This window comes from Luteibacter sp. TLI7-4A (assembly GCF_056754745.1).
The window spans coordinates 3,750,172-3,865,514 of record NZ_JBPGWO010000001.1 but is presented as its reverse complement, the minus strand read 5'-3'; the positions used below and the strand labels follow the sequence as shown (position 1 = coordinate 3,865,514).

The 115,343-nt window shown below is 65.8% G+C and carries 93 protein-coding genes, 1 tRNA gene, 2 pseudogenes and 2 riboswitches (2 of these 98 only partly in view); of the genes and pseudogenes, 42 read left to right on the top strand and 54 right to left on the bottom strand.

The features are described from left to right. From ACR9Y6_RS16890 to ACR9Y6_RS16830, 13 genes and pseudogenes are all read right to left on the bottom strand, one after another. Positions 1-37, bottom strand: partial view of an adenosylcobinamide-GDP ribazoletransferase gene (locus ACR9Y6_RS16890; protein WP_481282335.1) — the 5' end (the start) only. Its footprint begins 686 nt before the window's first position; only the first 37 of its 723 coding nucleotides appear in the window; the start codon lies at positions 35-37; its stop codon lies beyond the left edge, outside the window. Continuing rightward, positions 34-573 carry a histidine phosphatase family protein gene (locus tag ACR9Y6_RS16885; RefSeq protein WP_481282334.1) on the bottom strand — a complete coding sequence of 180 codons (540 nt, stop codon included), beginning with the start codon at positions 571-573 and terminating at the stop codon, positions 34-36. Before ACR9Y6_RS16885 ends, ACR9Y6_RS16890 begins: the two co-directional genes overlap by 4 nt. Next, positions 570-1,613, bottom strand: a complete 1,044-nt coding sequence (gene cobT / locus ACR9Y6_RS16880; protein ID WP_481282333.1) for a nicotinate-nucleotide--dimethylbenzimidazole phosphoribosyltransferase — start codon at positions 1,611-1,613, stop codon at positions 570-572. The genes ACR9Y6_RS16885 and cobT overlap by 4 nt, the downstream gene beginning before the upstream one ends. Next, positions 1,610-2,131, bottom strand: a complete 522-nt coding sequence (gene cobU / locus ACR9Y6_RS16875) for a bifunctional adenosylcobinamide kinase/adenosylcobinamide-phosphate guanylyltransferase (protein WP_481282332.1) — start codon at positions 2,129-2,131, stop codon at positions 1,610-1,612. Before cobU ends, cobT begins: the two co-directional genes overlap by 4 nt. Next, positions 2,125-3,591 (bottom strand): cobyric acid synthase, encoded by a 1,467-nt coding sequence (locus ACR9Y6_RS16870; protein ID WP_481282331.1) that lies wholly within the window; start codon positions 3,589-3,591, stop codon positions 2,125-2,127. Before ACR9Y6_RS16870 ends, cobU begins: the two co-directional genes overlap by 7 nt. After that, the gene (locus ACR9Y6_RS16865) at positions 3,588-4,112 is read right to left on the bottom strand and encodes an aminotransferase class I/II-fold pyridoxal phosphate-dependent enzyme (RefSeq protein WP_481282750.1); all 525 of its coding nucleotides are present in this window, start codon (positions 4,110-4,112) and stop codon (positions 3,588-3,590) included. Before ACR9Y6_RS16865 ends, ACR9Y6_RS16870 begins: the two co-directional genes overlap by 4 nt. A 222-nt stretch (positions 4,113-4,334) precedes the next feature. Further along, positions 4,335-4,796: pseudogene (locus ACR9Y6_RS16860) on the bottom strand (aminotransferase class I/II-fold pyridoxal phosphate-dependent enzyme); the annotation flags it as partial. Next, positions 4,789-5,697: an adenosylcobinamide-phosphate synthase CbiB gene (gene cbiB, locus ACR9Y6_RS16855; RefSeq protein WP_481282330.1), complete on the bottom strand. Its 909-nt coding sequence runs from the start codon at positions 5,695-5,697 to the stop codon at positions 4,789-4,791. The gene cbiB and the pseudogene ACR9Y6_RS16860, both read right to left, overlap by 8 nt. Next, positions 5,694-6,983: a cobyrinic acid a,c-diamide synthase CobB gene (locus ACR9Y6_RS16850; protein WP_481282329.1), complete on the bottom strand. Its 1,290-nt coding sequence runs from the start codon at positions 6,981-6,983 to the stop codon at positions 5,694-5,696. Before ACR9Y6_RS16850 ends, cbiB begins: the two co-directional genes overlap by 4 nt. After that, positions 6,980-7,582, bottom strand: a complete 603-nt coding sequence (cobO, locus tag ACR9Y6_RS16845) for a cob(I)yrinic acid a,c-diamide adenosyltransferase (protein ID WP_481282749.1) — start codon at positions 7,580-7,582, stop codon at positions 6,980-6,982. Before cobO ends, ACR9Y6_RS16850 begins: the two co-directional genes overlap by 4 nt. A 23-nt stretch (positions 7,583-7,605) precedes the next feature. Continuing rightward, positions 7,606-8,187 (bottom strand): hypothetical protein, encoded by a 582-nt coding sequence (locus ACR9Y6_RS16840; RefSeq protein ID WP_481282328.1) that lies wholly within the window; start codon positions 8,185-8,187, stop codon positions 7,606-7,608. Between the two features lie 25 nt (positions 8,188-8,212). Beyond that, the gene (btuB, locus tag ACR9Y6_RS16835; protein WP_481282327.1) at positions 8,213-10,087 is read right to left on the bottom strand and encodes a TonB-dependent vitamin B12 receptor; all 1,875 of its coding nucleotides are present in this window, start codon (positions 10,085-10,087) and stop codon (positions 8,213-8,215) included. A 120-nt stretch (positions 10,088-10,207) separates the two neighbouring features. Further along, positions 10,208-10,440, bottom strand: a riboswitch (cobalamin riboswitch). Beyond that, a pseudogene (locus ACR9Y6_RS16830) lies at positions 10,440-11,540 on the bottom strand (acyltransferase family protein); the annotation flags it as partial. (Overlaps the previous riboswitch by 1 nt.) A 188-nt stretch (positions 11,541-11,728) precedes the next feature. Here ACR9Y6_RS16830 and ACR9Y6_RS16825 point away from each other — a divergent pair. Both ACR9Y6_RS16825 and ACR9Y6_RS16820 read left to right on the top strand, forming a co-directional pair. Then, positions 11,729-12,010 (top strand): hypothetical protein, encoded by a 282-nt coding sequence (locus tag ACR9Y6_RS16825; RefSeq protein WP_481282326.1) that lies wholly within the window; start codon positions 11,729-11,731, stop codon positions 12,008-12,010. Positions 12,011-12,028: 18 nt separating this feature from the next. Further along, entirely contained in the window at positions 12,029-13,849 is a 1,821-nt protein-coding gene (locus tag ACR9Y6_RS16820) for a GGDEF domain-containing protein (RefSeq protein WP_481282325.1), read from the top strand. Here the strand turns inward: ACR9Y6_RS16820 and ACR9Y6_RS16815 are convergent. From ACR9Y6_RS16815 to ACR9Y6_RS16785, 7 genes are all read right to left on the bottom strand, one after another. Further along, a complete protein-coding gene (locus ACR9Y6_RS16815) occupies positions 13,846-14,556 on the bottom strand; it encodes a LytR/AlgR family response regulator transcription factor (protein WP_481282324.1) in 711 nt (236 codons plus the stop codon). The genes ACR9Y6_RS16820 and ACR9Y6_RS16815 overlap by 4 nt on opposite strands. Further along, positions 14,553-15,608, bottom strand: coding sequence for a sensor histidine kinase (locus tag ACR9Y6_RS16810; protein WP_481282323.1), 1,056 nt, complete (start codon positions 15,606-15,608; stop codon positions 14,553-14,555). Before ACR9Y6_RS16810 ends, ACR9Y6_RS16815 begins: the two co-directional genes overlap by 4 nt. A gap of 35 nt (positions 15,609-15,643) precedes the next feature. Next, the gene (locus ACR9Y6_RS16805) at positions 15,644-16,117 is read right to left on the bottom strand and encodes a nuclear transport factor 2 family protein (protein ID WP_481282322.1); all 474 of its coding nucleotides are present in this window, start codon (positions 16,115-16,117) and stop codon (positions 15,644-15,646) included. Between the two features lie 100 nt (positions 16,118-16,217). Continuing rightward, positions 16,218-16,700 carry a hypothetical protein gene (locus tag ACR9Y6_RS16800; protein ID WP_481282321.1) on the bottom strand — a complete coding sequence of 161 codons (483 nt, stop codon included), beginning with the start codon at positions 16,698-16,700 and terminating at the stop codon, positions 16,218-16,220. A gap of 112 nt (positions 16,701-16,812) precedes the next feature. Beyond that, a complete protein-coding gene (mgtA, locus tag ACR9Y6_RS16795; protein ID WP_481282320.1) occupies positions 16,813-19,440 on the bottom strand; it encodes a magnesium-translocating P-type ATPase in 2,628 nt (875 codons plus the stop codon). Between the two features lie 155 nt (positions 19,441-19,595). Continuing rightward, the gene (locus ACR9Y6_RS16790) at positions 19,596-19,775 is read right to left on the bottom strand and encodes a hypothetical protein (RefSeq protein ID WP_481282319.1); all 180 of its coding nucleotides are present in this window, start codon (positions 19,773-19,775) and stop codon (positions 19,596-19,598) included. Between the two features lie 284 nt (positions 19,776-20,059). Continuing rightward, the gene (locus ACR9Y6_RS16785) at positions 20,060-20,968 is read right to left on the bottom strand and encodes a LysR substrate-binding domain-containing protein (protein ID WP_481282318.1); all 909 of its coding nucleotides are present in this window, start codon (positions 20,966-20,968) and stop codon (positions 20,060-20,062) included. A 118-nt stretch (positions 20,969-21,086) separates the two neighbouring features. Between ACR9Y6_RS16785 and ACR9Y6_RS16780 the strand changes: the two genes are divergently transcribed. Both ACR9Y6_RS16780 and ACR9Y6_RS16775 read left to right on the top strand, forming a co-directional pair. Further along, positions 21,087-21,281, top strand: coding sequence for a hypothetical protein (locus tag ACR9Y6_RS16780; protein ID WP_481282317.1), 195 nt, complete (start codon positions 21,087-21,089; stop codon positions 21,279-21,281). Between the two features lie 63 nt (positions 21,282-21,344). After that, entirely contained in the window at positions 21,345-22,292 is a 948-nt protein-coding gene (locus ACR9Y6_RS16775) for an aldo/keto reductase (protein WP_481282316.1), read from the top strand. Positions 22,293-22,429: 137 nt separating this feature from the next. On the opposite strand, the gene ACR9Y6_RS16770 is transcribed toward ACR9Y6_RS16775, so the two are convergent. The 4 genes from ACR9Y6_RS16770 to ACR9Y6_RS16755 all read right to left on the bottom strand — a co-directional run bounded on the left by ACR9Y6_RS16770 (position 22,430) and on the right by ACR9Y6_RS16755 (position 32,806). Then, complete coding sequence (locus tag ACR9Y6_RS16770; RefSeq protein ID WP_481282315.1) at positions 22,430-24,667, bottom strand: NADP-dependent isocitrate dehydrogenase; 2,238 nt, start codon at positions 24,665-24,667, stop codon at positions 22,430-22,432. Positions 24,668-24,961: 294 nt separating this feature from the next. Continuing rightward, positions 24,962-28,096 (bottom strand): efflux RND transporter permease subunit, encoded by a 3,135-nt coding sequence (locus ACR9Y6_RS16765; RefSeq protein WP_481282314.1) that lies wholly within the window; start codon positions 28,094-28,096, stop codon positions 24,962-24,964. A gap of 135 nt (positions 28,097-28,231) precedes the next feature. Beyond that, positions 28,232-31,474, bottom strand: a complete 3,243-nt coding sequence (locus tag ACR9Y6_RS16760; protein ID WP_481282313.1) for an efflux RND transporter permease subunit — start codon at positions 31,472-31,474, stop codon at positions 28,232-28,234. A 75-nt stretch (positions 31,475-31,549) separates the two neighbouring features. Beyond that, positions 31,550-32,806 (bottom strand): efflux RND transporter periplasmic adaptor subunit, encoded by a 1,257-nt coding sequence (locus ACR9Y6_RS16755; RefSeq protein WP_481282312.1) that lies wholly within the window; start codon positions 32,804-32,806, stop codon positions 31,550-31,552. Between the two features lie 366 nt (positions 32,807-33,172). On the opposite strand from ACR9Y6_RS16755, the gene ACR9Y6_RS16750 reads away from it, so the two are divergent. After that, positions 33,173-33,670 carry a c-type cytochrome gene (locus ACR9Y6_RS16750; RefSeq protein ID WP_371022551.1) on the top strand — a complete coding sequence of 166 codons (498 nt, stop codon included), beginning with the start codon at positions 33,173-33,175 and terminating at the stop codon, positions 33,668-33,670. Here the strand turns inward: ACR9Y6_RS16750 and ACR9Y6_RS16745 are convergent. After that, positions 33,663-34,259 (bottom strand): acyl carrier protein phosphodiesterase, encoded by a 597-nt coding sequence (locus tag ACR9Y6_RS16745; protein WP_481282311.1) that lies wholly within the window; start codon positions 34,257-34,259, stop codon positions 33,663-33,665. The two genes, ACR9Y6_RS16750 and ACR9Y6_RS16745, sit on opposite strands and share 8 nt — an antisense overlap. 48 nt (positions 34,260-34,307) lie before the next feature. Here ACR9Y6_RS16745 and ACR9Y6_RS16740 point away from each other — a divergent pair, with 48 nt between their 5' ends. The 4 genes from ACR9Y6_RS16740 (at position 34,308) to ACR9Y6_RS16725 (ending at position 37,425) form a co-directional block, all read left to right on the top strand. Further along, positions 34,308-35,006 (top strand): alpha/beta hydrolase, encoded by a 699-nt coding sequence (locus ACR9Y6_RS16740; protein ID WP_481282310.1) that lies wholly within the window; start codon positions 34,308-34,310, stop codon positions 35,004-35,006. Continuing rightward, positions 35,003-36,115 (top strand): cell division protein ZapE, encoded by a 1,113-nt coding sequence (gene zapE / locus ACR9Y6_RS16735; protein ID WP_481282309.1) that lies wholly within the window; start codon positions 35,003-35,005, stop codon positions 36,113-36,115. Before ACR9Y6_RS16740 ends, zapE begins: the two co-directional genes overlap by 4 nt. 90 nt (positions 36,116-36,205) lie before the next feature. Continuing rightward, positions 36,206-36,646, top strand: a complete 441-nt coding sequence (locus ACR9Y6_RS16730; RefSeq protein ID WP_481282308.1) for a hypothetical protein — start codon at positions 36,206-36,208, stop codon at positions 36,644-36,646. Next, entirely contained in the window at positions 36,643-37,425 is a 783-nt protein-coding gene (locus ACR9Y6_RS16725) for an N-acetylmuramoyl-L-alanine amidase (protein ID WP_481282307.1), read from the top strand. Before ACR9Y6_RS16730 ends, ACR9Y6_RS16725 begins: the two co-directional genes overlap by 4 nt. On the opposite strand, the gene ltaE is transcribed toward ACR9Y6_RS16725, so the two are convergent. Beyond that, complete coding sequence (gene ltaE, locus ACR9Y6_RS16720; protein ID WP_481282306.1) at positions 37,419-38,432, bottom strand: low-specificity L-threonine aldolase; 1,014 nt, start codon at positions 38,430-38,432, stop codon at positions 37,419-37,421. The genes ACR9Y6_RS16725 and ltaE overlap by 7 nt on opposite strands. Before the next feature lie 73 nt (positions 38,433-38,505). Between ltaE and ACR9Y6_RS16715 the strand changes: the two genes are divergently transcribed. Both ACR9Y6_RS16715 and ACR9Y6_RS16710 read left to right on the top strand, forming a co-directional pair. Further along, complete coding sequence (locus ACR9Y6_RS16715) at positions 38,506-39,021, top strand: gluconokinase (RefSeq protein WP_481282305.1); 516 nt, start codon at positions 38,506-38,508, stop codon at positions 39,019-39,021. An 80-nt stretch (positions 39,022-39,101) separates the two neighbouring features. After that, positions 39,102-40,307, top strand: a complete 1,206-nt coding sequence (locus tag ACR9Y6_RS16710) for an MFS transporter (RefSeq protein WP_481282304.1) — start codon at positions 39,102-39,104, stop codon at positions 40,305-40,307. A 164-nt stretch (positions 40,308-40,471) separates the two neighbouring features. On the opposite strand, the gene ACR9Y6_RS16705 is transcribed toward ACR9Y6_RS16710, so the two are convergent. From ACR9Y6_RS16705 to ACR9Y6_RS16690, 4 genes are all read right to left on the bottom strand, one after another. Then, complete coding sequence (locus tag ACR9Y6_RS16705; protein WP_481282303.1) at positions 40,472-42,868, bottom strand: glucose/quinate/shikimate family membrane-bound PQQ-dependent dehydrogenase; 2,397 nt, start codon at positions 42,866-42,868, stop codon at positions 40,472-40,474. Between the two features lie 88 nt (positions 42,869-42,956). Then, positions 42,957-44,642, bottom strand: a complete 1,686-nt coding sequence (locus ACR9Y6_RS16700; RefSeq protein ID WP_481282302.1) for an AMP-binding protein — start codon at positions 44,640-44,642, stop codon at positions 42,957-42,959. A gap of 64 nt (positions 44,643-44,706) precedes the next feature. Next, on the bottom strand, positions 44,707-46,401 hold the full coding sequence (locus tag ACR9Y6_RS16695; protein ID WP_481282301.1) for a methyl-accepting chemotaxis protein: 1,695 nt from the start codon (positions 46,399-46,401) through the stop codon (positions 44,707-44,709). Between the two features lie 158 nt (positions 46,402-46,559). Continuing rightward, positions 46,560-49,028 carry a family 78 glycoside hydrolase catalytic domain gene (locus ACR9Y6_RS16690; protein WP_481282300.1) on the bottom strand — a complete coding sequence of 823 codons (2,469 nt, stop codon included), beginning with the start codon at positions 49,026-49,028 and terminating at the stop codon, positions 46,560-46,562. A gap of 111 nt (positions 49,029-49,139) precedes the next feature. Between ACR9Y6_RS16690 and ACR9Y6_RS16685 the strand changes: the two genes are divergently transcribed. Beyond that, complete coding sequence (locus tag ACR9Y6_RS16685; RefSeq protein ID WP_481282299.1) at positions 49,140-49,586, top strand: DUF2501 domain-containing protein; 447 nt, start codon at positions 49,140-49,142, stop codon at positions 49,584-49,586. Positions 49,587-49,657: 71 nt separating this feature from the next. Next, positions 49,658-50,566 (top strand): SDR family oxidoreductase, encoded by a 909-nt coding sequence (locus tag ACR9Y6_RS16680; RefSeq protein ID WP_481282298.1) that lies wholly within the window; start codon positions 49,658-49,660, stop codon positions 50,564-50,566. A 242-nt stretch (positions 50,567-50,808) separates the two neighbouring features. Here ACR9Y6_RS16680 and ACR9Y6_RS16675 read toward each other — a convergent pair whose 3' ends face one another. Further along, a complete protein-coding gene (locus ACR9Y6_RS16675; protein ID WP_481282297.1) occupies positions 50,809-52,755 on the bottom strand; it encodes a response regulator in 1,947 nt (648 codons plus the stop codon). 143 nt (positions 52,756-52,898) lie between these two features. Beyond that, positions 52,899-53,110: riboswitch (cobalamin riboswitch) on the top strand. Positions 53,111-53,266: 156 nt separating this feature from the next. On the opposite strand from ACR9Y6_RS16675, the gene ACR9Y6_RS16670 reads away from it, so the two are divergent. The 7 genes from ACR9Y6_RS16670 (at position 53,267) to ACR9Y6_RS16640 (ending at position 60,548) form a co-directional block, all read left to right on the top strand. After that, a complete protein-coding gene (locus ACR9Y6_RS16670) occupies positions 53,267-55,783 on the top strand; it encodes a ribonucleoside-diphosphate reductase subunit alpha (protein WP_481282296.1) in 2,517 nt (838 codons plus the stop codon). A 121-nt stretch (positions 55,784-55,904) separates the two neighbouring features. Further along, on the top strand, positions 55,905-56,933 hold the full coding sequence (locus ACR9Y6_RS16665; protein WP_306849002.1) for a ribonucleotide-diphosphate reductase subunit beta: 1,029 nt from the start codon (positions 55,905-55,907) through the stop codon (positions 56,931-56,933). A gap of 161 nt (positions 56,934-57,094) precedes the next feature. Continuing rightward, positions 57,095-57,496 (top strand): acyl-CoA thioesterase, encoded by a 402-nt coding sequence (locus ACR9Y6_RS16660; protein ID WP_481282295.1) that lies wholly within the window; start codon positions 57,095-57,097, stop codon positions 57,494-57,496. Between the two features lie 40 nt (positions 57,497-57,536). Further along, positions 57,537-57,977, top strand: a complete 441-nt coding sequence (locus ACR9Y6_RS16655) for a MerR family transcriptional regulator (RefSeq protein WP_481282294.1) — start codon at positions 57,537-57,539, stop codon at positions 57,975-57,977. Beyond that, positions 57,974-58,966, top strand: a complete 993-nt coding sequence (locus ACR9Y6_RS16650; RefSeq protein ID WP_481282293.1) for an aldo/keto reductase — start codon at positions 57,974-57,976, stop codon at positions 58,964-58,966. Before ACR9Y6_RS16655 ends, ACR9Y6_RS16650 begins: the two co-directional genes overlap by 4 nt. Before the next feature lie 43 nt (positions 58,967-59,009). Beyond that, the gene (gene queF, locus ACR9Y6_RS16645; protein ID WP_481282292.1) at positions 59,010-59,837 is read left to right on the top strand and encodes an NADPH-dependent 7-cyano-7-deazaguanine reductase QueF; all 828 of its coding nucleotides are present in this window, start codon (positions 59,010-59,012) and stop codon (positions 59,835-59,837) included. A 132-nt stretch (positions 59,838-59,969) separates the two neighbouring features. Next, positions 59,970-60,548, top strand: a complete 579-nt coding sequence (locus ACR9Y6_RS16640) for a hypothetical protein (RefSeq protein ID WP_481282291.1) — start codon at positions 59,970-59,972, stop codon at positions 60,546-60,548. Positions 60,549-60,837: 289 nt separating this feature from the next. Here the strand turns inward: ACR9Y6_RS16640 and ACR9Y6_RS16635 are convergent, their stop codons facing one another. Next, positions 60,838-61,614: an isocitrate lyase/PEP mutase family protein gene (locus ACR9Y6_RS16635; protein WP_481282290.1), complete on the bottom strand. Its 777-nt coding sequence runs from the start codon at positions 61,612-61,614 to the stop codon at positions 60,838-60,840. Between the two features lie 210 nt (positions 61,615-61,824). Between ACR9Y6_RS16635 and ACR9Y6_RS16630 the strand changes: the two genes are divergently transcribed. Next, on the top strand, positions 61,825-62,034 hold the full coding sequence (locus ACR9Y6_RS16630) for a CsbD family protein (protein ID WP_426285890.1): 210 nt from the start codon (positions 61,825-61,827) through the stop codon (positions 62,032-62,034). Between the two features lie 37 nt (positions 62,035-62,071). Further along, positions 62,072-62,245, top strand: a complete 174-nt coding sequence (locus ACR9Y6_RS16625; RefSeq protein WP_426285891.1) for a DUF1328 domain-containing protein — start codon at positions 62,072-62,074, stop codon at positions 62,243-62,245. Positions 62,246-62,482: 237 nt separating this feature from the next. Here the strand turns inward: ACR9Y6_RS16625 and ACR9Y6_RS16620 are convergent, their stop codons facing one another. The 4 genes from ACR9Y6_RS16620 to ACR9Y6_RS16605 form a co-directional block, all read right to left on the bottom strand. Next, the gene (locus tag ACR9Y6_RS16620) at positions 62,483-63,178 is read right to left on the bottom strand and encodes a dienelactone hydrolase family protein (protein ID WP_481282289.1); all 696 of its coding nucleotides are present in this window, start codon (positions 63,176-63,178) and stop codon (positions 62,483-62,485) included. A gap of 118 nt (positions 63,179-63,296) precedes the next feature. Next, complete coding sequence (locus ACR9Y6_RS16615; RefSeq protein ID WP_481282288.1) at positions 63,297-64,577, bottom strand: sensor histidine kinase; 1,281 nt, start codon at positions 64,575-64,577, stop codon at positions 63,297-63,299. A gap of 44 nt (positions 64,578-64,621) precedes the next feature. Then, the gene (locus ACR9Y6_RS16610) at positions 64,622-65,362 is read right to left on the bottom strand and encodes a response regulator (protein ID WP_306848974.1); all 741 of its coding nucleotides are present in this window, start codon (positions 65,360-65,362) and stop codon (positions 64,622-64,624) included. Between the two features lie 46 nt (positions 65,363-65,408). Then, positions 65,409-65,954, bottom strand: a complete 546-nt coding sequence (locus ACR9Y6_RS16605) for a thioredoxin family protein (RefSeq protein ID WP_481282287.1) — start codon at positions 65,952-65,954, stop codon at positions 65,409-65,411. Positions 65,955-66,235: 281 nt separating this feature from the next. On the opposite strand from ACR9Y6_RS16605, the gene ACR9Y6_RS16600 reads away from it, so the two are divergent. Further along, on the top strand, positions 66,236-66,652 hold the full coding sequence (locus ACR9Y6_RS16600; protein ID WP_481282286.1) for an organic hydroperoxide resistance protein: 417 nt from the start codon (positions 66,236-66,238) through the stop codon (positions 66,650-66,652). Between the two features lie 187 nt (positions 66,653-66,839). Here ACR9Y6_RS16600 and ACR9Y6_RS16595 read toward each other — a convergent pair whose 3' ends face one another. After that, the gene (locus ACR9Y6_RS16595; protein ID WP_481282285.1) at positions 66,840-67,049 is read right to left on the bottom strand and encodes a GntR family transcriptional regulator; all 210 of its coding nucleotides are present in this window, start codon (positions 67,047-67,049) and stop codon (positions 66,840-66,842) included. Positions 67,050-67,162: 113 nt separating this feature from the next. On the opposite strand from ACR9Y6_RS16595, the gene ACR9Y6_RS16590 reads away from it, so the two are divergent. The 3 genes from ACR9Y6_RS16590 (at position 67,163) to ACR9Y6_RS16580 (ending at position 68,677) form a co-directional block, all read left to right on the top strand. After that, positions 67,163-67,612, top strand: coding sequence for a VOC family protein (locus ACR9Y6_RS16590; protein ID WP_481282284.1), 450 nt, complete (start codon positions 67,163-67,165; stop codon positions 67,610-67,612). Between the two features lie 247 nt (positions 67,613-67,859). Continuing rightward, positions 67,860-68,456, top strand: a complete 597-nt coding sequence (locus ACR9Y6_RS16585; RefSeq protein WP_481282283.1) for an NUDIX domain-containing protein — start codon at positions 67,860-67,862, stop codon at positions 68,454-68,456. 23 nt (positions 68,457-68,479) lie between these two features. Beyond that, a complete protein-coding gene (locus ACR9Y6_RS16580; RefSeq protein ID WP_481282282.1) occupies positions 68,480-68,677 on the top strand; it encodes a hypothetical protein in 198 nt (65 codons plus the stop codon). On the opposite strand, the gene ACR9Y6_RS16575 is transcribed toward ACR9Y6_RS16580, so the two are convergent. The 5 genes from ACR9Y6_RS16575 to ACR9Y6_RS16555 all read right to left on the bottom strand — a co-directional run bounded on the left by ACR9Y6_RS16575 (position 68,669) and on the right by ACR9Y6_RS16555 (position 73,348). Then, on the bottom strand, positions 68,669-69,181 hold the full coding sequence (locus ACR9Y6_RS16575) for a hypothetical protein (RefSeq protein WP_481282281.1): 513 nt from the start codon (positions 69,179-69,181) through the stop codon (positions 68,669-68,671). The genes ACR9Y6_RS16580 and ACR9Y6_RS16575 overlap by 9 nt on opposite strands. A gap of 122 nt (positions 69,182-69,303) precedes the next feature. Next, a tRNA-Arg gene (locus tag ACR9Y6_RS16570) sits at positions 69,304-69,380 on the bottom strand. A gap of 54 nt (positions 69,381-69,434) precedes the next feature. Then, complete coding sequence (locus ACR9Y6_RS16565) at positions 69,435-70,340, bottom strand: LytTR family DNA-binding domain-containing protein (RefSeq protein WP_481282280.1); 906 nt, start codon at positions 70,338-70,340, stop codon at positions 69,435-69,437. Positions 70,341-70,566: 226 nt separating this feature from the next. Then, positions 70,567-72,450: a M61 family metallopeptidase gene (locus ACR9Y6_RS16560; protein WP_481282748.1), complete on the bottom strand. Its 1,884-nt coding sequence runs from the start codon at positions 72,448-72,450 to the stop codon at positions 70,567-70,569. Between the two features lie 193 nt (positions 72,451-72,643). After that, positions 72,644-73,348, bottom strand: a complete 705-nt coding sequence (locus ACR9Y6_RS16555; RefSeq protein WP_481282279.1) for a glutathione S-transferase N-terminal domain-containing protein — start codon at positions 73,346-73,348, stop codon at positions 72,644-72,646. Positions 73,349-73,561: 213 nt separating this feature from the next. Here ACR9Y6_RS16555 and ACR9Y6_RS16550 point away from each other — a divergent pair, with 213 nt between their 5' ends. Both ACR9Y6_RS16550 and ACR9Y6_RS16545 read left to right on the top strand, forming a co-directional pair. Then, complete coding sequence (locus ACR9Y6_RS16550; protein WP_481282278.1) at positions 73,562-74,668, top strand: hypothetical protein; 1,107 nt, start codon at positions 73,562-73,564, stop codon at positions 74,666-74,668. A gap of 269 nt (positions 74,669-74,937) precedes the next feature. After that, a complete protein-coding gene (locus ACR9Y6_RS16545) occupies positions 74,938-77,973 on the top strand; it encodes a TonB-dependent receptor (protein ID WP_481282277.1) in 3,036 nt (1,011 codons plus the stop codon). Between the two features lie 103 nt (positions 77,974-78,076). On the opposite strand, the gene ACR9Y6_RS16540 is transcribed toward ACR9Y6_RS16545, so the two are convergent. The 5 genes from ACR9Y6_RS16540 to ACR9Y6_RS16520 all read right to left on the bottom strand — a co-directional run bounded on the left by ACR9Y6_RS16540 (position 78,077) and on the right by ACR9Y6_RS16520 (position 84,898). Then, a complete protein-coding gene (locus tag ACR9Y6_RS16540) occupies positions 78,077-79,330 on the bottom strand; it encodes a hypothetical protein (protein ID WP_481282276.1) in 1,254 nt (417 codons plus the stop codon). An 83-nt stretch (positions 79,331-79,413) separates the two neighbouring features. Next, the gene (locus ACR9Y6_RS16535) at positions 79,414-79,734 is read right to left on the bottom strand and encodes a hypothetical protein (RefSeq protein ID WP_481282275.1); all 321 of its coding nucleotides are present in this window, start codon (positions 79,732-79,734) and stop codon (positions 79,414-79,416) included. Between the two features lie 165 nt (positions 79,735-79,899). Next, on the bottom strand, positions 79,900-81,408 hold the full coding sequence (locus ACR9Y6_RS16530; protein ID WP_481282274.1) for an amino acid permease: 1,509 nt from the start codon (positions 81,406-81,408) through the stop codon (positions 79,900-79,902). 83 nt (positions 81,409-81,491) lie between these two features. Then, positions 81,492-82,532, bottom strand: coding sequence for a glycerophosphodiester phosphodiesterase (locus ACR9Y6_RS16525; RefSeq protein ID WP_481282273.1), 1,041 nt, complete (start codon positions 82,530-82,532; stop codon positions 81,492-81,494). Between the two features lie 56 nt (positions 82,533-82,588). Beyond that, a complete protein-coding gene (locus ACR9Y6_RS16520) occupies positions 82,589-84,898 on the bottom strand; it encodes a TonB-dependent receptor (protein ID WP_481282272.1) in 2,310 nt (769 codons plus the stop codon). Between the two features lie 155 nt (positions 84,899-85,053). Between ACR9Y6_RS16520 and ACR9Y6_RS16515 the strand changes: the two genes are divergently transcribed. The 5 genes from ACR9Y6_RS16515 (at position 85,054) to thrC (ending at position 93,144) form a co-directional block, all read left to right on the top strand. Further along, positions 85,054-86,976 (top strand): alkaline phosphatase family protein, encoded by a 1,923-nt coding sequence (locus tag ACR9Y6_RS16515; RefSeq protein WP_481282271.1) that lies wholly within the window; start codon positions 85,054-85,056, stop codon positions 86,974-86,976. 192 nt (positions 86,977-87,168) lie between these two features. Continuing rightward, complete coding sequence (locus ACR9Y6_RS16510; RefSeq protein WP_481282270.1) at positions 87,169-89,160, top strand: bifunctional 2',3'-cyclic-nucleotide 2'-phosphodiesterase/3'-nucleotidase; 1,992 nt, start codon at positions 87,169-87,171, stop codon at positions 89,158-89,160. Between the two features lie 611 nt (positions 89,161-89,771). Next, on the top strand, positions 89,772-90,920 hold the full coding sequence (locus ACR9Y6_RS16505) for a homoserine dehydrogenase family protein (RefSeq protein ID WP_481282269.1): 1,149 nt from the start codon (positions 89,772-89,774) through the stop codon (positions 90,918-90,920). Beyond that, positions 90,914-91,864, top strand: a complete 951-nt coding sequence (locus ACR9Y6_RS16500) for a homoserine kinase (RefSeq protein WP_481282268.1) — start codon at positions 90,914-90,916, stop codon at positions 91,862-91,864. Before ACR9Y6_RS16505 ends, ACR9Y6_RS16500 begins: the two co-directional genes overlap by 7 nt. Positions 91,865-91,866: 2 nt before the next feature. Continuing rightward, positions 91,867-93,144 (top strand): threonine synthase, encoded by a 1,278-nt coding sequence (gene thrC / locus ACR9Y6_RS16495; RefSeq protein WP_481282747.1) that lies wholly within the window; start codon positions 91,867-91,869, stop codon positions 93,142-93,144. 54 nt (positions 93,145-93,198) lie between these two features. Here thrC and ACR9Y6_RS16490 read toward each other — a convergent pair whose 3' ends face one another. The 3 genes from ACR9Y6_RS16490 to ACR9Y6_RS16480 all read right to left on the bottom strand — a co-directional run bounded on the left by ACR9Y6_RS16490 (position 93,199) and on the right by ACR9Y6_RS16480 (position 99,256). Beyond that, the gene (locus ACR9Y6_RS16490) at positions 93,199-93,717 is read right to left on the bottom strand and encodes a hypothetical protein (RefSeq protein ID WP_481282267.1); all 519 of its coding nucleotides are present in this window, start codon (positions 93,715-93,717) and stop codon (positions 93,199-93,201) included. 593 nt (positions 93,718-94,310) lie between these two features. Continuing rightward, positions 94,311-94,754 (bottom strand): hypothetical protein, encoded by a 444-nt coding sequence (locus tag ACR9Y6_RS16485; RefSeq protein ID WP_481282266.1) that lies wholly within the window; start codon positions 94,752-94,754, stop codon positions 94,311-94,313. Next, complete coding sequence (locus ACR9Y6_RS16480) at positions 94,742-99,256, bottom strand: RHS repeat-associated core domain-containing protein (RefSeq protein WP_481282265.1); 4,515 nt, start codon at positions 99,254-99,256, stop codon at positions 94,742-94,744. The genes ACR9Y6_RS16485 and ACR9Y6_RS16480 overlap by 13 nt, the downstream gene beginning before the upstream one ends. A 575-nt stretch (positions 99,257-99,831) precedes the next feature. Between ACR9Y6_RS16480 and ACR9Y6_RS16475 the strand changes: the two genes are divergently transcribed. From ACR9Y6_RS16475 to ilvN, 9 genes are all read left to right on the top strand, one after another. After that, positions 99,832-101,061, top strand: a complete 1,230-nt coding sequence (locus ACR9Y6_RS16475; RefSeq protein WP_306848950.1) for a 2-isopropylmalate synthase — start codon at positions 99,832-99,834, stop codon at positions 101,059-101,061. Between the two features lie 10 nt (positions 101,062-101,071). Then, positions 101,072-102,019, top strand: a complete 948-nt coding sequence (locus ACR9Y6_RS16470; RefSeq protein ID WP_429198851.1) for a branched-chain amino acid transaminase — start codon at positions 101,072-101,074, stop codon at positions 102,017-102,019. Further along, a complete protein-coding gene (gene leuC / locus ACR9Y6_RS16465; RefSeq protein WP_481282264.1) occupies positions 102,016-103,431 on the top strand; it encodes a 3-isopropylmalate dehydratase large subunit in 1,416 nt (471 codons plus the stop codon). The genes ACR9Y6_RS16470 and leuC overlap by 4 nt, the downstream gene beginning before the upstream one ends. After that, positions 103,428-104,024 carry a 3-isopropylmalate dehydratase small subunit gene (leuD, locus tag ACR9Y6_RS16460; protein WP_481282263.1) on the top strand — a complete coding sequence of 199 codons (597 nt, stop codon included), beginning with the start codon at positions 103,428-103,430 and terminating at the stop codon, positions 104,022-104,024. Before leuC ends, leuD begins: the two co-directional genes overlap by 4 nt. Next, positions 104,021-105,085, top strand: coding sequence for a 3-isopropylmalate dehydrogenase (gene leuB, locus ACR9Y6_RS16455; protein WP_481282262.1), 1,065 nt, complete (start codon positions 104,021-104,023; stop codon positions 105,083-105,085). The genes leuD and leuB overlap by 4 nt, the downstream gene beginning before the upstream one ends. Further along, entirely contained in the window at positions 105,082-106,842 is a 1,761-nt protein-coding gene (ilvD, locus tag ACR9Y6_RS16450) for a dihydroxy-acid dehydratase (RefSeq protein ID WP_481282261.1), read from the top strand. The genes leuB and ilvD overlap by 4 nt, the downstream gene beginning before the upstream one ends. A gap of 46 nt (positions 106,843-106,888) precedes the next feature. Next, positions 106,889-107,908 (top strand): ketol-acid reductoisomerase, encoded by a 1,020-nt coding sequence (gene ilvC / locus ACR9Y6_RS16445; RefSeq protein ID WP_481282260.1) that lies wholly within the window; start codon positions 106,889-106,891, stop codon positions 107,906-107,908. A gap of 357 nt (positions 107,909-108,265) precedes the next feature. Beyond that, positions 108,266-110,062, top strand: coding sequence for a biosynthetic-type acetolactate synthase large subunit (gene ilvB / locus ACR9Y6_RS16440; protein WP_481282746.1), 1,797 nt, complete (start codon positions 108,266-108,268; stop codon positions 110,060-110,062). Positions 110,063-110,064: 2 nt separating this feature from the next. Further along, positions 110,065-110,547: an acetolactate synthase small subunit gene (ilvN, locus tag ACR9Y6_RS16435; RefSeq protein WP_481282259.1), complete on the top strand. Its 483-nt coding sequence runs from the start codon at positions 110,065-110,067 to the stop codon at positions 110,545-110,547. A gap of 45 nt (positions 110,548-110,592) precedes the next feature. Here ilvN and ACR9Y6_RS16430 read toward each other — a convergent pair whose 3' ends face one another. The 4 genes in view from ACR9Y6_RS16430 to ACR9Y6_RS16415 are tightly spaced (at most 31 nt apart) and all read right to left on the bottom strand, a layout consistent with a single transcriptional unit that may run on beyond the window. Then, entirely contained in the window at positions 110,593-111,261 is a 669-nt protein-coding gene (locus tag ACR9Y6_RS16430) for a hypothetical protein (RefSeq protein WP_481282258.1), read from the bottom strand. Between the two features lie 31 nt (positions 111,262-111,292). Next, positions 111,293-111,940 (bottom strand): DUF1120 domain-containing protein, encoded by a 648-nt coding sequence (locus ACR9Y6_RS16425; RefSeq protein WP_481282257.1) that lies wholly within the window; start codon positions 111,938-111,940, stop codon positions 111,293-111,295. Positions 111,941-111,964: 24 nt separating this feature from the next. Continuing rightward, entirely contained in the window at positions 111,965-113,149 is a 1,185-nt protein-coding gene (locus ACR9Y6_RS16420) for a DUF1120 domain-containing protein (protein ID WP_481282256.1), read from the bottom strand. After that, positions 113,146-115,343, bottom strand: partial view of a fimbria/pilus outer membrane usher protein gene (locus tag ACR9Y6_RS16415; RefSeq protein ID WP_481282255.1) — the 3' portion only. The gene runs 301 nt beyond the window's last position; 2,198 of the gene's 2,499 nt are visible here — the last part of the coding sequence; its start codon lies off the right edge, out of view — the gene reads right to left on this strand; the stop codon is at positions 113,146-113,148. Before ACR9Y6_RS16415 ends, ACR9Y6_RS16420 begins: the two co-directional genes overlap by 4 nt.

Below are 115,343 nucleotides of genomic sequence, written 5' to 3'. Positions count from 1 at the left end.
TAAGGAACGCGAAGGCTACCGCCAATCCGCGCATCACCGGCTCCAGTGCAGGGCGTGCAGCGACGCATGTGGCACGTCGATACCCGCCATGTCGCCGAAGCCACGACCTTCCGCGATGCAACGCAACAGGCGGATCGCGCCACCATGGGTGACGACGAGGACGCGCGCATCGCCCGCCTCCGCCGCGACATCGTCCAGCGCCGCGGACAAGCGCGCGTGGAAAGCGTCGAAGGGTTCCGCCCCCGGCGGCGGACACATGACCGGATCGGCCCAGAAACGCTCCAACGCGTGGCTATCCGTCGCCGCGATCGTCTCGATCGGCACGCCCTGCCAGTCGCCGAAATGGTATTCGGCCAGGCGTGCGTCGACGCGCAGAGGCAATCCGCGCCGTCGCGCGAACTCCGCCGCGAACGCGGCGCAACGCGTCATCGACGATGACACCACGCGATCCCACCCGCGACCTTCGACGGCCTCGCGCAACTGCCGCCAGCCGAGCTCGCTGAGCGGATCGTCCAGTTGCCCGCGATAGCTGCGCTGGCCCGTATCTCCATGGCGAAGCAGGTCGATGCTCATGCTTCGGACACGCCCGCCTCGGCGAAGGTCGCCATGGACGCATGCAGTGCGCAGGCCATGCGAAGCAGCGGCACGGCGATGGCCGCGCCGCTCGCTTCGCCCAGGCGCAACCGCAGGTCGAGCAACGGCTCGGCCTCCAGGGCCGCGAGCACGCGTGCATGACCCAGCTCCTGCGAACGGTGCGAGAAGATCAGCCACGGCTTCGCATCCGGACGCAATGCGACCGCGGCGAGTGCCGCGACGCTGGTGATGAAGCCATCGACGAGCACCGGCAAGCCGCGCTGTGCCGCGGCGACGAAGGCGCCGGCCAATGCCGCGATCTCGAAACCGCCCAGGCGGCGCAGACGTTCGCGTGCGGTGGTCGCATCGGCGTGCAGGGCCAGGGCGCGCGCGATCACATGCCGCTTTCGCACGATGCCTTCGGCGTCCAGCCCGGTCCCCGCGCCCGTAAGCACCTCCGGCTCCGCACCGAGCAAGGCGCAGGCCAACGCGCTGGCGACCGTGGTGTTGCCGATGCCCATGTCGCCACCGATGTAGACGTCCGTACCCGCGTCGATGGCATCGGCCACGCTCGCCGCACCCGCCATCAACGCGGCATCCAGCTGGGTATCCGTCATCGCCGGCCCTTCGCAGAAGTTGGCGCTCGCGGGGGCGATCACGCGACGCCGCACGCCCGGGACCTCGCCGGGATCGTTCACCGTGCCCAGGTTCACCACCTCGAGCGTGGCGCCGATTTCGCGCGCCAGCACGGCGATCGCCGCGCCGCCGCCGGCGAAATTGCGCAGCATCTCTCCCGTGACCGCCTGCGGAAACGCGGATACGCCTTCGGCCGCGACGCCATGATCGGCGGCGAACACGGCGATCCGGACGCGTGATGCGGAGGGTCGTTCACGCCCTTGCAGGCCGGCCAGTTGCACGGCGAGCGCCTCTAGCCGGCCCAGCGAGCCCGGCGGTTTGGTGAGGGTGTCCTGGCGTGCGGCCGCGGCGCGGGCGGCGGCGTGGTCCGGAACGCGGCCCGGTGCCGCGAGCCAGTCGATCATGGTGGTGTTCCTTTGAGGGTCAGGGGTAGTCCCGCAGCGACGAAGACGACGCGATCGCACCGTTGCGCCAGGGCCTGGTGGAGGCGTCCCGCTTCGTCGACGAAGCGGCGCGTGAGTTCGCCCAACGGCGTGACGCCGAGGCCGACTTCGTTACTGACGAAGACGACGTCTCCCGGCAATTCGCGGAGACCGTCGAGCAAGGCGTCGCGCTGTGACATGAAGTGCGCACCCTCGTCGATGCCGAGCAGGTTCGAAAGCCAGAGGGTGAGACAATCCACCAGCAGGAAGCGGTCCGCCCGCGCGTGCTGGCGAAGCGTGGCTGCCAAGGCCAGCGGTTCCTCGACCGACACCCATCCGGCGGGCCGCCGCGCACGATGATGCGCGATGCGATCCGCCATCTCCCTATCGAGCGCCTGCGCCGTCGCGATGTAGACGACGTCGCGGCCGCTGTCGATGGCGAGGCGTTCCGCCAGTGCACTCTTGCCCGAGCGCGCGCCGCCGAGGACGAGCGTCAGCATGCGGGCCATCCGAAGATCCGTTCCAGCATGGCGACATCCATATGCGAGTCAACCGTATTGGCCAGGCGTTCCAGTGTCGCTTCACGCCGTGCCTGGATGTCGAACGGCGTGGCGGCCTGCAATCCGGCATCGTGGAGCCATGCGGCCAACGCCTCGGGGTGATCGAAAACGCCATGCAGATAGGTACCGATCACTCGCCCGTCGTCCGAACGCGCCCCATCGCCACGGCCATCATCCAGCCACACCGCCGGCGTGGCCATGGCCGGCCCCTCGCTCACGCCGCAGTGGATTTCATAACCGCTGACTGCGGCATGGTTACCCGCGAGCCGACCACGCACGTTGCGCAACTGCTTGGTCGGCGCCAGGGTCGTTTCCAGGTCGAGCAAGCCCAGGCCTTCGCTGGAACCTTCCTGGCCCTCGATGCCATCGGGATCGTGCACGGCCCGGCCGAGCATCTGCATGCCGCCGCAGATACCGATCACCCGTCCGCCATAGCGAACGTGTCGGAGGATCGCCTTGTCCCAACCCTGTGCACGCAACCAGGCGAGATCGGCACGCGTGGATTTCGAGCCGGGCAGGACGATCAGGTCGCAGGGTGGAAGCGCGTCGCCAGGACCGGCGAAGATGCAGTCCACGTCGGGATGCAAGCGCAGCGCATCGAGATCGGTATGGTTGCTGATTCGCGGCAACGCGGGTACCACGACGCGCAAGGCGGACCGCGGACGTTCGCCGCGATCCCGCGGCAACGCATCCTCGGCTTCCAGAACCAGGCCATGCAGGTAGGGCAGCACGCCGAGCACCGGCTTTCCCGTTTCGCGCTCCAACCAGTCCAATCCAGGCTGAAGCAAGGCGATGTCGCCACGGAACCGGTTGATGACGAAACCCACGATGCGTGCGCGCTCGCTTCCGGAGAGCAAGGCCAACGTGCCGACAAGGTGCGCGAACACGCCGCCGCGGTCGATATCGGCGACCAGCACGACGGGACAATCCACGGCTTCGGCGTAACCCATGTTCGCGATGTCGCGGTCGCGCAGGTTGATCTCGGCCGGACTGCCCGCACCCTCGACCACCAATGCCTCGTACCGCTCCACCAGGCGCGCGTGCGACGCGAGCACGGCCTCCATCGCCACGCGCTTGTAGGCGTGGTAGCCGACGGCATCCATGTTGCCGATGGGATGTCCGTGCACGATCACCTGGGCGCCGGTATCGCTGTTCGGTTTCAATAGCACCGGATTGAAATCGGTATGCGGAGGCACGCCCGCCGCCTGTGCCTGCACGGCCTGTGCGCGGCCTATTTCCCCGCCATCCACGGTCACGGCGGAATTGAGCGCCATGTTCTGGGGCTTGAACGGCGCGACGGCGACACCGCGGCGATGCAGCCAACGGCACAGGGCGGCGACGACGGTGCTCTTGCCCGCGTCGGACGTGCAGCCCTGCACCATGAGTACGCGCGCGCTCATCGCATGACCTCCGCGAGGACACGATCCAGTCGCGCGAAAGCCGCGTCATCCATGGGCAGGCCAAAACGCAAGGCCCGCGGGGCGTCGAAATGGCGGACCAGGACCGCGTGTCGCGCCAGCGACCGGTGCAGCTCCACCGCGTCGGATCGTTCGCAGTACTGGAAGAATTCGCAGCCACCGGACGGACGCAGGCCATGCTTCATAAGCATCGTCCGCAATCGTGCGGACGCCTCGTGCAACCACGCCCGCGCGGAGACCTGCCATGCGCGGTCCATCAGCGCCTGTGTCACGGCATGCCGGCTCGGGCCCGTCAGCGTCCACGGTCCGAGCACTTCCGCCAATGCATCGAGCAAGCCCGGCCATGCCGCGACGAAACCCGCGCGTGCACCGGCTATCCCGAAGAATTTACCGACCGAGCGAAGGACGATGATGCCCTCGCGTACATGCGGCAGCAGGCTGTCGTCCGGCCGCGTGTCGATGAAAGCCTCGTCCACCACGAGCCAAGGATCGTTACCTGCCATGGGAGCTGCTGCGGAACCTGCTACAGGATCTGCTATAGAGCCTGCTACAGGGTCTGCTACAGGACCTGCTACAGGGCCTGCTTTTGTGGGAGCCGCTTCAGCGGCGATAGGTGCTTGACTCGAACTGGCCCGCTGCCGCGGGATCGCCGCTGAAGCGGCTCCCACAATTGCAGGCACCACAACAGCGGGTCCCACAGCAGTGGCTCCCTCAGCAGAGATCTTGGACAACCTGTTGTGCAAGGCCAGCAAGGTGTCGCGGTCCAGGCAGGCACCGGTGGGGTTGTTCGGGCGGATCACGATGACGACGTCGAATTCCGTGGCACGCGCGAGCAGCTCCGGAAGCGGCAGTGCCACGACATCGTGACCCGCTTGCCGCCACGCATGCGCGTGCTCCGCATAGCCGGGCGCGATCACGCCTACGCGCGAACGTGCGCGTAATCGCGGCAACGCCGCGATGGCGGCTTGCGATCCCGCGACCGGCAACAGGTGCCGGGTACCGTAATAAGCACGCGCGGCGTCCAGGAGCCCATCGTCGTCCTCGGGAAGACGCTGCCACGCGTCGGCCGGGACCGGAGGCACCGGCCACCCGCGGGGACTCACCCCCGTCGACAGATCGAGCCACACCTCGCGTGGGATACCGAACTCGCGAGCGGCACGCGCAAGACGTCCACCGTGTTCAAGCATGCGCCGCCACTCCCACCAAGAGCACGACAACCAGCCAGGCGACGACCGTGCGATCGACCAGTCGCAACGCGCGGACTATCGAGGACGCATCGGGCAGCTCACCGTCGCCAAGCACGGGCCGGTCTTCCCATCGGCCGTGATAAGGAGCCGGGCCACCCAGGCGCACGCGCAACGCACCCGCACCGGAGGCCATCACCGGGCCCGCGTTGGGGCTGTCCCAAGACGGGGCTTGCGCGCGCCAGCAACGGAGGGCCGTGACGGCATCGCCCATGGCGGCATAGCCGAGCGCGGTAAGCCGGGCCGGCACGTAACCGAGCGCGTCGTCGGCTCGCGCCGCGGCCCAGCCAAAGCGTTCGTAACGGGCGGTCCGGTAGCCCCACATCGCATCCAGCGTATTGGCCAGGCGGAACAGCAAGGCCCCGGGCGCACCGAACACGATGAACCAGAACAGCGCACCGAACACGGCATCGTGGCCGTTCTCCAGCACCGATTCCGTACCGGCCGCGGCGACATGCGTGGCATCCAATACATCTGTGTCGCGGCTCACCATACGGCCCACGGCGGCACGCGCCCGTGGCAGGTCGCCGTCGCGCAAGGCGGCAGCCACCGGCCGGGCGTGTTCACCGAGGCTTTGTCGCCCCAGGGCGAAGTACAGCACGAGTACATCGACGACGAAGACCACCCATGGTGGTGAAGCGGCGTGCAACCCGCAAAGCAACGCCACGGGCGGGAGCACGACGACCGTCCACGCGACGACACCCGCCAGCCGACGGTCGGCATGGAGCCGGCGCTCCACCGCGCTGGCCAGCGCGCCGAAGCCGACCAGTGGATGGAAACGGCGTGGCTCGCCGAACACCGCATCCAGCGTCAAGGCCAGCAGCATCGCCAGCAGGGTCGTCATCGAAGGAAGAGCCGGCACGCCGCGTCGGGATTCGACGGAAAATAGAAGTGCACGAAGCTCGCCGTCATGCGTCCGCGACGATAGACCTTCTCCGCCGTGGGACCGCCATGAGGGTTGCTCGCCACGGCCAGCGGCGTCGCCTCCATCGTCGCCTGCGCATAATGGAACGAGTGGCCGCGCAGGCTTCCCTCCGGCAAGTCGACGGCCTGCATGCCCAGCGCCGCCAGCCGCGGCTGGATCGCGGCGTGGCCATGCAACAAGCCCACCATCGCGCCTTCATGGCCATCGCGATCGGCGAGGCGGTCCAGCGCGTAGAGCAGTCCACCGCATTCGGCGAGCAGCGGACGGCCTGCCTCGACGTGCGCATGCAGGTCGCGGCGCAGGTCGTCGCGTGCGGCGAGCGCGTCGATATGCAGTTCGGGATAACCACCGGGCAGCCAGGCCGCGTCGCAATCGGGCAACGGATCGCCCGCCACGGGCGAGAAGAACGACAGATCCGCGCCCGCGTCGCGGAGTGCGTCGAGGTTGGCGGGATAGAGAAAGGCGAATGCCGCATCGCGTGCGATGGCGATGCGTACGCCGTCCAGGCGTACCGAAGAGACGATCGACGGCGGCGCATCGAAGGCGACGGGAGGCGGCAGATCGATCGGCCCCTGTGCAAGCAACGCATCCGCCAGCGCATCCAGCCGCGCATCGAGATCTGCCAGCTCCGCCGCCGCGACGAGGCCCAGGTGCCGCTCCGGCAAGGCCATGGCCGCGTCGCGCGGCAATGCGCCGTACCACGCCATGCCCGGGGGCAGGCTGTCGCGCAACAATCCGGCGTGGTACGCGCCGCCCACGCGATTGGCGAGCACGCCTTGCACGTGCAGGCCGGGGCGGTAGTTCGCCAGCCCATGTGCCAGCGCACCGAAGGTCTGTGCCATGGCACCGCCGTCGATCACCGCCATCACCGGCAAGCCGAAAGCCATGGCCAGGTCCGCACTCGACGGCGCACCGTCGAACAAGCCCATCACGCCTTCGACCAGGATCAGGTCGGCGTCGCCCGCGGCGGCATGAAGCCGTGCGCGAACGTCGTCGTCCCCACCCATCCAGGGATCGAGCTGATACACCGGTGCCCCGCTCGCACGCTCCAGGATCATCGGATCGAGGAAATCCGGCCCCGTCTTGAACACGCGCACGCGGCATCCCTGCCGCGCGTGGGCACGGGCGAGCGCGGCGGTGACGCTGGTCTTGCCCTGCCCCGACGCAGGCGCCGAAACCAGCAACGCGGGACAGGCACGGGTCACAGCTCGACGCCCTTCTGCGCGCGGATACCTGCCTGGTAGGCATGCTTGACCACGCGCATCTCCGTGACGGTGTCGGCGGCGGCGACGAGTTCATCGGGCGCGCCACGGCCGGTGATGACGACATGCTGGCGTTCGGGCCGCAGGCGCAGTGCCTCCAGCACGCGGTCGAGCGGGACGTAGCGCTTCACCAGGGCGATGTTGAGTTCGTCGAGCAACACGAAGTCGTAGCCGGGATCGCGAAGCATGCTCTCCGCCACCTCCCACGCCGCCGTCGCCGCGGCGACATCGCGCGCCTTGTCCTGGGTTTCCCAGGTGTAGCCCTCGCCCATCACGTGGTAGTCCAGCGGGCCGTCCTCGAACATGCGGAAAAACGCCTCCTCGCCGGTGGAGAAACTGCCCTTGATGAACTGCACGACGCCACAGCGGAAGCCGTGGCCGAGCGACCGCGCCAGCATACCGAAGCCCGACGAACTCTTGCCCTTGCCGTTGCCGGTGTTCACCACCAGCACGCCGCGGTCGATGGTCGCCTTGGCGATACGCCGGTCGATCAACTCCTTCTTGCGGCGCATCCGGTCCCGATGGCGCGCATCCTCGTCCATGTCCTGCCAGGGCACCGCGTCGTTCATGCGCTGGCCGTCTTGCCGTCGCCTGCGCGCGGCGCGAAGCGGAACACCAGGGCCTGGACCAGCTGGGCCGCGAGCACGTAGCCGGCGGCGGCACGAACGAACAACGGCGCCCATTGGGCGAAGCGCTGCACGTACTGGGCCATGTTCGGCTCGGTGTAACGGCCACCCAGCCAGTAGAACGCGCCGTTCGAGATCGCATAGGAGACCGTGGCGCCGACGACGATGCCCGCGAAGACGAGGGCGTGCGAGGCAAGCGATCCGTCGAAGCGCGGCGCCAGGAGCCGCCCCGCGTACCACAGCACCGCGTAAGCCAGCGGCAGGAACGAATAGGCCACGGTGATGCAGAAGTCGCTCACTCCCGCATAACTCACCGAATACCAGTCGATCAGCACCGAAAGCGCCACGAAGCCGAGAAAGGCCAGGTGCTTGCGCAAGTACAGACCACCCAGGAAGAACAGCGCCATCGACGCGTCGGGCAGGTGCAAGGCGTCACCGAAATGGGAGAAGCGCGTGCCGATCATGAGCAAGGCGAACAACGCGGCGACGGCGGCGAACAAGGGGCGCGAAAGCGATTTCATCGGAAGAACCTCGATGTATGCACGGTTATGAACGGGGCTGGTAGCGCAGCGTCAGCATCCAGTTGCGGCCCGGCTGGTTGAAGTAGCGGGCCGTCTCGTAGTGGCGGTCGAAGACGTTGTTGGCTGAAAGCTCGACCTTCCATGCCGCGTCGAAGGCGTATGCCATGCGCAGGTCGGTCAACGCGTAGCCGCCGAGGCGATGGGCATTGGCGGTATCGTCGTAGCGATAACCGGAGGCGAACACGCTCGCGCCGGCACTGAACGCGCCGAAGCTGCGGTCGACGTCGACATGCGCGGTACGGCGCGCGCGGCGCGGCAACAGGTTGCCGTGGGAGGCATCGTCGCTATCGTCTTCCGGCTGCAGCCATGTCGCGTTGCCGGCGATGCGCCAATCGCCAAGCGTGGTGTCCGCCGCCAGTTCGACACCGCGAATGCGCGAACGATCGATGTTGTTCGCCCCACCGAAGGGGAACAGCGGCCCGCTCAGGCCCGAGTCGAATACGATCAGGTGATCGATCTTGTTCTGGAAGGCGTTGATCGACCAGTTGCCCCAGCCAGGCGTGCCACGCACACCCAGTTCCCAGTTCCGCGAGGTCTCGGGGCCGAGGTCGGGGTTGCCGTAGTCGGGGTAATAGAGATCGTTGAACGTCGGTGCCTTGAACGCGGTGCCGTAGCTGCCCGTGACGCGCAGGGTCTTCGTCAGCGCGTAACCGTACTGCAGGCTGCCGGTGGTCTTTCCGCCGAACTGGCTGTTCTCGTCGCGGCGCAGGCTGGCCTGTACCGAACTGGCCCCGAACTCCTGCTGCCACTGCGCGAACAACGCGTGGTTGCGCCGCGCGTCCACCAGGTAGTCGGTATTGCCGACGACGCGGTCGCGTTGCCAGTCGAAGCCGAGCGTGGTGAGGCCGGTGCCACCGCCCACGCGGCCAAGGTCGGCCTGCACGGACGCGACGTCGCGATGCGTGTTGAAGGTATCGGCGTAGACGCCGTTCTCGTAATCGGTGGACAGGTCTTCGCTACGGCCCAGGCTGGCGGTGAACAACATGTCCTGCGATGGCTTGTAACGCAGGCGGCCACCGACGACCTGGGTGGCCGATTCGGCGAAGTTGCTGCTGGTGCCGTCGTAGTGGTTGCGTCCTTCCGTGCGCGTGGCGTTGGCGTCCGCATCCCATTGCTCGTCGAATCGCCAGCCGCCCTTCAACGACAGCGCATTGTTACGGTAGCCATCCTTGTCCGGCTCATAGGTGAAGCAGCCGCCACCGCCCGGGCTGGGTTTGCCCCGGCAGGCGTTGATGCCATCGGTCTGGTCGTGGCTCGCCTCCACCGCGTACCAGCCCTGGGCACCACGGCCGGCGAAGCCCGCCGAACCGCGCAGCGTGTCGTAGCTGCCCACGCCCACGGAGAAATGGGGGACGAAGCCACCCTCGGGATGGCGGGTGAATATCTGGATGACGCCGCCGAGGGCGTCGGAGCCATACAGGCTCGAATACGGGCCGCGCACGATCTCGATGCGCTCGATCTGGTCGACCGGGATGTCCTGAAACGCCGCGGTGCCGGAGGTGGCCGAGCCGATCTTCACGCCGTCCACCAGGACGAGCACGTGGTCGGCCTCGGTGCCGCGCAGGAACACCGAGGTGGCCTTGCCCGGGCCGCCGTTGTTGGCGATCGAGACGCCCGGCGTACCGCGCAGCAGGTCGGCCAGCGACCGCGGTTGCAGCCGCTCGATCTCGGCCCGGTCGATCACGGTGGAAGCGGCGAGCACCTGGTTGAGGGCCTGGTCGGTGCGGCTGGCGGTGACGACGACCTGGTCGAGGTCGGTGGACGCATCGGCGAACGCCGCGGCCGGCGTGAGGAAAGCCACCGCGATGGCGACCGCGAGGCTGGAGGAACGAAATGACACGGGGTGACTCCCTGCTCACCGCGCCTACCCGCGCGGCATGAATGGCGAGGGACAGGAAGCGGGATGGCGGGATCGCCGGCGGCGGAAGGCTGTCGGCCACCCACGACATGGCCCTCCGCCTGTCCGGTGTACCTCGAGGCCGGTCTCCGGGCTCGCGAGCGCAGGGAATCCCTGCGGGGACGGCGCCTTCCCATGCCTTGGCACAGTGGCTCGATGCCGACCTTTTGCTCGCCTACCGTTGCGGGGGCAGCTCCGGAATGGCGGCGACCCCTTGGCAGGCCGCGCACGTCACCGGATTCCCGTTTCAATCCCCGGCGCTGACGCCGTGGATCACCTTGGGCGCCGACAGTGTAGCCGAACGCGCGGCGCGCTTGTCCCGCCAACGCAGGAAGGGCCGCTCGACCGCGTAGTGCAGGACGGCGCCTCCGGCCAGGGTCGCGGCCGCATAGATGGCGAAACGCAGGAATCGATGGTCGGCCAGTTGGCCGTCCAGGGCGGACTGCACGAGGTGGAAGACACCCTTGTGGCTGAGGTAGAGACTGTAGGAGGCGCGCGCCAGCCAATCCGCACCCGGGATATCCAGCCGCGCCAGCCAGGTGTCGCCACTGGCGGCGGTCACGAAGGCGGCCATCGCCAGCGCGATCAGCGGATAGCCGGCGACGCAGGGCCAGAACCCGGTGCGCGCGCCATCGAACAGCACGAGCGCGGACGCGAGCAGGAGTGCGCCAAGGATGAGCACCGCGTTCACCCGCGTCCGCAACCACGCCATGGCCCACGGCCGATACACGCCGCACACGGCGAGAGCGACACCGGCCAGCAGGCCATCGAGGCGGGCCCATGTGGGGTAGTACAGGTAGCGCAGATAGACGGTTCCCACGTTATCGCCCGCCGCCTGGGCCGGGGCGAACCAGTGCGTCCACGACCAGCTGCGCACGAGCATGCCGCCGACGACCACGGCGGCGCACGCGACGGCGAACTTCCACGCCGCTGGCTTGCGCGTCAGGGCGAAGGCGAGGATGGGAAACACGAGGTAGAAGTGCTCTTCCACGCAAAGCGACCATACGTGGGAGAAGGCGTAGTTCTCGCCGTTGTCGAACATCAGGTTGAAGGTGAAGGTGGGGAACTGCCATAGCGGCTGCATTCCCGATGTCTCCCTCCATGCGGGCCACCACGCGTACAGCGCCAGCACCATGAAGAACGCGGGCAGGATGCGTACGGCACGGCGCCGGTAGAAGTCGGCGAAGTCGAGCCGGCCCGTGGTGGCCAGGGATTTCAGCACCTGTGAGCCGATGAGGTAGCCGCTGAGCACGAAGAACAGGTCGACGCCCATCCAGCCGGACCGTTCCAGTTTCGAGAAGCCCTCTCCGAGGCCGCCGACGAGATAGCTATGGAAAAGCATCACCCAGGCGATGGCGATGGCGCGGAGCGAATCGAGGCCTGGCGTTCGGTGCATGGATTTCCCCTCGTGGCCGGGGCATGGTGAAGCCGCCAGCGGCCGGACCGGGGGCCCCTTCATGGCATTCCCGGGGCAAATGCTTGTGGCCCCCGCCGGGGCGCCCGACGGGCCGCGCCCCACCGCGCTATGATCGCCACGCGCACGGGCACCGGGGAGGTGGTCCGGCGTCTCATCAAGGGGCGAACATGTCTGACGTTATCGATTTCCTGGAACGCATGGGTGGCAATGCTACGTTGCGCGCTGCTGGCACGGCTGAACTGGCCCGCGAGCTGGACGAGGCCGCCGTCGATGGCGCGCTGGCCGCCGCGATTCTCGCCGGTGACGAGAAAGCGCTGCGCGACCGCGTCGCGCCGGGCACCTTCAACAGCATCCAGCTCGGCGACACGCCACAGAGCGAGGAAGAGTCCGAAACGCCGGCGAAGGACACACCCGAAACACCCGACGTCCCCGATCCCTCGGACGCCTGAGCGCGAGGCCACGGTCGCATGATCGGTCGCTTCGGACGCCGGCTGGGGCTGGCGATCGCACTCACGCTGGCGTCCCATGCCGGCGCCGTCCTCGCTCAGCTCACGCCGGGCGAGGACGCGACGGCGACGCTCGCACGTGCCGACGCGACCAAGACCTCCGACCATCCCGCCTTCATGGATACGGTGGCGCGGCTCGGCCGCGACGCGCCACGGCTGACCGCGGCACAACGCGCCCACCTGCATTACCTCGAAGCCTGGCAGGTCGCCTATGCCGGCGATTACGAAGCCGCGGTGCCGTTGCTCGAGGCGGTGATCGGCGGTTCCTCCGACACCACCCTGCGCTTTCGCGCCACCGCCACGCTGATCAACATCCTGGGCATCGGGCACCGTTACCAGGAAGCCTTCTCCCGCCTGACGGAACTCACCGATAGCCTGCCCGAGGTCAGCGACCCGCAGGCACGCCTCCAGGGCCTGGGCGAGGCGGCGCAGATGCTCACGTCCGCCGGCCAGTACGACATCGCCGCCGAATACGCCGAGCGGATGATCGAAAGCACGCCCACCGGCGACAGCGCCTGCAAGGGCACCTTCATCAAGCTCCACGCGCTCTATCGGGGCAAGCGCATCGAGGGAGCCGACCCGCGCTTCACCCAAGGCATCGCGGCATGCGAGGCCGCCGGCGAGAACCTCATCGCCAATGCGCTCCGTGCGGACATGGCCGAAGGGACCATCCGCGCCGGACATGCCGCCGAAGCAGTCGCCATGCTGGAGAAACACTATCCGGCGGTCGTGCGCGACCAGTACCCGAGCCTTATTTCACAATTCGAATCGCTGCTCGCCGAGGGTCACTGGCAGACCGGCGATGTGGACGCGGCGGAAAAGTATGCGCATGCGGCGGTCGACAGTTCGATCGCGGGGGAATACTCCGAGCCACTGGCGGTGGCGCTGAGAACGCTCTACCTGGCCGCGAAGCGGCGTGGCGACTTCCGCGCCTCGACCGATTGGCTCGAACGCTACATGCAGGCGGACAAGGGATATCTCGACGACGTGACGGCACGTGCGCTCGCCTATCAGGTGGTAAAGCAACAAGTGACCTCCAGCCGCATGGAAGCCGACGCGCTCGACCGCCAGAACCAGATCCTGCACCTGCAACGCGAAGTCGACCGACGCTCGATGGAAACGAGCCGGCTCTACATCCTGCTGTTGCTCACCGTGCTGGCGGCGATCGGCCTGTGGCTGGTCCGCACCAAGCGCTCGCAGCTGCGCTTCATGCGCATGGCTCGCCGTGACAGCCTCACCGGCATCTGTAACCGCCAGCATTTCGTCGAGGAAGCCACGCAGACATTGCAGGCCGTTCGCAAGAACGGCAAGCCTTCGTGCCTGATCCTGTTCGACCTGGACCATTTCAAGCTGGTCAACGATACCTACGGGCACGCCGAGGGCGACTGGGTGCTCCTGCGCGTCGTCGCCGAATGCCGCGACCACATCATCGAGGGAGACGTGTTCGGACGGCTGGGCGGCGAGGAATTCGGCATCCTCCTGCCGAACGCCGACGAGACCGCCGGCGCGAAGCGTGCGGACATGATCCGCGTGGCGCTCGCCGCGCCACCCGCCGGCGGTCCATCCACGGCCCACGTCACGGCGAGCTTCGGCGTGGCTTGCACCTCGCGCCACGGCGAACAGCTCGACCGGCTACTGGCAAAGGCGGACGAGGCGCTCTACCGGGCCAAGGCCGGAGGACGCAATCGCGTCGAGATCGCCTTGCCTGACGAACCCTTGCCCGAATCCGTGTCCACCGAAGCCAAGCAGGCCTCGTCGTCGGCCTGGGTGGCGCGGCACTAGGGGATGCGGTGCAGCGCCGCGAGCAACGTCTCGATGTAGGTACGGCTGGCCCTGAGCGCCGTGCCGTCGCGCAGGCGCAACATCGCGTCGCGATTCGGTCGCGGGCGCAGCTCCTCCACCTGGTCGATGCGAACGATCGCCGACCGGTGCACGCGCACGAATCGCGCGGGGTCTAGCCGACGCGAAAGCGCATGCAGCGGCTCGCGCAGCAGATGCCGTCGTCCCTGCACGTGCAAGACAGCATAGTCACCGTCGGCTTCGATCCATTCGACTTCGTCCGCATCGATGAAACTCAGTTTCGTACCTGTCCGGATGGCGAAGCGCTGTATCGTCGCGGCCGCCGCCTGGCCACGTAACTGTCGCCGTACCCGGTCGATCGCTTCGCCGAAACGTTCGTCGTCGATGGGTTTCAGCAGGTAATCCACCGCCTGGAGTTCGAAGGCGCGCACGGCGAAATGCTCGTGCGCCGTGAGAAGAATGGCAAGCGGACGTTCGGCCATCGGAATCGCCGCCAGGGCATCGAGTCCATCGCGCCCCGGCATCTGGACATCCACGATCGCCACGTCCACCGAATGGCGGCGGAGCATGGCCAGTTCATGCCCGTCCGCGAACTCGCCGACCACCGTGATATCGGTCTCGCCGCGGAGGCGCGCCAGGACACCAGCGCGAGCCAGCGGTTCATCGTCCACCACCGCCACGCGGATCATGCGGCGACCCGCGCTGCGCTCGTGACCCGATACGGCAGCTCGATCGCGGCGCGCCATGTCGCTTCGACGAGCCCGGCCTCGAAGCGATGCGCGCCGGGATACAGCGCCTCCAGCCGTGCGCGAACGTTCGCCAGTCCGACGCCGGTCGCCCGGCTACCCGTGGGGAACGGTATATCGTTGTCGACGGTCACGCGAAGGCGATCGTCGTCCCGGACGATGTGGATCGCCAGCACACCTACGGTTCCTCGCGGGGCGATGCCATGGCGGATCGCATTCTCGACCAATGGCTGGAGAAGCAGGTACGGCAAGCTCGCGTCGAGGACATCCGGCCCTGCCCGTATGTCCACGCGCAGGCGATCGCCCAACCTGGCCTTTTCGATATCCAGGTAGGTGGAGGTGAAAGCGATCTCCTCGGCCACGCTGACTTCGTGCCCACGGGTTTCCTCCAGCGTGGCGCGGAGGAAATCGCCCAGGCGAGCGATCATCCGGCTGGCTTCCCGCTTTCGATCGTCGGCGACGAGGGCGGAGATCGCATTGAGGGTATTGAAGAGAAAGTGCGGCTGCAGCTGGTAACGCAAGGCGCGCAGTTCGGCATCGCGCGCCGCGAGCCCCGCGAGCCTCACGCGCTCGCCCTCGGCTTGCAGGGCCGCACGGTGCAGCACGACCGCCTGTAATCCGCAGAAGGCGATGAGCGCGAGCCAGCAACCGTCCAGTCCGCCAAAGACCCAGGTCCAGTCCATGCGCGCACGCGCGCCCTCGTCCGCGATGAAGCGCAAGGCGATCAAGGCGTTCAACACCGACATCGCATAGGTGGCCGGAAGGAGCACCGCGGCCATCGTCCACCCGCTGGCGCCGCGCCGCCAAAGCATGCGCTGCAACCACCCCACCGGCACGATCCAGAACAAATAGGCCACGGCGTAGAAGAGCCGGAAGGCCAGCACATGCGCATCGCCGACCGACGGCAATCCCATGACGAGCATGCAGCCCAGCACGGGCAGGCCCGCGATCCAGGCCATGCCTGGCGACACCGTCGCGCTGCGATCTTCACGCATGGCCTTGCCCTTGGCTTCCGTGTCCGCAGTATCGGTCAGAAGTTGGAGGAGTACAGCATGGAGGCAATCTTCCAGCCGTCATCGGTATGGATCAGTTGCCAGGTCTCCGCGCCCTTGTTGCCCACCTTTCCGTCGGCCACGAACTCGAAATCGAAGTAGACCGAGGCCACGCTGCCGTCGGTTTCGATGCGTACGTTGTGGAAGCGCTCCTCGATGCCGGCCTTGGTGCTGCCGACGTAGTCGGCGAACTCCTGCCAGGTACCCGCCTTGTAGCGGGCGGCTTCCGGATGCTTCGCCTTGACCTTGCGGTAGCTTTCATCACCCAGCACGTTCCACCACGCCTTGCTGTCGGCGAGGAAGAGGTTTGCCAGTGCGGCGCGGTCGTGGGTTTTCAGGGACGCCTGGAAACGCGTCACCACCTGTTCGATCTCGGCCTTCGGCGAATCGGCGGCGGCACAGGGAACGGCGGCCACGAGGGCCAGCAGGGCGAGAAGGTGGCGGATGCGCATGGCATGACCTCGATGATGGGTGCATCGAGCAAACCAGCGGAACCGTCCCGCCGCCAGTGGGCGTGCGGCGGGACGGTGGATCAACGCTGTGAAACGGTCGTTACAGGCAACCCACCAGCCCGTCGTAAACGGAGTAACGGGACATCGGCAGCTTCGCGTGCAGCGCGTCGTCGCCGTTCATCACCTCGTAGAACTTGTCCACCGGGGTGTCCTTGGCGAGCAGGAGCTTGCATTTGTAGAGCTTGGCCGCGGTCTGCACGGCACCGGATTTCGGGTTCACCGCCGCGGTGCTGCCGGAGAACAGCCAGAGGCACTGTTTCAGTGTCCCCTTGGTGCTGTCGACCGAACAGCGAAGCTGCATCGGGCGCAGGTTGGCATATTCCCCTTCGCAGAAGGTATCGCCGCAGATCTTCTCGAAGCCGGCGTTGAGCCGGACTTCCGCCTCGAAGAAGCGATCCATGCCCTGCTCCGATGCCGGCCAGTCGATGGCGTCGACATAGCGGGCGGGAGCGGGCGCGACCTGGGCGAAGACGGCGGCAGGCAGGATGAAGAGGGCGGCGGCGAGCGCGTTTCGAAGCATCATGGTGACTCCTTGGTTGAGGAGCCACCATGAAACGCTCATCGCGAAGGCGCGTATGTCCCTTGCCGCCCACGCACGCGTGTAGCCACCCGGTCAGCCGCCGGGTAGGAAGAGTCTATAGCCAGCGCCCGTAGCGGCGGATATAGATCGTCTTCACCACCTGCGTGAGCACGCAGTAGCACACCAGCGTCAACGCCAGCCAGGCGAAATAGATGCCCGGCAAGGGATGCATGCCGATGCGCGCGCCGAGTCCCGAGTAAGGGATCAACATCCCGACGACCATGATCGCGCCGGTCAACGCCAGCACCGGCGCGGACGCCATGCTGCGCAGGAACGGAATGCGCCGCGTGCGGATCATGTGCACGATCAGGGTCTGCGAGAGCAGGCCCTCGATGAACCAGCCCGACTGGAACAGCGACTGGTGCGCGACGTCGTTGGCGCCGAACCAGTGCCACATCAGCCAGAACGTGGTGATGTCGAACACCGAGCTGACCGGGCCGATCCAGACCATGAAGCGGCCGATGTCGCCGGCGTCCCACTTGCGTGGCTGGCGCAGGTATTCCTCGTCCATGCGGTCGAACGGAATCGACAGCTGGGACAGGTCGTAGAGCAGGTTCTGCACGAGGATCTGCAACGGCAGCATCGGCAGGAAGGGAAGGAAGGCGCTCGCCACCAGCACGCTGAACACGTTGCCGAAGTTCGAGCTGGCGGTCATCTTGATGTACTTCATGATATTGCCGAAGGTGACCCGTCCCTCGATCACGCCCTCCTCCAGCACCATGAGGTTCTTTTCCAGCAGGATGATGTCCGCCGACTCCTTCGCGATGTCCGTCGCGGTATCGACCGAGATACCCACGTCGGCGTCGCGCAGGGCGGGCGCGTCGTTGATGCCGTCGCCGAGGAAGCCGACGGTATGTCCCTTGCGCTGGAGCGAGCGGACCACGCGGGCCTTCTGCACCGGCGACATCTTCGCGAAGACGGTGGTCTTCTCCACCATCGCGTCGAGCGCCTCGTCGTCCAGCTGCTCGATGTCGCGGCCCTGGGCCGACGCTTCCACGTCGAGGCCGACCTCGGTGCAGATCTTCCGCGTCACCGCCTCGTTGTCGCCGGTGATCACCTTCACCGCCACGCCATGGTGGTTGAGCGCGCGGATGGCGGTGGCGGCCGAGTCCTTCGGCGGATCGAGGAAGGCCAGGCATCCCACGGCGGTGAGGCCTTGCTCGTCGGCCACGCCATAGGCGCGCTCGCCCGTCGGGTCGCGGCGGACTGCCACGACCAGCACGCGCAGGCCATCCTCATTGAGGCGACGGGTCATCGCGCGGATCTCGGCACGCTTCTCGGCCGTCATCGGTTCGGTCACGTCACCGATGCGGGCCTCGCTGCAGATCGCCAGCATCTCCTCGACCGCGCCCTTGCAGACCAGCAGTTGCTCGCCCTTCCCGTCCGCGACGACCACCGACATGCGGCGGCGCTGGAAGTCGAATGGGATCTCGTCCACCACGTGGAAGCGGTGCGCCACGGGTTCGAGGTCGCGGTGGGCCAGCACCGCCTTGTCCATCAGGTTGCGCAGGCCCGTCTGGAAACGGCTGTTGAGGTAGCCGTACTCCAGCGCCTCGTCCGAGTCGTCGCCATTGAGGTCGACGTGGCGCTCCAGCACGATCTTGTCGAGCGTCAGGGTGCCGGTCTTGTCCGTGCACAACACGTCCATCGCGCCGAAGTTCTGGATCGCGTTGAGGCGCTTCACCACCACCTTGCGCTTCGACATGGCGAGGGCGCCCTTGCCGAGGTTGGCGGTGACGATCAGCGGCAGCATTTCCGGCGTCAGGCCCACCGCCACCGAAAGCCCGAACATGAAGGCCTCCAGCCAGTCGTGCTTGTCGAAGCCGTTGATCAGGAAAACCACCGGGACCATCACCGCCATGAAGCGGATCAGCAACCAGCTCACCGAGGAAATGCCCCGGTCGAAGCTGGTCTGCACGCGCTCGCCCGAAAGGGTATGCGCCAGCGACCCCAGGTAGGTGCGCCCGCCCGTCGCCAGCACCACGGCGGTGGCGGTGCCGGAAACCACGTTGGTGCCCATGTAGCAGATCGTCGGCAGGTCGAGCGGACCGGACGAGGTATCGCCGGCCGTGGTGCCGTTGGGCGCGGCTTTCTCGACCGGGATCGACTCGCCGGTGAGGATCGCCTGGCTGATGAAGAGGTCCTTCGTCGCCAGCAGGCGCAGGTCGGCGGGCACCATGTCGCCGGCGCCGAGGTGGACGATGTCGCCGACGACGAGTTCCTCGACCGGCACCTCGATGCGCTCGGCGTGGCCGTCGTCCGCACGGCGGGTGACGGTGGCCGTGTTGCGCACCATCGCCTTCAGCTTCTCCGCCGCACGCGAGGAACGGAACTCCTGGGTGAAGGAAAGCAGCACGCTGATCGCCACCATCACCGCGATGATGACGGGACCGGTGACGTCGTCGGGCTCGGTGAACAGCTGCACCCCGGCGAGTACGAGCAGCACGATGATGAAGGGGTTGCGGAAAGCGCGCAGCAGCTGGATCGACCAGTGCGGCGGTTTTTCATGGCCCACTTCGTTGATGCCGTCGCGGTCGAGGCGCTCGGCGATGGCGGCCTCGTCGAGGCCGTCCGGCCGGGCGTCCAGCGCACGCAGCAGTTCGTCCGCGGGACGGTAGGCGTCCGCGGTGGCCTGGGTGTAGATCTTGGCGGCAACGGCCGCCTGCGAGGTGTGGATCTTCATGGCTCGCTACCTCTCCGGACGCGCGGTCCGGTCAGGCGCGAGCGGCCGTCGGCGTCAGCCGAAGGCGAGCGCGCCGGCGCGGAGCCGACGTTCGGTGTCGCTATGGATATCGACGGCGGACGGCGTAAGCCGCGCCGTAGTGTCTATGTCGCTGTTCATGGCCTCGGAAGTTTGCCATCCGCGGGTTTCAACGAGCTTTCAACGGTGTCGAGCGAGCGCGGCACCGTGATCGTGCGCTTGGCCGGCACCGGGCCGGTGGCGCGACGGCGGGCGAGTGCGAAAGCGAGACGGCGGCCGAACATGCGCGGCGCGGTCTTGTCGAGCTGGAGGTTCATGGCTCAATCCTCGAATAACGGAAGCTCACGGCTTCCGACGAGGAGAGCCGGACTTTCCCTAGCGGAGGAAAGCGCCGGCCGACCGGGTGCGGTCGCCGCGGGCGATGAGTTTTGCCAGCGCCGGGACCCGATGCGTGCGGGAGCCGGCGCGTCGACTAGGGTAGACGTCCATATGCCTGGATAAGCTAAGAGGGTTGCCGCCGCCCGAGACCCCGTGCGGTAGCCGGGGGATTGTCGCGCCGCAGCGAAGCGCGGTCAAGCGAAAACCGCCGGGCCGGGAGGATTCAGGCCGGCAGGGGCAAACCCTGCTTGATGCCGGCCTCGTACTCGGCCGCCTCGGCCAGCAACCACTCGCGAAAGCGCGCCACGCCGCTATGCGATTCCGAGCGCTTCGGGTAGACGAGGTAATACGCCTCGGCGACGCGCATGCGCTCCTTGCACAGCACCGTCAACGCGCCGCATTCGATCAGCGAGCGAGCCATGACGAGGCGGCCCAACGCCACGCCCATGCCTTCGAGCACCGCGCGCTGCAAATGCTCGGTATTGTCGAAGCGCGCGACATAGCGCGACGGCAGCGGCATGCCGAAGGTTTCGGCCCAGTCGTTCCAGCGGCCGGACGGATCGCCGAGCAGGGGCCATCCCGCGAGCGACGTATCAGGCAAGCCACCCATGCGGCGCACCAGGGAGGGGCTGGCTATAGGGACGATGTATTCGTCGAACAGGCGGTCCGCCTTCGTCCGCGGCCATGCGCCGAGGCCGTAGCGGAACGCCACGTCCACGGTGGGTTCGCGGTCGAAATCGACCACCGCGACGGAGGAATGAAGACTGAGTTCCAGTTCCGGATGTTTGCCCACGAGTTTGGGCAGCCGGGGGACCAGCCAGCTCGACGCGACCGACGGCAGCACGCTCAGCGTCACCGCATCCTGGTGCCTTCCCTCGAAACGGCCCAGGGCATGCTCGATACCCTCGAAATGATGGCCGATGGCTTCCAGCAGGTTGGCGCCGTCGGCGGTCAGCGTCACGCCGCGCGGCCCACGATCGAACAGGGAGCGCCCCAGCCGTTCCTCGAGGTTACGGATCTGGTGGCTCAACGCGCTGACGGTGAGGTTCAACTGTTCCGCCGCGCGTGACAGCTTGCCCGTGCGGGCGACCAGGACGAACCCCTGAAGCAGACCAAGCGGGAGGCGGGACATGTGAAAATTCCTCAAGGCCGGGTTGCAAACATATCGCTTTTTGGCCCGCGTTAGAACGGGCACCCTTTACCTCACCGAAAGCCGCAAGTCGTTGCGAACGGTGTAATGGGAGGGTGTCATGGCATCGATCTTCACCGGCCTTGCCTTCATGCACGGCCACATCGTCAATCGGGAACTCGTGCTCCGGCTCGGCCGGGAGGAAACCGTGATCGACCGCGGCGCAGGCGCCCGGCAGGCCTCGGCGGCTCCGCGCAAGGAAAGCGTCAAGCCGGCAGTAAGACTACCGGGAAACCCAGCTTGCGCCACCTGCTGAAACACACGGCCTGAACCTGGCTTGCGTCATCATGGGGGTTTCCGCCCTCATCGGAGATGACGCATGAAGTTACGCAACCTCGGGCGTTCGCCCCTGCGGGTCGCCCCGCTCGCCTTCGGCGGCAACGTCTTTGGCTGGAGTGTCGACGAGTCACGGTCGTTCGACCTCCTCGACGCCTTCGTCGACCACGGCTTCAACCTCATCGACACGGCCGATGTCTACGAGGCCTGGGTACAGGGTAACGAGGGTGGCGAATCCGAGACGATCATCGGCAAGTGGCTGAAGAAGAGCGGCAAGCGCGACAAGGTCGTCGTCGCCACCAAGGTGGGCAAATGGGCGCGCTATCCCGGACTGGCGCCCACCAATATCAAGGAGGCCGTGGAAGATTCCCTGCGCCGCCTGCAAACCGATCATATCGACCTTTACCAATCGCACGAGGACGACCCGAAGGTGCCTCTTGAGGAGACCTTGCGCGCGTTCGACGACCTGGTGAATGCAGGCAAGGTGCGTGTCATCGGCGCTTCCAACTACGACGCCACGCGACTGGACGACGCCTTGAGCACCAGTGCGTCCAAAGGCTTGGCGCGTTACGAATCGATGCAGCCGGAATACAACCTCATGGACCGCAAGGGCTTCGAGGAAGCACTGCAACCGCTATGCGTGAAAGAGGAGGTCGGCGTGATCAGCTATTACTCGCTGGCCAGCGGCTTCCTCAGCGGCAAGTACCGGAGCGAGGCCGACCTGTCCAAGAGCAGCGCCCGAAGCGGCAAGGTGAAGGCGTACCTCAACGATCGCGGGTACCGCGTCCTGGCGGCGCTGGACGAGGTGTCACAGGCCCGCGATGCGAAGCCGGCACAGGTAGCGCTGGCATGGGTGATGGCGCAGCCGTCGATCGCCGCCGCGATCGCCAGTGCCACCTCGCTGGAACAACTGCACGAGATCGCGAAGGCGGCGACACTCGAGCTGACGCCAGCCGACCTGGCGACCCTGAAGGCCGCCAGCGACTACTGACTGGCGGCTTGAGCGAGAGCCCTGGCGGGAAGCGGCTTCCCACCAAGTTCATCAGACTCACCAAACCGGCAAGCTCCCGCTCGTGGCGGGAGCCGACCCTGTCGGCGATGGGTGCCCGCGGCGAACCCGCCTACCCGTCAGCGCGAAGCGACCAACACGTCCAGTGCCGCGTTGAGCGTCGCGCTCGGGCGCATGGCGGCGCTCACCCGCTTCATGTCCGGGTGGTAATACCCGCCGATCTCCACCGGCTTGCCCTGTGCCCCGTTGAGTTCAGCGACGATCTTCGCCTCGTTCCCGGCCAGGGTCTTCGCCACCGTGGTGAACCTGGCCTTCAGGTCCGCGTCGTCGTCCTGCGCGGCGAGTGCTTCGGCCCAGTACAGCGCCAGGTAGAAATGGCTGCCACGGTTGTCGATCTCGCCGACCTTGCGGGCGGGCGACTTGTTGCTGTCGAGGAAGCGGCCGTTGGCCTGGTCCAGCGTCTTCGCCAGCACGCGGGCGTGCTTGTTGTCGTAGCGCTCGGCGAGGTGCTCCAGCGAGGCTGCCAATGCCAGGAATTCACCCAGCGAATCCCAGCGCAGGTAGCCTTCCTCGACGAACTGCTGCACGTGCTTCGGCGCCGAACCGCCCGCGCCGGTCTCGAACAGGCCACCGCCGGCCATCAGCGGCACGATGGAGAGCATCTTCGCGGAGGTGCCCAGCTCCATGATGGGGAACAGGTCGGTGAGGTAGTCGCGCAGCACGTTGCCGGTGACCGAGATGGTGTCCTCGCCCTTGCGGATGCGCTCAAGCGAGAACTTCGTCGCCTCCACTGGCGCAAGCACGCGGATGTCGAGGCCACGGGTGTCGTGGTCCTTGAGGTAGCGCTCGACCTTGGCGATGACCTGCGCGTCGTGCGCACGGTTCTTGTCCAGCCAGAACACCGCCGGCGTCGCCGACAGCCGCGCGCGCTGGACGGCGAGCTTCACCCAATCCTGGATCGGCGCATCCTTGGTCTGGCACATGCGCCAGATGTCGCCCGCCTCGACGGCGTGTTCGAACACCACGCTGCCATCGTCCGCGACGACACGCACCGCGCCATCGGCGGGGATCTGGAAGGTCTTGTCGTGCGAGCCGTATTCCTCGGCCTTCTGCGCCATCAGGCCCACGTTCGGCACGCTGCCCATCGTGGCCGGGTCGAACGCGCCGTGAGCGATGCAATCCTCGATCACCGCCTGGTAGACGCCGGCGTAGGAACGATCGGGAATGACCGCCTTGGTGTCCTGCAACTTGCCTTCCGCATTCCACATGCAGCCGGAGTCGCGGATCATCGCCGGCATCGAGGCGTCGACGATCACGTCGCTGGGCACGTGCAGGTTGGTGATGCCCTTGTCGGAGTTGACCATCGCCAGGGCCGGGCGCTGCGCATACTCCGCCTTCAGGTCGCCCTCGATCTGCGCGCGCGTGCCCGCGTCGAGCTTGTCCAGTCGCGCATAGAGGTCGCCGATGCCGTTGTTGGCGTCGAAGCCCACCTGCTTGAGCGCGTCGGCGTGCTTCGCCAGCACGTCCTTGTAGAACTCGCGTACCACGATGCCGAACATGATCGGATCGGAGACCTTCATCATCGTGGCCTTCAGGTGCAGCGAGAACAGCACGCCCCTGGCCTTCGCGTCCGCGATCTGCGCGTCGATGAAGGTGGCCAACGCCTTGCGGCTCATCACGGCGGCGTCGACGATCTCGCCGGCCTTCACCGCGAGCTTGTCCTTCAGGACCTTCGTCGCGCCGTCCTTGCCGATGAATTCGATGCGCAGGGTACCCGCCTTGTCCAGGGTGGCCGACTTCTCGCTGCCGTAGAAATCCCCGCCATCCATGTGCGCGACGTGCGACTTCGATTCCGGCGACCACTTGCCCATGCGGTGCGGATGCTTGCGCGCGTAGTTCTTGACCGAAAGCGGCGCACGGCGGTCGGAGTTGCCTTCACGCAACACGGGGTTCACGGCACTACCCATGGCCTTGCCGTAGCGCGCGTTGGTCTCCTTTTCCTCGTCGGTCGACGGGGCATCCACGTAGTCCGGCAGGTCGTAGCCCTGCGACTGCAGTTCGCGAATGGCGGCCTTCATCTGCGGCACGGAGGCGCTGATGTTCGGCAGCTTGATGATGTTGGCTTCCGGCGTGGTGGCCAGCTGTCCCAATTCGGCGAGGTGGTCGCCGATCTTCTGCGCATCGGTGAGGCGCTCCGGGAACTGCGCCAGGATGCGGCCGGCGAGCGAGATGTCGCGCGTTTCCACCGCCACGCCCGCGGTGCCGGCGAAGGCCTCGACGATCGGCAGGAACGAGGCGGTGGCGAGGAACGGCGCTTCGTCGGTGAGCGTATAGATGATCTTGGGCGAGCTGGACATGATTCGGCGAGCCTTATGCTTGAGTGGGCCAGGTCATGGGGCGCGCCGGCGCAGGCCACGAGGGCGCACCGGCGAGCGGGAAACCTGTCCATTGTGGCCCGATTCGGCGGGAGGGGGAAAGCGATCGGGGGGCATGGCTGTTGTGCCGGGTGGGAAAGGTGGGTCTCGGGCGAGCACCCATCGCCGACAGGGTCGGCTCCCACCAAGCCCACCAGGGTGAGAGCCGACGACCCCGGTGGGAGCCGAGCCTGTCGGCGATTCTTCGGCTCGGTGGGAGCCGAGCCTGTCGGCGATTCAGGTACCGGCGGCGCGCAGGGCGCGCCGTTCCCTCTTCCGCTCCTTCCGCCGCGCCTTGCGCGCCTTCCAGCGCTCCGACAGGCAGGCGAAGATCACATACAGTGCCGGCGTGGAAAGCAGGGTCAGGCTCTGCGAAATCACCAGGCCGCCGATCATGGCGATACCCAGCGGCCGGCGCAGTTCGGCGCCCTCGCCCAGGCCGATCGCCAGTGGCGTGGCGGCCAGGATCGCCACCATCGTCGTCATCATGATGGGGCGGAAGCGAACCAGGCAGGCCTCGCGGATGGCGCCCTTGTAATCGAGACCATGCTCGCGCTGCGCCACCAGGGCGAAGTCGATCATCATGATCGCGTTCTTCTTCACGATGCCGATCAACAGCACCAGGGCGATCATCGCGATCACCGACAGCTCGGTATCGGTGATGACCAGCGCGGCGAGCGCGCCCACGCCCGCGGCGGGCAGGGTCGAGAGGATGGTCACCGGGTGGATGAGGCTCTCGTAGAGCATGCCCATCAGGAGGTAGACCGTGATGATCGCGGCCAGGATCAACAACGGCATGTCGCTCTGCGATTGCTGGAAGCGGCGGAAGTCGCTGCCGGCGTCGAGGCGTATGTCACCGGGCATGCGCATGCCGTCGATCGTCTTCTGGATGATTTCCATCGCCTCGCCCATGCTGACGTTGGGCGCGAGGTTGAAGCTGACGCCCATGCTCGTGTACTGGTCCTCGTGCACGATCTGGGTAGGCGCGAGTCCCGGCACCTGTCTGGTCACCGCGGTCATCGGGATCATCGCGCCGGAACTGGAGCGCACGTAGATCTGGTTCAGCGACTCCGGCGTGGCGGCCATCTGCGGCAGCGCGTTGACGATCACGCGGTACTGGTTGATGTCCGAGTAGATCGTCGAGACCGCACGCTGGCCGAAGGCGTTGTAGAGCGCGCCGTCGATGTCGCCGATGGACACGCCCAGGCGTGCCGCCGTATCGCGGTCGATCACCATGTTCTGGCGCAGGCCCGCGGCATCGATGTCGCTGCCGACGTCCTTCAGCATAGGGTTCTTCTTCAGCGCGTCGACCAGCCTGGGCAGCCAGGTCTGCAATTCGACGATGTCGTTGCCCTTCAGCGACACCGAGTACTGGCCGCCCTGCGTGTTGCCGCCGCCACCGCCGGTGGGCAGGTCCTGGATCGGGCGCAGGCGCAGGTTGAGGTCGGGATACTTGTTGGCCTTGGCCGACAGCCGGTCGAGCACGACGAAGGTGCTCTCCTTGCGCCCTTCCGCCATGGTCTTCAGTTCGATGTTGAAGAAGCCGCTGGAGCCCGTGCGGCTGGTGCCGAGGCGCGAGCCCACGGCCTTCACGGCGGGATCGTCCAGCAGCATCTGGGTGAGACGGGCCTGGCGCACCTTCATTTCCCCGAACGACACCGTCGAGCTGGACGTGGCGCGGGCGCCGATCAGGCCGGTGTCCTGAGGCGGGAAGAAGCCCCCCTTGACCATGCCGAAGAGCACGAAGGTCACCCCGACGAGGATCAAGGGCGTGATGGCCATGAGCAGGGCGTGGCGCAGGGTCCAGTCCAGCGCCACGCGGTACATCCCGAGCAGGCGCTCGTGCATCCGCTCCAGTGCCCGGCCCAGCTTCGATTCCGGCTTGTCGTCCTTGTGCGCCGTGAGGAAGTGCGCGCACAAGGACGGGGTCAGGGTCAACGACACGATGGCCGATACCACGATCGCGGCGACCAGGGTGATCGTGAATTCCTTGAAGAACATGCCGATGATGCCCGGGGCGAGCAGCAACGGGATGAACACCGCCACCAGCGACCCGGTGATCGAGACGATGGTGAAGCCGATCTCGCGCGCGCCGAGCAAGGCCGCCTCGAAGCGCGGGATACCCTCGTCCATGTGCCGGATGACGTTCTCGATCACCACGATGGCGTCGTCGACGACGAAACCGATCGCGATCACCAGGGCCAGCAACGTGAGGTTGTTCAACGTGTAGCCGAACGCATACATGACCACGAACGCACCGGCCAGCGATAGCGGCACGGCAAGGCCCGCGATCACCGTCGGCGCCAGCCGCCGCAGGAACAGCGCCATCGTCATGATGACCATGGCGAGGCTGATCAGCAGCGTGGCCTGCACCTCGTGCAGCGAGGCGCGGATGGTCGGCGTGCCATCGAAGAACGAATGCAGCTGCACGCCCGCCGGCAGCCATGCCTGCATCGTCGGCATCTGCGCCTTGATCCGGTCCACGGTGTCGATGACATTCGCGTCGGCCTTCCTGTAGACGTACATCAGGATGCCGGGCTTGCCGTTGAACCAGGCCGCCTGGTAGGCGTCCTGCTGCCCGTCGTAGACCTTGGCGATGTCGGACAGGCGGATCGGCACGCCGTTGTTCACGCCGATGATCAGGTTGGCGAACTCTTCGGCCGTATGCAGCGAGTCGGTGGCCGTCACCGCCATCGTGGTGACGCCGTCGCTGAGGAAGCCCTGCGGCGAGGTCACGTTGGCGGCGGTGAGCGCGTTGCGCAGCTGGTCGGGCGACAGCCCCATCGCATTCAGCGCGCGCAGGTTCACGTCCACGCGGATGGCGGGCGTGGCACTGCCGGCGATATCGACGGTGGCGATGCCTTCCTGCTGGCGCAGGCGCTGGGCGAGGATCGAATCCGCCACGTTGTAGAGCGCGGTCGGCGCCACCGTGTCGGAGGTGAGCGCCAGCACGATGATGGGGTCGTCGTTCGGGTTGGCCTTGGTGTACGACGGCGCGTTCAACAGGCCCGGCGGCAAGTCGGGCTGGGCGGCGTTGATGGCGGATTGCACGTCGCGCGCGGCGGCGTCGATGTTGGTGCCGTTCTGGAAGAACAACAAGACGAAGGCGCTGCCTTCGGAGCTGTTCGAACGCATGGACTCCACGCCCGGCACCTGGCCCAGGTGGCGTTCCAGCGGTGCGGCCACGGTGGAGGCCATCGTGCTCGCGTCGGCGCCGGATTGCTGCGCCTGGACGAAGATCGCCGGGAACTGGATGTTCGGCAGCGCGGCCACACCGAGCAACGCATAACAGATGATGCCGACCGCGAAGATGCCGATCGCCAGCAGCGAGGTGCCAATGGGACGGCGTATGAAGGGGCCGGAAATGTTCATGGGGCGAAGCGGCTCATGGGGCGCGGGATGGCATGGGGCATCCCCTGCCTAACGCGCCAACCGGAAAAAGGTTTCGCCGGGCGGCGAACCGTCCGGCGAAGAGGGGGTATTTCCTTGGGAAGGGGCGATCCGCCATCAGCCCGCGGTCTGCGGTTCGATGCCGTGCGCCAGGGCGCGTCGTCGCTTGCGCTCGGCCAGCCAGTCCGAGAAACGCTCCATGTAGAGATAGATCACCGGCGTGGTGTAGAGCGTGACCAGCTGCGAAAGCAGCAGGCCACCGACGATCGACACGCCCAGCGGCTTGCGCAGTTCGGAACCGATACCGTTGCCCAGGGCCAGGGGCAGCGCGCCGAGCAGGGCGGCGGCCGTGGTCATCATGATCGGACGGAAGCGCAGCAGGCAGGCACGGCGGATGGCCTCCTGTGCATTCAGCCCGGTGCGCTTCGCCTCGATGGCGAAGTCGATCATCATGATCGCGTTCTTCTTCACGATGCCGATCAGCAGGACGATACCGACGATGCCGTCCACCGACAGGCTCATGCCGCACAGGAGCAGGGCGAGCAACGCGCCGACACCGGCCGGGGGCAACGTGGAGATGATCGTCAGCGGGTGGATGTAGCTCTCGTAGAGCACGCCCAGCACGATGTAGATGACGATGATCGAGGCCAGCAGCAGAAGCACTTCGTCACCGACCGAGGACGAGAACTCGGCGGCCTTGCCGATGAACTGGCCACGCACTTCCGGCGGGAAGTTCAGTTCCTTCTCCACCTCGTGGATCGCGTCCACGGCCGACGACAGCGAGTAACCCGGCGCGAGGTTGAACGAGATCGTCACGGCCGGCAGCTGTTGCAGGTGGCTGACCACCAGCGGAGCACTGGTGACCTGGGCACTGGCGAGCGCGGCCAGCGGGATGGTGCCGCCACCGCCGACCTGGAAGCCGACGTTGCCGGTATTGCCGATGCCCGCCGGCGTGGCCGAGTTGCTCGAGGCCACCTGGCCGAAGCTGGTGGCGTTGGAGCCGGTCAGGGCGCCGTTGCCATTGCCGCGCACGGTGAGCTTGTTCAGCAGGTCGGTGCTGGTGCGGTATTCCGGCGAGACCTCCAGCACCACGCGGTACTGGTTGAGCTGGGTGAAGATCGTGGAGATCTGCCGCTGCCCGTAGGCGTCGTACAGCGTGTCGTCGATGGTCTGCACCGGCACGCCGAGGCGGCTGGCGCTGTCGCGATCGATGGTGAGCTTCAGCGCATTGCCCTTGTCGGCGAGGTTGCTGTCGACATCGGCCAGCTCCTCGCGCTTGCGCAAGGCCGAGGTCATCTGCTGCGCGTAACCCGCCAAGGCGGTCGAATCCACGGCGGACAGCGAGTACTGGTATTCGGTGGCGGACACCTGGCTGTCCAGCGTCACGTCCTGCACCGGCTTCAGGTACAAGGCCACGCCAGCGATATGCGAAGCGGCTTCCTGAAGGCGCGGCAGCACCTCGTCGAGGCTGTCGCGGTCGCCGCGATCCTTCAGCACAAGGGATATCTGGCCCTGGTTGAGGGTCGGATTGACCGAGCCCGCGCCGATGAAGGCGGCCACGCCGGACACGGCGGGGTCCTTGCCCAACGCGTCGGCCACGGCCTTCGTGCGCTTCTCCATCTGCGGGAAGGCGACGTTCTGGTCGGCCTGTACGACGGCGGTGATGAGGCCGGTGTCCTGCTCGGGCAACAGGCCCTTGGGGATGATGATGTAGAGCACGACCGTGAGCGCCACCGAAAGCGCCGCGACGGTCATGGTCAGCGGCCGGTGGGCGAGCACCCAGTCCAGGCTGCGGCCGTAGCCCTCGACGATGCGCGACCAGGTGGTGTGCTTGCCGGCGGCCGCGGCGTGTTCATGGGCGTCGTCGGCGTCCGGCAGCTGGTCGGCCTTGAGCAGGTACGCGCACATCATCGGCGTGAGCGTCAGCGAGACCAGCATCGAGATCGCCACGGCGATGGTCAGCACCCAGGCGAACTCGTGGAACAGGCGGCCGGTGACGCCCGGCATCAGCAGCAGCGGCAGGAACACCGCGATCAGCGAGACGGTCAGCGAGAGCACCGTGAAGCCGATTTCCTTCGCGCCCACCTCGGCGGCGGTCTTGGCGTCCTGACCCTGCTCGATATAGCGGACGATGTTCTCGATCATCACGATCGCATCGTCGACGACGAAGCCGGTCGCGACCGCCAACGCCATCAGTGAAAGGTTGTCCAGCGACATGCCGGCGAAGGCCATGACGCCGAACGTGCCCATCAGCGACAGGGGCACGGCCACCGACGGGATCACCGTGGCCCACAGGCGGCGCAGGAAGACGAAGATCACCGCGACGACGAGGCAGATCGTGAGGATCAGGGTGAACTGGACATCCTCGACCGACGCACGGATGGTGATGGTGCGATCGGAGAACACCTGCAGGTGCACATCGGCCGGCAGCACCTTCTGCAGGTCGGGAATGGTCTGGCGGATCTGCTGCACCGTCTGCACGATGTTCGCGCCGGGCTGGCGGCGGATGTCGAGCAGTACGGCCGGCTTGCCGTTCGCCCATGCGGCGAGCTGGTCGTTCTCCACGCCGTCGATCACGTTCGCCACGTCGGACAGGCGCACGGGGGCGCCGTTCTTGTAGCTGATGATCGTGCCCTTGTACTCGGCGGCATCGGCCAGCTGGTCGTTGGTGCCGATGCTGTACGACTGGGTCTTGCCGTTCAGCGTGCCCTTGGGCGCGTTGACGTTGGCCTGGGTGAGCGCGCTGCGCACGTCCTCCATGGTCAGGCCGAGGTTGGCCAGCTGGGCCGGGTTCACCTGGATACGCACGGCCGGGCGCACGTTGCCGGCAATGGATACCAGGCCGACGCCCTGCACCTGCGAGAGTTTCTGCGAGAGGATCGAATCGGCGAAGTTGTTCACGTCGCGCAGCGCACGGCTGTCCGAGGTGAGCATCAGCGTCATGATCGGCGCATCGGCCGGGTTCACGCGGTTGTAGACGGGCGGATACGGCAGGTTGTTCGGCAGGGTGCCGCGCGCCTGGTTGATGGCGGCCTGCACGTCCTGCGCGGCGATGTCGATGTCGCGGTCCATGTTGAACTGCAGGATGATCGTCGACAGGCCCGCCGACGAGTCCGAACTCATCATGTTCAGCCCGGAAATCTGGCCGAAGTTACGCTCCAGTGGCGTGGTGACCAGGGCCGCCATGGTGGTGGCGCTGGCACCGGGGTACTGCGTGGTGACGACCAGGCTGGGCGCGTCGATCTCCGGCAGCGCCGACACCGGCAACTGCCGGTAGCCGAGGATACCGAGCAACAGGACCGCCACCATCAGCAACGAGGTGGCGATCGGCCGGCGGATGAAGAGTGTCGAGAAACCCACGTTCTATTCCTGGTGTCGGGACCTCGCGGTCCGTGGCGGCGCGTCCGTCGTGGACACGCCGCGCGCTAAGCGCTATCAGCCGCGGCGTCCGCCCTGGCGGCCCTGCTGATCCTTCTTCGCCTTCAACTCCTCGGCCGTGGGCGCGGCGGGAACCTGTCCCGGCGCCAGCGGCTGCACCTTCGAGCCCGGCTTGAGGCGGAACTGGCCCTCGGTCACCACCTTGTCGCCGAACTTCAGGCCCTTGCTGATGAGCATGTGGCTGTCGCCCACCTCGGTGGCGGTTTCCACGGGCTGCATCTTGACCGTGTTGTCGCCCTGCACGAGGTAGACGTAGTCGCCATCCGGGCCGCGCTGCACCGCCTGGGCGGGCACGACGAGGCCGTTCTTCACCGTGCGCACGCGGACGCGCGCATTGACGAACTGGCCCGGCCAGAGCTCCGTCTTGCTGTTGTCGAACAGCGCGCGCAGGCGGAACGTGCCGGTGGTGGTGTCGATGGTGTTGTCGATGACGTCGAGCTTGCCGGTGGCCACCACGTGCGCATCGACGCGGTCGAGCGCGGCGACCTCGAGCGGAGTGGCGCCTTCCTCGCGCATGGAGGAACGGACCAGGTCGAGGTTCTTCTCGGGCAGGTTGAACGAGACGTAGATCGGATGGACCTCGGTCAGCGTGACGATCGTGTCCGTGGTGGCGACGATGTTGCCGACGTCCACGGCGCGGATGCCGGCGAGGCCGTCGATCGGCGCGATCACCTTGGTGAAACCCAGCTGCACCTGCGAGGCGCGGATCGAGGCCTGGTCCGCGACCACCGTGGCGACGGCCTGGTCGAGGGTGTTCTTGAGGTTGTCGAGGTCCTGCTTGGACACGTACTGCTGGCCGCCCTTGCTGACCAGGTTCTGCGAACGCTCGAGATTGTTCTTGGCGGTGGCCGCGGCGGCCTGGTCCTGGCGCAGCTTGGCGACGGCCTGGTCGTACTGCGACTGGATGGTGCGCGGGTCGATCTCGGCGATGACATCGCCCTGCTTCACTTCCTGGCCTTCCTGGAAGTTGAGCTTCATCAGCTGGCCGCCGACCTGCGGGCGCACCACCACGGAATTACGCGCCTGGGCGGTGCCGGTGGCGGTGAGGTAGACGGGCACATCCTGGCTGGCGACGGGTACGACCGTGACCGGCACGGGCGGCTGGTCCTTCCCCTGGCCTTCTCCATTGGCCTTGCCTCCCTGGGTCTGGGCTGCGTTCGCACCGTCGGCATGACGCAGCCGGGGAACGACGAATATGCCCGCGATCACCAGAACCACGATGACGGCCAGCGCGATCTTCCAAAAACGCGACATGCAAAACACTCCCAGGATGAATGACCGGACGGGGATACCTGGTCCGACCGGCGCGCCGTGCGCCACGGGGGTTTATACCCCCAAAAGGTGAAAACCCGACGGCGCCAATATAGGTGTAGGTGAACGGCATTGAACAATGCCGGTTGACAGGGGTACAGCATGACTGACGGCACGTCTCCCCGCCGGCCCCCTGGCACGGCACGGGCATGCAGACCGCTGACTCCCGCGGAGGTTCCGTTATACTCGCGAAATTCGACGCCGCATTTGCGGCCGGCAGGCACGCCGGATCCCGGGGAGGGGACGGCACACCCAAATCAGTGGAGTCAATGCGTGAGCGGTTCTCCGAGCAAGTCCGACCAGAACTTCATGCGTCAGTTCTCGTGGCTGACCGCCGGCCTCAGTGTCCTGGCCCTCGTCCTGATGGTTATCGCCTATACCATCTACAGCAACATCCCCAAGGATCAGGACCCGGCCGTCGCCAAGCGTACCGAGGCCCGGATCGCCCCCGTCGGCGGCGTCTATGCCGGCGACACCGGCCGCGCGGCGATGCTGGCCGCCCAGGAAGCCGCCGCGAAGGCCGCCGCCTCCCAGGTCGCCTACGGTGGCAGCACCGATGGCAAGACCATCTACGACAACCTGTGCCACAGCTGCCACACGGCTGGCGTGGCCGGTGCGCCGAAGCTCGGTGACAAGGCCGCGTGGTCCGCGCGCATCGCCCAGGGCATCGCCACCCTCACCAAGCACGCCATCGACGGCTACACCGGCCCCGACGGCAACCACATGCCGGCCAAGGGCGGCAATCCGGCCCTGACCGACGAACAGGTCGGCAACACGGTCAAGTGGATGGCCGACCAGGTCAAGTAAGCGGCGGAAGGCGGGCCACCCACTCCTTCGCGAACACCCGCAGCTGCGGGAAGAACCGCTCGAAGCTGGCCTGCAACATGGCGTCCTCCGCCATCAACAGCGGCATGGCGTCCGCGACGGGGTTGGCCCGGGACAACCGTTGCGAGATACCGCGCAAGGCCTTGGCGATCGCCTCGGCCCGCGCGTAGCCGGCCGGAAGCCCGTTCGCGTCCATGTAACCGAGGAAGCGCTTCAACGCGTCGGGCAACAGCGGACCGGCGGCATGCAACTCCGTGCGCAGGTTCGTCGAGAAATCCTCCAGCGGCGTCGCGGACCAGTGCGCGAAATCGCGCGCCAGGCAATGGTCGAACCACATGTCGAGGAGGATGCCCGCATAGCGGCGGAACGGCGCGGGCAAGCGCTCGCGGACCGCGCGGACCTCGTCGTGGCTGTCGGTGAAGCTGTCGATCGCCCGGTGCAGGTGGATACCCTGGCGGACCCGTTCGGGAATGGCCGGATCAGGCGTGCCGTGCACGAAGTCGCCCATGATGCCGCCCAGGCGCAAGGCCGTGTCGTCACCCGCCAACAAGGCATGTGCGAGGACGTTCATCGCCGGCCTTCGCCGCGAACCGGCCAGCCAGCGGGTATCATGGAGAGCATGAGCGATCTTCTACCTACAGCGCCGGATCACTTCCCGGACGAGAGCATGAGCTTCGCGCTCGCGGGGCCGGCGGGCAAGCTCGAATGCGAAGCCAAGGCCGCCACCGCCGACGTGGCCCGTCACGGCATCGCCGTGATCTGCCACCCGCTGTCCACGGACGGCGGCAGCATGCACAACAAAGTGGTGACCATGATCGAGCGCTCGTTGCGCGAGTCCGGCATGGATACGGTCATCTTCAACTTCCGTAGCGTGGGCAGGTCGGAAGGTGCGTTCGACAGCGGCAATGGCGAAAGCGACGACCTCGCCGCCGTGGTCGCCTGGGCGCGCAAGGTCCGCCCCGGCGCCGCCCTGTGGCTGGCCGGCTTTTCCTTCGGCAGCTACGTGACCCTGCGCAACGCCATCCACCTCGGGGCCGACGCCGTGATCAGCGTCGCACCCCCCGTGGCAGGCCGCGGCTGGGATTTCTCCCAGCTGGAACTGCCCCTGCGCCACTGGCTCGTGGTCATGGGCGACGCCGACGAGATCGTCGAGCCGCAAGCCGTCTACGACTGGGTCGACAGCCTGCCGGAAGAGGTTCGGCCGCAACTGGTGAGAATGGAGGACACCAGCCATTTCTTCCATCGCCGCCTGATGGACCTGCGCGGCGTCATCAAGAACGGCGTGAAGAACTGGTTGCCGGAGTCCCGCGCCGCATGACCTGCACGGAATCGACGCCCGGCGAACGCTACCGGGACGGTATTGCCGGACATCGCTGGGAATCCGATCCGGCCCAGTCGCCCGTCATCGCCGAGTTCGACCGCCTGCATGCGGCGCTGTGCACGCCCGAGCCGGCCGCCGGTGGCCTGTTCAGCCGCCTGCGCAGCATGCTCGGCAACGAGCCGCGCGCCGCCGTGCGTGGCTTGTACCTGTGGGGCAGCGTCGGCCGGGGCAAGACCTTCCTCATGGACCTCTTCGTTTCCAGCCTCGCGCCGGGCCTCGCCCTGCGCCGGCACTTCCACCGCTTCATGCTGGAGGTGCACGGCATGCTGCGCGAGCTTGGCGAGCGGCAGAATCCGCTCGACGAAGTGGCCGAACGCCTCGCCGCGAAATGCCGCGTGTTGTGCCTGGACGAATTCCTCGTCTCCGATATCGGCGACGCCATGATCCTCGCCGGGCTGCTGGACGGCCTGTTCGCCCGCGGCGTCACCCTGGTCACCACCTCGAACACGCCGCCGAAGGGCCTCTACAAGGATGGCCTGCAACGCGCGCGGTTCCTGCCTGCCATCGCGACGATCGAAAAGCACTGCGTGGTCCATGAAATGGTGTCCCCGCACGACTGGCGCTTGCGCGCCCTGAGCCAGGCGCCGGTCTACCTCGTGCCGCCCGGCCAGGAAGCCGAGCGCTCGCTGACGAAGATCTTCATGGGCCAGGCGCAGGGAGACATCGTCGAGGCCGGCTCCATCATGCTCAGCGGTCGCGACGTGCCGGTGCGCAAGCGCGCCGACAACATCGTCTGGTTCGACTTCGCGGCGCTCTGCGAAGGTCCGCGCGCCGTCGCGGACTACATCGAGCTGGCGAAATCGTATCCGGCCGTGATCCTGTCCAACGTGCCGCAGTTCACCGTCTACTCGGAAAACGAAGCCAAGCGCTTCGTGTTGCTGGTGGACGAGTTCTACGACCGCCACGTGAAGCTGGTACTCTCCGCGGCCGCGCCGATCACGGAACTCTACGATGGCAGCAAGGTTCGCGCCGAGTTCGGCCGCACCGAATCGCGGCTCATCGAAATGCAGAGCGAGGACTACCTCGGCCGTGACCATAAACCCTGACACGGCACGGACAGGGCCGGCTGGCCGGTCGTATCGTCGGTCCGCCATGCTTCACCGGCGGGTCTCCCGCGCCATCTGACGAGGTACGCCATGGAACATTGCGAGCTGGTCCCGGGCCGCGGCATCCGCCGCGGCGACACCGACATCTTCTTCGGCATGCCGCGAAAGAAACTTCGCGACATGCTCGGCTGGAAGGCCGGCGGCGAAAACATGTGGGACGACGAGGACGAATACGCCGATGCCGCCGGGGACGAATGGCTGCGGCTGCGCTTCCTCGACGACAAGCTGTGCGACATCGAGGTGCTGGGCGGCCAGCTCACGCACGAGGGCACGGAACTACTCGCCACGACGATGCCCGCCCTGCATGCGGCGCTGAAGAAATCCGGCATGGCGCTGGAAAAAACCGAATGGCTTTCCGAAGGCCACGATTGCGTCGACCTCCAGATCGTGGTGGCATCCAGGGAAGACACCGGGGACGTTGGCGAGGAGATCGCGTGGGTCATCACCAGCAGCGACTTCCGCGTCGAATGACGCGAACGAGGGCCACCGTCGCAAGGCGCATCCGCCTCGCGGCGGTCCTGCTGGCGATCGCCTGTCTTGCCGGCTGCGCCACCGGGCCACGCGTCGCGCCGCAGCGCAGCGCCCTCGCCCACTGGACACCGTCGCCCAACTTCAACGCGCGCAAGGCACAGATCATCGTGTTGCACCACACGTCGATCGGCAACGCCGCGGAAGCCCTGCGCGTGCTGAGCACACGCAACAGCGAAGGCCAGGTGAGCGCCCACTACCTCGTCGAGGCCAATGGCCGCATCGACCAGCTCGTCGACGACAACGACCGCGCATGGCATGCGGGTGCCTCGCGCTGGGGCGACATGACGGACCTGAATTCCTCGTCCATCGGCATCGAGATCGACAACGATGGCGAGTCCCCATTCACCCAGCCGCAGATACAAGCGCTGGTGAAACTGCTGGCCGATCTCACCACGCGCCTCGGCATCCCGCGCGAAGCGGTGGTCGGCCATGGCGACATCGCGCCCGGCCGGAAGAACGACCCGAGCGTGCGGTTCCCCTGGGCGACGCTCGCCAGCTACGGTTTCGGACTGTGGCCGGAGCCGAACCCGATCCCCGCGCCGCCCGGCTTCGACAGCCTCGCGGCGATGCGCCTGGTCGGTTATGACGTATCCAATCCGCGCAATGCGATCGTCGCCTTCCATCGCCACTACCGCGCGATGGAAACCGACACGCTCGATCTCACCGATGCCGCCCTTCTCTATTCTCTGCAACGCAAGCTGATGGCGCCCCGTCAGTAATCGAACGAAGCGAACGCGGCGATCGTCCGTTCGATGGCCGTGTCGTCGATGTCCAGGTGCGTCACCAGGCGGATCGACGGAAGATAGCCGATGCTCAGTCGTACGCCGTGCGCGGACATGTGCGTGGCGAGGTCCTTCAAGCGTGCGGGCGGCACGTCGACGAAGACCATGTTCGTATGGCAGCCCTTGACCTCGAGGCCATCGATCCGGCGCAAGCCGTCCGCCAGCCGGATGGCGCGCGCGTGGTCGTCGGCCAGGCGTTCCACATGGTGGTCGAGCGCGTGCATGGCCGCCGCGGCCAGCATGCCCGCCTGCCGCCAGCCACCGCCGGCCACCTTGCGCCAGCGACGCGCGCGGTCGATCAGCGCCACGCTGCCCAGCAACACTGAGCCCACGGGCGCGCCAAGTCCCTTGGACAGGCACACGGACACGCTGTCGAAGCCCGCCACGACCTCGCGGGCCGGACGGCCATAGGCGATCGCCGCGTTGTAGAGACGCGCGCCGTCCATGTGCAGCCCGAGGCCGCGCCGTGTCGCCAGTTCGCGCGCGGAGGCGAGGTAATCGAACGGAAGGACGCGGCCATGCCAGGTGTTCTCCAGCGCCAGCAGGCGGGAGCGGGCGAAGTGCGGGTCGATCGGCTTGATCGCCGCCTCGACCTTGTCCAGGGGTAACGTTCCGTCGGCGTCCTGCGGGATCGGCTGTGGCTGGATCGAACCCAACACCGCCGCACCGCCGCCTTCGAAGCGATAGGTATGCGCATCCGCGCCTACGATGTACTCGTCGCCGCGCTCACAGTGGCTCATCAGCGCGAGCAGGTTGCCCTGGGTACCGGTGGGCACGAATAACGCCGCGGCGAAGCCCAGGTCGGCCGCGATGCGGTCCTGCAAGGCATTGACCGTGGGGTCCTCGCCGTACACATCGTCACCGACCGGTGCACGCGACATCGCCTCGCGCATGGCGTCGGTGGGCCGGGTGACGGTATCGCTGCGCAGGTCGATGGTTTCCATGGCATGGGTTCGAGAGGGACCAGCCAATGATGGTACGCGATGCCGTTCACGATTCCGTGGCCCGAAAGACGGCATGCTTCAAGCCATGATCACGATCGTCATGGGTGTTTCCGGCAGTGGCAAGAGCACGATCGGCACCGGCCTGGCGGCACGGCTGGGCCAGCCCTTCGTCGACGGGGACCACCTGCATCCGCAAGCCAACCGCGACAAGATGGCCCGGGGCATACCGCTCGACGATGCGGACCGACAGCCCTGGCTCGCCGCCATCGTGGGGGAAATGGATCGCCACCGGCGGCAGGGCGAGTCGCTGGTGGTGGCGTGCTCGGCCTTGAAGCGCCGCTATCGCGATTTCTTGCGCGACGGACACGACGACGTGAGGTTCGTCTACCTGCATGGCTCACGCGAACTGCTGGCCGAACGCCTCGGACACCGGGCGGGACACTTCTTCGATCCGGCGCTCCTCGACAGCCAGTTGGCCACGCTGGAGGAACCCGGCGACACGGAGGCCATGCGCGTGGAGATCGGCAAGCCGCCGGCCGAACTCGTCGAGTGCATCATCCGCGCGGATTGCCACGGTCCGCAGCCGTAGACCCATCGCCATCACGCCGGCAGTGGCCGCGTCGCCCCGCCCGTGTTCTCATATTCGCTCCCCTCCCCCCAGGAAAGCCCATGCAAGCCCCCGTCGACGCGGCGCTGGACGGCCGCCGCGCGGACACGACCGTCTATGGCGTGATCTTCGCGATCAGCTTCTGTCATCTGCTCAACGACATGATGCAGTCGCTGCTTCCGGCCATCTATCCGGGCCTGAAGACCGACTTCCAGCTCGACTTCGGCCAGATCGGTCTCATCACGCTGACCTACCAGATGACCGCGTCGATCCTGCAGCCACTCATCGGCCTCTACGCCGACCGCCGTCCCACGCCGCTCGCGCTTCCCGGTGGCACGCTGTTCTCGTTGTTCGGCCTGCTCGTGTTGTCGAAGGCGCACGCCTACCCGTTGCTGCTCGCCGGCGCGGCGTTGCTGGGCATGGGTTCGTCGGTCTTCCATCCTGAATCGTCCCGCGTGGCGCGGATGGCCTCGGGCGGCCGCCACGGTCTCGCGCAGTCGCTGTTCCAGGTGGGTGGCAACGCCGGCCAGGCGCTGGGCCCGCTCGCCGCGGCGCTGGTCGTGGTGCGTTGGGGACAGTCGAGCCTGGCCTTCTTCGCGCTGCTCGCCTTGCTGTCCTGCGCGATCCTGTGGAACGTCGGCCAGTGGTATCGCCACCATGGCCTGGTCCGCCTGACGAGCAACGCCGGCAAGCACGCGCAACTCGCTCCACCCACGCGGGAGGCGCGGCGTGGCATCGCCGTGCTGCTCGCGCTGATCTTCTCGAAGTACGTGTACCTCGCCAGCCTCACCAGCTACTTCACGTTCTACCTGATCCATCGCTTCGGCGTGTCGGTGGAGAACGCGCAGTTCCACCTGTTCGTCTTCCTCGGCGCGGTGGCGGTGGGAACGGTGCTCGGCGGCCCCGTCGGCGACCGCATCGGACGCAAGCGGGTGATCTGGTTTTCGATTCTCGGCGCCCTGCCCTTCACCCTCCTGTTGCCGCACGCCAGCCTGTTCTGGACGGCACCGCTCACCGTGGCGATCGGCTTGATCCTGGCCTCGGCCTTCCCCGCGATCGTCGTCTTCGCACAGGAGCTCGTGCCAGGCCGTGTCGGCATGATCTCCGGCCTGTTCTTCGGCTTCTCGTTCGGCATGGGCGGCCTGGGCGCGGCGGTGCTCGGCGAGCTGGCCGACCACATCGGCATCGAGGCGGTGTACCAGGTGTGCGCCTTCCTGCCCCTGATCGGTTTGCTTGCGGCACTGCTGCCCAGCCCCAAGCGAGGCTAGGAGTACCCAGCCAGCCAGGACAACCGAAACCCCGGTGAGAGCCTGCCTTTTGTGGGAGCCGACTTTGTCGGCGATGGGTGCTTGCCTCAACCTGGCCCGCTGCCGCGGGATCGCCGACAAAGTCGGCTCCCACAAAAAGGTCGGCTCCCAGCTGTTACATCTGCTTACTTGGGCAGCGCGTAGGCGATCACCCAGTCGCCTTGCTTGGTGCCTAGCGAGCCGTGTCCGCCTGCCGTCACCAGCAGGTACTGCCGTCCGTCCTTGTCCGCATAGGTCATCGGCGTGGCCTGGCCGCCGGCGGGAAGGCGCGCCTCCCACAGCTTCTTTCCGGTACGCACGTCGTAGCCGCGCACGTAGTAGTCCAGCGTGCCGGAGAGGAAGGTGACGCCGCCTGCCGTGGTCACCATGCCGCCGAGGCTCGGGACGCCGAGCGGCATCGGGATCGGCAACGGTGCGCTGTCGACGATGGTGCCGTTCTTGTGCCGCCACATCATCTTGCCCGTGCGCAGGTCGACGCCCGCGACGTAACCCCACGGCGGGGCCTGGCACGGAATGCCCAGCGGCGAGAGGAAGGCCGACAGTTCGATGCCGTAGGGAATGCCTTCGGCCTTCTTCACGCCTTCGGTCTCGCTCTTGGCGGGGCCGACTTCCATCTTGGCCAGCACGTCCTTCGGGATGAGGCGCGACTGGAAAGCCATGTAGCTCGGATTGATCAACATCAACTGGCGCGTGGGATCCACCGACACGCCACCCCAGTCGAAGACGCCGAAGTTACCCGGGAAAACCAGCGATCCTTGTTCGGAGGGCGGCGTGAACATGCCTTCGTAGCGCAACGAACGGAAACGCACGCGGCACCAGAGCTGGTCCAAGGGCGTCGTGCCCCACATATCCTTCTCCCGCACGTCCGGTGGCGCGAAATTGAGATCCGATAGCGGCTGCGTCGGTGCGGTATGGTCGCCCGCCACGGCACCCTGCGGACGTGGCACTTCGCGAATGGGAACGATCGGCGTGCCATCGCGCCGGTCGAGCACGTACACGCTGCCCTGCTTGGTCGAGGCCACCAGCGCGGGTTTCACGCCTTGGGCGGTCTGCAGGTCGACGAGGGTCGGCTGGCCGCCGATGTCCATGTCCCAGAGATCGTGGTGGGTGAACTGGTAGTTCCACCTCACCTTGCCGGTGGCCACGTCCAGCGCGACGATGCCCGCGCCGTACTTCTCCGACGTGGGCGTGCGACCGCCACCGAACTGGTCGGGCGTCTGGTTTCCCATCGGCAGGTAGACGATGCCGAGGTTCTCGTCGACGCTGAAGAGCGACCAGACGTTCGGCGAATTGCGGGTATAGATGCCGCCGGGGGCGATCGGAGCCGTGGCGTCGGGATTGCCCGGGTCCCAGTTCCAGACGAGGTGGCCGTCGTGCACGTCGTAGGCACGGATCACGCCCGAGGGCTCGTTGGTCGATTCGTTGTCGGTGACATGGCCGCCGATGATGACCAGGTCCTTGGTCACCGCCGGCGGCGAGGTGGAGTAGTAGCCACCCGGCGTGAACGGACCGATGTTCGTGCGCAAATTCACCGTGCCGTGATCGCCGAAGTCCGCGCAGGGCTTGCCGGAATCGGCGTCGATCGCCATCAGGCGCGCGTCCGCCGTGGGCAGGAACAGGCGGCGGGGGCAGGTCGCCGAGGCGGTGGATGCCGTCGCGGTCGCCGCGTACTTCGCATCATCGTGGTACGACACGCCACGACAGGTCATGTGTTCCCAGTGCTTGAATCCGACGGGACTCTGGATCTTCGGATCGAACTCCCAGCGCTTCTGTCCCGTTGCCGCATCCACCGCGATCACGCGGCTGTGCGGCGTGCACAGGTAGACGGTGTCGCCGATCTTCAGCGGCGTGTTCTCGGAGGTCGTTTCGGTCGGATCGTCGGGCCCCGGGGTATCGCCCGTCTGGATCTTCCAGGCGACCTGCAACCGCCCCACGTTATCCGGCGTGATCTGCGTCAGCGGGGAGTAGCGCTGGCCGAACGGCGAGCCACCGTAGTCGGTCCAGTCGCCGTCGGGCCGTGCGGCGCGGTCGCCTTGCGGCCCCGCGACGTCGGCCATGGGCAATTCGCCCGACAGGTCGTGATCGGAATGAAGGGCTCCCGCCATGCCCACCAACGCGACGATCAACAGCGAGACGAGCAGGAACCCACCACCGGTATGCCGGGAGGTTTCGTATAGGCTGTCCCGGTTGAGGCCGCGGCGCGGCCAGGGCAGCAGGAGCCACAAGCCCAGCACGAACCATACGTCGAGGCGCGGAAGCAGTTGCCACCAGTCCAGGCGCACTTCCCAGACCGACCAGGCAGCGGTGCCGATCAGCAGGAGGCCATAGAGGGGCACGGCCAGCCGCACGCGGAACAGTAGCAAGGCCGCGACCACCAGGGTGATCGCGCCCGCGACCAGGTAATAGGCGGAGCCGCCGAGGTTGACGAGCCGTATGCCACCCAGCAGGGTCGCGGCACCGAACAACGCGAAGAGGAACGCCGTAAACAGCGTAGCGGGATGGTGTCTCCTGACTCGATTCACATGCGCCTCTCTGGTGTCCTGAGCCCTCCCTCCCGGCTAGCGTGGAGAGGGGGGCGTGAATCCAAGGTAGAGAACGGGGCCGCCGGGCCTATCTTTCCTGCCCGACCTTCCCGGACAGTTCCGCTTCCATCATCTCGCGCATGAGGTACTTCTGCACCTTTCCGGTCACGGTCATCGGGAATCCGTCCACGAAGCGGACGTAGTGCGGCACCTTGAAATAGGCGAGGTGCCGCCGGCAGTAGTCCTGGATCGAGCCCTCCGTGGCCGTCGCCCCGTCGCGCAGGCGGATCCACGCGCACACCTGCTCGCCCAGCCGGTCATCCGGGACACCGAACACCTGCACGTCCTGGATATCCGGGTGTCCGTAGAGGAATTCCTCGATTTCGCGGGGATAGATGTTCTCGCCACCACGGATGATCATGTCCTTCAGGCGGCCCACGATGGTGCAATAGCCCGCGTCATCGAGGACCGCGAGGTCGCCGGTATGCATCCAGCGCGACGCGTCGAGCGCCAGCCGGGTATGGTCCTCGTCACCCCAATAGCCGCGCATCACGGAATAGCCGCGCGTCAGCAGCTCGCCCGTGGTACCGCGCGGAACGACCCGCCCCGCCTCGTCCACGATCTTCACTTCCACGTGTGGATGGATGCGTCCCACCGTCGACACGCGCAGTTCGAGCGGATCGTCCGGCACGGTCTGGAAACTGACGGGGCTGGTTTCGGTCATGCCGTAGGCGATGGTCACCTCGCTCATGTGCATCTCGCGCACGACACGGCGCATCACCTCGATCGGGCATGGCGAACCGGCCATGATGCCCGTGCGCAGGCTCGACAGGTCGAACTCGCGGAAGCGTGGATGCTCGAGTTCGGCGATGAACATCGTCGGCACGCCGTGCAGGCCCGTGCAGCGTTCCTCCGCTACCGTTTCCAGCGTGGTGAGTGCGTCGAAGCCCTCGCCGGGGATCACCATGCACGCGCCGTGCGTCACGCAGGCGAGGTTACCCAGGACCATCCCGAAGCAATGGTAGAACGGCACGGGGATGCACAGCCTGTCGTCCTCGGTGAGGCGCATGGCTTCGCCGATGAAGAAGCCGTTGTTGACAATGTTGTGATGCGTGAGCGTCGCGCCCTTTGGCGCACCCGTGGTGCCGGAGGTGAACTGGATGTTCACCGCGTCGTCGAACGACAGCTCCGCCTCCACCGCCGCGAGGCGCTCCCGCGCCGCGTCGTCCGCCGCGATATCGCGCCAACGCAATACACCGGGTGCCGCTTCCCCGTCGAGCAGGATCACGTGGCGCAGGTCCGGCAATGCCGCCGCGCGCAATCCGCCAGGCGGGGAGGTATCCAGCTCCGGGGCGAGGCCACGGAGGATGTCCAGGTAGCGCGACGACTTGAAGGCGCGCGGCAGGATGAGCGCGCGGCAACCGACTTTGTTCAGCGAGTACGCCAACTCGTGCGAACGGTAGGCGGGATTGATGTTGACCAGGATCAGCCCCGCCTTCGGCGCGGCGAATTGCGCCACCACCCATTCGGCACGGTTCGGGGCCCAGATGCCGACGCGGTCGCCGGGTTCCAGGCCCAGCGCGAGAAGGCCGGCGGCGACGCGCTCGACCTCGGCGTGGAATTCCCGATAGGTCCAGCGGACGCCCTGCTCGCGCACCACCAGCGCCGGCCGGTCCGGCCAACGTGCGGTGACGCGATCGAGCAGGGCCCCGACCGTCTCGCCGAGCAGGGGTGTGGGGCTCGCGCCGTGCACGTAACTCGCGGCGTGGTCCATGTGCTTATCCTCGTTGGGGCTTCCATCCGAGGATAAACAATGTGCGCCGGGACGTGCGCCCTTGTCAGGCGAACTCGGTCCAAGCGGCGGCGTCCGTGGCGGGCGCCGGGCGATGACCGAAGCTGAGGTCGTGCGCGGCATGCTCCACCGCGGCAGGCGAGGTGTCGCGGCCGCCTCCACCGCCTGCCTCGGTGTCGACCGTGAAGAACGCCACCTGGTCGCGCAACGACCTGGCCTGGTCCTGCATCGACTTCGCGGCGGCGGCGGCCTCTTCCACCAGCGCGGCGTTTTCCTGCGTCACCTGGTCGATCTGCGCGATGGCGAGGTTCACCTGGTCGACACCGGACGACTGCTCGGCACTGGCCGCGGCGATCTCGGCGACGATGTCGGTCACCTTCTTCACGCTGTCGAGGATGTCGCGCAGCGCACCCGACGACTGTTCCACCAACACGGCACCCGCGTCGACACGCTCGCCGCTTTCGACGATGAGCCCCTTGATCTCGCGTGACGCCGCCGCGCTGGATTGGGCAAGGCGGCGCACTTCCGTCGCCACGACAGCGAAGCCGCGACCCTGTTCGCCCGCACGCGCCGCCTCCACGGCGGCGTTCAGTGCCAGCAGGTTGGTCTGGAAGGCGATGTCGTCGATGAGGCCCACGATGTCGCCGATGCGACGGCTGGAATCGCCGATCTGGCGCATGGCCTCCATCGCCTCGTCGACGACGGCGCCACCTTTCTCCGCCGCGTTGCGCGCGTGCCGCGACAAGCGGTCGGCGGCCAGGGCGTTCTCCGCGTTCTGCTTCACCGTCGCCGTCATTTCCTCCATGGATGCCGCGGTTTCCTCCAGGCTGGAAGCCTGTTCCTGCGTGCGCTGGGAGAGGTCGTCGTTGCCGCGCGCGATTTCGCTGGAGGTGGTGGAGACGACATGCGCGCCTTCCTGCACTTCCGTGACGATCGAGGCCAGGGTGCCGCGCATGCGTTCCAGCGCGCCCAGCAAGCTCTCCGGCGCGAACGCCGCCGCGCTATCCGCGCGAAGGTCGCCACCGGCGATACGCCCCGCGATCTCCACGGCGTCGCGCGGCTCGCCACCCAGGCTGCCGCGGATGCTGCTCATCGAGAACCAGACGATCGCCAGCGCCAGCAGCGCGATGAGGCCCGACTTGATCAGGTCGCGCTCGAGCTGGGCCTGGAACGCGGCGTCGATGGCGTCGAAGTAGGCGCCCGACACGAAGTGCAGGTCCCATGGCTTGTACCAGGCCGAGAAGCTGATCTTGTCCTTCAGCTCCTTCGTCTTGGGCATGACCTGCGTGTAGCGGGTCATGCCCTGGCCGGCCTTCGTATCGGCGGCGAGCATCGCCTCGTAGTGGTGGAAGCCCTTGCCGTCGACATCGTCGCGAATGTTCTTGCCGATGTCGTCATGCCGCAGCGGATGCATGCGCATCGTCAACGACGAATCGAACGCGAACACGTAGCCGGTATGGTTCGCCCAGCGCATCGCCTCGATGTCCCGCAGCGCGCTCACCCGCGCCTCCAGGTCGCTCAGCTCACCCTTCTCCGCACGCGCGTGATAGGCGTCGGCGATCGCCATCGCCGCCGTCACGTGCTGTTCGAGCGTGTCCTGGAGCGCGTGCATCTGCACGCCACGGCTTTCGATGCCCGCCATGATCGTCTGCGCCAACAAGCCGGCCACGACCACCGTCGTCACCATCCACACCCGCGTGTTCAGCCGCGTGCGGCCGAACCATTTTTCCACTGCCGACATACTCGTCACCCTCGATTTCCCCGTGCAGGATTTATCGGCGGTGGAGTGCAAGACTTTACGAGGGGTATGTGAAGACGCTCACGGGGCAGTCAGGGTGTGCCGCCCCGATCCCAGCACCGTCTCCGGCGACCCCGGCAGGGCCACCACCGCCTCGGTGCCTACCGGCACCACGATATCCGCCTCGACCTTTCCCCCACCTTGCGCCATGCCACGGACGCTTCACCGTAGGGCGTCATGACCGACGCCGACGCGCGGCCCAGGAAGGTCGTGAGGGTCGGCCGCACCTCGAAACGGCGCCATCCCGGCGCGAGTGGCCGCAGGCCCGCCACGTCGCCGTACAGCCAGTCGTCGATCGTGCCCAGGAAGTAGTGGCCCCGCGAGCGCGAGGCCAGCTTCCAGTGTTCCCACAGGCTGGTGGCGCCGTTGGCGCGCCAGAAGCCCCAGCTGGGGAAGGTGGTCTGGGTGGCGATGGCCCAGGCCTCGTCCGCGTGGCCGGCGGCGGTCAACACCGGCAGGAGCGGCTTGGTCGCCAGCGCGCCGGTATCGAGATGGTCGCCGCGCGCCTTCGCATCGGCCGCCACGCCGGCCGCCACGCGCGCCTCGAGGTCGTCGGGCACGAGGCCGAAGGCCAGGGCCAACAGGTTGTGCGCCTGGCGGTAGCCGCTGTCTCCTTCGCCACGATAGCGGGCGGCCGCGCGATCGAGGAATCGCTCGTTGAACGCCGCGCGCACCTTCTCCGCGCGGACATCGAACGCGGCGGCGGCGGACGCGTCGCCGACAAGCCGCAGCATCGTCGCCGTCGCACGTTCCATCCCGTACAGATAGGCCGTCGCGGCGACACGCTTGTCCTCCGGCGCGTTTTCGCCGCCCGGATCGGTTTCCGGGCTGACCCAGTCGCCCAGTTCCGTGGTGGCGATGCCGTCCGGCGAACGCGCATCCTCCATCGCCACGTAACGGGCGATGCCCTGGATGTGCTCCTCGATCGGGCGCCGGTCCCCCGCATACATCCACAACCACCATGGAATGAACACGTAGGCCGAATGCCAGGTGGGCGCACGTACGTCGCCCCACCCGGGATTGGGCGCGATGAGCAACGGCGCGCCTTGCGCGTTGCGTGCATCGGCGATGTCGCGAAGCCACTTCGCCAGCAACCGATCCGCGTCGAAATTGCGCAGGAACATCTCCGCGCCCAGCATGCCGTCCCCCGTCCAGCCGTTCTTCTCGTACATCGGTGTATCGGTGGGGATGCCATGCAGGTTGTTCAGCATGGTGTCGACGGCGGCCCGGTGTATCCAGTTCAACAACGGATTGTCGCTGTCGAAGCGGCCGGTCACCGCCACATCGGTGTGCACCACCTGCGCGGCGACGGCGTCGGCGAGCGGCTTGCCACCGGGCCAGCCCTGGACCTGCACGTAGCGGAAGCCCTTGTACGAAAAATGCGGATGCCAGCGGACCCGGCCGCCGTCGAGCGTCAGGCGGTCGGTCTGGAATCCCTGCTTGAAATAATGGTGATCATCGCGCGCGTCGACGGTGCCGTCGGGCAGCAACTTCTCCCCGTAACGCGCGACGATCGTCGTGCCCGCCGAACCACTCACGTCGAACCTCGCCCATCCCGCCATCACGCGGGGAAACGCGAATACGTAAACCCCCGGCACCGGCTCGGTGACGGCCGTCGCGGCGACGGTGTCCACCACGCGGATCGGCTGCTCGGTCTGCGCGACGAGCTTTCCCGCCGGCGCCGGCAGTTCCGCCGCTGGTGACCATCTACGTGGCGTGGCGAGACGCGCATCGAACACCTCACCGCCGTACAGGTCGTCCGACCGCGTCGGCCCATCGGCCACGCGCCAGCTCGCATCGCTGACGATATCCTCGACACGGCCATCGACATGGCGGATGCGCAGCAACGCGCGCATCCGCGGACGGCCATGCCACGGCGCCCGCTCCCAATGCCATACGTTCGGATTGGTGAGTCCGTAGAAACCTCGCCCCAGTTCGGCGCCGAGCGTGTGTTCGCCGGGGGCGAGATCGACCTCGTTCGCCACCACTTCCACGCGCTTCCCGTAATCGGTGAAGCCAGGGCCGAGCACGGCGTCGCTTACCGGCTTGCCGTCGATCGACACATCGGCATAACCCCCGGCGGCGATGTACAGCGTGGCGCGCGCCACGTCGCCATCGACACGGAACGTCTTCCGCAGCATGGGTGCGGGAAGCGTGTCGTCGCCCTTGCCGATCCAGCGTGCCCCGTGCCAGCCCGCTTCGTCCAGCGCGGTATCGAAGTACGAGGCCACGCTGGCGTCGCCGTCGGAGGTGTGGACGTCCGCGCGCCACTCATAGCGTTCGCCGGGCGCCAGCGGAGGGCCGGCGTATTCGATGTCGAACGGACGTGCGCCGACGACGTCGCCACTGTCCCAGATCGTCGCGCCCCGATGCGTCACGACGAGGCGATAGCCGGTCTGCACGGTGCCATTCGTATCGCTGCGCACGATCCACGAGAAACGTGGCCGGGCCACGTCGACGTAGCCCGGGGTATCGCCACGTTCGACGCGCGGCATGGTGAGGCTGACGGCGGCATGGGTAAGCGGTGCGGCGAACAGCAGGACGCCGGCGAGACGGGAGAGAACGGGCAACGGACCTTCCTTCCGCGGAGAACGCATGGGAGCATATCGGCCAGCCGTGCTTACATCCATCTAACGCATCAAGGTTTATCCCTTCCCCACCTTGACCCCCGGAGCCATGTCATGAAGACCTTACTCGCCGGTATCGCCCTCGCCACCGCCTTCGCCGCGACACCCGCGGCGGCGGTACAACTCGACAGCCTGAAGGGCATGATGGGCGGCGGTGGCAGCTCGCTCGCTTCCGGCAGCGTGGGCAACGCCGCGGGCATCCTGCAGTACTGCATGAGCAACAACTACCTCGGTGGCGAAAGCGGCGCCGCGGGCGTGAAGGACCAGTTGCTGGGCAAGCTGGGTGGCCAGTCCGCCCAGGCCGCGCCCGCTCCCACTCAGGACAAGGGCTACCTCGACGGCGCGAAGGGCCTGCTGAAGTCCAGCGACGGCAAGACCCTCGACCTCTCCGGCGGCGGCTCCAGCCCGGCCGGCACCGGCGACCTCAAGGCCCAGCTCACCCGCAAGGCCTGCGACGCGGTGCTGAAGCAAGGCAAGAAGATGGTCGGCATGGGGAAGTGACATGACGTGGACGGGGTATGGACACCCCGGCCCGTAAACCTGAAGGCCTCTCCACCCAAGAGGACCTTCCCATGGCAAACGCAGCCAAGCACGATCCCTACGCCATGCGCGATCCGCGCACCCAGTATCCCCAGCCGGAGTTCTCCAAGCAGCCGCAGCCGGCACCGGGCCTGGCGAGGGAAATGGTTCCCAAGCCGGACCATGGCGAGACCAGCTACCGCGGCAACGCTCGATTGAAAGGCCGCAAGGCCCTGGTGACCGGCGGCGATTCGGGCATCGGGCGTGCCGCTGCCATCGCCTTCGCCCGCGAAGGCGCCGATGTGGCGATCAACTACCTGCCATCGGAGCAGAAGGATGCCGACGAGGTCATCGCCTTGCTCACCGGCGAAGGACATACCGTTATCGGCATGCCCGGCGACCTGAAGGACGAGGCATTCTGCAAGGACCTGGTCGCCAGGGTGGTAAAGGAGCTGGGCGGCCTCGACATCCTCGCCAACATCGCCGGGCGGCAGCAGTACGCGAAATCCATCGACGAACTGGATAGCCAGGCCTTCGAGGCCACGTTCCGTACCAATGTCTTCGCGATGTTCTGGCTGACCAAGGCGGCTCTGCCACATATGCCGCCGGGTGCCGCGATCCTGAACACGGCCTCGATCCAGGCCTACGAGCCCTCTGACATCCTGCTCGACTACGCGCCGACCAAGGCGGCGATCGTGGCATTCACCAAGGCGCTGGCCAAGCAGGCGGCGGATAAGGGTATCCGGGTGAACGCCGTGGCACCGGGACCGGTGTGGACGCCGTTGCAACCGAGCGGCGGGCAGCCACAGGAAAAAATCGTCGAATTCGGCAAGAACGTACCGCTGAAGCGGCCGGGCCAGCCGGTGGAGTGCGCGCCGGTATATGTGTTGCTGGCCAGCCAGGAGGCGAGCTTCATCACCGGCGAGACTTATGGGGTGACCGGCGGGCATATGTTGCCTTGAGGGTGCCGGGGGATAGGGTGGCTTGAGGCGCGCCGTATCGCCGACAGGGTCGGCTCCCACCAGAGCATGGATGCCTCCAGCCCTTGGTGGGAGCCGCCTCCGGCCCCTGGTGGGAGCCGACCCTGTCGGCGATGCTCCCGATCTTGTGGGAGCCGACTTGTCGGCGACGCTCTCGACCTTGTGGGAGCCGACTTGTCGGCGACGCTCTCGACCTTGTGGGAGCCGACTTGTCGGCGATGCTCCTAGCGGCCCGCGATCCGCCCGATCGCATCGATCAGGTCGGCCACCCCATACGGCTTCACGATGATCCGCGTGTGCATGTCGCACTCCACGCCATTGGCCGTATGGTCACCCGTGGCGTAGATCACCGGCAGGCCGGGCTGCGTTTCTCGCAACCGCTCGGCTAGGTCCACCCCGTTCATCCCGGGTAGCCCGACATCGGCGAGAAGGACGTCGATCCTCTCGGCGGCGTGCACACGCAAGGCCTCGTTGCCGTCGCCGGCCTCGAAAGCGATATGGCCCCGGCTTTCGAGCATCTCGCAAATGGACATCCGTATCAGGGCGTCGTCCTCGACGACCAGCACGCGCAGCGAGGCCGACGGCGTGGGTGCCGCCCCCGGCACCGGCACCGCCATCGGCGCCGGCGCGATCTCGGCCGCCGGGCGCGGTATCCGCGCGGCCAGCACATGGCGTACGCGCCGGGCCAGCTGTTCCTTCGTGTACGGCTTGCTCAGCAACTCCACGCCTTCATCGAGGCGGCCGCCATGCACGATGGCGTTCTCGGTATAGCCCGAGGTGAAGAGCACGGCGATTCCTGGTTGCCGTTCCATCGCCTTTCTTGCCAGTTCCGGACTGCGTAGCGGACCGGGCATCACCACGTCGGTGAAGAGCAGGTCGATCGCGATGCCACTTTCCACGATCGACAGCGCGCTCCCCGCATCGCGCGCCTTCAACACGCGATAGCCGAGGTCGCCGAGCATGCCGACCACCGTCTCGCGCACCGCGTCGTCGTCCTCCACCACCAGGATTGTCTCGTCGCCACCGCGCACGGCTTCCTCGTCCAGATCGACCAGGCGGTCTTCGCTCTGCGTGCTACGTGGCAGGTAGATCTTCACCGTGGTGCCCTCGCCGGGCTCGCTGTAGATCTTCACGTGCCCGCCGGATTGCTTGACGAAGCCGTAGACCATCGAGAGCCCGAGACCGGTGCCCCGGCCTTCGGGCTTGGTGGTGAAGAAGGGTTCGAACACCTGCTCGATGATTTCCGGGGGAATGCCTCCGCCGGTGTCGGTCACGGCGATCATCACGTACTGGCCAGGTCGCAGGTCGCCATGTGCCGCGGCATAGGCGCTGTCCAGCAGCGCGTTGCCGGCCTCGATGGTGAGCCTGCCGCGCCCTTCCATCGCGTCGCGGGCATTGAGCGCCAGGTTGAGCAGCGCGTTTTCCACGTTGCCCGGGTCGACCAGCGTGTTCCACAGGCCGCCGGCGACGACGGTTTCGATCTCGATCGCCTCGCCTAGCGCGCGGCGCAGGAGTTCATCCATGTCGCGGATGAAGCGTCCGACATTCACGACCTTCGGTGCCAGCGGCTGGCGCCGGCCGAAGGCGAGCAGTTGCGCGGCCAGCTTGCTGCCGCGGGTCACCCCGGCCATCGCATTGGCGAGGCGCCGTTCCGCACGGGCATTGCCGGTGACGTCGGAGGCGAGAAGCTGCAGGTTCCCGCTGATCACCTGCAGAAGGTTGTTGAAGTCGTGGGCGACGCCGCCGGTCAGCTTGCCGATCGCGTCCATCTTCTGCGCCTGGCGCAACTGGTCCTGGGTGAGGTCGAGCGCGAGATCGCGACCGACGCCCGCGCTGCGCCAGCCCTGGTCCTCGTCGGCGGCCGGCTGAATGGACACGATGGCCGTGCCATCCCAGCGTTCCATGCATACGCGCCAGGGCGAGCCATCCACGGAGCCGAGTTCCGCCGTGCGCATGCCGCTCGCGGCCAGATTCGGCAATTCCGACCTGAACCAGTCACGGCCCGCGGCGTTCCAGATGGACAGGAATCCACCTTCGGGCAGGCGGGCCCTGGCCCAGGCATTGGCGTACAGGAGTTCACCCGTGGGAGAAAGAGCGGCCAGGCCGTAAGGTGCGGCGTCGAACGCTCGGGCGATCAGTTCATTGTCCTGCAATGCGAATGGTGAGGGCATCGATCCTGGGTGATCCGGGAGGGGGAGCGGAGTTTATCGTCGCAGGCTCATGCGCTTTGTGTAGGCCGTCGTCACAATTCGTGAACGTGGCGGGACTTACGCGATTTACACCATATCTTGTGTTGACCGGTCGAGCCATCGCCTATATCGTGTGTCCCGTTGGTGTCCGGAGAGGCGCGACTGCCCGTCGGACTTAATAGGGAATCCGGTGTGAATCCGGAACTGCCCCGCAGCGGTAAGTGGAAACGATCCCGTTCTATTGCACTGGTCCTCGGTGACTGGGAAGCGACGGGTAGGCCGGGCCCCAAAGCCCTCGTCCACGAGTCCGAAGACCTGCCAACAATCGGTGCCTGATCGGTACCGATTGTGGTGACGGCTTCCGCGGGGAAGCACGTCGCGGACCGGAGCCGCCTCGGGTGCGCTCCGTCCCGGCCTTTCCCGTATTGCCTGACCACTTCGAGCCCCGTCCGAGGGAACGGGAGTTTGAACCAGGCCTTGGGGCACGCCACACATGACCACGATGGATTCCGCAGCGCGCGAGCGCACCGAGACGGCCGACCCGGCCGCCACCCCCTCCGCAGCGACCGACAAGGCGCCCGCCGCCGGTTACAAGAACGAAGCACCGCCGGCTTTCGCCCTCACCCCACCCCACAACCCCGGCCAGATGCGCGTCACCAAGCGCAACGGTGGCCAGGAGGTCGTCGACGTCAACAAGATCGTGCGCGCGGTGACCCGCAGCGCCGATGGCCTGTACGCGGTCGATCCGATGCGCGTGGCGCTGAAGACGATCGGCGGCCTCTACGACGGCGCCACCACCCAGGAACTCGACCAGCTGTCGATCCGCACCGCCGCGGCGCTCACCGCCGAGGAACCGGAGTACGGCCAGCTGGCGGCACGCCTGCTCGCCGCCTTCATCGACAAGGAGGTGTCCGGCCAGGACATCCAGTCGTTCTCGCAGTCGATCTCCACCGGCTTCGACCTCGGCATCCTCAACGAGCGCCTGCGCGACTTCGTGCAGGTGAACGCGCGCAAGCTCAACGATGCGATCGATGCCACGGCCTCGCGCCGCTTCGAATACTTCGGCCTGCGCACGGTCTATGACCGCTACCTGTTGCGCCACCCGACGAAGCGGTTCGTCATCGAGACGCCGCAATACTTCTTCATGCGGATCGCCTGCGCGCTTGGCGGCAACGACGTGGCCGAGACGCTGGAGTTGTACCGCATGCTCTCGTCGCTGGAATACCTCGCCAGCTCGCCGACCCTGTTCAATGCCGGCACGGCGCACGAACAGCTGTCCTCGTGCTTCCTGCTGGACTCGCCGCAGGACGCGCTGGAATCCATCTACGCCAAGTACGGCGACGTGGCCCAGCTGTCGAAGTTCGCCGGCGGCATCGGCCTCGCCTATTCGCGCATCCGCTCGCGCGGCTCGCTGATCAAGGGTACCAACGGCCACTCGAACGGCCTCGTGCCGTGGCTGAAGACGCTGGACGCCTCCGTCGCGGCCGTGAACCAGGGCGGCAAACGCAAGGGCGCGGCCTGCGTTTACCTGGAATCGTGGCACGCCGACATCGAGGAATTCCTCGAACTGCGCGAGAACACCGGTGACGATGCGCGCCGCACGCATAACCTCAACCTCGCCAACTGGGTGCCGGATCTCTTCATGCGCCGCGTGGAGACGGACGGCGACTGGTCGCTGTTCGATCCGAAGATCGTGCCGCATTTCGTCGACACCTGGGGCGCCACCTTCGACGCCGCCTACGAGACCGCCGAAGCCGAAGGCCTGGCGGTGAAGACGATCAAGGCGCGCGAACTGTACGCGCGCATGCTGCGCTCGCTGGCGCAGACCGGTAACGGCTGGATGACCTTCAAGGATCGTTCCAACGCGACCAGCAACCAGACGGCACGACCGGAAAACGTCATCCACCTGTCCAACCTCTGCACCGAGATCCTCGAGGTGACCTCGGAGGGCGAGACAGCGGTGTGCAACCTCGGCTCGATCAACCTCGCCCGCCACGTGGTGGACGGCCAGTTCGACTACGAGAAGCTGTCGACCACCGTGCGCACGGCCGTGCGCCAGCTGAACCGCGTGATCGATCTCAACTTCTACCCGATCGCCTCGGCGAAGACGGCGAACGTGAAGTGGCGTCCGGTCGGCCTGGGCGTGATGGGCCTGCAGGATGTCTTCTTCAAGCTGCGCCTGCCGTTCGATTCCGACGAGGCCCGGACGTTGTCCACCCGGATCGCGGAGGAGATCTATTTCCACGCGCTGTCCATGTCCAACGAGATCGCCGAACGCGACGGCCCGCATCCGGGCTTCGAGGAAAGCCGCGCGGCGAACGGCGAGCTGCAGTTCGATTACTGGCCGGCCGCCATGCCGACCGGCAAGGACGGCCGCTGGGCGGAACTGCGCGAGAAGATCAAGGCCAAGGGCCTGCGCAACTCGCTGCTGATCGCCATCGCCCCCACCGCGACGATCGCCTCGATCGCCGGCTGCTACGAATGCATCGAGCCGCAGGTGTCCAACCTGTTCAAGCGCGAGACGCTGTCGGGCGACTTCCTCGTGGTGAATCGCTACCTCGTCGACGAGTTGAAGACACTGGGCCTGTGGACCGCCGAGATTCGCGACCAGATCAAGCTCGCGGAAGGGTCGGTGCAGGGTATCGCGGCCATCCCGGCGGAACTGCGCGCGGTGTACCGCACCACCTGGGAACTGCCGCAGAAGGCCTTGATCGATCTCGCCGCCGCCCGCGGCGCCTATATCGACCAGAGCCAGTCGCTGAACCTGTTCATGGAAAACCCGAACATCGGACAGCTTTCCTCGATGTACATGTACGCGTGGAAGTCGGGCATCAAGACGACGTACTACCTGCGCTCGCGCCCGGCCACGCGCATCGCGAAGACCACGGTCAGTTCGTCGTCGGCTTCCCTGCCGGCGCCCGCCGCACCGGTCGCCGACGCGCAGGAGCAGGCCGAGGCCGCGGTGTTCTGCTCGCTCGAGAACCCCGAGTACTGCGAAGCCTGCCAGTAAAAAGAAAGTACATGTGGGAGCCGATTCATCGGCGAAAAGCCGACGGAGCGGTTTAGCCGAAACGCCCGTCGCCGCTGAAGCGGCTCCCACGGAAGCTGTTCACATTTTCCCGAGGTACCCAATGTCCGCTTCACCGATCACCCGCGATACCCACATCCTCGATCCCGGTTTCGAACTGACGCTGCGGCCGATGAAGTATCCGCAGTTCTACGAAATGTATCGCGCCGCCATCCGCAACACGTGGACGGTGGAGGAGGTGGATTTCTCGCTCGACGTGACCGACCTGAAGGCGAAGATGTCCGATGCGGATCGCCACCTGATCCATCGCCTCGTCGCCTTCTTCGCCACGGGCGACACGATCGTGTCGAACAACCTCGTGCTGAACCTCTACCAGCACGTGAACTCGCCCGAGGCGCGCATGTTCCTCTCGCGCCAGCTGTACGAGGAAGCGCTGCACGTGCAGTTCTACCTCACCTTGCTGGATACCTACATCCCCGAGCCCTCGGAACGGAACAAGGCCTTCGCCGCGATCGAGAGCATTCCCTCGATCCGGCAGAAGGGTGAGTTCTGCTTCAAGTGGATCGACTCCATCCAGGACCTCAACCGCCTGGAGACGCGCGAGCATCGCCGCCAGTTCCTGCTCAACCTGATCTGCTTCGCCGCGTGCATCGAAGGCCTGTTCTTCTTCGCCGCTTTCGCCTACGTGTACTACCTGCGTTCGCGCGGACTGCTGCACGGATTGGCCTCGGGCACCAATTGGGTGTTTCGTGACGAATCCGGGCACATGGCGTTCGCCTTCGAAGTGGTGCGCACCGTGCGCGAGCAGGAGCCCGACCTCTTCGACGAGGACATGCGCCAGCAGGTGGAGGCGATGCTGGAAGACGCCATCGCATGCGAAACGCAGTTCGCGGCGGACGTGCTCTCCGGTGGCGTGGCAGGGCTCTCCGTGAACGACATGCGCCAGTACCTGGAATACTGCGCCGACCAGCGCCTGGTGCAACTCGACATGCCGAAGAAGTACGGTGCGAAGAACCCCTTCGACTTCATGGACCTGCAGGACGTGCAGGAACTGACGAACTTCTTCGAGCGGCGCGTCTCGTCGTACCAGGTGGGCGTGCAGGGCGAGGTGGCGTTCGACCAGTCGTTCTAGAGGCATCGCCGACTCTGAGGGCATCGCCGACAAGTCGGCTCCCACAAGAGCATGCTCACGGTACCCTGTGGGAGCCGCTCTTGTGGGAGCCGACTTGTCGGCGATGCCCCGGACCCTGTCCGCGATAGCATGGTCGCCTCACCTCACAAGGCCGCACCAACATGCCCCCCATCGACCGCCCCACCGAGGCCCGCGTCCTCGAGATCGTCTTCCCCGACCACACCAACCACCTCGGCACGCTCTTCGGCGGCCAGGCGCTGGCATGGATGGACAAGGCCGCCTTCCTCGCCGCCTCGCGTTATTCGCGGCAGATCGTGGTCACCGCGCGCTCCGAGCAGGTCGACTTCCACGTGCCCGTGCGCAAGGGCCAGATGGTGGAACTCATCGCCACGGTCGTATCCGTGGGCCGCACGTCGATGAAGATCGACGTGGCGATGTACACCGAGGACCTGATCTCGGGCGCGCGTGAACTGTGCACCCGCGGCACCTTCACCATGATCGCGCTGGACAGCGACCATAAGCCGACTCCCGTACAGCCGCTACCGTCCCCCCTGTTGACTTAGAGCGCACTCGAAGGCGTACGCTCTTCGAATGCCCCATTCGATGACCATCGCCGAGGCCGCCCTCGCCACCGGCCTGACCACCCACACGCTGCGCTACTACGAGCAGATCGGCCTGATCGACCCGGTGCCACGGCGCGGGGGACAACGTGTCTACGGCGAAGCCGAGATGCGCCTCATCGACTTCGTGCTGCGCCTGCGCGGCACCGGCATGTCGATGCGCGACATTCAGGAATACGTGCGTTTGCGCCGCCTGGGCGAGACCCCCGAGAGCATCCGCCTGCGCGGCGACCTGCTCGCCCGGCACGCCACCTACCTGCGCGGCCAGTTGACCGAACTGACCGAGACGATCGCGCGACTGGACGAGAAGATCGCCCTGTACCGCTCGATCTACCCCGACGAAGCCATCCCCCTCCCCGCCGAGCCGCCCGTGACACCGGCGGCGCCGGCGAACGCCCCCTCGAAACGAAGGAGACACGCATGATCACCCGCAAACTGGGCACGCACGGCCCCGAGGTCTCGATCCTCGGCCTCGGCTGCATGGGCATGAGCGAGTTCTACGGCGCCGGCGACGAGAAGGAATCGGTCGCCACGCTGGAACGCGCGCTGGAACTGGGCATCACCTTCTGGGACACCTCCGACGCGTACGGCCCGCATACCAACGAGGAACTGCTCGGCCGCACGCTCGCCGGCCGCCGCGACAAGGTGTTCCTGGCCACCAAGTTCGGCATCGTGCGCGATCCGAACGACCCGATGAAGCGCGGCATCAGCGGCCGTCCGGAATACGTTCGCCAGTCGGTCGAAGGCAGCCTTCGCCGCCTGAAGACCGATTACATCGATCTCTACTACCAGCACCGTGTCGACCGGACGGTACCGATCGAGGAGACCGTCGGCGCGATGGCCGACCTCGTGAAGGAAGGCAAGGTACGCCATCTCGGCCTGTCCGAGGCTTCGGCCGAGTCGATCCGCAAGGCGGCGAAGGTGCATCCGATCACCGCCCTGCAGAGCGAATACTCGCTGTGGACGCGCGATCCGGAAACCACCGGCACGCTCGCCGCCTGTCGCGAGCACGGCATCGCTCTGGTCGCCTATAGCCCGCTCGGGCGCGGCTTCCTCACCGGGGCCATCACCCGGCCGGAAGACTTCGCCGAGGACGACTACCGTCGCGTCAATCCACGCTTCACCGGCGAGAACTTCGCGAAGAACCTGGCCATCGTGGAGAAGGTGAAGAAATTCGCCGCCGACAAGGGCTGCACCCCCGGCCAGCTCGCCCTCGCCTGGGTGATCGCCAAGGGCGACGACATCGTGCCGATCCCGGGCACCAAGCGGGTGAAGTACCTGGAGGAAAACGCCGGCGCGGTGGAGGTGAAACTCAGCCTGGCCGAGATCGCCGAGATCGACGCGGTGTTCCCGCCGGACTCGGCCGTGGGCGACCGCTACGCCTCCAACATGATGGGCTCCATCAACGCCTAAGTGCTTGGCTTATAATGGCGGTTTGTGTCAGCAGCAAACCGCCATGTCGTCCCCCGATCACTCACCGCTGGGCAAGGCCACCGTCTATGCCGACCGCTACGACGCCAGCCTGCTCTTCCCGATTCCACGCCAGGGCAAGCGGGACGAGATCGGCGTGTCCGTCGGCGCCCTGCCTTTCCATGGCGTCGACGTCTGGAACGGTTATGAACTCTCCTGGCTGGATGCGCGTGGCAAGCCGGTCGTGGCCGTGGCGGAGTTCCGTTTCCCCGCCACCACGCCGAACATCGTCGAATCGAAGTCGTTCAAGCTCTACCTGAACGGCTTCGCCCAGGAACGCATGGCCGATGATGCGCAGGTGCGCGCCACGCTGGTCCGCGACCTGTCGGCTGCGTCCGGCGGCCCCGTGGACGTGGTGTTACGGGCGCCGAACGACCTGGACGGCACCCCGCTGGGCGAGCCCGAGGGCATCCTGCTGGACACGCAGGAGCTGGATTTCGACAGCTACGGCCCGCCGCGTCCGGATTTCCTCGCCACGCACGAAGGCCACGTGCGCGAGGTGCTCGTGTCGCACCTGTTGCGCTCCAATTGCCCGGTGACCGGGCAACCCGACTGGGGCAGCGTACAGGTCGCCTATACGGGCTCGCCGATCGACCGGGCGGGACTGCTGCGCTATCTCGTTTCCTTCCGCAGCCACACGGAATTCCACGAGCAGTGCGTGGAGCGCATCTTCATGGATCTCCGTGCCCGCTGCGCGCCGCGCGAACTCTCGGTCTATGCGCGCTATACCCGGCGCGGCGGCCTGGACATCAATCCGTTCCGCAGCACGGACCCGGCCGCCGTGCCCGCGAACCCGCGTGGTGCGCGCCAATGATGAATGGCGCATTCATGCGTTCTTCATTGGTCTTGCCTTTAGTTGTGTAGCCTGTACCCTGCGGCGGCCAAGGGGATCCACCTTGACGCCCCCTTTGTTTCGAACCTGACAAGCCACTCCCGGAATCCAGACATGAAGCTTTCCTTCCGCTCGTCCGCCCTCTGCACGGCCACCGTCGCCGGCCTGCTGGTCCTCACCGCCTGCGGCAAGAAGGAAGAGCAGCAGAACACCGCCCCGGCCGCCGCCTCGACGGCTCCGGCCGCACCCGCCACCGCTCCGGCACCCGCCGCGCCGGCCCCCGCGACCACCGCCGCCGCCGCGCCCGCCGCCCAGCCGACTGCCGCCCCGGCAGCTCCGGCCGCCGAGTCGCTGAAGGTCGGTTCGGTCACCCTGGGCAGCGCCGTGGGCACGGACAAGAAGGTCGCCAAGGCGAAGACCGCTTTCGCCCCGACCGACAAGACCATCTACGCCTCGGTCGCCACCGAGGGCAGCACCGCCGGCGCCACGCTCAACGCGAAGTGGACCTACCAGGACGGCGACACCACCACGACCGTCAGCGACATCAGCCAGTCGATCAGCACCGATGGCCCGGCGGTCACCACGTTCAAGATCCAGAATCCGAACGAATGGCCGGAAGGCAAGTACAAGGTCACCGTCTCGCTCAACGGCCAGGCCGTGGGCAACGAGGCGTTCGAGGTCAAGAAGAAGTAAGCCTTCATACCGTGCGAACAAGAAGGGCGCGACCTCGGTCGCGCCCTTCTTGTTTCTGGTGGGAGCCGACCCTGTCGGCGATAGTTGCTTGCCTCAGCTCAGGAAAGGAAGGCTCTTGTGGGAGCCGACCTTGTCGGCGATGGGTGCTTGCCATAACTTGGCCCGCTGCCGCGGGATCGCCGACGAAGTCGGCTCCCACAAAGTCGGCTCCCACAAGAGCGGCTCCCACCAGGGGCGGCTCTGCAACCACAAGGTAGGCCCCTGCAAGGGCGGTTCCCGATCGGCGAACCTACCTGGCCAGCAGCGTGTTCAACGTGCCGTAGCCGATGTCCTTCGGCTCGGTCCCCAGGAACTCCGCCGCCATCCGCCCCGCCGTCGCATACGCTTCCAGCGACAGCGCGATACCCGCGCTGAGCCTCCGCGCGCCCGCGGCGAACAGTTCCTCCCGCGACGGCAATCCCGGCACCAGCATCACGTTCAACGGCATCGGCCGGAGCGCCGCCGCCACGCGCCGGATTTCATCCAGCGCCGCGATACCTGGCACGAACATGCCGTCGGCGCCCGCTTCCCGATAAAGGGTCGCGCGCCGAAGCGTTTCCTCGACGGCGGCATCGCCCGATGCCATGCCGCGCAAGTAGACATCCGTGCGCGAGTTTATGAAGAGGTCGCGTCCAGCGAGCCGGGTGCGGATCGCGCGGAGCTTGTCGGCCAGCAACGCGGGGGCCTTGGTGCCGTCCTCGATGTTGATCCCCGCCACGCCAGCGTCGACCAGCGACGAGACGAAGTCCGCCACCTGCGCAGGGTCGTCGGAACACCCTTCCTCGATATCCACGGTCAACGGAACGGTTACCACCCTCGCTATCCGGCGGACGGCGGCGAGCATCTCCGCCACGGGCAGGCGGTCGCCGTCGGGCCAACCGCAAGACCACGCGACACCGGCGCTGGTGGTGGCGACGGCTGGCGCCCCGGCGTGCTGGACGACGGCGGCGCTGGCGCCATCCCAGGCGTTGGCGAGCGCCAGCAAGGAAGTACCGGCGTGCAGGTCACGGAAAGTCTGGGCATTCATGTGTCGAGGGTCCCCGCGGAGAAAGTGCCGACACGATCCGCCACCGTGGCCCCGATCGCAACGCCTTTTTGCCGTGTACGGCGCGCCAAGGCGCGGTGAGACACCACCTCACCCCCTACAGACGCCGGCTTCAACACCGCGATGCTCGAATGGCACCCGTCCTGGCACGGCGACGAGCGCCCTGCGGGCATGACCGATCGAGGAACCTCCATGAACGAAGACACCCTCAAGGGCAAATGGAAGCAGCTGAGCGGCAAGATGAAGGAACAGTGGGGCAAGCTGACCGACGACGACCTGACGGTTGCCGAAGGCAATAGCGAATACCTCGCGGGCAAGGTCCAGGAACGCTATGGCGTGGCGAAGGACGAAGCGGAGCGGCAGGTAAAGGATTTCCGCGACCGCATCGATCGCCAGTACTGAGCCCTTCCCCATCCCAACTCGCCAGAGGAGACAAGCCATGCTTCATTGGGCCGTCATTTTCTTCGTCATCGCGCTGATCGCCGCCATCTTCGGATTCACCGGCATCGCCGCGGGCGCCGCCAGCATCGCGAAGATCCTGTTCGTGGTCTTCCTGATCCTGTTCATCCTTTCGTTGTTGTTCGGAGGCCTGCGTCGCGGCCCGAGGGTATAGCGAAGACGGGTGGAAGCCGGTCGACGCAGGCCCGCCCTGCCGGGGTGGCTGTCGACCGGGTGGGAGCCGACCTTGTCGGCAATGGGTGCTTGCCATGACCTGGCCCGCTGCCGCGGGATCGCCGACAAGGTCGGCTCCCACCGGGGGTATTTCCTACCGAGCACTTCTTACCCGATGTTTCCTACCGGGCATCTGGCCGGCCCATTGAATGGGTCGGCCATCGTGGGGAACTGATGTTCAGCCCAGGTGCTGCTTCAGGAATGCGCGGGTGCGGGCATTCGCCTTCTCCGCATCCGCCGCGTCGTAGTGGTCGCCCTGGGGGCGGGCGAAGGCGTGGTTTCTTCCCTCGTAGACGTGGATCTCCACGTTGGGGCGAGAGGCCAGCACCTGCTTGATCTTCGCCTGTGCGTCCCTGGTCATGAATTCATCGGCACCGGCGAGGTGCATCAACAAAGGCGTCGTCATGTTCGCGCCACGCTCGACGAATTCCTCCGTACGGCCACCGTAGTATTCCACGGCCGCGTCGACCTTGCCGCGCGCGGCGGTGAGGAACGACAACAGGCCGCCAAGGCAGAAACCCATCACGCCCGCCTTGCCAGTCGATTCCGGCAGCGCACGCGCGGCCGCGATCGTCGCCTCGATGTCCTCCTCGGCCTTGGCGAGGTCGAGCTTCATGTAGTACCCCACCGCCGTCTTCCAGTCGGCCTCGCTATGTTCGGACAGAAGGATGCCGGGCTCGAAGCGCCAGAACAGGTCGGGCGCCACGGCGATGAAACCGTCGCGAGCCAGGCCATCGGCGATCGCGCGGATGCCCTCGGTGATACCGAAGATTTCCTGGACCACGACAACGACCGGCGCGGGCGTCGTGGCGGGCATGGCGACATAGGCGTCGAATGAACCATCCGGTGTTTTTACAGTGAGGGTGTGGGACACGATGGAACTCCGTCAGGGTTGCGGGGCGCGAACGGCGCCAGTAACGAAGTACGTTAGCAGGCGGCGCCCAAAGGGGTCTTAGACAGAAGTGACCTCGCGCGCCCCGCCCCATCCGCGGTCATCGCGCGCCCGGCAGCAGCACCGTCGCGACCAGGCCGCCCCCTTCGCGGTTGGCCAGGGTCAGGTTGCCGCCGATGGAGCGCATGAGCTGGGTGGCGATGGCCAGGCCCAGGCCCGCGCCGCCCGTATCCCGGTTGCGCGAGGCTTCCAGGCGATAGAAAGGTTGCAGCACCTCGTCGAGTTCGTCCTCGGGAATACCCGGCCCCCGATCCGACACGGTGATGTGGAGACCATCGCGAGCATCCTGCGAAACGCCGATCTCGGCCGACCCGCCGTACTTGATCGCATTGTCGACCAGGTTACCGAGCACACGGCGCAAGGCCCTGGGCCGCGCCAGGCAAACACCGTGGATGCTGCCGACCAGCGTCACCAGCTGGCCCGAGTCCTGATAATCGAAGACGAGGCTTTCGAGAAAAGCCGCGGGGTCGATGCGCACGGGAGCCTCTTCACCGCCGTGCGCGCTACGCGCGTAGGCCACGCCTTCACGCACGAGATGTTCCATCTCGCGCAGGTCGTCGAGGATCCTGTCGCGGGCGGTGCTGTCGCCGAGGGACTCGGCGCGCAGGCGCATCCGCGTGATCGGTGTCTGCAAGTCGTGGGAGATGGAAGCAAGGATATGTAGGCGTTCCTTCAGGTAGCGCCCGATCCTGTCCTGCATCGCGTTGAACGCCACCGCCGCATGCGCGACCTCGGTCGGCCCGTCCTCGGCGAGGCGTGGGTTGTCGATCGCCGGAGTCAAGCCTTCGGCCGCGCGCGCCAGGCGTGCCAGCGGTCGCGTCGCCTGGCGCACGGCGATCCATGCGCAAGCCAGCAACACCACCACTTGCACGATGAGCACGAAGGGCAGCCAGTCCGCCACGGGGACGCCGCGCGGAGTGACCTCGAGCGTCAACGGGGAACCGTCATGCAGGGTGAGGTGCACCTGGTAACGCTCCGGCGAGACGGACGTGGTCGCGCCATGGACCCGGAAGGCCGGGCCGACCTCCTTCGCGATCAGGCCGGTCACGTCGCGTGAGCGTTCGGTCGCCAACGGCTCGCCTTCCTCACCCGGTCCGAGGATGAAGCGGTAGTTGTCTCTTTGCAGGCGTGGCAGCCATTGCGGACGCTCCGCCGCGGGCACACGGTCGAGCACCGCCACCGAGGTGCCGACATCGTGCTCCAGGGTGTTGAGCATGACGGTCGTGGCGCTCTGGTAGCGCTCGTAGAACATGAATCCGAACGACAACCCCTGGGCGAGTAACAGGCCGGCGAAGATGATGATGTAAATGCGGGAAGCCATGCTTCGTGGCCACCAGCGTGGCGCGCGCAAGCCCCCGCCGGCCTTCATGACGCATCTCCATGCACGGTCACCGGCATGCAGAACACGTAGCCTTCGCTGCGCACGGTCTTGATGTAAGCCTGCTCCTTCGCATCGTCTTTCAGGCGCTGGCGAAGGCGGCTCACCATGAGGTCGATGGAGCGATCGAACAACTCCGCGTCACGGCCCTGCGTGAGGTTCAACAGCTGGTCGCGCGACAGCACGCGCTGCGGGTGATCGAGCAGCACGCGCAGCAGGCGGAACTCCGCGCCGCTCAGCGAGACCACGGTGCCGTCGTCGTCCAGCAGGTGGCGCGCGGTCGTATCGAGGCGCCAGCGACCGAACGAAATGGTCTCGCTGGACTCGGTGATGCGCAGGTTCGGCGGCAGCATCCTCGTGCGCCGGATCACCGCCTTGATACGCGCCAGCAGTTCGCGCGGAGAGAACGGCTTCACCACATAGTCGTCGGCGCCCATTTCCAGCCCGATGATGCGGTCGGTCTCGTCGTCGCGCGCCGTGAGCAGGAGGATCGGCACCGCCCGGTGCTTGCCGCTGCGCAGGTTGCGGCAGAGTACGAGGCCGTCGTCGCCCGGCATCATGATGTCGAGCACGATGAGGTCGAAAGCCGAGGTGTCCAGCTGCGCCATCATCTCGCGGCCGTCCGCGGCGGCGGTGGCACGCAAGCCGTTCTTGCGCAGGTAATCGACGACGCCCGTGCGGATGCCGTGGTCGTCGTCGACGACGAGGATGTGATCGGTATGTTCCATGCGCGAAGCTCTCTCGGTGACTGTGTGGTGCGCGAGGTCGGTTACATCATGCCTTGCCCAGGAGCTGACTGACGCGGGCTTCGGTTTCTTCGTAGTTTCCCTCACCGAAATGGCTGTAGACCACCCGGCCATCGCGGTCGATCAGGTACAGCGCCGGCCAGAAGCGGTTTCCATAGGCGTTCCATGTCTGGTAGCCGTTATCCATGGCGACCGGCCAGGTGATGCCATAGCGGGCGATCGCCGCCTTCACGTTGGCGGGGTCGCGTTCCTCGTCGTACTCCGGCGTGTGCACACCGATTACCACGAGACCGTCCTTGGCGTATTTGTCGTAAAGCGCCTTGGTATGCGGCAACACATGCAGGCAGTTGATGCATTCATGCGTCCAGAACTCGACCAGAACCACCTTGCCGCGCAATCCGGCGATGGACAGTGGCTGTGAATTGAACCAGTGATCGATACCGGCGAAGTCCGGGGTGGGAGCCTTGGCGGTGGAATCCTGGGCGAGCGCGGTGGAAGACCAGTTACCCGGCCAGGCCGCGACGAGGGCGGCACCGATGGCCAGGGTGGCGAGGGCAAGGCGGATGGGGCGCATGGGGGAGACCTCTTGGTGGCGACAGGGGCGCGATGGACGTACCGCGCATGGACTTATTGGACGCCCGCCGCTTATCCCGCACGTGTCCCCCACCCCGCCTTTTTGTATCGGCATGTACAAGCCGCGGACGGGTCGCCCAAGACCGTCGCGCATGCGCTTTGTATCCGAATGTGTCGAGCCGTCGCCGCGACACGGTTCAATGCACTTCCGCCGGCATCGGGACACAGCCCGGATACGCCCTCGCGGTTTCCTATGACCACCCCTCAACGGAAACCAAGACCATGGCCCAGATCGAGAATGTCCTCTATACCGGCAAGACCCACACCACCGGCGGCCGCGACGGCGAGTCGCGCAGCTCGGACGGCCGCCTCAACGTGAAGCTTTCCTCCCCGGGCGGCCCGGGCACCGGCAGCAATCCCGAGCAGTTGCTCGGCGCGGGGTGGTCGGCCTGTTTCATCGGAGCCATGGGCATCGCCGCCCGCGAGCGCAAGATCGCCCTGCCGAAGGACACGGCGGTCGACGCGGAGATCGACCTCGGCACCGGCGACGGCGGCTACTTCCTGCAGGCCCGCCTCACGGTCAGCCTCCCCGGTCTCGACCCGGACGTCGCGCACGAGCTGATCCAGTCGGCGCATCGCACCTGCCCCTACTCGAAGGCGACGCGGGGGAACATCGACGTGGAGATTCATCTGGCCTGACCGCATGCGCAGCCATCGGCGCCGGGGAACATCACCGGTGCCGATGTGAAGCCTGTTTTTGTTCTTCCTGTACCCGGACCCGGCGTCGGGCACGGCTTCGCCCTCGCATTCGCCGTGCGTATTGAGGGGAAAGCGAAGATCCAAGCACACCCGAGCCTGGTGGGAAGCGGACTCGGTCTGCCAGTCGTTATGCGCCTCCTGCAGCGCCACGAATTCCCCGACCCTTGACGCTGCGCGTCAGGCCCCGCCGTTCAAGAACGGCATAGGCCTTCGTCACCGTGCCAAGCCCCACGCCCAGTTTCCACGCCAGATCACGATGGGCGGGCAGGCGGTCGCCACCTGTCAACCGCCCCTCGATAATAATCGGCGAGAGCAAGTACCACCCGGTCGGCGGCATTGGCCTCGATGTTTGCAAGACGAGGCTCCCAGGGGGATTGCAGCAGCCCGGTCGCAAACTCGTTGAAAAGTTTCACGTTACACTAGTGCAATAAACAGCAGGTGTAACATAGGTTGAAACAAGCGCCGGCCATTATTGCTGAGCGTATCGAGGTTCGAATGTTCAGCCATGTAACCGTCGGAACGCGTGATCTAGAGCGGGCAGGACATTTCTATGACGCCGTGCTTGCCCCACTCGGCCTGAACCGCCGTGCTATTACGCCCGATGGCGGGCCTGCGGCGCTTTGCTGGGTAACACCACAATCTCCCTTGCCACGCTTCTACGTCTACGACCCCTTCAATGGCGAAGCGGCCACGGTTGGCAACGGCAGTTTGGTCGCCTTTCTGGCGCCGTCGAAGGAAGCGGTGAACGAGGCTTATGCCGGCGGTATGGCACATGGCGGAACGGACGAGGGCGGCCCCGGACCACGTCCGCACTATGGCGACGGCTATTTCGGCGCTTATCTGCGCGACCCCGACGGAAACAAGGTCCACATCGTTCATCGCGGCGATCTCCCGCAATAGCGCGGGCAAGCCTTTTTGATTTCTGGAGAAAGCCCGAATGATCGCCAGCCAGATTGCCCTCGTCTACTTTCCGGCAATCCGCTAGCGGTCGTCACCGGTGCGGACAACTTGACGACGGATGAGATGCAGCGATTGACGCCTGACACGCGATGATGCCAGCCGAATATGGGTCGGCGGCGAAACGCGCACGCACGTCGAAGGCCGGTTACACGGGCTCTGAAAAGGCAGACGAAAACGAGGTGATTTGATGGAAAGCAGTGTTTACCGCCCAATTTCCGAACGCGTATTGGCAGATGATTGGGGACGGCTGACCAAATATGAATATGAACTCCAACTGAGAGATGGAAGTTGGCAGAAGCAGACGCGGGAGGCCTATGATCGCGGCAACGGGGCGACGTGCCTGTTGTACAACCCCGCAAACGACCATGTCTTGCTGACCTGCCAATTCCGGTTGCCGGTTCTTTTGAATGGCGGCCTGGAGTCACTGATCGAGACACCGGCGGGGCTGCTGGAAGGCGTTGAGCCGGCAACGCGCATGCGTGCGGAACTGATTGAGGAAACTGGTTATGAGGTTTCCGAACTCACACATCTGTTCGATGTCTATATGAGCCCCGGATCGGTCACGGAATACCTGGCATTTTTCTATGGCGAGTATGCCGAGAAAGATAAAGTTGGCGCAGGCGGCGGCTCCTCTGACGAGGGAGAAGACATAGATGTCCTGGAAGTCGCCTTGCCGGAGGCAATGCGGATGATCGGCCGTGGCGATATTCGCGATGCCAAGACAATTATTCTGCTCCAGCATCTTGCCCTTCGGATTTTGCAGGAAAATCACGGGACACGCTGATCCCAAGCTGCTGGCAATTGATCGTGAACGGCCTGACGGAACAGCGTCGGGTCAATCTGATCATTGTTTTGAAAATCGAAAATGCCGAGGAGTTTCAGCACATCTACCGCCCGCCCAGCCCCGTTCACACATGCGCCGCATCGGCAACAGACATCCTCAGAATGCTGGTGCGCTACAAAACCTGGGCGAATGAACTAGTGCCGAACGTTGCGCTATTTTAGGGCCGACTTAATCAATGACGTTATAAAGCCCCATTCATCTTCTTCACCCATATCGACATGAGTGAGCTTTCGCAGGCTGGTACCCGACGTTGCCAGGTGGTGGTCGATCTGATCGGCGAATGGCCGATAAGCCCCAACGATGGTGACATCAAAATCCGCGAGGACGGCAATGGTCCTCGAATCGTTGTACGCAACCCATTCGGTCGAGGTTTTCGCCGGGTTATCGGGCATTGCAGTAAAGGAATCCCAGTCGAAGGAAAACGACTCCGCACTGGGTTCGGCCCCGTCCACCGTTCCATAACCACAGATCCACCAGACCGGATCGGTACTCGCATCTCGCAACGCATCCCAAAGGACTCTAGGCATGCGATGCAATTCATATCTATTCCGATCGAATAGCCCCCCGCGCCAGTTCTCCCTGGCAAAAACCTCGGTCGCGCCTTCGTCTTCGATGAAGAAGAATCGGCGAGCCTCGGCTATTTTCATGGGGGTGGGAGAGGCCATGCTTGAAGTCATCACCTGATGGACGGTCCATGGCTTCCCTGTGGAAGCCGGTCCGCCTTGGAGGATAAGAAATCGGGGAGCGCAGCGACCGCGCGAAACGAAGGAACGAAGGAACGAAAGAATGGCGCGCCTGGAGGGATTCGAACCCCCGACCAATGGCTTCGGAAGCCACTACTCTATCCGGCTGAGCTACAGGCGCGTAACTGCGGATCGGCATTGTAGCGGGAATGGCCCGGGCGGCCTAGCCTGGATGTCAGGCCCGGGCCGGCACCGGCCCGGCGCCCGCCGCCACGGAGCGAAGGCTTTCCCTGTAACGCCGGCTGCACGGCAGGACGCTGCCATCGGCCATGTGCAGGCGGGCCTCGCCCGCGTCCAGGGGTTCGATGGCCGTGACCTGGGCCAACTGGACGATATAGCTGCGGTGGGCGCGAACGAACACAGCCGGGTCGAGACGGGTCTCCAGCGCCGCCAACGTGCTGCGCAACGGGTAGTCGCGCCCACGCACGCGCAGGTTCACGTAATTGCCCGAGGCCTGCGCCCATTCGATGTCGGCGGTGGCGACGAGGAAATCACGGCCGAGCTTGCGCACGAGGAAACGCTCGGGGCGGTCCACGGGCTCGACGGGCGCCCCCTCGTCCGGCGCGTCGAGCAGATGGGCCTCGCCCTGCACGCGCCGGCCGAACCACTCCACCATGTGCCAGAACGCGACGATGACGAAGACCGTGCGGATGTCCTTGAGGTATTCGTAGACCATCTGCAAACGTAACGAACCCGGATCGAATGGGACGCCTGCCAATCGGTAAACGAAGAGACGCAACGAGTCCATGCCGGCCACGTGCAGGACGCACCACAGGACACTGCCGAGGAAATACAGCGGCAGGCGGCGGCGCCACGTATCCGCATGCAGAGGCCATCGGTCGCAGGCACGCAGAAGGAAAGGCAACATCAGCAGCGAGACGAGCACGCTGGTGAATTCATTGGTGGCGATCTGCCAGGTGACGGCGGAGATACCGTAGCGATCGGCATCCATCCGCTCGGTGAGGGTATTGCCGATGGCCGCGCTGACGAAGGCCACGATCCAGAAGGCGACCATGTAGCGGCGCCGGCGACGGTGCGCACGGTCGAGTTCGAGGCCTGGCGGCGTGGGCGCTGGGGTCATGCACCGGATGATAACGCCCGGCGCCTTGTGGGAGCCGCCTCGGCGACCCGGGTAGGAGCCGACCTGGTGGGAGCCGACCTTGTCGGCGATCCGGCGGCAGCGGGCCAGGTACGGCGAGCACCCATCACCGACAGGGTCGGCTCCCACCTGTGTGGCTTGCATCTTGCCGCCGCCCGGATCTTGCGTGGCTCGCACAGTAGGAGGGCGCCTTGCGGCGCCCTCCTTTTTACTTCGCCTTGTACAGCTCGCCTAGCCAGTCGGGCTTGCTCTTGTCCCGCTCGAGATGCGGGTACTTGAGACCTTCGTGGTAGTCGATCTTGATCGTCTTGTACTGGTCGAAATTCTTCACCAGCAGTTCGATCGGTGCCTTGTCGGTCTTCGCGGCGGTGACGGCGTCCTTCAACGCGTCGCCGTCGAATTCCTTGTTGTTCACCGCGACGATGTGCATGCCCGGCGACAGGCCGGCATTGAACGCGGGACCATCCCAGCGCACGTCGGAGATATCGCCCTTGGACGACACGGCGAAGCCAGCGGAATAGGTCAGGTCGGTGTAGTGACGGCGGCCTTCGATGGCCTTGAGCGCATCGGACGGCTTGTCGTTATAGACGAGCTTCCAGCCACCGCGCTCGATGCCTTCGAGGTCGCCCTTGTGGCCATCGACGCGATCGCGCAGGTACGTCGCCCAGTCGTACGGCGTGATGCCGTTGAGCGTGGAGACCACTTCCTCGAAGGTATACGGATTCACCTTCCAGTCGCCGTCCTTCATGCCGAAGAAGGCCTTGGCGAAATCGTCGAGCGAGCGCTTGTTCTTCGTCAGCTCACGCAGCTTCGTGTCGACGTCGAGCCAGATCATCTGGCCGCCCGAATAGTAATCCTCGCTCATCTGGTAGTTGCGATACGAGAGCGGGCGACGCTGCGCGATGGTCGGGTCGTTGGTGGTGTCCTGGATGTTGCGCCATGACAAGCCCGGACGGCCCTTGTCGTAGGTAGCGGCGACGAAGGCGAGCATGTCGCGCGCCTGGTCCTGCGAGAGCAGGCCGGCACGCGCGGCGACCACGTTGCCCCAGAACTGCGTCTGGCCTTCGTAGACCCACAGCAGGCTGTCGCCCATCGGCACGTTGAAGTTCGGCGTGGCCAGGTCGGCGCCACGACGGTACTTGCCGTCCCACGAGTGGTTGTATTCATGCGCGAGCAGGTCGCGGCCGAGCCAGCTCTTGTCCCACTCGGTGAAGTAGTTGGGCGAAGCACTGTTCTCGGAGGAACGATGATGCTCGAGGCCGATGCCGCCGAGCTTCTCGGTCAGCGCCAGCAGGAAGTCGTAATGATTGTAGTGGCGTGCACCGTAGAGCTTGTCCATCTGCTGGACCAGCTTGCGGTGGATCTCGAGCGCTTCCGGCTTGATCTCCAGCGCCTTGGCATTATCGGCCACGATGTTCAGGTGCACCGGCGAGCGACCGTTGGGATCGAGGTCGACGCGCTTGAAGTAGCGGCCGGCGAAGATCGGCGAATCGACGAGGTCGTCATAGTCGATCGCCTTGAAGGTGACCGTGTCGCCATCCTTGCTGGCCTGCTCCAGCGCCGTGCCGAACTGGAAGCCCGCCGGGAACTTCACCGACGGCTCGACCTGGATGCGATCCGCGCGATAGCCCGCCGGATACAGCGATACCTGGTTCCACTGCACGTTGACGATATCGGGCGTCATGACGATGCGGCCCTGGCGGGCATCCTGCGGCGTCAACGTCTGGAACTCCACGTCCACCGAGGACGCACCGGCCGGCACGTCCACATGGAAGGCGTAGACGTTGAACTCGTCGCGCTTCCACTCGATGCGCTTGCCACCGGCGGTGACGATCAAGCCGGCGAACTGGTCGATAGGACCGCTGGGGGAATGGTGGCCCGGAATCCACTCGGGGAACAGCAGGGTCAGCGGACCCGGCTGCGCGGGGATGTTTTCGCGCACGCGGAAGATGCGCCGGTCGAGGTCGGTGGCGTCGACGACGAGCTTGAGGGTGCCGTTATAAGCGGTGTCTTGCGGTGCGGGAACATCGTCCGCGCGGACGGCCGGGGCGCCGATACCGGCCAGGGCGGCCAGCAGCGCGGAGGCGAGCATGGTGGATTTCACTGTGTTCTCCCATGGAGCGTAATGGTCGCCCGTCCATCCGTGTCGAGCGGATCGGCGCGTTCCCCTGAGGCCCGCGCAAGCCCTCGATCCTAAACGCCGGACTGCGGGGTTCCCTATGCCAGAGGTCACGGGCGTGGCCCGTACCGGCCCTGAAACGGGAGAATCGCAGGATACTGCCGGCTCAACCCCTGGCGGGAATCTTCAGGCCGCGCTGCACCGCGGGGCGCGACATGCCGCGTTCGAGCCAGGCGATGACGTTCTCGTATTCGTCGAAACCGACCAGGTCGCGGGCACCATAGAAGGTCACGAGGTTGTTGACCCACCCCAGCGTGGCGATGTCGGCGATGGTGTATTCGTCGCCCACGATCCATTCGCGCCCTTCGAGCCGCTTGTCGAGCACGCCGAGCAGGCGCTTCGACTCCGCCACGTAGCGCTGCAACGGACGCTTGTCCTCGTACTCGCGGCCGGCGAACTTGTGGAAGAAACCGACCTGCCCGAACATCGGGCCGATGCCGGCCATCTGGAAGAACAGCCACTGGATGGTTTCCCAACGGCCAGCGGCGTCCGCGGGAATGAAACGGCCGGTCTTCTCGGCCAGGTACAGCAGGATCGCTCCGGACTCGAACAGGCCGATGGGCTTGCCGTCCGGTCCATCCGGATCGACGATCGCCGGGATTTTCCCATTCGGGTTGAGCGCGACGAATTCGGGCAGCTTGCTTTCGTCCTTGCCGATGTCGACGAGGTGCGGCTCGTAGGGCAGGCCCAGCTCCTCCAGCATGATCGATACCTTCACGCCGTTCGGCGTGGGCAGCGAATAGAGCTGGATGCGCTCCGGGTGGGCCGCCGGCCATACGGCATTGATCGGGAAGCTCGTGAGATCGGACATGGGACATTCCTTCGCGGCGTGAACGCTGAAAGTAGGGGGTGGCTGGCGACGATTCAATGCCGGCCGCCCATGCAGACGTACGCCATGCCGGGCGAGCGCCCCCTGCGCGACGGGGTGCCGGCTGTCGCACCGCATCGCGGCGCACGCGCACCAGGACGCCCTGACGACGCATACACTGCCTCCGCTCCCAACCAACGCCCGCAAAGGACTGCCATGGCCCAGCCATACACCACCGCGTCGCGGTGTACCGTCATTCTTGCCGCCGCCTGCATGGCCGGCACCTGCGCTGCGCAAGCGGCGACCACACATCCCATCACGGCCTTCGACCGGGCCGTCGCCGCGGGGTTGCCCCGTACCGTATCCCTTGCCGCGTCGACGCAGCGATCACGCGGCACAGAGGAAGCGAACGCTCTCGTCGTCGAATCGCAACTCGACATCGGCGTTCGTTTCGCCGACGGCGAAACCGGCGACATGTACCTTGCGACCTGGAAAGGCGAGCAGGCCGTCGTCACCCGCTCCGGCGACCACCTGGACATCACGGTGGCTCGCCGCGATGGCGTATCCGTCACAGGCTTCGACCGCGAAGACGACACTCCCCACGTTGTCGAGTCCGCGAACGACGACAACGCGAAACATGCCGCGGTGGAACATGCGGACCGCAAGGGCCTATCCGCACGGAACACCAGCGAACCCAGACGTCCCGGCGTGAACAAACCGCCCACGCTGACATTCTGGATGTTCCTTCACGACGACACGCTCGGCGTGGACCGAAGGCATATACATGCCAGGTACGTTGCCTGGTGGATCGCGGACATGAAAACGATCCTTCCGACCTATCGGCTGTGGGCAATCTATAGCCAGCAGGTCGAGGGGCTCACCGATATGCCCTATGGACACGAGGGGTCGCTCCGCGACTGGACGACGGCGATGGATCTCTACGAGCGACGGAACAAGTTGCCGCGCATCCCGGGAAAGTTCGAATACAAGTTCATGCTGGTCACGAGTCATGAGCCGCTGCCCGGCGTCACCGGGCAAGCGTGGCTCGGAGGCGAAGAAGCCATCGCCTCGCTCTCGGGCCGCTACACGATCATCGCCCATGAATACGGACACACCCTGGCCGCCACGCATGAAGACGCCGAGGTGCAATGGTCGTCATTCTGGCCATGCGAGACCAACCTGATCTCCAGCACCGTCGCGTTGCGGTCCAATTGCTATCGCTACTCGCGGAAGAACGAACGCAACATTCGCGTCCACCTGGCGCGCGAGTGGACCGTGCCGGTCAACCCCGATCCGCCGGGGATTCCGCTCTTCTGTCAATAAGGACGCCCCATAAGGACGTCCATACCCCTATACAACTTCGTAACTTTTCGCTATAACCGGTAGCAAGTGCTGCATCGCAGCACGCGCTGTCTGCTGAACGGAAGCGACGCGTTCGCACGCGTTTATCGGCTCATCCCGCTCCGGCAACCCTTCGGTTGCCGGTGTCGGGCATGTGCCCGGGGGTCACCACAACACCGATATCCAGGTTCCGCGTCCGCGGAGCCCGGGCATGCCTTTGCCTTGAAATCGTTCCGAGGAGGCGTTTCTTCATGCTCAGCTTCAAGTCTCTCAACAAGACCACCCTTGCCGTCGCGCTGGCGCTCGCTTCGAGTCCCGCGGCTTTCGCCCAGTCGACGACGGGCGGCATCTTCGGACAGGCACCCGTCGCCGCCGGCCAGACGGTGGTCGTCACCAGCGATACCGGCCTCAGCCGCGAAATTCCGGTAGACGACCGTGGCAAGTATTCCGTGGGCCAGCTGCCGCTGGGTACCTATACGGTCAGCTTGCGCGCCCACGGCCAGACCATCGACACGCGGCAGAACATCGTGCTCAAGGTCGGCGCCGGCACCGAGGTGTCGTTCGCGGCGAGCGAGGCCCAGACACTCAGCGGCGTGACCGTGTCCGCGTCGGCCTTGCCGAAGATCGACGTTTCCACCATCGATTCCCGCACCGTGGTCACCTCCGAGCAGCTCGCCCGCCTGCCGCTGGGCCGCAATTCGGAAGCCATCGCCCTGCTCGCGCCGGGCGTGGTCAACAACGGCGGCAGCTTCAAGGGTCCTACGGGCAATTCCCTGGTGAGTTTCGGCGGTTCGGCAGCCAGCGAGAACGCGTACTACGTGAACGGCTTCGCCACGACCGACCCGTTGCGCGGGTTCGGCGGCTTGTCGTTGCCCTACGGTGCCATCGACCAGCAGGAGGTCTATACCGGCGGTTACAGCGCCCAGTACGGCCGTTCCGACGGCGGCGTGATCAACGTGGTCGGCAAGCGCGGCACGAACGACTGGCATTTCGGCGCGCAGGTATTGTGGGAGCCGAACTTCGCCCGCGCCAGCCAGCGCGACCGCTACTACGAGAATGGCCTGCCCGCCTCGCCACGCGCGGGCTCGCTGTATGCGCCCGATAGCGAGAACGACACCGACAGCACCACGGTAAGCGCCTATGCCGGCGGACCGTTGATAAAGGACAAGCTGTTCGTCTTCGTCGCCGGCGAATTCCAGCGGCAGGAAGGCAACACCGTGAACCCGGTCAGCGGCTACACCAGCACCAAGCCCTATGTGGATTACCGATACGACTCTCCGCGCTGGTACGCGAAGATCGACTGGAACATCACGGACAACCACATCCTGGAAGTGACCGGCGCATCGGACAAGTACGAAACCTCCGGCAGCGTCTACAACTACGATTACAACAGCCGCACGCGCCTCGCCCGCATCGGCCAGAACGACGACACCAAGGCCGGCGGCGACCTCTGGACGGCGAAGTACACCGGCTACATCACCGACGATCTCACCATCACCGCCCTCTACGGCAAGCTGCACACCACCGATTACGACGCACCCGGCGGCTACGATCCCTCGCTCACCTATGTGGACGGCCTGGTCAACCAGAATCCGGCCTTGAACGGCGGCATCGGGCGCGGCAACAGCCAGACCGTGTCCAGCCTGATTCCTTCCGGGCGCGGCAACCGCACCACCAACACCCGCTTCGACATCACCTACAAGATCGGCGACCACACGATCACCGCCGGCATCGACAACCAGACCGCGACGGCGCTCGACCAGGGCTCGGTCACTTCGGGCCCGGGTTACTCGTGGACCTATGGCCAGGGAGATCCCGATACGCCTATCTCCACCGGGCTTGGCGTGCCGGCTACAGGCGGCTTCCCCAATGGTGCCGAAGGCTATTACGTGGTGCGGAACATCAACAGCAGCCTCGCCACCGTGCGCTCCACGCAGCGCGCGCAATACATCGAGGACAAGTGGCAGATCAACGATCGCTGGCTGCTCTCGGTGGGCTTGCGCAACGACCAGTTCCAGAACTTCAATGCGGACGGTGATGCCTTCATCACGCAGCACAAGCCGCAATGGGCACCGCGCCTCGGCGCCAGCTGGGACGTCTACGGCGACGCGACGTTCAAGGTGTACGCCAACGCAGGCCGGTATTACCTGGGCCTGCCGCTCAATCCGGCGTTGAACGCCGCGGGCGGCGCACTCACCACCTCGCAATACTTCACGTACGGTGGCATCGCCGCCGATGGCACGCCGACCGGCCTCACCACCATCTCACCGCCCGTCGCGGCGAACAATACCTTCGGCCAACTCCCCGATCCGAAAACGGTGACGACCAAGGGCCTGAAATCGGAGTACCAGGACGAATTCATCCTCGGCTTCACCAAGACGCTGGGCACCGACTGGGTCTATGGCGCGAAGGCCACGCAACGCGTCCTGCGCAACGCCATCGACGACTATTGCGACATCGACCTGGTGCTGGCCAAGGCCCAGTCGCTCGGCTACGACGTCACCACCGACAGCAACCCCGTGAGTTGCTGGCTGTTCAACCCGGGCAAGGCGAACACCTTCAATCTCGTCGACACCTCGGGCAACTACGTGAGCGTGCCGCTCACCAACAAGGAATTCGGCTTCGATCGCTTGAAGCGCCGCTACTACGCGTTGGAAACCTTCCTGGAGCATCCCTTCAGCAACGGCTGGTACGGCAAGGTGAGCTACACCTTCTCGCGAAGCTATGGCAACACGGAAGGACAGCTACGCTCGGATCTCTACCGCGAATCGCGCGGCACGGGCCAGACCGCGGTCTCCACGACGCAGGACTGGGACAACTCGTACATCATGGTCAATACCAACGGCGTGCAGAACAACGATCACAAGCACCAGCTGAAGTTCTTCGGCTACTACGAGTTCACGCCCGAGTGGCTGGTCAGCGGAAACCTAAGCATGATCTCGGGCGCACCAAAACCTTGCCTCGGATACTTCGGCGTCGATCGCACCGATCCGGCCGGCTATGGCAACAGCTACCACTTCTGCAATGGCCTGCCCTCGCCGCCGGGAAGCCACGGACGCCTGCCCTGGGTGCGCCAGATCGATCTTGGCGTCACCTATCGTCCGGCCTTCGCCGATTCGAAGCTGGCGTTCAACGCCAACGTTTTCAACGTGCTCAACGAGCAGAAGGTGATCGGCATCTATCCCAACGCCGAGTCCAACCCCAACCTCGCCAATCCGCTCTATGGAACGCCGACCTCGCGCCAGCTTCCGCGCTACGTGCGGCTCAGCGTGAATTACGACTACTGAGGCCGATACGCGTCGGAAACGCATCGGGGGCGGCCTTGTCGGGTCGCCCCCGATATACATGGCCTGGTCAACGGGCACAAATTCTTCGACCAGGGTATGGCGATCACGGCAACGTCGTCGAGACGGCGTTGGCGTCGTGATTGCTGTCTTCCGCAATGCCGACGGCATATGACCCACCCTTGGATGCGGTCACAAGAAGACTCTTCGCGCCTCCGCCGAAGAAAGGCACCGGCGTCACGACCAGTGGCGATGCCGGATTGAAGATCGCGGCCTGCGTGTTCTCGCTGCCGTTGTCACCCGCCACGACGACGAGGTCGTTGTCGCCCAGCGCTGTCGCCATGACCGTCGCATCCGCATGCAGTGGCGGAATGGAAAGGACGACATTGTTTACTGGGTCGCTGAACCCGTCGTTCTGACGACCATCGGACATCTGATACCGGTAGACCAGGTGACCCAGGTCATTGAGGAACAGGCCGGCACTTCGCTTGCCTATGTTATCCCCGCCGAAGTTCGGAAGATTGAGAACGCTGGCCGTCGCCGCGGGATTTGCCCAGAACGCCGCCCTGCCAAAGGGTGCCGTCGGGAACACGCATGTGCCGATGATCTGTAACGAAGAGTTGATAGCGGTTCCGACGCAATAGCTGCTTCCGGTTCGCTTCGCCAGATTGGCGGTGACGTAAATCCCCAGCGGTCCGGTTGGCGTCGCGACCTTGGGCGTTACCGTGCCTGTTCCGCTCGGGCAATTCAACAAAACCGCGGGATTTCCACCGCCCGCCGAATTGGCGACATCCGCTACCTCGCAGTTATCGCCGCTGCCCGACACTTGCACAGCCGTCCCGCTACCCGGCGGCCAGAGGACGGCCGTCGAGTTTCCGTTACCCCCCATGCTCTGGCCGGCAACGAATCCAGACTGGTTGTATGCCCCAACCGAGGTGCTTACGTCGGCACCCAATCCCAACAGGCCAGGTAAAGGCGCCAGCTTGGTGGGAGATGTCCCCGGGGACGTACTGCTCCAGGCTACCGCGAACACCACGCCGCCTGAATCCGAGCAGCTGCCTATCACCCTTCCATTGTTGGCGACCCCTACGGCCGCGCAACCCTTGCCCGTTGCCAGGGGAGGAAGAGCGACTTCGCTACCCGCCGTGGAGACCCAGGCGACGAGCGAACCGTTCGTATTGCCGGGCTTGCAACTGCCTGCGACGACGCCGGAGTCGTTGACATCGCTCGCACTGCATTGCGCGCCGGCGGCGTGCCCGAGACTCATCAATGACGCAGCCATGACTGGCTCGGGATGTACGACGATCCATCCAGCAATCGTCAATGAAAGAAGGCTCAACCCGCAATCCTGGACTTTCATGGAGCTCTCCTTGCTCACCATGTATGAACACATTCGAAGTAGCGGAATACAGGCGCAGGTTCACCGCTGTCATATCTCCACTATCAAAGAGGAGAGGGTCTAACAAGGAGGCAAGCCAAGGCTTCCTCCCACGTCAATTTGTGGGTGTTCCACGGTGAAATCGGTTTACCGATACAGACATGGGTAAATTCGGGCGGGAGTGCCGGCACCACCAAACGCCCGAAGATCAATGCGTTGCCTATGGATTCTTTTACCGGTTTCGCGGTGCTTGCTCCCGACACGAGCATGGCGGAAGCGAGAAACAACGCGCACGGAAAGGACGAGGAAATGTGGCGCGGCAGGAAAATCACGGAAAGGAACTCCATGAACCATGCGCGGAATGGGATATCCAGTTCATCCTTCATGGAGCTCTCCTTGCTCACATGACATCGATGTCGGGATGGAAAATTAGAAGTAATCAGGCGGGCGCGAAATAGTTCATACGTTGTAGGCGCGGTGGATCATGCGCCGATTCACGACACGATGTGCCCTGACTTCGGTCGGATATGCCGAAACCGCGCCGACGCTAGTCAGCTCTCCCGATTGAGCTTGCTGTGGTTCACGCCATAGGTGAAGTACACGATCAGGCCGATTCCCATCCATAGGGCGAAGCGCTCGAACGTGATCCAGGGCAAGCCCCAGATCAGCGCCAGCGAGAACAGGATGCCCAGCGGCGCCACGAACCATACGGCCGGCGTGCGGAACTTGCGCTCCAGGTCCGGCTTGCGCACGCGCAGTACCAGGACCGATGCGCAAATGAGGATGAAGGCGCTGAGCGTGCCGATGTTCACCAGTTCGGCCACCTCGCCGATCGGCAGCAGGCCGGCGACGATCGCGGTGAAGATGCCGAGGATCATCGTCGGCCGTGCCGGCGTGCCGAAGCGCGGGTGCACGCGGGCGAACCATGCGGGGAGCAGGCCGTCGCGCGAGAGCGCGAACCAGATCCGCGCCGCGCCGAGCATGAAGGCGAACAACACGCTGATCACGCCGATCACGGCGGCGACGGCGATCACGTTGCTCAGCCAGGGCAGGCCTATCGCATTGAACGCATCGGATACCGAGGCCTCGCCACTGAGCGTGGCGTACGGCACGATGCCGGTGAGCACGAGGGAGACGGCGATATAAAGGACCATCGCGACGGCCAGCGAAAGCAGCACCGCTCGCGGCAGGTCGCGCTGCGGGTTCTTCGCTTCCTCGGCCGCCGTGGTGAGCGTGTCGTAGCCGAACACGGCGAAGAAGACCACGCTCGCGCCGGTGAGCACGCCGTGCCAACCGAAGTGACCGACGCCCTTGTCGTCGAGGATCCGCTCCGGGATGAACGGGTGCCAGTTGGCCGTGTTGATGAAGAAGGCACCGACACCGATCACCAGCGCCACGCCGAGCACCTTGATGCCCACGATGAGGGTGTTCAGGCGCGCACCCCATTCGGTGCGGACGGAAAGCAGGATCGCCACCAGCAGCGAGATGCCGGCCGCGATCACGTTGAAGCGGTGACCATCGGTCGGCGCGGCGACGGGCGCGGCGAAGGAAACGCCGAGCGAGCCCAGCCCCTGCTGCCAGAAATACTTCATGGTGTCGGCGCTCATGCTCTTCTGCGCCCATTCCGGCAGGTGCACGCCGGCGCTGGCCAGCAACACCTGCACGTAGCCAGACCAGCCGATCGCCACGACGGCGACCACCAGAGCGTATTCGAGGAGGAGATCCCAGCCGATGATCCAGGCCGCCCCCTCGCCGAGCACCGCGTAGCCATAGGTGTAGGCACTGCCGGTGACCGGGATCAGCCCGGCGAACTCCGCGTAGCAAAGCGCCGCGCAGGCGCTGCCGAAGCCGGCGATGATGAAGCTCAGGGCTACGGCGGGCCCCGCGTTGAGCGCGGCCTGCTGGCCCGCGAGCACGAAAATGCCCACGCCGATGATGCCGCCGATACCGATCGCGGTGAGCTGCCACAGGCCCAGCACGCGCCGGAAATCCCTGCGCTGGCCCACTTCGGCCTGGAGCTGTTCGACGGACTTGTGGCGCAGGAACTTCGCTAACGACATCGGGTGGATCCCCTGGGGCTGGCTGACCGGGGATCATAGCCGGGCGAGCCCGGAGTGTCGTCAGCGCAGGCTGATGCGCCGCGTCAGCGTCCGTCGAGGGCCTTGCGCCCCAGGGCCGGGTCGTCGGTGAAGAAGGCATCGATGCCGGTGGCCAGGTAGGCGCGGATCTCAGCCACGGAGCCGGCCTCGTTGCGCGCGGCGTCACCGGCGTCATTGCGGAAATCCGAGGCCAGGAAGTGATTTTCAGGGCGGAAGGTGTACGGATGGACCTCGAGCCCGGCGGCGTGCGCATCGCGAACCAGCGGAGCAACAGGCCCCAACCGGCCGTCCTTGCCCAGCGGAATGATGCTCCGCGTGGAGGGGCCGATCGCGTCCGCGTAAGCGGCGATGGCCTTCAGGCCCGAGGGGGTCATCATCTTGCCGTAGGTGATGGACGGCTCGTCGGCCGGATGCTCCGCCGCAACGTCCATCAGCTGCAACAGGCGGACGTTGGGATGGGCCTTGCCGAGCTTTCCTCGCAGGTACTTCAGGTTGCCGACCTCGAAGGACTGGATCTCCACCGGCGCGTCGCGTGTGTAGGCATGGGCGTCCAGGGTCGCCAGCACCTTGTCTTCCATCGGCAGGCCGAGGCCACGGAAATAGGTGGAATGCTTGATCTCGGGAATGATGCCGATGACCCGCTGGCGTGCCGACGCCTCGGCGGCGACGAATTCGATCATCTCGTCGAAGGTAGGCACGCTGAACTGCCCGTCGAACGCCGTGTTGGCCTTGCGGATGTCGGCAAGGCGCTCCCGGGCGCGCAAGGTCTTCAGTTCGGCCAGGGTGAAATCCTCGGTGAACCAGCCCGTGATCGTCACGCCGTCGACGGTCTTCGTCGTACGCCGGCTGGCGAACTCCGCATGCGCGGCGACATCCGTGGTGCCCCCGATCTCGTTCTCATGGCGGACCACCAGCACGCCGTCCTTGGTCGAGACCAGGTCCGGCTCGACGAAATCCGCGCCGTCCTCGATGGCCACCGCGTACGACGCCAGGGTGTGCTCGGGCCGAAGGGCACTGGCGCCGCGATGGCCGATGACGAGGACCTTCGTGGCGAGCGGTGGCACCGGGGCGGCGTTCGTGGGCATCGGCATCGCTCCAAGGGCGAAGAACACAGCGCACGAGGATAGAGCAAACGCCTTCATCAGAAATCCGCCGTGAGGGTGAGGAAACTCTGCCGCGGGGCGCTGGCGTGGAACGCCAGGGCACGGCCCTGCGGGTCGGTCGCCGCGAACGCGGTGAGGTTCGTCGCGTAGCGGTGGTCCGTGAGGTTGGTGATGTTGAGGGCCAGGGTCAGCGCCTTCAGGCTGGCGACGGGACCGAAGTCGTAGCTGGCGCCGAAGTCGAACGAGGTCGCACCAGCCACGCTCTGGTCGTTCGTATAGGTGTAGTAGCGCTTGCCGGTGTACTTGCCGCGCAGGCTGGCCGACCAGGGGCCGGAGGTCCAGCTGACCTCGCTGGCGAACATGCGCCTGGGCGTATCCACCGTGGTCTTGTCCTTCACCGGAACGACCTTGCCGCCGGCGACGTAGTTGTCGTCGTACGTGGAGTCGTTGAACGACGCCGAGTTATACCACTCGAAACCGCGCACGGGCTTCCAGATGAAGGTGAACTCCGCACCGCGACTGCTCACCGAACCGACGTTGACGAAGGCGGTATTGCATTCAGGGCGCGTACCCACCTCGATGCTCGGGCAGGGATTGAGCGAGAGCAGGCGGTTGTCGAACTTCACGTCGTACAACGCGACCGACGCTTCGTATCCCTCGCCGACGCTGCGGAAGCCGCCGTCGATCGAGCGCGATTCCTCGGGTTTCAGGTTCGACTTCGTGCCGTCGAAGGCGGCCTGCGACACCGACAACGGGCCACCCGCGCCGCCACCCTGGAAGGCCGCGATGTTCTTCGCGTAGGAAAGGAAGATCTCCTGGCCCGGTGCCAGCTGGAACGCCAATCCGGCCTGCGGCAGCAGGGACTTGCCGGCTTTCAGCGTGCCATTGGCATAGGGACTTTCCACGCCGGGCAGTTCCACCGCCTTCATGGTGGTGTGCGGGCTCTTCACGCCCACGTCGATGCTGAGGCGGTCGTCCAGCGCCTTGAAGCTGTCCTGCAGGTAGGCCTGCTTGGTGGTGATCGTATAGTCCTGCGCGAACAGGCGACGATCCGGATCGGAGAGATAGCGATCGTCGCTGACCGGCCCGTCGATGTAATAGAAGTTGCGCTCGACGTGATGGTCGTTCTTTTCGTACCAGACCCCACCTTCCACGTGGTGGCTGCCCAGGTCCCACGACAACGAGGCGATGGCGCCGTTGCGGTTGATCGTGTAGTTCGTGCTGCGGATCGAGATCGGCAGTTCATCGGGCGTACCCGGGTTGGACTTCTGTCCCGGCGACCACCAGTGACCCTGGCCGGCGTTTTCGTGGTGATAGACCTGGGTATGCAGCGTGGCCGCATCGGCGACGGCGAAGTCGCCCGCGAGGTAGTAGAGATCGTCGCGGCGCAGCGCGCGGCTCTGGTAGTACGCGTCGTCGATGTTGTCCACGCCGCCGGAGAAGCCACAGCGCGGATCGCTCACGCCGCCCTTGGTGTATGCGGGCGCGCAATACGCCGCCGCCAACGCACGGTTCCAGTCGGGGGCATAAAGGTTCCAGTCCCAGCCAAGACCGCGCTTCAGGCCGCTCTTGGAGAGGTAGGCGTAGTCGGCCTGGCTCGTACGCGAGGTATCGGCGAACCCGGTGATGCGGTTGCCTTCACCGAACTCGTAGACGGCCTTGCCATTGAACTGCTTGGTGTTGGTCGGCGAGCCGGGCCGTGCCCACATGTCCGCATCGGCGTGGGCGCCCGACAGGTACATGGAGAAACCCTTGTAGTCACCCGTATCGATGCGCGCATAGGTACGCCGGTTGTGGTCGCTGCCGAAGGTCTGCGCCACCTTGCCGCCGAACGTCTTCGCCGGGTCCGACGAGAAGTACTGGATGGCACCGCCGAGGTTGCTGGTGGAAGCCGTGCCGAGCGCGGCGATGCCTTCCGACAATTCGACCGTGGCCATGTTTTCCGGCAGCAAGGCACGCGAGATGTTCAGGCCGTTGTAATTGCCGTAGGCGTTGTCGCCGAGCGGCAGGCCGTCGAGCGTGTAGCCCAGGCGGGTGGTGTTGAAACCACGCAAGGTGATCGACTGCGACTCCTCGTTGGCGCCGAAGGCGTCGTTCGATTGCACCGACACGCCGGGAAGGCGGTTGAGGATCTTCTGCGGACTGGTCCCCGGCGGAAGCACCTTCTGGTCGTCCGGCACGATGCGCTGCACCTGGCGCGTTTCGCCCTGGCCGATGACGGAAACCGCTTCCAGGTCCTGGGTCTTCGGCGGCGGCGCATCGTTGGCGTGGGCCTGGAAGGCAAGCGCGGAGGCGAGGGCGAGGAACAGGGCGCGGCGGGAATACATCATCGACAGGTAACTCGTCATGGGAAGCGGACGAGGGTGACTGACGAGTGTTTACGTTTTTTTACGACTCCGGGAAGATGTTGCGAAGCGGTGACGTGGGTCGCAGTTGCGACAGCGTCCCCGAATTGCAACATCGCGGCGTCACCATTCCCCCTTTTAACCTCACGGTACCGCCCATGCGCCGACTCGCCCGACTGGCCGCCCTGTGCCTCATGGTTCTCGCCGTCGAGGCCCACGCGGCCCATCGCGTCATCGTCTTCGTCTGGGACGGCATGCGGCCCGACGCGATCAGTGAGGAAGACACGCCAAACCTCGCGGCGCTGGTGAAACAGGGCACCTACTTCGCGGACAACCACGCGACCTACCCGACCTTCACCATGGTCAACGCGTCGAGTTTCGCCACTGGTTCCTTCCCCGGCACGATCGGCTTCTTCGGCAACCGCTTCTGGGCCCCGGGCGCCAGGGGCTTCGATGCCAAGGGAGCGCCGAGCGACTTCAACGCGCCCATCTACACCGAGGACTATGCCGTCCTTCGTGCACTGGACGATCATTGGGACCATGACCTGTTGCAGGCGCCGACGCTGCTCGGGAAGGCGCGCAAGGCGGGCCTGAAGACGGCGGTGATCGGCAAGTCCGGCCCGGCCTTCCTGCAGGACCTCCACGAGGGCGGCACCATCCTCGACGAGAACGTCGCCTTGCCATTGGCATTCGCGAAGAAGCTCGCCGGCGCGGGCTTTCCCCTGCCCGCCAACACGGTGCATGCGTATGAGCCGGATCGCTTCCAGCTCGAACCGGACAATGGCACGCCGACGGCACCGCTACCGCTGGTGACATTGAAGGACGGCGTCACCTCCGACGCGTCCGATGGCGCGGGGGCACCGCCGGCGGCCGCCAACGCCTACCTGATGCGAGCTTTCCTCGATTACGTGCTGCCGGTCGAGAAGCCGGACATCAGCTTCGTCTGGCTGCGCAATCCGGATTCCACGGAGCATGCCTATGGTGTCGGGTCGCCGAACTTCCACCTCGCACTGCGCGCGCAGGACGAGTTGCTGGGAAAACTGCAGGCGCGATTGAAGGAACTGGGCATGGAAGGCGACACCGACCTCGTCATCGTGTCCGACCATGCGCATAGCAACGTTTCCGGGCCGATGGATCTGTTTCCGTTGCGAACCATCAACGACGGCCGCGTGGGCCACGTGGACGCGGAGTGGGGCTATTCCACGTCGGGCGCCATTCGTCTCGCCGACGAGATGAGCCGTGCGGGATTTACCGCCTTCGACGGGTTCGGGTGCATCTACGCGCCTGTGATGTCCGGCGTGAAGGCCGATGGCAGCCTGCTTCGCCCGACCCGCTTCGACGACGACGGCAGGGTCTGTGTCAAGCCCGGTCCTTATACGACGCCCGCGTACAAGGTTCCGGCGGAGCTGCCTAAGGATGCCTTCGTCATCGCCCCGAACGGCGGCAGCGAATACCTCTACCAGCCCGCGCACGATCGCGAACTGGTACGGAAGGCCGTGCGTTTCCTCCAGAGCCGCGAGCCCTTCGGCGCGATCTTCGTCGACGCCCGGTACGGCAAACTGCCCGGTACGCTGCCGCTGGCGACGGTGCGCCTCGCCAACAAGCGCGCACCGGACATCGTGGTGAGCTACGACTTCGATGCCGATGCCACGGTGCAGGGATTCAAGGGCACGGAGTACACCAGCATGTCGAACGAACGGGGCATGCACGGCAGCTTCAGTCCGGTGGACGTGCACAACCTCCTCGTCGCGACCGGTCCGGATTTCCGACCGGGCCTGCGCAGCGAACTGCCCAGCGGCAACGTGGACCTCGCACCGACGCTGGCCTCGCTGTTGAAGCTCGACCTGGGGAGGACGGATGGGCGCGTGCTGCGTGAAGGGCTGGCCGGCCGCAGCGCCGAAGGCCTGTCGGTGAAGGCGGCCAGCGTAACCACCGATACCGCCACCGGCCTCGATATCCGCCGCGTCGACGGCTCCCCGATGAACCGGACGTCGTACCGGTTCGTCCTGAAGACCAGGCAACTCGACGACAACGGCAAGACCTACACCTATTTCGACGAAGCGAAAGCCGACCGCCAGTAACCCCTCGTCCCATGGAAACTCCCTGCCCTGGTGGGAGCCGACCTTGTCGGCGATCCCGCGGCAGCGGGCAAGGTCCCCGCAAGCACCCGATCGCCGACGGGGTCGGCTCCCACCTTATGAGCCCCGGAAAACCCCGCTCCGGCATTTCTGCTAGTTTCCCGCCCCGAACCCCGTCTCCACCGGATACCCACGATGTTCAAGCCCCTCGCCCTGGCCACGCTCTCGGCCGCCCTGCTCGCCGCTTGCGCCGGCACCCCCGCCGAAAAATCCACGGTGCCCACCGGCGTGAAGGACGGGGCGACGCTCGACCTCGCCATTCTCGAGACCACCGACGTCCATTCGAACATCCTCTCCTACGACTACTACAAGCAGAAGGACGATCCGACCTTCGGCTACGAGCGCGTCGCCACGCTGATCCGTGAAGCCCGAAAGGAATTCCCGAACACGGTGCTGTTCGACAGCGGGGACACCATCCAGGGTTCCGTGTTCGCCGACTACCAGGCACTGGTGAAGCCGGTGGGCTGCGACACGGAACTGGGCATCTACAAGGCGATGGACGCGGTGGGCTACGACGGCGGCACCGCCGGCAACCACGAGTTCAACTATGGACTGCCCTTCCTTGCCCAGGTGACGAACACCGCGATGAACGTCGATGGCGTGAGCCCGCGACAGTGCGCCGGACCGAAGTTCCCGCTGGTCCTTTCCAACGTCTACAGCGCACGCGACGGCAAGCCGATCTTCAAGCCCTGGACGATCGTCGAGAAGTCCGTCACGGCAACCGGCCCCGATGGCAAGCCGGTCACCACCACGCTCAGGATCGGCATCATCGGCTTCACTCCCCCGCCGATCCTCGACTGGGACAAGCGCAATCTCGCCGGCAAGGTCACCGTCGATGGCGTCGTCGAAGCCGCGAACAAGTACATGCCGGAAGTGCAAGCCCAACACCCCGACCTCGTCGTCGCGATCCTGCACGGTGGACTGAACACGGCGCCGTACACGCCGCAGATGGAAAACGGTGGCTGGTACCTCGCCGGCGTCCCTGGCATCGATGCGTTGCTCCTGGGCCATTCGCACACGGAATTCCCCGGACCACGCTATGCCGACATGAAGGACGTGGACGCGAAGCGCGGCCTCGTCCGCGGCGTGCCGGCCGTCATGGGCGGTTTCTTCGGCAAGGACCTCGGCGTGATCGACATGACGCTGAAACGCGAGGCGGGCCGCTGGGTGGTGGACAAGGACAAGAGCCACAGCCAGGTCCGCCCTATCTGCCCGAAGAAGAACGAATGCGTGGCGCCCGACCCCGCCATCGCGCCGATCGTGCGCGAGGCCCACGAGGCCGCCATCGCCTACGTGAACACGCCGATCGGCGCCACCGACCATCCGCTCAGCAGTTACTTCGCCGACGAAGGCAACATGTCCGCGCTGGCGGTGGTCAACGCGGCGCAGATCGACTACGCGCGTGACGAACTCGGCCGCACGCATCCGGAATGGAAGGACGTGCCCGTGCTTTCCGCCGCATCCGCCTTCCGCACGGGCTTCGGCGGCCCGGACGACTTCACCGACGTCCCCGCCGGCCCGATGACGATCCGCAACGCGGCCGACCTGTACTTCTATCCAAATACCCTCGCCGCGGTGAAGATCGATGGTGCCGGCGTGAAGGCCTGGCTGGAGAAGTCGGCGACGCGCTTCAACCGGATCGATCCGGCGAAAGAAGGCGAGCAGGCACTGATCGGCGGTTTCCCCGGTTACAACTTCGACCAGATGCAGGGCGGCATCATCTACACCATCGACGTGAGCAAGCCCGAGGGCGAGCGCATCGTCGACCTCCGCTACAAGGGCAAGCCGGTGAAGCCGGGCCAGCCGTTCATCGTCGTGACCAACAACTACCGCGCCAGCGGTGGCGGCGGATTTCCCGGCATGGACGACGCCAACATCGTGCTGAGCGCACCGGACGGGAACCGCGAAGTGGTGATTCACTGGGTGGAGGCGAAAAAGACGCTGACGCGCAAGGACGTGGACAAGCGTTCGTGGACCTTCGCACCGTTGAAGACCAGAGGCGCGGTGACGTTCACCTCGGCCAGCGGGAAGGAAGACGTGGCGAAGTCCCTCGGCCTGCCGATCCGCCAGTTGCGCGACAACGGTGACGGCACGGCGGTGTACTCGATCGACTTGTCGAAGCACTGACCTTTCCGGCGACCTGAATCGCCGACAGGGTCGGCTCCCACCCGCACATCGTGTGGGAGCCGCTGTCGTGTGGGAGCCGCTTCAGCGGCGATGGTTGCTTGCCGCGCCCTGGCCCGCTGCCGCGGGATCGCCGCTGAAGCGGCCCCCACAGCAGCCTTCAGGTTCCCGCCACAGCCTTTACACCACAGCCTTCACTACACCACAGCCTTCACCTGTTCAGCCGAGCGTCCCTTGTTGCCCATGCCTGGTGGGAGCCGACCCTGTCGGCGATTGGGTCCGCGAAACCACCACGCCTCTCCGCCTAGACCATCCAGCCACCCTCGCCACGCTTGACAGCCCCCTCGCCCCCGGCATAACGTCGAGCCATGCATCCCATCACGCCAGCACCGCGCTCCATCACGGCCCTCACGGCCGGCGTGCTCGCGTCCCTGTCCACCACCGCGACTACAACCACCACGACCACTACCCTGGTCGGAGGATCGGAGTTCGCGCGCGCCTAGTTCCCTTGTCGCTGCCGGCCCCGACCTCCCGCAGGACGGGACCGGCGCCAGGACCATCAGCCGACAACCCACCTGACGTGATCGAAGGGCCTCTCACCGGAGGCTTTGATCGTGTCCATCGCTGTCGCACCACCTCGTTCACCACTCCGTGCCGCGCCCTTGCGTGCGGTCGTCCCGCCATTCGTCGTCAATATCGGCATCGTCGGCCCCGGCAAGGTCGGTAGCGCCCTGCTCACCCAGCTCCGGCTGGCGGCGCCGCGCCTGCTCCGCGACTGCAACCTGGAACTGCGCCTGCGCGGGGTCAGCGACAGCCGCCACATGTGGCTCGACTGCGACGACGACGCCTTGAACAGCCGCACGCACGGCGCGCAGACCTGGCGCCCCGCGGAACTGGACGAGTTCGCCGCCTACGTCGCGGGTGAACGTGGCGAAGCGGCCGTCCTCGCCGATTGCAGTGCCAGCGACGTGGTCGCCGACCACTATGCCGGCTGGCTCGCCGCCGGCATCCATGTGGTGACGCCGAACAAACGTGCCGCCAGCGGACCGCTCGAACGCTGGCGCAGGATCGGCGGCGCGGCGAGCGCCAGCGGTGCGCGCCTTCATTACGAAGGCACGGTCGGCGCCGGGCTTCCGGTCGTGCAGACGCTGCGCGACCTGATCGACACGGGCGACGAACTCACCGCCGTGGAAGGCATGCTTTCCGGCACCCTGGCATGGCTGTTCAACCGTTTCGACGGCTCGATCCCCTTCTCCGCCCTCGTCCGCGAAGCCCATGCCATGGGCTACACGGAGCCCGACCCTCGCGACGACCTGTCCGGCACGGACGTGGCACGCAAGCTCGTCATCCTCGCGCGCGAAGCGGGCCTGGCGCTCTCGCTGGAGGACGTTGCCGTGCACAGCCTCATCCCCGCCGACCTCGCCGCATGCTCGCGCGAGGAATTCATGGAAAACCTGGAAGGCATGGATGCGCCGATGGCCGCCCTGCTTTCCGAAGCGCGAGCGTCGGGCCACGTGCTCCGCCACGTGGCGCGGCTCAATGGCCGGCAGGCGTCGGTCGGCGTCCAGGCGATCGACCGCGAGCATGCCTTCGCCCACTCGCGGCTCACCGACAACGTGGTCCGTTTCGCCACGCGTCGTTACTGCGACAATGCGCTGGTCGTCCAAGGGCCGGGGGCCGGTCCGGAAGTCACGGCGGCGGCGGTATTCGCCGACCTGCTACGCGTGGCGGGCGCGATGGGAGTAAAACGGTGCGCATGCTGAAAGAAGAATCCTCGCCCCTGGCCCGTGCGGATGTCGCCGTGGCTGAGGCATACGCCAGTGTCGGCAACGTCGGCATCGGCTTCGATATCCTCGGCCATACCGTCGCGGGCGCCGGCGACCGCGCCGAGGTGCGCCGGATACCCGAGCGAGACGTGCGCATCGCCGCCATCGACGGTGTCGTGACCGACCTGCCCCTGCACGCGCCGGACAACACGGCCGGTGCGGCGTTGCTATCGATGCTGCATGCGCTGGACCTGCCGTTCGGTTTCGAGCTGACCCTGCACAAGGGCATCGCCCTGGGCTCCGGCATGGGCGGTTCGGCGGCATCCTGCGTGGCGGCCGTCGTCGCCGCGAACGCGCTGCTCGACGAGCCCCTGTCGCGCGAGGCCCTGTACCCCTTCGCCCTCGATGGTGAAGTCGTCGCCAGCGGTAGCCGCCACGGCGACAACCTGGGGCCGATGCTGGTCGGCGGCCTCGTGCTGGCCACGACCTCCCGCCTGGTCCGTATCCCGGTGCCGGCCGCCTGGCACTGCGCGCTCGTCCATCCGCACGTAGTACTGGAGACGCGGCGTGCGCGTGCCGCACTCGCCGGTCATTACGCCTTGGGCGAATTCGTGGCGCAAAGCGCCAATCTGGCCCTCGTTCTGGCGGGCTGCTACCGCGGCGAAGCGGCGCTGGTGCGCGAGGGCTTGTCCGACGTACTGGTGGAACCGCGACGCGCACCCCTGATCCCCGGCTTCGCCCAGGTGAAACAGGCCGCCCTCGACCACGGCGCCTTCGGTGCCAGCATTTCCGGCGCCGGGCCCAGCGTGTTCGGCTGGTTCGAGGACCGCGCCTCGGCCGAGGCGGCAGCGGTGGACATGCGCGCCGCTTTCAAGGCCGCCGGCCATGACAGCGACATGCTGGTCGCCCCGATCGACGGCCCTGCCGCGAAAGTGCTGTGAGCATGCGTTATGTCAGCACGCGCGGCGGCGCCGCGCCCGTCGGCCTTTCCGATGCCATCGCCGCCGGCCTCGCGCCCGATGGTGGCCTCTACGTACCCGAAACCATGCCGAGGATCGGTCTGCCGCCGCTCGACGGCTACCTCGCGGGGACGGCGCAGCGCATGCTGGAACCGTTCTTCGAAGGCGACCCCCTGGCCGATGAACTGCCCGCCATCTGTGCCGAGGCCTTCGCCTTTCCCGTACCACGACGCGAACTGCGCATCGAGGGCGCGCACCTGCTTGAACTCTTCCACGGCCCCACCGCCGCGTTCAAGGATTTCGGCGCGCGTTTCCTCGCCGCCTGCCTCATCCGCCTGCACCGTGACACGAAGCGGCCCTTGACGATCCTCGTCGCCACCTCGGGAGATACGGGCGCAGCCGTCGGGGCCGCGTTCCACGGCTTGCCGGGCGTGCGCGTGGCGATCCTCTATCCGGACAACCGCGTGTCACCGCGCCAGGCGCACCAGCTCGGCAGCTTCGGCGGCAACGTGCGCGCCCTTCGCGTCGAAGGCAGTTTCGACGATTGCCAGCGACTGGTGAAGGAGGCGCTCGGGGATACGACGCTGCAAGCGGACGTGCCGATGTCCTCGGCCAACAGCATCAGTCTTGGCCGCCTGCTGCCGCAGATGGCTTACTTCGGCCACGCTTCACTCCACGCGGGGGAGCGCATGAACACCATCGTGCCCACCGGCAACCTGGGCAACGCCGTCGCCTGCCTCTGGGCACGCGAGATCGGCCTGCCGATCGGCGAAGTGACCTTCGCCTGCAACGCCAATGAAACGCTTCCGGATTTCTTCGCTGGAAGTCCGTATCGCGCGCGCGACGCGGTGGCGACTATCGCCAACGCAATGGATGTGGGCGCACCGAGCAATTTCGAACGGCTTCGCCACCTCTTCGGCAATGAAGCCGGTGTGCGCAGGCACGGTCATGCCGAAAGCGTCGACGACGCCGAAATCCGTGACACCATCCGTCGCTACGCCGCCAGCGACGACGAAATATTCTGCCCGCATACCGCCACCGGCATCCGCGTCTTCGAACGCAAGCGAATCGCCGGCGACCGTGGCGCATGGACCATCGTAGCCACAGCGCATCCGGCCAAGTTCGACGCCATCGTGGAGCCATTGATCGGCCGGCGGGTGGATGTACCGGAGTCGTTGGAAGCGATGCTTGCCCGCGATGCCACCGCGGAACCTATCGCCGCCGACGGGCGCCTGTTCGCGGAGTGGCTAAGGAGCTGGTGACGTTCCGGTGCATTGCTCCGAAGGTCACCGCCCCGGGCGCGTGTCGAACGTGGCTCAATCGAGCGTCATCACGAAGTGGTTCACGCCAGCCCAACCGCCAGACCCCAACTTTTTCAGCACGACGGATTTGATCTTCGTTCCATTGCCGTCGAAGAAGGCATTGCCGACGGTTTCCGGTTCACCGTCCAGCGGCCCACCCTCGATAAACATGGTCCCGATCTCATCGCCAGAGGCGGACTTGAACGTGACCTCCACCATTTGAGATCTACCGAATGGACCTCGTCGACATACGTTGTAGTCAAAGCCAAGGGTAGCAACGGCGATGTTCAGTTCAAACAGCGTCGAGGCTTCACCGTCGCCATCGGGGTTGCTCAGTTCGAACCGGTTTCCCTTTAGCTTGCTTTTTCCGTCGTCACCCAGGTATTGCTTCACTCCATCAAGCGACCTCACCTTCAACGTCGGAAACTCCAACCCAGGATCCGTGGTGAAAGAGAGGCCAGGCGGAAGCGGCGCAGGGCGCGGCACCGGTGGCCCAAGGTTTGAAGTAACGAAGTCTTCCGTGATCGTGGACATGACGATTTCCCTTCCATTGGAGGCAGCATCCCCTGCGAGATCAATATATCGGGCGGAGCGTGGCTCTGGAAGGGCGACTGAACGCAACACACTCCGGCACTCCTTCCACGAGCCTCAGTCCTGGCCGATACATGCGCGCGACGCAGCCGATTTGGCTTATCGAACGCAAGTGAGCCGATCGCACTCATGACTTCCTGCGGACTTCCGATCCGCCAGCCCGCAAATTCGGGCGAATGCCGAGATACCTATAGTGGCCCAATTGTAGTTTTGGCCGCTCAGGACGTCACAACCATTTTGATAACTTCCGAAGCCTGGACGGGCATCTCAGTCCGGGACAGTCGTCAAGAGCGACCGAAGCGATCGGCGATCAGTCGTGCAACTATGAAATAGGTGCCAACGATTCCGAAGAAAGCCGGACCCTCAACGTTCCGATCAAGCCAAACGCTGAAAAGTCCGAACAGAGCACCGAATGTGGCGTATATCCATATCTTCCTCAACGGGAACACCCACACCCATCCGCATCAGCTTCGCTTAACTTTAACGCTCGATGAGGTTCAAATAGACGGTAGGCAAACGGGAACACAGGCCAACAACTAGTCAGCAAACTCGTCCATCAACTGAACAGAAAGCACAACTTCCTGTAAAGGATCCATACCAATAGCCTCATCGAGGTATCTGATACTTCCATTATATTCAATGGAAAAGAGACGACCAGATACACACCAAACCTTCGCTTCTATGAATGCGCCAATTGCCGGCATGCCTATGTTTACCTTTGCGATCATGAACTCCTGGAGGTTCGACAGGCGTGGAGGCGATTCATGCATACCGTTCCCGACATCACGCATGTAAAAATTTACTTCGACGCCGTCGGGAAGACGTTGAATCTTGTAAATGGCTCCTACCTGACGCTCCCATACCCGCCTTTCGGAAGATGGCAGGGTTGAACCAACAGAATCAACGATCTTTCGCTCCAGGCAAGTCAATTGACGGCCGCGCTTGAAAAACCGCGAAAAAATTTCCATCAGTGAGAGCAAGCACAATCCCCTTGCAGAGCCATACTCGCAGCACCGTATCCAGAACCTACGATTCCCCCTTTATAGACGCTAGGCAGACGTGTCCATTGCTGATGCAGTTTTATGGGCATCGGATGTTTCTCCTTCCACGTTCTTGGCATGAAGCGGTATCTATAGGGATCCGACAAAGCGTGAATTTCGCGAGAAACGTAATTACCGTTCCATATTGACCGCGGACCACCTACTCGATTAGGAATCCAGTGCGAAAATTCCTTACCCACACCCCTAGCTCCAGCCGCCCGAATACCACCAGCAAGGCCACCGCCAACACTGATTCCAAAGCCCACCCATTCACCTCCATTGTAAGCCGCTGAGCATACGTCAACGACGTCATCTGAGCCCAACATTGTTCGAATCCAGCGCGTCGCTCCAAAAGACACGGTATCCCCAGCACCAGCAGAAAAGTCGACTATCCAGTTAGGCAATGGATCGCCCCAAGCCCATAAGCCAAGGGGGTCCATATACATCAAAGGATTTGACGACACGAATGCGTAGGAACTGATTCCCCCGGCGAGACCAATCGGATCGACCTGGATGTACCGCCCGGCACCCGGGTCGTAATCGCGGTAATAGTTGTAATGCAGCCCTGTCGCCGCGTCGTAGCGCTGCCCCGGAAACCGAAGATCGAAGACGAAACGCACGCCGTCAGCGTCAGGATCTTCGTCGGGCAACACCGTCCCGAACGGATCGTCACTCGGCCGCCAGCGCCAGAGGGTGACCTTGCGTTCCGGATCGATCACGGCTCTTGGCGACCCAAGGTGATCCGGCTCGACGTAGAGCAGCTTTCCGCCATCCACAAGTCCGACGAGGTAGTCGCCCATCCAGACCGCTTGTCGCGTGACCTTGCCCATGCTGTCGTAGTCGGCCAGCCAGTGCCCGGCTTCGTCATACAGGATCAGCCCAGGCGCTCTGCCCGCCTCGGTCCGCACGATACGTTCGTCCGCCGCGTTGTAGCCGTAGCTGACCAACAGCCGACCTTGCTCGCTTGCCGAAGCCAGACGACCCACGGCGTCATACGCCAGCGTCGCGTCGCCGATGGCAATGGTGTTGCCCGCCGCATCATAGCGACGGAGCTTGCCGTCCGTGCTGGACAGGTGGTGGTTGGCAGGATCGTACAGATACGTTTGCTTGACGCCTCCGACGGTCATCGACGTACGATCGCCCGTGCTGTTGTAATCGAAACTGCGCAGCGTCTCACCGTCGGTGTTCGCGACGGCGCTCAGGTGCCCCAGACCGTCGTGATCGAAACGAAACGCGTAAGCTCGTGCCGTCTGTGATTCGATCTGGCCGGCGGGGGAAAGAGCAAACCAATAGAACGAGTTGTCGGGATCGATACCGCTCCAGGCGGTTACGCGGCCGCTATCGTCTCGCGTAGCACTCAATCGCCAATCGTTTCCGTACCGCCAGCTTTCGATCAGGTCGAAGGGACGGTAGGCGACCGCCGTGATGAGGTCGACCCGGACGCCGTTGGCCGGCGCGACGGCGACACCGGATACAGAACCGTCCTTGTCGTACTGGTACGTGGTACGCGATCCGCCCTCGATGGCGACTTCCTCCAGGCGACCAGCGAGCGAGTAGCGGTAGGCCACCGTCTTGGCGGTGGTGCCCCAGGACTGGATCTTCCGCGTCACGTTGCCGGGGGCGTCATAGCAATACACGGTTCGGCTGCTCGCCTGGGCCATGGCAGACAGGCGGCCCGTGGCATGACGTTCGCCCGCCGGACAAGCGCTATCCGCTGTGTCGTAGACGTAACGCGTGTCGAGCGCGGCGTCGCCGTAGCGCAATAGCCTAGGCCGACCTAGCGCATCGCGCGTTATATCGAAGCTGCCGAGGCCACCCGAACCTTCATGACGAATGAGTAGCCCGGTAACATCGTGCTCGTCGGTCGATTCGCCGCCGTCAGGGCTGTCGGTGCTGCCGACATCGCCCAGGCCAGTGGCGAGATAATGTGTCGTCAGGCCCTTCGGATCCTCGATCGACGTCAACTGGTCGAGCGGGTCGTAGGAAGCCTTGGTGCTGGCACCCACGCCTCCGACATCCTGAATGGATTCGCGCAGGCGCCCGAGGGCGTCATAACTGCTCGTATCGTGGCGACCGTCGGCGTCCGTGACGCCGGTGGGTCGGCCGCGTTCGTCGTAGGTGTATCGGGTAACCGCATTGTTGGCGTGGGTCTCCGTCTCGACGCGACCCAGCGCATCGAACGTGCGCTTGACCTGTGTCTTGAGGAACATGGTGTCGTACCCCTCCTCCGCGATCCGGTTTCCCGCTGCATCGAGGGTGAAGCGCAAGCGATGGTTCGAGGGATTTGCGACCTGGATCAATCGGTCGGCGGCGTCATATTCGAAGCGCAGGGTGATGCCATCCGCATCCGTCACCGAGGCGATATCGCCGCGCGGCGTATAGGTCAACGTGGTACTGGCAATCGTGCCGTTGGGGCGAGTTTCCTTCGCCTCCGTGATCCATCCTCGCGGCGAATACGCATAGGTAAACACGATGCCTTGCACGTCGCGTCGGGAGCGCACGCGGCCGCTCGGGTTATAAGCCAGGATTTCCTCGGCATGACCCAGGGCATCCTCGCTCTTCCATAGATCGCCCTTGCGATAGTCGCAGGCGCCTTGCACACAGTTCGGGGCGTCGGCGCCACGATAGGTATGACGCGCCAACGTTCCGAGCTTGCCGGTATCGCTACGGGGACCTTCCTCATGGGTCAGGCGTCCCTCGGCGTCATACGCCATGCGCCACGCCCGAGACAAGGTGAGCGGCGCGCCCGGCTGGCTCGGGTCGATGGCACCCCAGGCTTCGCGGGCGGTGATGTTGCCCGAGGCGTCGTAAGTGAAGCGTTCTTCCCGCCCGGGCCAGGTGATCCGCGTCGGCTTTCGGAGCACCGCATCCCATACCGTGTTCGTCCGCCGGGCGGCTGGCGTACCCGCCGCCTCGGTGCGTTCGATCTCGTTGCCTTCCATGTCGTAGCGAAAGGTGGTCGTCCGACCGTCGAAGTTGGTACGGCTCGATACGAGGCCATTGCCGTCGTACTCGATTTTCGAGTTCGCGGCGCCGCAGCCTGCGCCACCCGGCTGATCGACCCCGACGAGCCTTCGTACGCCACGTACTTCGGTGAAGTGATAACGGTGCACCGCCTTCGTCGGGCCGGTGACGACTACGCTACCGTCGGCTTCGCGGGTCAGTTGCACCCCGTCGATGCCGTCGGCATGCTCGCTGCGAACGGCACGACCATCGCGGTCGTATCGAAAGATCGCAAAGCGCTGTTTGGTCTCGTCGTAGATCGATGTAAGTGCGTGAGGCAGATTCGCACCGTCCTGGAAGACGGCTTCGTTGTAGTAATACTCGTGCAACGAACCGTCGGCATAGGTGGCCGTAGCGAGGTCGGCCTCAAGGCCCTTGCCGTCCGTCTCGCGATATTTATAGGTGACCGCTACCCCGGAGCCGTCGCTTACGGTGGCGATGCGGCCCGCACTGTCGTAGACGAAGGTGAGCTTACGGCCTTGCAGATCGACGGCTTCCAGCAAGGACGGGCCATAGGTAAACCGGACATGGCGATCGGTACCCGCATCGATCGCCACGAGGCGGCCGTCGGCGTCGTAGCTTTCGGTCTCACCGCCACCGGCACGATACGTCCAGCCCGCGCCTTCGCGAAACAGTTGGCCACGGGGGTCGGCGACGCTCTGGAAACGACCGTCCACCTCGGAGAAGTCGAGGCGTTCGCCCGTGTGTCGCTGCAACCTCACCAAGCTGTCGGTCCCGCTGTCAACGAGGGCCAGGGAACGGTCGTACGTGCCACGCCAACGACTACCCAGATGGGCAGTGTCGGGAACGGTCGCCTTGTCAGCTCCACCGTCTTCCGCGTCACCGACGATGCCGCTGTTGTAGTAGCGCGACCAAGTCAGTGGTGAGCCACCAGTCGCGGCGATGTCGACGACTTCCTGGTACTTGTTATTGAGGCCGACATTGATGGGGTTGCCGACGCTGGGGCGGGTTTCGCAGTCGCCGGGGCCGAGATCGGATTGATGAACGGTGCCCAATTGCGGATCGAGTTCGTATCGGCAGACGATATTGCCCCAACCGCCGCCTACTGCCATGTACCGGTTGGCATAAGGCCCCCAACTCTGGTCGCCTCTTACTACGTAAAGAGCCGGAGGACTGTCGCACGTGTAGTAGCGATAGCCTTGGGCTGACGCCGACCAGTGTTCGCCGCTGGCATTCGTATAATTAAAGTCTGCGATGTAGATGGATCCAAGGAACCAGATCTTTGTTATCCGACAATCCGTTAAAGCGTCGTCTTCGCATAAATTCGCTGTCTGTTTTGCGGCAGCGACGGTGACGTCCGTATAGAACTCCGACGGCGAACCCTTCTTCGTAACCTGGTACTCGTGGTATGGCTCCACATCGGTGGCCATCGCTCCCAACGCCGCCACAGACAGCAGCAGCGCACACGGCGCGCCCATCACAATCCTTCGCATGAAACCATCCAACCTGTACTTCGGGAGCGCGAGTCTAGGTAGGGGATGACCCGCCGTCTGTCATCCCGGCGCAGATGGCGGGATTTTTCAGAAAAGTTCTATTCCTGCCCTCGGGCAAGGGCTTGGCAAGACCATCGCCGACAGGGTCGGCTCCCACAATCGCGGGACCATACCAGTTGACCTGATCCCAATTTCCAAGCGCCACGGGCGGCAAAACCACCGTCTCGGGCGTCTAGCCGTCCAAATGTCCTAGGAATAAAGTTTCTTCCGAAAGTGTTGACACGCTCCAACGACCTGACATACGGTCGACTACATGACGCAGCGCAACACCCATGGCCGCTTTGCCCTGAACCGACTTACGTCGGTCGGCGGCAAGCTGCGTCCCGGCAGCGGCCTCCTTCTTCTTAGCCTTGTACTTATTACCTGCGGAGGTGCGGGCTGAGGGCAAGTGTCCAGGTGAAACAAGAAAGAACCTGAAGACTCCCAAAGAACCCCGCACCCGGTAACGGATGCGGGGTTTTTTATTGCCCGGCCCGCCTCATTCACGAGCGGAGCCAGACATGAATCCAGCAAACCAGGGCAGCACCGACGCCGTCGAAAGCGACGTAGGCGGGCGCGTGCGCATCTTCGACACCACCTTGCGTGACGGCGAGCAGGCCCCCGGCTTCTCGATGGACCGTCGCGCCAAGATGCGCATGGCGCATGCCCTGGAGGAATTGGGCGTCGACATCATCGAGGCCGGCTTTCCGCAAGCCTCGCCCGACGATTTCGCCGCGGTGGCAGAGATCGCGAGGACGTTGAAGACACCCACGATCGCCGCGCTGGCCCGATGTCAGAATGCCGACATAGACAGCGCGGGCAAGGCCCTGCAAGGCGCCAGGCACTCACGGATCCACCTGTTCCTCTCGACCTCTCCCCTGCATCGCGAACACAAGCTGGGCAAGAGCAAGCAAGAAGTCATCGATATCGCCGCCGCCGCGATATACAGGGCCAAGGCCCTCGCCCACGAAGTCGAATTCTCCGCCGAAGACGCCCTGCGTACCGAGCCGGAATACCTCGCCGAGATCTTCTCGGTCGCCGTCGAAGCCGGCGCCAGCGTGCTCAACGCGCCCGACACCGTCGGTTATGTCACCCCCTCCGAAATCACCGAGATGTTCCAGTACCTGCGCAAGCATGTGCGCGGGGCGGACAAGGTCGTGTTCTCGGCGCATTGCCACGACGACCTCGGCATGGCCGTGGCGAACAGCCTGGCCGCCGTCGGCGCCGGCGCGCGCCAGGTGGAGTGCACGATCAATGGCATCGGCGAGCGCGCGGGCAATGCGGCGCTGGAGGAAGTGGTGATGGCGCTGCACACGCGCCGGCCGCTGTTCCGCGTGGACACCGGTATCGTCACCCGGCACCTGTACCCCACCTCGCGCCTGCTCGCCGAGGTGACCGGTCAGCCGGTGCCACGCAACAAGGCCATCGTCGGCGACAACGCGTTCGCGCATGAGTCGGGCATCCACCAGCACGGCATGCTCAAGCACCGCGGCACCTACGAAATCATGCGGCCCCAGGACGTGGGCGCGAAGACGTCACTGGTCCTGGGCAAGCACTCCGGACGCCACGCGCTGCGCCAGCGCCTGGTCGAGCTCGGCCACGAGGTCGACGAGCCGACGCTCGACGCCGTCTTCGAAAGCTTCAAAACCCTGACAGACAAGCAGCGCTCGATCACCAACGATGACATCACGACGCTGATGGACATGCATCGAAACACCACCCGGACCGCGGCCGTCGCGGTCGAGTCCTGAAGGAGAACCCATGGAAGCCCCGACCCATCTCTGGCACAACGGTCGCATCAAGACCTGGGCCGACGCCACCGTCCACGTCGGCGCGCATGCGCTGCACTATGGTTCCTCCGTGTTCGAGGGCGTGCGGGTATACGCCACGCCCGACGGCCCGCGCTACTTCCGCCTGGAAGAGCACACCGAGCGCCTGTTCCATTCCGCGCGCGTGTACGACCTGGTGATGCCATACGACGCCGCCACGATCAATCGCGCCTGCCGCGAAGTCATCGTCGCCAACGGGCTCACCTCCGCCTACGTGCGCCCGATCGTCTTCCGCAGCGGCTTCACCTTCAGCCTCGCGCCTTCGCTGGACACGGCGGTGGACGTGGCTGTCATCGCCCTGCCCTGGGGCGCCTACCACGGCGCCGAGGCGATCGAGAAAGGCGTCGACGTGTGCGTGTCCTCGTGGAACCGTGCCGCGCCGAACACCTACCCGAGCGGCGCGAAGGCCGGCGGCAATTATCTCAATAGCCAGCTGATCGCCCGTGAAGCGATCAATGGCGGCTTCGCGGAAGGCATCGCGCTGGGAACCGACGGCTTGTTGAGCGAAGGCGCGGGCGAGAACCTGTTCATCGTGCGCAAGGGCGTCATCTACACGCCGCCGGCCGCCTCGTCGATCCTGTGCGGGATCACCCGCGATTCCGTGCTGACGCTGGCCCGCGAGCGCGGCTACGACGTGGTGGAGCAGTCGCTGCCACGCGAGATGCTGTATTTCGCCGACGAGGTCTTCATGACCGGTACCGCCGCGGAAGTGACCGCCGTGCGTTCGGTCGACCGCAAGCCCGTGGGCAGTGGCCGCCCGGGACCGGTCACCCGCCAGTTGCAGGAGGATTTCTTCGGCCTGTTCGACGGCCGTACGGAAGACCGTTGGGGCTGGCTCACGCCCGTCGAAGACGCCGTCGCCGGGAGGGTCGCGGCATGAGCGCACGTACCCTGTTCGACAAGCTGTGGGACGCGCACCAGGTGCGCGCGGAGACCGAGACCACGCCCGGCGTGCTGTACATCGACCTGCACATGGTCCACGAGGTCACGTCGCCGCAGGCCTTCGACGAACTGCGCAACCGCGGCCTGAAGGTGCGCCGCCCCGACCGCACGCTGGCCACCCTGGACCACTCGACACCCACCCTGCCGCCGGACGCGCAAGGCAAGCGTCCGTACTACACGAAGGAAGCCGAGGCGCAGGTCGCCAAACTGGAAGCGAACGTGCGCGAGTTCGGCATCGACCTGATGGGCTGGGATAGCCCGCAGCGCGGCATCGTGCACGTGGCGGGCCCCGAGGTCGGCGCGACCCAACCCGGCATGACCATCGTCTGCGGCGACAGCCACACGGCCACGCACGGGGCCTTCGGCGCGCTGGCCTTCGGCATCGGCACCACCGAGGTCGGACACGTGCTGGCCACGCAGTGCCTGCTCCAGCGCAAGCCGAAATCCTTCGCCATCCATGTCGACGGAAGGCTGCAGGCCGGGGTCACGGCGAAGGACCTGATCCTGCACGTCATCGGCAAGATCGGTATCGGCGGCGGCACGGGCCACGTGCTCGAGTACACCGGCGAGGCGATCCGCGCGCTGTCGATGGAAGAGCGCATGACGGTGTGCAACATGTCGATCGAAGCGGGCGCGCGCGCCGGGTTGATCGCGCCGGACGAAACCACTTTCGCCTGGCTGGAAGGACGCGACCGCGTACCGAAGGGCGAGGCCTGGGACCGCGCCGTCGCCTACTGGCGCACCCTGCCCACGGACGAAGGCGCCACGTACGACCGCGAAGTCCGCATCGACGCGTCGGCGATCCAGCCATCGGTGACCTACGGCACGCATCCCGGCATGGTCGTCGGCATCCACGCGCCCGTTCCCGCCGCCGCGGACGCGGTGGAACAGCGCGCGCTCGACTACATGCAGGTGACGGCGGGCAAGCCGATGGCGGGCGAAAGCGTCGATGTCGTCTTCATCGGCAGCTGCACCAATGGGCGCCTGTCCGACCTGCGCGCGGCCGCGGGAATCATGCGTGGCCGCCGTGTCGCCGCCGGCGTGCGCATGCTGGTGGTGCCCGGTTCCGAGCAGGTGCGACGCGATGCGGAAAGCGAAGGCCTGCACGAGGTCTTCCGCGCCGCCGGTGCCGAGTGGCGCCAGTCGGGCTGCTCCATGTGCATCGCCATGAACGGCGACCTCGCCCAGCCGGGCCAGCTCGTCGTCGCCACCAGCAACCGCAACTTCGAGGGCCGCCAGGGCAAGGGCGCACGCACCGTGCTGGCCAGCCCCCTGGTCGCCGCCGCCTCGGCCATCGCCGGGCGCGTCGCCGATCCTCGCGAATACATGAACCAGGAAGTCGCCGCATGAGCCAGACCAGCCGCCCGCTCGCCTACGTGCATTCACGCACCGCGGTGTTGCGCAACGAAAACATCGACACCGACCGGATCATCCCCGCGCGTTTCCTCACCACGACCGAACGCACCGGCCTGGGCAAGCATTGCTTCGAGGACTGGCGCTACGCCGCCGACGGCAGTGACGACCCCGCGTTCCCGCTGAACCAGCCAAAGGCCCGCGGATGCGCGATCCTCGTCGCCGGCCGCAACTTCGGCTGCGGGTCCTCGCGCGAGCACGCACCCTGGGCACTGCTGGACTACGGCATCCAGGCGGTGATCTCCAGCGAGATCGCGGACATCTTCCGTGGCAACTCGCTCAAGAACGGCCTGCTCGCCATCGTCGTGAGCGAAGCGGAGCACCGCTGGCTGCTCGACAACCCCGGCGTCGAACTGCGCATCGACATCGCCGAGGGCACGATCCGCCTGCCCGATGGCGGCAGCGTCCGCTTCGACCTCGATGCCTTCTCGCGCCACTGCCTGTTGAACGGCGTGGACCAGCTGGGCTTCCTGCTCCAGCAGGAAGCCGATATCGCGGCATTCGAATCCCGCATGGAGGAAGCCGCATGAAGGCCTCGATCGTCGTATTGCCCGGAGACGGCATCGGCCCGGAAGTCGCATCGGCCGGCGTCGCCGTATTGCGCCAGGTGGCCGAACGCTTCGGCCACGAGTTCACGTTCACCGAGCATGCCATCGGTGGCGACGCCATCGACCGCTTCGGCGACCCGCTGCCCGCGCAGACGCGCGAAGCGTTGATCGCCGCCGATGCCGTCCTGCTCGGCGCGGTCGGTGGACCGAAGTGGTCGGACCCGAACGCCACCGTGCGTCCGGAACAGGGCCTGCTGGCGATGCGCAAGCTGTTGGGCGTGTTCGCCAACGTACGCCCGCTGAAACTGCACCCGCGCACGGCGGCGCTGTCGCCGCTGAAGCCGGAACGCACGAAGGGTGTCGACCTGGTCTTCATCCGTGAACTCACCGGCGGCATCTATTTCGGCGCAAAGACGCGCAGCGAGACCGACGCCACCGACGAATGCCGTTACACCGTCGAGGAAATCGAACGCGTCGTGCGTCATGCCTTCGAACTGGCACGCACGCGCAAGAAGAAGGTCACCTCCGTCGACAAGGCGAACGTACTGGAAACCTCGCGCCTGTGGCGCTCGGTGGCGACGCGCGTCGCCGCGGACTACCCGGACGTGGAACTGGAACACCAACTGGTGGATTCCATGGCGATGCACCTGCTGACCCGGCCGGCCGACTACGACGTGATCGTCACCGAGAACATGTTCGGCGACATCCTCACCGACGAGGCGTCGGTGCTGGCCGGCTCGCTGGGCCTGTCCCCTTCCGCGTCGATCGGTGGGCCCGGCGCCGGCGTGTACGAACCGATCCACGGCTCGGCGCCGGACATCGCCGGCCAGTCGCTGGCCAATCCGCTCGGCACGATTCTCTCCGCCGCCATGCTGCTGCGTCATTCGCTCGGCCTGCCCGATGAAGCCGCCGTGGTCGAGGCCGCGGTGGATCACGTGCTGGAGCACGGCAACCTCACCCGCGATCTCGGCGGCAATGCCACCACGCATGCCGTGACCCGCGCCGTCCTCGACGCCTGCAACGCGAAAGCGGAGGCCGCATGAACACGAAGAAGATCCCGATCCGCACGCTGCGCAGCGATGCGATCAAGACCGGTCCGGACCGCGCGCCCGCACGCGCGATGCTGCGCGCCACCGGCCTCGACGACGACGCCATCGCACGGCCGATGGTGGCCATCGTGCATAGCTGGTCCAACGTCTCGCCGTGCAACCTCAACCTGCGCGATCTTGCCGAGGCCGCCGCCGAAGGCGTGCGCGCCGCCGGCGGCACACCGGTGGAGTTCAACACCATCGCCGTCACCGACGGCATCGCCATGGGCACGTCGGGCATGCGTTCGTCGCTGGTCAGTCGCGAGCTGATCGCCGACTCGATCGAGTTGGCCGTCGACGGGCACTGCCTGGATGCGATGGTCGTACTGTGCGGCTGCGACAAGACCATCCCCGCCGCCGCGATGGCACTGGCCCGGCTCAACATTCCCGGCGTCGCCCTGTATGGCGGCAGCATCGCGCACGGCAACCGCAACGGGTGCCCGATCACGGTGCAGGAAGTGTTCGAGGCCGTCGGTGCCCACGGCGCGGGCAAGATCGACGATGCCGAGCTGGACGATGTCGAGCGTCATGCCTGTCCCGGTGCCGGTGCCTGCGGTGGCCAGTTCACCGCCAACACGATGGCCATGGTGTTGACGACCCTGGGCCTCTCGCCCATGGGCCTCAACGACGTGCCGGCCACGGACCCCGCCAAGCGCGATGCCGCGTTCCGCTGCGGCGAACTGGCCATGGCGTGCCTGGAGGCGAACCTGCGCCCGCGCGACGTGATGAACCGCGCCGCCTTCGACAACGCCGCGCGCATGGTCGCCGCCACCGCCGGCTCCACCAATGCAGTGCTGCACCTGCTGGCCATCGCCAACGAGGCGCGCGTGCCGCTGTCGATCGAGGACTTCGAGCCGGCTTCCGCCCATACGCCGGTGATCGCCGACCTGAAGCCGGGCGGCCGTTACAGCGCGGTCGAACTCACCGCCGCCGGCGGAACGGCGATCGTCGCCCGCGAGTTGCGCAAGGCCGCCCTGATCGCCGACACGCCGACCGTCACCGGCCGCACCCTGTTCGAAGAACTGGACGCGGCACCGGCGGCCACCGAGGGCCAGCAGGTCGTCCGTCCGGTCGACAACGCGTTCAAGCCGCGCGGCGGCTACAGCATCCTCTACGGCAATCTCTCCCCGGAAGGCTGCATCCTCAAGCTCGCCGGTCACGGACGCACGAGCCATGCGGGCCCGGCACGCGTCTTCGAAAGCGAAGAGGACGCCTTCGCCGCCGTGCAGGCCGGGCGCATCCGCGCCGGCGACGTGATGGTGATCCGCAACGAAGGCCCCGCCGGCGGTCCGGGCATGCGCGAGATGCTGGCGGTGACGGCGGCGCTCGTCGGCCGGGGTCTCGGCAACGACGTGGCCCTGATCACCGATGGCCGCTTCAGCGGCGCGACGCACGGCTTCATGGTCGGCCACGTCGCGCCGGAAGCCGCGCGCGGCGGGCCGATCGGCTTGTTGCGCGAAGGCGACGCGATCTTCATCGATGCCGCCACGCGCGAACTGCGCACCGACGCCGACCTGGCCTCGCGGCGCACGGCATGGCGTCCCTCCGCACCGAAGGTGACCCGCGGCGTGCTCGCCAAGTACGCGCGCCTGGTCGGTTCGGCGGCGGAGGGCGCCGTGACCCAGGCCTTCGACGACACACCCGCTACGGCCGGCCGTGTCCGCCGCGAAATCGAAGACGAAGACATGACCCAGGAACTGATCGGCAACTGATCCCCGCTTTTATTTCGCGACACCTCTATTCCCAAGGAGACACCCCGTGACCGATATCCAAGCCACCATCGCTCCCCTGCAAAACGCCCGTATCGCCGTGCTCGGCTACGGCAGCCAGGGCCGCGCGCACGCGCTCAACCTGAAAGACTCCGGCCTCGACGTCGTCGTCGGCCTGCGTCCGGGTGGCCCCTCCTGGAGCCGCGCCTACGTGGATGGCTTCGCTGTCGCCGAGCCGGCCGATGCCGTGCGCGGCGCCGACCTGGTCGCCGTGCTCACCCCGGACATGACCCAGCCGGGCATCTACAAGGACGCCATCGAGGCGAACATGAAGCCCGGCGCGACGCTGCTGTTCGCGCACGGCTTCAACGTGCATTTCGGCCAGATCCAGCCGCGTGCGGACATCGACGTCGTGCTCGTCGCGCCCAAGGGCCCGGGTGCGCTCGTCCGCCGTGAATACGAGATCGGCCGTGGCGTGCCCTGCCTGTACGCGGTGCACCAGGACGCGACCGGCAAGGCCGCCGAGCGGGCCATGTCGTATGCGGCGGGCATCGGCGGCGCGCGCGCGATGCTGATCGAGACGGACTTCAAGGAAGAAACCGAAACCGATCTGTTCGGCGAGCAGGCCGTGCTTTGCGGAGGCGCCTCGGAGCTGGTGATCAAGGGCTTCGAGACCCTCGTCGAGGCAGGCTACCGTCCGGAGATCGCCTACTACGAGGTGATGCACGAACTGAAGCTGATCGTGGACCTCTTCTACGAAGGCGGCATCGCGCGCATGCTCGAGTTCGTTTCCGAGACGGCGCAGTACGGTGACTACACCCGCGGCCCGCGCGTGATCGACGAGGGCACCAAGGAGCGGATGAAGGCCGTCCTCAAGGATATCCAGGACGGCACCTTCGCCCGCGAATGGACGGCTGAATACAAGGCCGGCCTGCCGAACTACAAGGCCTTCAAGCAGCGCGACCTCGAACATCCGATCGAGAAGGTCGGCGCGCAGCTGCGTGCGCGCATGCCCTGGCTCGCCGCGAACCAGCCGAAGCCCGCCGTGGAACCCGCCAAGGCGGAATAGGCCCGGCAAGCCTGGAGGTCTTCAGGAAGGGTGTCGTGGGAGGGATGTTATGGGATCAGCCCTCGGTGGGATCAGCCCTGGGTGGGATCAGCCCTGTGGGAGCCGACCTTGTCGGCGATCCCGCGGCAGCGGGCCAGTTCGACGCGAGCGTCCATCGCCGCTGAAGCGGCTCCCACAACACCCCTCCCACAAGCCACCGCTTCGAAAAAAACCACCACTTCGCCAAGCGTCATTCCACCGACACCCGAAAGCACCGGTTCTTCGCTTCAAAGGAAACGACACACCGTGAACGCCCAACTGGACTCCGTCGGCGACATTCGCCGCCCCCCTTCGACCCACCCCCTGGCCGGCCAGACGATGACCGGTGCGGACATCGTCGTGCAGGTACTTGCCGACGAGGGTCTCGACGTCCTTTTCGGTTACTCCGGCGGCGCCATCCTTCCCGTGTACGACGCGGTATTTCGTTACAACGGCACCCATCCGCGCGAGGATGGCAGCGAGCCCATGCCCCTGATCGTGCCCGCCAACGAGCAGGGCGCCTGTTTCATGGCCGCTGGTTACGCGAGGGCTTCCGGCCGCGTCGGCGTCGCCCTGGTCACCTCCGGTCCCGGCGCCACCAACGCGGTCACGCCGGTGCGCGATTCCATGGCCGATTCCATTCCCGTGGTCGTCATCAGCGGCCAGGTGCCGACCGGTTCCATCGGCACCGACGCGTTCCAGGAAGCTCCCATCAGCACGATCATGGGCTCGTGCGCCAAGCACGTGTTCCTGGTGACCGATGCCTCCACGCTCGAAGCCACCCTGCGCACGGCCTTCCACATCGCACGCAGTGGCCGGCCCGGCCCCGTGGTCATCGATATACCCAAGGACGTGCAGAATACGCCCCTGGTCTTCCATGGCAGCCGGGAACTGGCCGTGCGTGGTTATCGCACGCGCCTGCACGCGGTCGAGTCCGCCACGATCGACGACCGGGCATGTGCGGCTTTCTTCGATGCCCTCGCCAAGGCGGAGCGACCCTTGATCTACGCGGGGGGAGGCATCGTTTCGGCGGGCGCCTCCTCGGCCCTGCGTGAGTTCGCGCATGCGTTCGGCGTGCCCGTGGTCACCACGCTCATGGGCATCGGCGGCTTCGACACGACCGATCCGCTGGCCCTGCACATGCTCGGCATGCATGGCGCCGCCTACGCGAACTATGCGATGGACGATTGCGATTTCGTGCTTGCCTTGGGCGCGCGCTTCGACGACCGCGTGGTCGGCGTGCCCTCGAAGTTCGCACCCGGTGCGCGCACCGTCGCGCAGATCGATATCGATCCGGCGGAGATCGGCAAGGTCAAGGCGGTGGACTGGCATCACGTGGGCGCACTGGAAGTCTCGCTGCCCCGCTTGACGGCATATGGCAAACGCGCCGGTTTCCGGCCCGACTACGCGGCGTGGCACGAGCACGTCGCGGCGCTGAAAGCCCATCACGGCATGAATTTCTGCCGTGACAGCGAAACCATCCAACCTTGCGCGGTGATCGAGGCGATCAACCGCATCACCGATGGCCGCGCCATCATCAGCACGGGCGTCGGCCAGCACCAGATGTGGGCGGCGCAGTATTTCGATTTCCGCGAGCCCCGGCACTGGCTCACCTCCGGCTCCATGGGAACGATGGGTTTCGGCCTGCCGGCCGCCATCGGTGCGCAGTTCGCGCGGCGCGACCGTGTCGTGATCGACATCGATGGCGACGCCAGCATCCGCATGAACATCGGGGAGCTGGAAACCGTCACCACCTATAACCTGCCGGTGAAGGTCGTGGTCCTGAACAACAGTGGCGACGGCATGGTGCGCCAGTGGCAGAAGCTGTTCTTCAAGGGCCGCTTCTCCGCGTCCGACAAGAGCCTGCACAAGAAGGATTTTGTCCGTGCCGCGGAGGCCGACGGCTTCGAGTGGGCGCGCCGCCTGGACGACCCGGCCATGATCGAGTCCACCATCGCCGACTTCCTGGCCTTCGATGGCCCCGCCTTCCTGGAAGTGGTGATCGACCCGGATGCCGGCGTCTATCCCATGGTCGGCCCCGGCGCGACCTATGCCGAGATGATCACCGGCGACTGGATTCCCAGCCGCGGCAGCGCACCGGTGTCGCGCACCGCCGAACCGACAGGGATGTTCTAGACATGCGCCACCTGGTTTCCCTCTTGCTGCAGAACGAAGCGGGCGCGCTGGCCCGCGTCGCGGGACTGTTCGCATCGCGTGGATACAACATCGAGTCGTTGACTGTCGCGGCAACGCACGACATGGACGCCTCCCGCCTGACCCTCGTCGTCTTCGGCGACGATGCCGTGATCGAGCAGATCGTCAAGCAGTCGGCCAAGCTCGTCGACGTGATCGAGGTGTCTCAACTGTCGGGCGAAGGTTATGTGGAGCGCGAGTTGCTGGTGGCCCATGTCGACACCCGCGACGTGGCGGCCATCGACGCGTGCCTTGGACGATTCGGAGCGCGACTCCTGCAGCGCACTGGCGACAGGTCGGTGGTCGAGTACACCGGTCGGTCGGAGGACATCGACGCCTTCCTGGACGCGCTTCGACACGCGGGCCGCATCGCCGACCACGCACGCAGCGGCATCGCGGCGATCGAATGGCCCCTGGTCGCGGCTTGACGCCACGAGCTCCGCACGACGGAGCCCGTGGCGCCACATTCCGCGTCAGAAGTACCTGATTTCAAGCCCGATGTCGCTCGCGAACGCGATCTCGCCGGAGAGGTCGAGGTCGTTCACCGGGTTGAGCCTCGGACGGACGAGCAGGTCGACGCGCAGGTTCTTGATGGTGCCTGGCGCATCCGTGCTGCCCGGGTTTTTTACGAAACCTACCGCGTAGCGTCCATTGGTGATCGGCAGGTTCTCCTGGAAGGGAGTCGACGGCCCCCAGGTGGCGTTGCCGAGATCGGTGATGCCTTCGTTCGAACCGGTGGGATAGCCTTGCAGGCTATCGATCCTGGTCGACTGCGCGTCGAACAGCAGGAACAGCTTACCGGGACTTGAGACGCCATCCTGGTCGTACATCTTGAATACTTCCGGCAACGCGGCATCGCCGCCCCTCGCTTCCGTGACCACGAAGGCGAATCGCGCCGGATTGGCGCAGTCGACCAGGGTCCTCATCTTTCGTTCGTCCAGGCTGGTCGGCTTGGACGGATCGGGGTTCAGCATTTCGCGGGTGATCGTACCCAGGTCGATCGAGCCACCACCGACGGTGACGTTGCAGGCAGCTCCCGGGACGATGCTTCCTTCGATGAGAAGGTCCGTACTTTCCGCGTTTACCGCTGTCGATGCCGCCATCGACAGCGATGCCGATACGAACAAGGTGGCCAGTTTCATGCGCTTCTCCTCTCCATGATGGAACGTGATGTCAGAAGTACCGGATCTCGAATCCGAGAGTGCCGGAGAACGTGATGTCGTCGGTCAGCGCCAGTTCGTTCAAGGGCTTGATCAACGGGTTTACGAGCAGATAGGTATCGAGGTGGCCGATGGGGCCCGGCGCATCGAAGCTGCCATCGGCCGTCACGAAGCCGATCACGATGGACGCCCTGCCGATGGGTACCGTGCTGAACGTGGACGGTCCCCATGCCGCGGTCCCGAGATCCTGGCTATCCGCACTGGTGTAGTAGGCATCGCTGCCCTCGATATGGGCCGACGCATTGTCCAGGCGCACGAACAGGCTGCCCACGGACGATGCGTTCGTCGTCGAGAAAAGCCCGAGGTCGTAAGCGTCGCCGGGTTCGTCCCGTGGCGATACGTTGGTCGACACGAGGGCGTAACGCATGGGCGTGGCGCAGTCGATATGCATCTTGACCCTGCGCACGCCGAGTTCGGTATACAACGTCGGATCGGGATTGAGCTTGTTGCGCGAGATCCGTCCGTAGTCCATTCCAGGGCCTACCGTCATCTCGCAAGCCTGGCCCGGCGTGATGCTGCCGGCGACCTGAAGGTCGACGTTCGATGCATGCGAGGAAGCGGCGAGTGACGCGAGAGCGAGTGCTGTCAAACCATGTTTCACGGAATAGATCCTTATGCAACGACTTCAGTAGATGATTTCGAAACTCACGAGGCCATCCGCCTCGATGTCTTCGCCGCGTGGAAGCACGTGCGCGGGTGCGATGTAGATTTCCGCGTCGAGCACCACGTCGAGGGTGGCCACCGCGGCAGGCTCCACCGTCGTGTGATGTGGCCTGGCGTAACCCATGCGTTCAAGCGGGGCATGACTGGCTACGGGGCTGTCGGTCGCGAGCGCCCACGAGCGCCCACCGTCGGAGGATCGCGACGCGAGCAACTCGCCTTGGCCGGATGGGGCGGTCGCACCCCAGCGAAGCACGTAGGCACCGATGTTCGCACCCGTGCGATGGGTGCCGAGCCCAAACAGCTGGTCGTCCGTATACCGCACGCCGAGACCTTCCGGCGTGGCTACCGTTCCCGCTCGCTCATCGCGCTGGACGCGCAACGCGATCGGCATGGGCGCATCGCAACGCACCTGCAACTCCCCGCGCTGCGTCGGATGGATGAGGGTGGAGGCGCCCCGGCTGTCCAGGTCGGTGGAACGAAGCGTGCCGAAGGAGATGTGCCGGACGACCTCCACGCGGCAACTTCCCGCGATCGCCTCGGCATGCACCGAAAGGTCCCGCATGGCCCCGCTCGCCGCCGCTTCCACCCGGCCCTGGGCCAGCCATTGGGTGGCGTCGCCGACATTCAGCGCGTCCGCATCGAGCCTTGCATCGATGTCGATGTAGACGCTGAATACCCGGCCGGTGGCGATGTGTCCCGCCTTCACCGGCGTAATCCCCTGTTCGGGCAACCAGGGCAACGACGCTCCCACTCGTGCCGGCGTGGCGCCGAGGCTGTCCAACTGGCCCAGGTCCACCCGCTCGCCGTCGAGCAGGCCGTCGCGCAACCGGAGCGAGAACCGGCCCCGGTCCGCGAAGCGAAATGCCTGCGCGTCCCGTGCCGTGGCCCGGAAGAACACCGTCATGTCTTCCGGTTGCGAGCAACTCACATCCAGCCTTGCCGTGCGCAACGGCAATACCAGTTCACCATCCTCCGCAGGTGCGATGGTCGCGCGGCTGAGCCGGCCGTAGTCGATCCGGGTCGTGCTCGACGTCACCTCGCAGACGGCGTCCCTGGCATAGCTGGCCGGTGCGAGTGACAGCATCCAGGCCAGGACGACTCCCCTGGCCAGGCACCTCGCCAGGAACGGGGTTCGTAGCGACATCATGGACCGAGCCCTCCCACCACACGACAAACCGCCGTGGCCGATTCGTAATACGCGCCCAGATCGACTTGCTCTTCCAACCGGAACTCCAGTTCGCAGCGCGGCAGGTCGGGTGCGCTCACCGACAGGCGTGGCGTCGCCAACGCGTTCGCGACGAATATCTGGCCACCGCCCTGCACCAGGCTGACCAGCTCGCCTTGCTCGTCCGTCACGGTGGCGCCCTCTGGCAGGCTTCGCCCATCCACCGTCATCGCGGTAAGCAGCACGCGGCGGGTCTTCGACATACCGAAGGTCAGGGAGGCGACCGCACCCCGGCCGGCTTCGACGACGGCGGCTCCGTTCTCGATATCCACGTTGCGCGGCAGCGAATCGGTGGCGACTTCGATGCTGCTCTTCCCGAACGGTGCGAGCTGCGGCAACACGGCGTAACCGCGGGCGTCGGTCCATACCGGGCCGCTCGGTGTCGAGATGCGAACGCCGGCGCTATCGCCTGCCGAGAGCACGCCGAACGTGTCGCGCACGGGATACGGCGATGCCGTCAGCCCATGCGCGTGCCACAGGACGCCGCCGCGCACCCCGATACCGTACGTCGTGCTGTTGGCGTTTCGCGTGTAGCTGCCGTCGACCTGCGCATAGCGCGGCAATAGCGACACTCCCGCGTCGAGGCTGCGACGCCGGTCGCTTGAGCGGTACTCCAACCCGGCGCGGTAGCTCGCATAGTCGCTGACCTGTTCGGAGAAGTGGGCGCCGTAACGTGTCTCGCCCGCATAACGGCGCACGGAGCTACCCACGCGGCCGCTTTCCCCGAGTGGAACGCTGACATTGAGATACACGCTATTGCCCTGCTGGCGGCGCGCGCGCCCGAGGTTCCACTCGGCGGACAGCGAAACCGATGCCCGGCCCAGGCGCGATGCCCATGAACCGAGCGCGCGGCTGGTGCCTCCGCGATTGAACAGCAGGGTTCGGGAATATCCCGCGCTGACGCTACCCAGGCGGGGATGCGACCACGATACGCTCGCCGAGGACTGGTTCCGGTAACGCGACCGCTGCGAAGCGATGTTCCTCACGACCGTCGTGTCCAGCAGGTCCCGGAATCCCCGGCTCTGCCGCGAATGGGCGAGTCCGATCGACCAGCGGCCGTCCAGTCGCTGCGACAGGGTCAGCATGCCCTGCCATCCCTTGGCGCCTTCACGCGCCGCATTCGATCCAGCCAGGTTGACGTTGAGTTGCGTGTCCCTGGCCACCGTCGCACCGACACCCAGCCCGATGGCGTGGTAGCGGGAGGCGGCCATGACGCCGGCACTCAGCGACATGTCCCGATGGAACGATCCGCTCCAGCCCCCGCTGACGACCCAGGGCGCCTCGGTGCCGCCGGTGTTGCGCAACCTCCCGAGCGCAATCGCATAGCCCGGCGCCGTGTCCAGTGCACCTGCCAGGGCTCCGCTCACCGTGAATCGCTGTGCTTCGCCGTCGGTGCCGGTGACGGTGACATCGAGGTCGGAATAGCGATTGATACGAGGGATGCCGGTCAAGGTGAACGGCCCCTGTGGCACGACCGTGGAATACACGAGCACGCCGTCCTGCCTGACCTCGACGCGCGCCGGGCCCTGTGCGATCCCTTCCGCCGTCGCGCCCGCGCCCTGATGGGCCAATGCCTGCTCGCTCGTCACCTGCGCGCCCGTGAGCTGCGCACCGGACAGGGCGGGATTCACGACGTTGATTTCACCGAGCTGGACGACGGCGCGCTGTTCGGCGAACGAACGGCTGGCATAGGTGTCCAGCACCTCCATGCGCTGGCGCCCGTCGGTGGACGTGGATACCTGGCGACTGCGGACGACCCAGTCACCCGCATTGAAGCCCAGTTCGGTGTTGGCCGACCTGTAGCGGCTCGTACGCGAGCCCCAGCGACTGTCCAACCCGACGATCTCGTAATTCAACAGCGCCGCCGTGCCGCCGCGCACGTAGCCCGACAGGTCGCGTCGCCGCGTGCGCAACGCCTCGGTCGGCACCAACAGCGAGATCGTCGCCTTTGCCGGACTCAGTTCGACCTTCGACGACGGATAGATCGTCGCCAGGTCCACGCATGTCGACGCGGCTGGATCGCGGAGGGTGGGAAGTTCCGCATCCACTTCCGCCACGTCCAGCAGTTCCCGATCGATGCATAACGCACCGCGGCTATCGAAGCGTGCCTTCGCCG

Coding starts and splice junctions, on each gene's coding strand:
- ACR9Y6_RS16885 (WP_481282334.1), bottom strand. CDS start 573: ATGAGCATCGACCTGCTTCGCCATGGAGATACGGGCCAGCGCAGCTAT.
- cobT (WP_481282333.1), bottom strand. CDS start 1,613: ATGATCGACTGGCTCGCGGCACCGGGCCGCGTTCCGGACCACGCCGCC.
- cobU (WP_481282332.1), bottom strand. CDS start 2,131: ATGCTGACGCTCGTCCTCGGCGGCGCGCGCTCGGGCAAGAGTGCACTG.
- ACR9Y6_RS16870 (WP_481282331.1), bottom strand. CDS start 3,591: ATGAGCGCGCGCGTACTCATGGTGCAGGGCTGCACGTCCGACGCGGGC.
- ACR9Y6_RS16865 (WP_481282750.1), bottom strand. CDS start 4,112: ATGGCAGGTAACGATCCTTGGCTCGTGGTGGACGAGGCTTTCATCGAC.
- cbiB (WP_481282330.1), bottom strand. CDS start 5,697: ATGACGACCCTGCTGGCGATGCTGCTGGCCTTGACGCTGGATGCGGTG.
- cobO (WP_481282749.1), bottom strand. CDS start 7,582: ATGGACGAGGATGCGCGCCATCGGGACCGGATGCGCCGCAAGAAGGAG.
- ACR9Y6_RS16840 (WP_481282328.1), bottom strand. CDS start 8,187: ATGAAATCGCTTTCGCGCCCCTTGTTCGCCGCCGTCGCCGCGTTGTTC.
- ACR9Y6_RS16825 (WP_481282326.1), top strand. CDS start 11,729: ATGTCTGACGTTATCGATTTCCTGGAACGCATGGGTGGCAATGCTACG.
- ACR9Y6_RS16820 (WP_481282325.1), top strand. CDS start 12,029: ATGATCGGTCGCTTCGGACGCCGGCTGGGGCTGGCGATCGCACTCACG.
- ACR9Y6_RS16815 (WP_481282324.1), bottom strand. CDS start 14,556: ATGATCCGCGTGGCGGTGGTGGACGATGAACCGCTGGCTCGCGCTGGT.
- ACR9Y6_RS16810 (WP_481282323.1), bottom strand. CDS start 15,608: ATGCGTGAAGATCGCAGCGCGACGGTGTCGCCAGGCATGGCCTGGATC.
- ACR9Y6_RS16805 (WP_481282322.1), bottom strand. CDS start 16,117: ATGCGCATCCGCCACCTTCTCGCCCTGCTGGCCCTCGTGGCCGCCGTT.
- ACR9Y6_RS16800 (WP_481282321.1), bottom strand. CDS start 16,700: ATGATGCTTCGAAACGCGCTCGCCGCCGCCCTCTTCATCCTGCCTGCC.
- mgtA (WP_481282320.1), bottom strand. CDS start 19,440: ATGAAGATCCACACCTCGCAGGCGGCCGTTGCCGCCAAGATCTACACC.
- ACR9Y6_RS16790 (WP_481282319.1), bottom strand. CDS start 19,775: ATGAACCTCCAGCTCGACAAGACCGCGCCGCGCATGTTCGGCCGCCGT.
- ACR9Y6_RS16785 (WP_481282318.1), bottom strand. CDS start 20,968: ATGTCCCGCCTCCCGCTTGGTCTGCTTCAGGGGTTCGTCCTGGTCGCC.
- ACR9Y6_RS16780 (WP_481282317.1), top strand. CDS start 21,087: ATGGCATCGATCTTCACCGGCCTTGCCTTCATGCACGGCCACATCGTC.
- ACR9Y6_RS16775 (WP_481282316.1), top strand. CDS start 21,345: ATGAAGTTACGCAACCTCGGGCGTTCGCCCCTGCGGGTCGCCCCGCTC.
- ACR9Y6_RS16770 (WP_481282315.1), bottom strand. CDS start 24,667: ATGTCCAGCTCGCCCAAGATCATCTATACGCTCACCGACGAAGCGCCG.
- ACR9Y6_RS16765 (WP_481282314.1), bottom strand. CDS start 28,096: ATGAACATTTCCGGCCCCTTCATACGCCGTCCCATTGGCACCTCGCTG.
- ACR9Y6_RS16755 (WP_481282312.1), bottom strand. CDS start 32,806: ATGTCGCGTTTTTGGAAGATCGCGCTGGCCGTCATCGTGGTTCTGGTG.
- ACR9Y6_RS16750 (WP_371022551.1), top strand. CDS start 33,173: ATGCGTCAGTTCTCGTGGCTGACCGCCGGCCTCAGTGTCCTGGCCCTC.
- ACR9Y6_RS16745 (WP_481282311.1), bottom strand. CDS start 34,259: ATGAACGTCCTCGCACATGCCTTGTTGGCGGGTGACGACACGGCCTTG.
- ACR9Y6_RS16740 (WP_481282310.1), top strand. CDS start 34,308: ATGAGCGATCTTCTACCTACAGCGCCGGATCACTTCCCGGACGAGAGC.
- zapE (WP_481282309.1), top strand. CDS start 35,003: ATGACCTGCACGGAATCGACGCCCGGCGAACGCTACCGGGACGGTATT.
- ACR9Y6_RS16730 (WP_481282308.1), top strand. CDS start 36,206: ATGGAACATTGCGAGCTGGTCCCGGGCCGCGGCATCCGCCGCGGCGAC.
- ACR9Y6_RS16725 (WP_481282307.1), top strand. CDS start 36,643: ATGACGCGAACGAGGGCCACCGTCGCAAGGCGCATCCGCCTCGCGGCG.
- ltaE (WP_481282306.1), bottom strand. CDS start 38,432: ATGGAAACCATCGACCTGCGCAGCGATACCGTCACCCGGCCCACCGAC.
- ACR9Y6_RS16715 (WP_481282305.1), top strand. CDS start 38,506: ATGCTTCAAGCCATGATCACGATCGTCATGGGTGTTTCCGGCAGTGGC.
- ACR9Y6_RS16710 (WP_481282304.1), top strand. CDS start 39,102: ATGCAAGCCCCCGTCGACGCGGCGCTGGACGGCCGCCGCGCGGACACG.
- ACR9Y6_RS16700 (WP_481282302.1), bottom strand. CDS start 44,642: ATGGACCACGCCGCGAGTTACGTGCACGGCGCGAGCCCCACACCCCTG.
- ACR9Y6_RS16695 (WP_481282301.1), bottom strand. CDS start 46,401: ATGTCGGCAGTGGAAAAATGGTTCGGCCGCACGCGGCTGAACACGCGG.
- ACR9Y6_RS16685 (WP_481282299.1), top strand. CDS start 49,140: ATGAAGACCTTACTCGCCGGTATCGCCCTCGCCACCGCCTTCGCCGCG.
- ACR9Y6_RS16680 (WP_481282298.1), top strand. CDS start 49,658: ATGGCAAACGCAGCCAAGCACGATCCCTACGCCATGCGCGATCCGCGC.
- ACR9Y6_RS16675 (WP_481282297.1), bottom strand. CDS start 52,755: ATGCCCTCACCATTCGCATTGCAGGACAATGAACTGATCGCCCGAGCG.
- ACR9Y6_RS16670 (WP_481282296.1), top strand. CDS start 53,267: ATGACCACGATGGATTCCGCAGCGCGCGAGCGCACCGAGACGGCCGAC.
- ACR9Y6_RS16665 (WP_306849002.1), top strand. CDS start 55,905: ATGTCCGCTTCACCGATCACCCGCGATACCCACATCCTCGATCCCGGT.
- ACR9Y6_RS16660 (WP_481282295.1), top strand. CDS start 57,095: ATGCCCCCCATCGACCGCCCCACCGAGGCCCGCGTCCTCGAGATCGTC.
- ACR9Y6_RS16655 (WP_481282294.1), top strand. CDS start 57,537: ATGACCATCGCCGAGGCCGCCCTCGCCACCGGCCTGACCACCCACACG.
- ACR9Y6_RS16650 (WP_481282293.1), top strand. CDS start 57,974: ATGATCACCCGCAAACTGGGCACGCACGGCCCCGAGGTCTCGATCCTC.
- queF (WP_481282292.1), top strand. CDS start 59,010: ATGTCGTCCCCCGATCACTCACCGCTGGGCAAGGCCACCGTCTATGCC.
- ACR9Y6_RS16640 (WP_481282291.1), top strand. CDS start 59,970: ATGAAGCTTTCCTTCCGCTCGTCCGCCCTCTGCACGGCCACCGTCGCC.
- ACR9Y6_RS16635 (WP_481282290.1), bottom strand. CDS start 61,614: ATGAATGCCCAGACTTTCCGTGACCTGCACGCCGGTACTTCCTTGCTG.
- ACR9Y6_RS16630 (WP_426285890.1), top strand. CDS start 61,825: ATGAACGAAGACACCCTCAAGGGCAAATGGAAGCAGCTGAGCGGCAAG.
- ACR9Y6_RS16625 (WP_426285891.1), top strand. CDS start 62,072: ATGCTTCATTGGGCCGTCATTTTCTTCGTCATCGCGCTGATCGCCGCC.
- ACR9Y6_RS16615 (WP_481282288.1), bottom strand. CDS start 64,577: ATGGCTTCCCGCATTTACATCATCATCTTCGCCGGCCTGTTACTCGCC.
- ACR9Y6_RS16610 (WP_306848974.1), bottom strand. CDS start 65,362: ATGGAACATACCGATCACATCCTCGTCGTCGACGACGACCACGGCATC.
- ACR9Y6_RS16605 (WP_481282287.1), bottom strand. CDS start 65,954: ATGCGCCCCATCCGCCTTGCCCTCGCCACCCTGGCCATCGGTGCCGCC.
- ACR9Y6_RS16600 (WP_481282286.1), top strand. CDS start 66,236: ATGGCCCAGATCGAGAATGTCCTCTATACCGGCAAGACCCACACCACC.
- ACR9Y6_RS16595 (WP_481282285.1), bottom strand. CDS start 67,049: ATGCCGCCGACCGGGTGGTACTTGCTCTCGCCGATTATTATCGAGGGG.
- ACR9Y6_RS16585 (WP_481282283.1), top strand. CDS start 67,860: ATGGAAAGCAGTGTTTACCGCCCAATTTCCGAACGCGTATTGGCAGAT.
- ACR9Y6_RS16575 (WP_481282281.1), bottom strand. CDS start 69,181: ATGGCCTCTCCCACCCCCATGAAAATAGCCGAGGCTCGCCGATTCTTC.
- ACR9Y6_RS16565 (WP_481282280.1), bottom strand. CDS start 70,340: ATGACCCCAGCGCCCACGCCGCCAGGCCTCGAACTCGACCGTGCGCAC.
- ACR9Y6_RS16560 (WP_481282748.1), bottom strand. CDS start 72,450: ATGCTCGCCTCCGCGCTGCTGGCCGCCCTGGCCGGTATCGGCGCCCCG.
- ACR9Y6_RS16555 (WP_481282279.1), bottom strand. CDS start 73,348: ATGTCCGATCTCACGAGCTTCCCGATCAATGCCGTATGGCCGGCGGCC.
- ACR9Y6_RS16550 (WP_481282278.1), top strand. CDS start 73,562: ATGGCCCAGCCATACACCACCGCGTCGCGGTGTACCGTCATTCTTGCC.
- ACR9Y6_RS16545 (WP_481282277.1), top strand. CDS start 74,938: ATGCTCAGCTTCAAGTCTCTCAACAAGACCACCCTTGCCGTCGCGCTG.
- ACR9Y6_RS16540 (WP_481282276.1), bottom strand. CDS start 79,330: ATGAAAGTCCAGGATTGCGGGTTGAGCCTTCTTTCATTGACGATTGCT.
- ACR9Y6_RS16535 (WP_481282275.1), bottom strand. CDS start 79,734: ATGAAGGATGAACTGGATATCCCATTCCGCGCATGGTTCATGGAGTTC.
- ACR9Y6_RS16530 (WP_481282274.1), bottom strand. CDS start 81,408: ATGTCGTTAGCGAAGTTCCTGCGCCACAAGTCCGTCGAACAGCTCCAG.
- ACR9Y6_RS16525 (WP_481282273.1), bottom strand. CDS start 82,532: ATGCCCACGAACGCCGCCCCGGTGCCACCGCTCGCCACGAAGGTCCTC.
- ACR9Y6_RS16520 (WP_481282272.1), bottom strand. CDS start 84,898: ATGACGAGTTACCTGTCGATGATGTATTCCCGCCGCGCCCTGTTCCTC.
- ACR9Y6_RS16515 (WP_481282271.1), top strand. CDS start 85,054: ATGCGCCGACTCGCCCGACTGGCCGCCCTGTGCCTCATGGTTCTCGCC.
- ACR9Y6_RS16510 (WP_481282270.1), top strand. CDS start 87,169: ATGTTCAAGCCCCTCGCCCTGGCCACGCTCTCGGCCGCCCTGCTCGCC.
- ACR9Y6_RS16500 (WP_481282268.1), top strand. CDS start 90,914: ATGCTGAAAGAAGAATCCTCGCCCCTGGCCCGTGCGGATGTCGCCGTG.
- thrC (WP_481282747.1), top strand. CDS start 91,867: ATGCGTTATGTCAGCACGCGCGGCGGCGCCGCGCCCGTCGGCCTTTCC.
- ACR9Y6_RS16490 (WP_481282267.1), bottom strand. CDS start 93,717: ATGTCCACGATCACGGAAGACTTCGTTACTTCAAACCTTGGGCCACCG.
- ACR9Y6_RS16480 (WP_481282265.1), bottom strand. CDS start 99,256: ATGGGCGCGCCGTGTGCGCTGCTGCTGTCTGTGGCGGCGTTGGGAGCG.
- ACR9Y6_RS16475 (WP_306848950.1), top strand. CDS start 99,832: ATGAATCCAGCAAACCAGGGCAGCACCGACGCCGTCGAAAGCGACGTA.
- ACR9Y6_RS16470 (WP_429198851.1), top strand. CDS start 101,072: ATGGAAGCCCCGACCCATCTCTGGCACAACGGTCGCATCAAGACCTGG.
- leuC (WP_481282264.1), top strand. CDS start 102,016: ATGAGCGCACGTACCCTGTTCGACAAGCTGTGGGACGCGCACCAGGTG.
- leuD (WP_481282263.1), top strand. CDS start 103,428: ATGAGCCAGACCAGCCGCCCGCTCGCCTACGTGCATTCACGCACCGCG.
- leuB (WP_481282262.1), top strand. CDS start 104,021: ATGAAGGCCTCGATCGTCGTATTGCCCGGAGACGGCATCGGCCCGGAA.
- ilvD (WP_481282261.1), top strand. CDS start 105,082: ATGAACACGAAGAAGATCCCGATCCGCACGCTGCGCAGCGATGCGATC.
- ilvB (WP_481282746.1), top strand. CDS start 108,266: ATGACCGGTGCGGACATCGTCGTGCAGGTACTTGCCGACGAGGGTCTC.
- ilvN (WP_481282259.1), top strand. CDS start 110,065: ATGCGCCACCTGGTTTCCCTCTTGCTGCAGAACGAAGCGGGCGCGCTG.
- ACR9Y6_RS16430 (WP_481282258.1), bottom strand. CDS start 111,261: ATGAAACTGGCCACCTTGTTCGTATCGGCATCGCTGTCGATGGCGGCA.
- ACR9Y6_RS16420 (WP_481282256.1), bottom strand. CDS start 113,149: ATGATGTCGCTACGAACCCCGTTCCTGGCGAGGTGCCTGGCCAGGGGA.